The organism is Cerasicoccus frondis, assembly GCA_031296915.1.
Lineage (GTDB): Bacteria > Verrucomicrobiota > Verrucomicrobiia > Opitutales > Cerasicoccaceae > Cerasicoccus > Cerasicoccus frondis.
In genome coordinates this window covers 1-115,343 of record JAVDPC010000014.1, presented here as the reverse complement: position 1 = coordinate 115,343, position 115,343 = coordinate 1, and the positions used below count along the sequence as shown (strand labels likewise).

Here is a 115,343-nt window from a genome sequence, read left to right as displayed (position 1 = left end):
TCGGTCAGTTTTTCCTGGTCGAGCGCGAGCTGGGCCTGCGCCTGCTCCACGCGAGCTTGCGCCTCCTCGACCTGCGCTTCCATGGTCGACACCTGCGATTGCGCCAAGACGAGCTGGGCTTCGTATTCGCGCACGCGATCAGCCCAGTTTTCCGAATCCATTTTAAAGAGAGGGTCGCCCTTCTTCACGCGTTGGTTTGCCTGAACGTATACTTCGTCCACCATGCCGCCATACTCCGGCGCCATTTGCACCACATAAGCCTGCGTAAAAGCATATTTGCTGTAAGGCGTAAACTGGCCAAGCATCAGCACCTCGGTCAACGCCGCCGCGCAATAAAGCGCGCAAACGACAAATTTAAAAAACAGATTCCACGGCAGCAGCTTGTAATCAATAAAGATCAGTCGCACGAGGAAGTAATAGGCAATGGTCAGTAATAGCTCCATGTCGTAGCCTTATTTGCTCTCTTTCGGCGCTTTGGTGGATTCGACCTTGGCCTGATCCGCTTCCTTGTGGTGCTTCCGATGCTTTTCCAGAAACTCCGGCAAAGGCTTGGGCGGCTTTTCTTCCTTTACCGGCTCTTCGCGGTATATCTTGCCGATGACGGCATTGGAATAAGCCCACATCAGTGCAAACATCCAGAGCGGAAAGGCAATTAAGCCCAACAGCGAAGTCACCTCGATTGCCTTGGCCTGCGGGTGCCCACGCTCCTCCGCAACTTTACCTGGGTAACAGTGAATTTTGACGATCCCCAACACGATCACAATGACCGCAAAGAAGATCAACCCCAATGAAATGATATCGAGCTTGTCCATGAATAGTATACACAGTAATGCGAGCCCAGCAGCAGACGGGCCAACTAGAATGAGAACTGCCTACAGGGCAATTTAACCCTAGGCAATCTCTGATTCTGCAATCTGCCAATGCAACGACCAGCCAGCGTGATCAACATTCAAGCAGATGAAGTAGATGCCATCCTATCATATCGGAACGCACACACACTCCACAGACTTTTATCCTCCTCCGATTTCGGGAGCTGGTCAAAATAGCTTACTCATCTGGTCTCTGCTCCAATCGTCGCTTGAGCTGCGCCGCATGCAAATCAGCAGGCTGCAGTTGTTCTGGCGGGATCGCCTCCCACCAGACTCCATTTGGGTCGGTCGTCGAAGGATGATCCGTTTTCAGGCCGACAAACATCAGTGACTCTGGCCCGAAACCAGGCTTGGGAGGCTGAATATTTTGCTCCGACCTAAACCCCCAAAACACACCACGCGCAGCGCTGTGCTTGCCCAATGCCTCGCCGCCACCGCAGTGCCAGATATCCGTGCCCTTGCCAACATCCAGATTACAAAATAAATTCTGATAGGGCGCGCGGCGGTGGTGATCCAATCTCATATCCACGGCGCGACCATTCTTGACCACGTTCCGCGATGCATGATGGTCAACGGTGATGTCATGAATGAACTCAGTCTGGATATCGAAATTCTCCAACAAGCAATCATTCCCCATATCCAAGCCATGGTGGCCGGTCTTCCCACTTGCGTCCGGCTCACGATCAGACTCGATCACCACCCCATCGATCGTGCAATTGTAGCCCCTGACATAGATACCGCTGTCACAGTTGACAATGTGTACATTGCGCACCCAGCAATCAGCGGCGCGATTAATCGCGATGGCATTGTATCCCAATTCGGTAAAGTGCCCTTCGTAGGGAGTATTCGGAAACTCAAAACCCAAGTCTTCAACGCCTGACTCAAAAACAGTAAAGTCCGAACCACGCAGCAATGGATTCCACTCCGGCCGCAGATCAAAGCTCAAGGGGCGCTCAAGCTTCACGCGCTGATTGTCGATCTCCATTATACGGCTACGCATGTTGACGCTGACCTTATTGATGTTCTGCACATCCCCAGAATCACCGGAATAGAGATGCTCAAGCAGAGAGCCAGGCTCGTCCTCATTGACCGCCACCAATACAACATCCCCCACTGCAAGCCGATCCGCCGACTCTACGTCCACCCAATGATCACCACGTTCCGCAGTGCCAGAAATTTTCGTTAACCAAGGCCACTTGTAGCTGCCCTTGAGCCATACAATGCCCCCGCTCCAGGAATAGTTCGAAGTAGGTCGACCGGCTGTCGTGGCGCTCATGTTGGGCTTTATTTCCTCGAGGGGCTTGGGACAATACAGCACGCTTTGCTCCGGGCCCGCGCCGCGCAAAACTAAGTTGGGCTTTGTAATCCAAAGTATATCGGTGATGAGATAGCGACCGGCTGGCACAAAAATCGCGCCCGCATCGGTCTGGGCAATGGCGTCCTTGAAGGCCTGCGTGTCGTCGTGCACGCCATCTCCAACCGCTCCAAAATCCTTCACCGAGCAAACCACTTCATATTCGGGTAACGGATCTTCGCCAAAATGATAACCCGCAAACGAGAAGTCGGGCAAACGCCCCCCGGGCGCCCACTCCTCACCGTTCTGGCCCCAGAGTTCAGAGTACTGCTGAGCATGTGCGCTAGTCGCAAGCGCACCAGCAGCGATGATGAGGGAAGATTTCATGAACTGTCGGAGTAAAAATAAACGCGGAGAAATCACAGCCATATCTCACCAGAAATTGCGTTCCATTCAAGCCAGAACCACCCTCAAGGGCTGGGTCAGTAGCCGATCAAATTCTGCTTATGCAGCATTTGTTGTGGCCGCTCAGTCACGGATTCACCAGAACGCCGGGCGATTTCACTCTGAGTCGCCAAGCGGAGTTCCGCATCCGTTATCGCCCCCGCCCAGTTATTGGCGCAGGCGGCGTCATCCAAGCAAATGCTTTGGGCGAAACACGCCAACGCCCGGTCGAGTGAAGGTGAGTCTGCATATTGGTTTAGCCAATCCGCAACGACACCGGGCTGCTCCGTCGCCAGCCAATCCACCACTGCTGACATCGCGACGGACTTCGCGGCGGGCGATTCCAACTGTGCAATAAACTCATCCGCCCGCTCCAAATCTACCCGCGTCCAGTGTACCGCAGCTTCGGCAATTGAAACCGTTTCCGAAGCAGGGTCTGCGTGCTCAACCAACCATGCAGTCGCCGCTCTGGGATCGAGATTCAGCCAATGGCCCATTGCATGTCGAGCCGCAGTTCCCCGCAAACCGTCCGGCAGCGCATACACCCAGCTCATTGCCGCGCTGGGGTCGACCGCCGCGTATGCATAAGCCATATCATATACCAAATAATCTTTACCGTAGGCGTCCGGCAATGCGCCGACATAATTCACAGCCGAAGCCATATCCATTGACGCCCAACTACGCAAGGCAGCCACGCCAGCGTCCAGACGCACATCCCCTTCCAATGCCTGCATGGCGTAGTTCACTGCGCCGACGCCATCAAAGTAAGCCCAACGCTCCAGCAACAGTTCATAAAAAGCTTTGTATCGCAAAGCATCTGGCATCATCTGCTCTACCAGCGTCCGGACCTCATCGATGTTTCCTGCATTTAATTCATGCAGAGCCAACTCGAACGCTTCATATCGACTTTGAATATTTTCCTCCAACAACGCCAACTGCACACGTGACGCTAACGGCGCCATCGACACGTCCAGACTCGGCGCCCAAGCCTCCTGTGTTTTCATTATCTGCACCAACGCGTCATCTTTGTCCGCGAGGCCATAGTCGGAAGCCGATCGCTGTTGTTGATTAGCGCCCGGTCCAGAGCGCAGATAAAGCCAAGTCACGCCAAGCATTGCCAGCGCAAAACCGAACAAAATCAAATTTCGTTTCATCAATCTATAAAGCTGCGAAAGGAATTTGCCTTCCGCAGCTAGTTTAGAATATTCCGTCAATCAGAGCATCTAGGGATTCTCTACGAGTTGCCACATTTGTGATGTCCACAGCGGATCGAGCGTCTGCTGCACGATATTCACGTCGTCACCGACGCCTGCATTGTAGGGGCGTAGCACCTTGCCAGTGTATTTGTTTTCGATTTGATAGGCGCCGCTACCGGCATCGTGGAACTCCCACTTTTGCGAATCCCAGAAGGAGCTGTATGCATACTGGACCAGATTAACGTTGTCCCCGGTCCCAGCATCCAAGGGACGCAGGGATTTACCCGTATACTTGTTGATAATGCTGTAGTAGCCGCCACCCACATCACTGACATACCACTTCTGGCTGTTCCAAGCGGTATCCAATGTATGCTGGACGATTTGCACATTGTCACCCGTCCCCGCATCAAGTGGACGCAACGCCTTACCCGTGTAGACATTGATGATATTTTTTGTGCCTTCAATGTCGCCGCCACCGCTATCAGTTTTAGTTCCACTCCACACCCGGACGTAATCCACTTCCATGACTTGATTATTCACCTGCGTACCGGGATTGTTGCCTCCCCATCCGCCCAACTGAAGCGAGAGAATCAGGTAAGCAGGCACACTCAACACACGGGAATTGGTCCAACTCGCAGTGTTAACGCCATCCACATAGAATTCCAATCGGTTCGGCTCCCAATAAAGGCCGTAGGTATGGAAGCCATCGCCCGTTGCCGAGAACGTAATGTTCGGCCACTCCTGGCTTTGATGTGAGGAACCATAGCCATCCCAGTGAACAGCGTGCTGAATCTTTTCCGATCCCCAGATGCCCAGCGCTTCCATGATGTCCACTTCCATGCCGCCATAAAAGGTGTCCGCAGTATTTCCCCATGAATCCTTGACTTCGAGAGTCGTCGCACTGCCATAGTTCGTGCTCGCATAGCTTCCCCAACGCACCGTGGCGTCCTGCGACGCATAAAAAGTTTGTCCGTTGATCACGAGCTTCGGTCGATCCGCCTGCGTCGCGGCCTCACTGCTGTAAAACTGCAGAAGCTGATCGCGCATAAACGTGTCCGCCAGACAAAGGCTCACCACGTCATCGCCACTTGTTTCCTGGGAAACATAGTCGGTTAGATCCAGCGTCACCGTACTGCCCACCGTCACCGTAGTATTCCAGGCCTGCGCGAGCCAACACGGATTCGGCGTCGGCGCATTGTTCCAATTAATCGTCGACTCCGACCAGGAGCCATCAGCCACTGGAAGCACCAGCAAATTATTCGTTCCGTTCGTTTGCCCGCCAGCGATCGTCAACTGCAACTGTGCCGAGCTGACCGATCCGCTGAAGCCGCTGACGTCGAACTTTAAATACGTCCGTCGATAATTAGCCTGCGCCCCATATTCACCACGATCCGGCATTAGCCAGAAGGCCGGCCACAATCCGGTCACCGCAGGATACTTAACCCGGGCCTCAAAATAGCCGTTCTGCTGATTAAAATTGGCAAAGGTGCTGACCTCACCGCAGGAGTAGGAGTAACTCGTCCCGCTCATCACGGTGTCATCCGTCGAGGCCATGAGTTTCAACGTCCCGCTGGAAACAGTGATGTTGCTGGGATCATTTCCACCAGAGCCCGCAATTCCCTGATAATGCGTGCCGACGCGCCACTTGGCTCCGTCAAGCGTGGAACCGCTAAAGTTATCTTCAAAAGTCAGCGTCCAATCACCGTCAATGGGTGGAGCCTGTGCGAATAATCGCGGTGAGACCGCCATTAATAACAAAGCTGACCCGGCAAGACAGGCCAGCGAATTACACAAGTAGGGCATTCGCATATTTTCGTGGGGTTAGTTATTTTTGGGTACAGCGAACCGCCAAGACCACCGATAGGAGTTCAATATTCGAAGGGTGACTAGGCGCAAGAAAACCGGGGTGAAACAGTGCGCTTAGGTCAGCATTCGATAACAGCGATTCGTGAGATTAAAAGGGTGACTCAAGTCTAGCACACTTGTTGACAAATCGTTAGTGTGCATCTGATGCAATGCTTGTGCGTTTCCGACCGACTACGAAAATCGAATGACAGGAAACCCAAAGCCACAAACTAGCATATTAACACCGAATTAACTCATTATTATAACACATTGTATAAATTTGACGAATATTAGTGTTGGTTTTTTACTATATTTTTAGATATACCTTCACCATTACCGCAATTCATCGCTACTATTAGGCCTGGGGCCTAAATAAGCCATTCGTGTGGCTGAAGCACTTCTACATGCTTCAACGACACTTTTTTACCTACTGTCATTCTGGCCCGCCGTAAGCAGCATACTCCCTGGCAGCTCATCGGTCAGGGCATACATTTACGGCTGAACTCCTGTCAGCCGTAACCATCGCTATCAAGCTAATGGCTGTTCGTCATGTCCAAACTGCCTAGTTCTGACCTGTCGTCCTCTTACTCTCCCTGGATGCCAGTCATGCTCGTTATACTTTCTATGGCGGGAGGAGTCACTTCCTATTTCAACCGTCCCTACAGCGACACACGACCGTCCATCGACTCCAAAAACGACGAGTTCGTGATCGAAATGCAGGGCGAAAATGTCCCAGCGCGTTTGTGGCAAGACCCGCTCAAAGCGTTGGACGAACACCTGAAACAATTTCAAGATTCGGGACTCAGCCCCGACACGCATGTCCAACGCCTGGCCAACGTAAGAGAGCAACTGCAATTGGCCGATTCGACGGATCCCTTAACGATCGATCCTCCAAAACCACGGTCGATCTCTTTGCTGATTCTCCCAATACAGTGCTTCAACATCAATGTAGAAGCACTTATGCGCAATGCAGCAGATATGTGGAGATGCGCTTGGTCAGCGCACTATAACATTCCTAAAAACACGAACTCGGGGACAGCTGAAAATTCAAGAACCGACAAAGCGTCTCAGAAGAACTACGACTGGACGAAGCTTGAGGCGTTGATCAAAGAGCGGGACTTCTACATTGAGCATGATCGCAGCACAATTCTACATGAGTCCTACAACGCCCTTCTGGCCCGCATTCACGGTAGCAGGGCTCTCTGCGAACCAGCCAAACCGCTAACCCCCGCTCCTCGCAACACCACAGAATGGCAAGAGTTCCACAGCTTCTTCAGCATGTCGCCAGAAATGGTAGACAACCCACGTAGCCACAAAAAGCTAGTTCTGTTGGCGATGGTCAATTCGCGGAATTATCCCGAAGACACGGAGAAACGCATACGGATGCGGCATGCGATCATGGCTGGCCTAAGTAACGAAGGTTACTATCCCGAGGACGCGGACCACATTGGCGTATTCGAGCTTCGCAGCCCGAGCGAATCGAACATGACCAAGGCCCTGTTTGGTCAGTCATGCGCCAAAGGCAGCTTCGAGCAAAACCTGTCTCATGTCCCCTACGAATGGTTTGTTCGCGATAAGCTCAATCCGAAAAATCCGTTTGGCTATGAAGAAGTATTGGTTCTGTGGGTAAATGAGGACGCCCTCGATGATTCAATCTCCAAGCGCCTAATCTACCTACTGCACCACATCGGATTGGCGCACTTCCAAATGAAAGGACGATTTAACGAAGACCCCATCGTATTCTTCCAAAAGCCCAAACAAAAGAACATTGATTTAAAAATCATCGGGCCTTCAGGCACAAACACACTGGAGTTAATGCTCAAGGAATTGAAGGCCAACCTGATCAAGCGACAGGGCGCTGATCCAAGCCCGGCACTCATGCAGATTTCACCAAGCAATGCCTCAAAAGACCCGATCCCCATCTACTCACCCTACTCCACCGTCCCGTCAGAAATGCTATTGCGTATGGTCGAGATTGACGCCGCCAGCGAACAAGCCGATCAGGTCATCAGCTCCCTGTTCAAACAAGCTGGATTTTCATTCCGCAGAACACTGCTTACCGACGACGTTCTGGCCAAGGCAATGTTAGCCGAGCTAGCTCGTCGAAAAGTAAACTTCACCGAGGACATCGATGAAGAACGCCTCATTCTGTTTTCTGATCGAGATACCGCCTTTGGTCGCGCCCTGCCACGCGTCTTTATTAGTGAAATCAATGAGCAGCGAATCGCTGGCCACGGGAAAAATAACTGGAGCATCCCGCAGGATGTCATCTCCTATGGATATTTACGCGGACTCGATGGCCGACTCATCACGGGAGGCAGTAAATCAAACGCTAGCAATGCGCAAATTCCGAATAAGAATGACCCTGCGCTTTCACTAATGGAGCTCGCCAACGGGCCCTCTCAGCACGACTACTTTCGACGCATTGCCTTCGACACACTCAATCGAAATGAAATTGACGAGACAAGCGTCCGCGCCGTCGGTGTGCTCGGCAGCGACATACACGATAAAATATTAATTCTTCAGGCATTACGTCGGTCATTCTCCAACGCGATTTTCTTTACCACCGACCTGGATGCTCAACTCCTGCACCTGAACATCATCGACTCAACGCGCAATCTGCTCATTGCCTCATCCCATGGCCTCAAACTCGACGGAACTCTACAGGGCTCCACTGCTCCACTCAGGAACTCCTACCAAACATCTGCCTACCTGGCCACTCTCTGTGCATTGGGCAATAAGGATGCCGGGCAGGCTTTGGAAAAAAATAGCTTCCAACCGAAAATCTACGAAATTGGTTCCGATGGCTGGGCTTACGACCTGACGCCAACACGAGACACTGGCAACCGCAGCGCGCTGGGTGACTCCGTTTCTAAGTCTAATGGAAAATGGCCAGCGCTGGTCACCATTACATTTTTCTTTTTAGCATTCATGCTCGCCATGGTTTACTTCCGCTTCGATGTGCTGCACTCACACCTGAAGCGACTCTATGAGGCCTCCAATATACTAAACCCGAAAACGACCGAATCATGAGTGATGCGACCAACCACAAATCCTCGACCAAAGATTTCGGCTACCAACTGTTAAGCCGCCTGATCAACCTTTGGTTCGCCGTTTCCATTGTCATTGCTCTCGCCCTTGTCGTTAGCATTTATCGCTCCCATTACGATCCTACCGGCGAGCCGTGGTCGACCTCGGGAGGGGTGAGTATCTGGATGACAGAAATCATCCGACTTGTCGCCTGCATTGCCACCGGGTTCTTTATCCTTGAAGGCCTGGTCCGCTTCAATTTAGCCAAACTCCAGATATCACGCTATTTTAAACTACCAGCACCGACTTTGCGCTACACACATTTCGGGCACATCATTCGCTATCTCAAAACGAGCCCACAAGAAATCTGGATAAAACTGGGCATGTGGATTGCAAAATTCTTTCTAATTTTGCGGCGCCCTGAAAAGCTTTTTGAGTCAGACTCCGCAGCCAAAAGCGTACTAGAACCCGTCTCTGTAAAAGCAGTATGGAAACAATTCACGCACAGCACCAACACCCCAATGCTGCTGGCGTATTCCTTCTTACTCGCAATATTCCTCATGGGCTGTGCGATCCTCATCGTTAAAACATTTGGCTCACCCGTCGTCCCAGCTCGCGGAGATCTCGCATTCAACACCGATCAGTTCATGCTCCGCTTTTGCCTTTTCTGGCTATATTTCCTGCTCTCGATGATCATCCTCATCAACCATCGGACCTCCAGGCTCATCAAAGATCTTTCATTCCACTGGACTAAATGGCCGCGTGAAATTGTGAATCCGCGCAGCACAATCAACGCGAGCGCTACTGCCGATGAGGAAGATTTGTTCCCCAAACGTCTAGTTGAGGCAATTGCTGAGAATTCGACAAAGAAAGTATCGACCGAATCAACGAATCCCGAAATCAGCGAAAGTGAGAATCCGGACATCACTCACCACTATCTATTCGAATGGCTGAAAATTTCCTTAATCGCCAAGATAACAACGCCAGGAATGAATTTGATCGTCGGTCCCTTTTTCATCCTGTTTCTCATGCTGCTATCACGGTGGGATAAATTTGATCGCTGGACCTGGCCTCTGGGTCTGGTGCTAGTGATCTTAATATTTTTTGCAATCGTCCTCTTTAGTGCCATTCGCCTACGCACCGTTGCGGAATCTGCACGCAAACGCGCACTAGCGAGACTGGCCAGAGCCAAATTAGAGGTCATCGACTTTTCCTTGAGCCCAAACCCAAATTCAGAATTTGCAAATCACGAAAAACTCATCGACACCGCGATGGAACAAATTCGTGGATTGAAACGCGGCGCATTCGAGCCATTGTCCACCAATCCGATTCTTGTCGCCATTCTAGTGCCCTTCGGAGGCGCGGGTGGCATCGTCCTCTTGGAATATATTTTATCCAACTCCACGCTGTGACTCTGCCTTACTTTGCCAGCGAGAAGAACCGGCGGCAGTTACAAGCAGCGGCGATGCCGGTTCATGAGCATAAAAAACAATCCAGTAAAGCACCCCGCAAGTTACATGCCGCTGAACTTCGGTGCGCTTGAAGCATTCGATTTCTCTGTCTGCGCGATTCCTTCGAGGCGCTCGTAGAAGAACTGCACGTCGCGATTCAGGATTTCTGATTGGTAGTCATTCGTTGCTTGTTGGGCTGCGTGGGCCTGCAGTTGCGTTTTCAGGCGTTCGTGCACATCGTCGAGCGAAGGTTGTTTGGCAGGTTGATAAGCGTTGGCCTTGGCGAGGTAAACAGCGCGGTCGGTTTCGATCAGGATGATGTCAGCTAAGCTAGCGTTCCTCGCTTCATTAAAGAGAGCTTGAATGAGTTCCGGTGAATAGCCGCGCGTCGTCTCGCCTTCGGTGAAGTAACCGATATCGCCAGCGCGGTAGCGTGACGCTTGGTCAGCGGAATGCTGCTGGGCATACTTGGCGAACTGTCGGTCGCGATCGACGGCGGGGAGATCGCGTAATTGAGCAAGCAGGCTTAAAGCAAGCTGTTGGGCTTGGGGTTGATCCGTTCCGTGCTCAATCAAGATTACTTGGGCGCGTAGGCGCGTAGGCGCGCCATACTGATCCTGGCTCTGCTCAAACTTTGATTGTATGTCGGCTTCGCTGATGGTGTATTCCCGTGGATCGTCCGCTGGCGCATGACGCTGATCCCAGGTTGTCGCGAGCAACGCCTCAATCCGTTGTTGCACGAGCGGATCGTCCAGGTAACCTGCGGCAATCGCTCGCTGAGCTTTGGCTTTTTTGAGCGCTGCTTCCCGAAGGGCAAGGGTCAACCCTTCGCGCGTCTGCGACACGGGACGGGCGCCAGGGCGGCTCAAAAGATCTTCCAGATAAATAGATTTTTCCCCGACCGTCGCCAAGGCCTCCGGGTCAGTTTTTTTGGCGCAAGACGCTACGAGAAACATCAAAGCCGTGGCTGTCAAAATTGAGCAAATCAATTTCATTCTTCGGTGACTTTGAAGACGAAGAAAAATGCCTTGTCGCTACCGGAAAATGGTTTCGTCGCCGACAGCAGGTCATCACTGTCCTCGTCCATCGCGAGGCCATTTTCAGACCAGGTTTTCATGTCGCTGCTGTATTCGATGCTACGCAGGATTCCGTTGCGTCGAGGCGCGAACACGCCGGGCAGCGAAACCTGATAGGTCATGTTGCTGTTGGTGGCGGACAGCGAAATCATTGCCTGCTCAAGTAGTTGGCCGTCGTCGGCATTCGGGTCGCCTTCGAGGGCAAACTCGAGGCAATTCGCCAGCCCGTCGCCATCAGCGTCCGCATCGAACGCGGCGAGCGGATCGGCCAAGGAAAAACCATGCATCTGAATCCACTCGTTGTAGGTCAAACCGTAAGGGTCGTCGCCGTTCAGGTACTCTTCCAGGTTCGACTTTCCGTCGCCGTCCATGTCGCCATCGGCGTCATTGGAATTATTATTCAGCCCTAAATCATCATTTTCCACCCCGACCATTGCATCGGCAAAAAGTTCTTCATAAGCGTCCGGCAATCCATCCGCATCCCAATCGCTCACTTCGGGATCGAAGGATAAATCCACGCGCTCGATGAGGCCACGATTGTTGACGCCAAAGGTAAACGTGTCGGCAGTGCTGCCCGATTGGCCAACGATGTAAAGCGTCTGCCCATCGAGAGTCACGGTCGCGCGATTGACCGTCTGGTCAGCGTTGGTCGAGATGACTGCTTCGCCAGTTCCGTTGGCTTCGCCGTCAGGCAGTTTTTCGACGGGGATTTGAATGCTGTATTGGTAGACGGTTCCTTCGACCGGTTCGATGTCCGTGGCAACCTGAAAACTGCTGCCGACCGAGGGCTGGATCGTCCAGACCAGCGTGCCATCGTCAACATTTTCAGGGCTGGCGTTCACGGCTCCATCGGCGGGCGTGCCGGCCTTGAGAATGCGTCCGTAAAAGATGATATCCGGCTCTGATATCGTCGCCGCAGTTATGCTGCAGAAGCAGGTAATTGCACAGATTGAAAGTAAGGCTATTTTCATGAGTTAAATTGTTTAAAGGCCGGAATAGCTATAGGTTTCAAAGACAAGTTTGATGTCCGTCACACCCGTATCGTCTGAGTCGATGGGATCACCAAAAATGAATCGCGTGATGCCCTCGTCCGGATCAGCGAGCAAGCTGTCGCCAGTTATGATGAGCATCCACTCAGTGTTCCAAACCGACCGGCCAATCAACCGCGTATCGCTGGTCATTTCCGACTGGTCGAAGCCATCGTCGTGGTAGGCGCGGAAGCGGGTGTAGCGTCGCAACGTGTCCCAGCCTTCCGTCACGGTGTCGATGGACGGTATCCAGTCATCATCGGTATCATAATTACCGATACTCGTCTCGGGCGTGGGAATTGCCTGATCATAGACGATAAATTCGCGAGTCTCCTCACTCGAAGGCGCACGGATGATATCGATGCCCACCGGGAGCAGGTAAACCCGCGGAGTCAGCGTCAACTCGTTGCCATCATAGTTCTCGAACCAAACGCCCAGTGACGACACGCGCGTGGAGTAGCGAGAGGAATCAAAGTAACTGTCTCCACCTCCGAGCGGCCAGCCAAAGAAGTTTTTCCCGGAAGCAATCGCGGTGCTGAAGGTGATCACCAACGCTGGCAGCGGTCCACTGCTTTCGGAACGACTGGGGCTGCAGTAGCGTCGATACTCCGGCAGGTCCCAGACATTGGAAACATACGAGGCCATCAAGGTGTCACGCCAGGCATCATCGCTGTCGGCGGTGCTCTTGATGCGGAAGGCCTCCTTGCGCAGTGAGAAACGATTGGTTTCCACTTGCGGGTTGTTGATGCCGTAGCTCGTGCGCACATTGGAGAAGAGAATGTCCATGTCGGCGAGCGGCTCTGATAGCCCTTCGCTACCGGCGATTGGATCTCCGCTCTGGCTGAACTCCCCCAAGGTACGCTGGCGAATGATGTTGTCGTAGAACCTCCAACCCGCGTTGCTGTCGTCGGCCAACAGCGTGGTCTCGTAGTCAAACGCCCGGGCAGCCAGATACGTGTAACGAGCCGCCATATCGAAAGCGGCGCGATACTTCTGCAGGGCGTCGTTGCGGAAGATGCGGAAGGTCATGTCCTGGTAACGCGCTTCTTGAGTCGTGCCCGCTGCCTGACGACGAATGAGCGCACGCTCTTCGAGCAAGCGCTGCCCCTCCGCCAAAGTGGCTTCGAACTCAGCCAGTTTCGTGGTGACCGCCAAAACATTCTGATACACTTCGTAGCGCGCTGCTGTCTCATCACGCAACAACCCTTCAATCACCGCCAGCTGCTTCTGGATCTCGTATTTATATCCTACTTGATCGATATCATACTTCGTATTATAAGACAGGACGTTACGTTCATGTTCGGTTTGCCATGCAAGGTTTTCTTGAATTCCTGCACTGAAGTATAAGCCTGCTTCGGCAATGCCTGAGATAGCAGCCATGTACCCTCCCCTAAACGGAGCAAGGATATCCCCGCCATCAACATGAGCAGACGTTGGCACGAATTCCGCAGACACTTTCAATCCGCGATAGATGGCATCGCCAGACCGCGAGAGCATCGCGGCATTACTACGTTGATCGGCAAGCTTTTTTGATAGATCGGAGTACTCATCGCTAAATTCTTCATAGAGGGCAATCTGTTCTGCCCGCACATTGTACAGACTTTCCAGCACCTCGACCTGATCTTCTGCTTTCTGTATGATCGCCCAATGTTTGGCCTGTGCTTCCCTTACCAACGTCTGTAGGCGGAGCGCTTCAATCAAGATGAGCTGCAGCTCGCCAGGCGCACGCCGCGAGCCCCAAGACTCAGGTGCAATCGCAGAATAGTCTGCTGTCGCCACATAGGGATACTCTACATCAAACGTGGCGTCCTCTCCAACACCAATATAGCCTGTAGCAGTGCTGCTGTCTGCATCTGTTTCGAATAGAAAATTGTAGAGACGACTCCCATCGCTCGTCGCTTCATCTTTAAAGGCGTTAAATGTCGCCACAACAGTATCCATCTCGGACTCGGGCAAATCCGCTTCCGAGACGGAGTTCGCGTCAACATACATGAAGTGATACAAATCGGGTCCATTATAATTAAGCGGATAGGTTTTACCGATGCCAATATCCCCCGTGTATGGGTAACCAAAAACCTCGATCAGGCGACTGCGGTAATCCATTTCCTGTTGCTCGACCTGCAGGGCGAAATCAGCCGCATCAAGCGTCCCCTGACGAATGCGCTGAGTCTGCTCGTTGGCAAAATCGAAGACTTGCAGTGCATTCGCGGAAGCATCGAGTGCACGATCATAGATTTGCTCAAAATGGCTACGGGGATTTCCCGTATCATTAAAGAGCGCCGGATCGATATCGAAGGGCGTTGCCCGCGAATCAATACCCAACGGATTCAGACCGCGGTCATAACGGGCAATGGTTCTCTCCAACTCTGTTACCACACTCGATAGGGCATACAACTCGTCCACCGTGGTGCGGTCAACCTTGGCCAGCAAATCGGTATCTTCCGTGTCTTCCTCCGGTAGAATTGCATTACCCACCACCCAGTTAGCCAACGCTCCCTGAGCAGTGCGTCGCCCCCACTCGTCAACGCCCCAAGCGCGTTCCGTATCCGTGTCCTTATAGCCCTGCCACTGACCGCTCGGGTTACCGGTGTAACGGTCACGGTACTCAAGTTGCATCACCTCCAGTCCCGTCCGGGCGAGACCAAGGGCAGCAGCGGCAAATTTCTTCTCCGATAAATAATCCACCTCGACTGAGGTTCCTGCAATGGTCGTGCCCTCCGTGTGCGCCTGCCAGTCATACTCCGGATGACGCAAGAGGCCGTAGTATTCCTTGAGCGCCGTCAAGTAATGTCCCCAAGCATCTCCATGCCCCATAGGAAACATGACCTTCGCATCATATTCATTAATAAGCCCGTCCGGGTCAGCATCCGTGATCGCGTAAGCTGTGTTGTAGATGGCTTCACCGTCGGTGTTATAATTCCACGGTAAGCGGTTGTAGAGCGGGAAAGCCGGGAAACCACTTAGATCGCGACCACGCAATAGAATAAGCTCCTCCGCCAACAAATCGGGAACGGCAGCCAATCCCTCGAAGGCAAAGTAGGTCGGCGCCAAGTAGCCCGCGTCGGATGAAGTCGTATAACCAATGGTCGGGTCCTGAGCATCTGCGTAAGCTTCATTAGCCAACAGCATGTATAAGTCGGCTGTCCGAGTTGCAGCAAATAAGAGTTGGTCACGCACACCCGAAGTACTGAGCGCCGGGTTGGCTTCAAGACTCAGTTTGAGCGCACGATTGTGAACCGTGCGATAGAGTGCAATGAGTCCGATGCTGTTCAGGTAATCCACATCACTGCCATTGAGCGCGATGTCCCCTACGTAAGGCGACCCCGCCTGCTCAATCATGCTAACGTAAGTTTCCGTTTCGCTACTGTGGAAATCGCTGAAGCGTTGCTCGAATGGGTTAATGTTTTCCAGCACACGCTTTACCCAGCCTTTCAGAAAATGCGGGTAAGGGTCACTCGTCGTTCCTTGGGCGTCTCCGGCATAGCCAAACCAATCATCAACTGAAATGGCATCCGTCTCCAGGCCATTGTAACGCACCAGCAGCCAGCCGTCACTGAGCACTTCAGTGCCGCTTTCGATCGCCAATCGGTTGAGCCCATAGCCTTCGGCGATTTTCAGCCAAGTACCACCAGGGCCAGCATCATCGCCTACCACTATGGCGGGATGGCTTTTGCCTGCGGCATTATTTTCGGAAGCGTATTCCTGCCACCACCATTCAAAATAAAGCTCATCAGCGCGCCCACCGAAATCACTACGGTGGCGCACGTAGCAACTTTCCGCCAACAGGTTTTCATTTTCGAAATTCACTAACTGCCCCACGACACCGGAATCCACAACTTTGATCAGGTGCACGTTGACAGGATCCGTCAGCGACTCGTCATTATTTTCAGCGATGGCAATGTAACCCTCACCCGATGAGAAGGCGGTCGTCAGTCCCCCACCACCGATGCTCGCAATGTGCTGGTAACCGACTTCATCGGGATCATCACTTTCGGTCAGGCCAATAAGAATGTCGCTCGAAACGACGCCGTAGCCGTATTCAGTTTCGCCAGTAAATGCGTTAGCCGAACTGTTAATCTCACGGACTTGCTGCGGATTCCGAGTCAGCAGGTAGAGATTCTCAATGATCAGATCCCAATCGGTGGATTCCGCGCTTTCGACTCCGTCCGCATCGTCAAGCAACTTGATTTCGGCGGCCTCGGCGGCCGTCATCACGTTCGGCAACATGACGGGATCGCCACTGGCGGAATTGTCTGGCGCCAGCCCCTTGAAGACGAAATCGTCCTCGGTCGGGTCGTAGTAAAATCGAGAAACGAGATCGGGAGAAAGATCCTCAAACTCATAGAGGTTGTCCGTGGTTAGGATCGCCTCCAACTCGATGACCAAAGCATCATCAGCATCCAGCAGTTGCAGAGACGTGCCCAGACCAAAGCCATGCAAATCAGGGGCCATATACCGACGCGGGCTCACCATATCATAGATGCGGGCTGACGGCAGCGTGGCCTTGGTTGTAGTCGCGCTGCTCGACTGGTTGTCTCCGTTGGAGTCGACGTCCCGGCTGTCGTAAATAATTTCCGCCGAAAGCATATTGTAAATTCCTGGGAGGCCTCCGGCTCGTTCATAGGCGACCGTATCGCCAACATTCATGGTCGCAATATCTCCCGGCCATTCGATGTTGTAGTAGATGCTGATCGGGGTCGTGGAGCTATACCCGCCGGTGAGCCAGGGGACGTCCGTGTCGCTGTCCTGCACGCCATCTCCATCAGCGTCATACCAGAACCCATCATAGAGCTTGTAATAATACTGCGCGGTCATGGCGCCTGCGCTCACTGCCCACACCTGCCCGGTCCGGTCCAACCAATACGGATCGCCGTAACCAATCGTCTGCGTCGAGTAAAATGCGCTGCGCAAGAGCGGAAAGGGCGCGTAAACCGCGCTGCCCGCCGTACCGTCGGAAACGTCAAAGGACGGGTAGTTACTGTCAGTTTGCAGCACCTCATAGATGCGGTAGTCCCAAAGCTGCTCGGTTTCGTCGAAGAAGCGCACGAGCACAAACGTATCGGAGGTCGTTGTGCCACTGGGTTTGTTGTTCAGATCGTTGCGTAGCGCATAGGCTGTCGTCGCTCCCGTCCGCTGCCCAGGGAGAAGGACTGCATGCTCCTCGTTGGGGTTATATCCCATGAGCTTCTTATCCGGCTGGCTGTAAATGCTGATGCTAGTCTCGTTTTCCGTGAAGGACTCTTGGTAAACGCCAGCGGCGTCCATACCCTCTGAGCCTTCTTCGCTCGCGATGACAATTCGACCGTAGTCACTGGGCCAAGAGACTGTGTAATGAATGACTTCATAGGGCCACAGAATCGTGCCCGTGCTGTCCGCATGTTGCGTAAACCAGGCGACCTCGAGATCATCTTCCTCTTTCTCAATGAGCTCGTTTTGGACAGTCGTATCTACAACAAACTCTTCTAAATTCACTGGGATGATTTGGCCTAGATACGCATCGCGGTCGTAAACATTCGAATTCGCATCCACCCGCGCCAGCTCCCGCATGACGTAACCAGTGCGGGGATCTCCATCCACAGTTTCCTGTACCGCTTCAGCGGGGATGGGAATTGTTTCTCCAATCAATGCGGCATCCGTCGTCACATGGTCTTCCCAATTGACCGCGCGTATAACCACAAAGTCAGGGATGACAGAGGTAACGTCGGCGCCATCGTCCAGAAACAACAGGGTGCTGTAGCCAGCTTCGGTGGTAATCAACGAATAGTCTTCATTGATCGTATTGCTTTCAGTGTACTGAAGTTTTTGGAAGACCTTATCGCTGTCGCCCCGATTCAGAACAACATTTGGAATTAAATCTCCATAAAGATATTCGATGAGTCCCTCCTCCACGGTAGGCCAGCGGATCGCGATGGCATAACCCTGCTTGTAGAGAGAGATCGACGAATCCGAAGTCGGTTCAGCACACAACATGCGCACCCGGATTTCCCCCGCCGCGTAGGCGTTGAAAGTCGTTGGATCCGTGTAAACCGGAAGGTTACTGCCGTAATCACTCAAGTCGGGGTAATACGTGGCAGTGGACGAAGAGCTAATGATCGCGCCGCTCACCGGTTCGAGCTCATCGCCGACCACATACTCGCGCCAATCGAGGAACTCTGTCTGGCCTTCACCCGTATCCGCCTTGATCGCGAAGGTGACCACGCCCGCCTGATCCACTGCATCCTGAAGCAATGAAAGCCCACGGCTAGTCAAAGGGAAATCTTTGGCGTTAATGACCGTCAAATCCGGCTCGTAGGGGTAGAGATATTTGGCGCCGACCGTCTCGTAGGAAGGTGAACCGCCCGACCGCTCCCACCACAAATCTGGCGTCGTATACTGATTCAGTTCGTCGTAGGGATGATACTCGACCGTAATGGGATACGCCACCCCTTCAGTGAGGGAACGCAGCGCGATGCTGCTACTGCCATCATCATCATATTTGAAGAAAGTCTTGTTGTTGATGGTGACCTTCACGTATCTGCCATAAGGCATCCTGACGGTGTATGTGCCAGAATTGGGCGCCACGATCCAACCAGTCCAAACTACGCTGTAACCGACGTCACGTGAGACAGGTGAGTTGTCCACCCAATCGAAATCGATTGGGCCGTCGATACGCTCCATCTCGATCGTCCCGGTAAAGGGCGTATTGTAAAGCGGCCACTCCGGCAGGGTGAAATTAAACTGCTTGCTCGTATGGTTATCTGTGCCGCTGGTATAGCGATCATTATTAAAATCGTAGACCACTCCATTGATGCGGGCCTGAAAATTATCCGCATACCAACTCGCACGCGCCAAAGAAATAAACTTAATCGGCTGAGCTTGCCCGGCATGAAAAGCTTTCGTGTAACTTACCTGCGGGTTCTGGTTATAAAATTGCATTTTGACGGTCGATCCGTCCGCCACTACCCCGCTATCAACGGGGATTGCGGTCCAACCCACGGTCATATCGCCCGATTGTATTCTGTATAATTTTGAATTTTTATCGGTTACAGTGGGCACTTCTCCCAGCTCAAAGGCGCCTTGTCCCGACCAGATCGACGCGCAGTAAATGCTGGGTTCTTTCCAGTTATTGCCGTAATCAAAGCCATACGCATAATGAATGGCCATGCTGAATCCCTCCAAGTCAATAAAGCCAGGTTCCGCCCAGCCATGGCCGTGAACATGGGTGCTCTCGCTGGTCTCAAACCCGTAGATTCCCTGGTGAATATCATCGTGAGAACCATAGGGATACTCGTAGGCAGTGCCATACACACCAATAGCGCCCTTGATCTCGCCCTTCACTTCGAAGGAGGTAATCTCTTCGTAGCCCGAAAGTTCATTGAGGTAATAGGTTCCTTTGAGGCCAGCGCCGCCAGTATCCAGATTCAGCACCGTTCCGTTAGCGACGCTCCAGTAAGCTGACTGCAAACGGTTGAGAGAGAGCATCGCGGAATAGACTTCACTTCCCCCGGAACTACGAGTGTCCTCCACCCAGTTACAGGTGCTGCCGGTGGTCGAAATGTCGAAGCTGGCCAGGTAAGCCGCCTGCACCGTGGGGGCAGACTGGTCTCCCTTGAGGGCGATATTACTCGAACTCAGGGTAACATCGCCCGTATAACTGCCCGCGAGAAAGTAGTCCCCCTGGAAGCGTCGCACAAGGTGCGTGGCGGTATCCTCTCCAGTGCCCCCGGTTGCTTCCGCCCAGACGAACTTGCCATTGGGATTGAGCAGCGCCAGGAAGCCATTGGATGTAGCGGAGCTGGCGCTGACGCTGGTCGAAGTGAAGCTGGTATTGTAATTAAATTTCGCCGTCTCCCCGTCGTAGAGATTGCCCGCAATGACAACGCTGGTCCCGTCGTAGAGATCTGGCTCGATCGCCAGAGCATTGACTGTCGCATAGCCGGACACCGTCGCCACCCAGGAACTGGCGCCCGAGTTTTTCATCGCCATGACAAAGCCATCTTCCTCGGCCCCAGAATCAAAGGCGCTACCTGCAGTCAGGTCTCCTGACCAGTAACCGCAGACATAAACTTTATTGTCTCCCGGGTCCGGGCTCGTTTCGATCTGCGTGATGGTGGAAAACCCATCGGCATTACGAACCGTACTCACCGGCTTCAACCAGTCCCAAGACCACTCCGGGTTACCGGAAGCCGAGATGGTTGAATAAGTGGCTTTGATGACAAATGCCCATGTCCCGCTATTGTCAGTCTGGCTTGCGTCGGAATCAACCGAGCAAAGGAAGTAATCTTCGCTGCCGCCATCCAAGCCGAGATAGTAGTCCCACTCCCCCGAACTAGGCACGGCGCCAGCAAGGTCTGAAGTGTCGACTTCTCCCTTGATATAAACCGTGATGCCGCCTGAATCGTTCAGGGTCTGAGCCACACTGGCCAGACTATCGCCAACTGTGTTACCTTCGCGCAAACCGCCGCCCATACGCCCTGTAGTGATGCGGATACCGGACAACGTCTTTCCGCTAACCGCAGAACCATTGGACTCCACCGTGGCGCTCAGTGGTATCGGATTGACCTCACCCCAGTTGCCACTGGAGTCGATGGTGGCCAAGAAAATGTTGCGCGCATCGGAACCAAGGCCACTCGAATTGTCATTGGCCTTGATCGTCTCACCGCCAAAGATGGCGTCGCCTTCTATGTATCCAGAAACATACACGTTTCCGCTCGTATCCACCACAATGCCCGTCGCGGCATCCTGTCCGGGTCCACCAGCAGTTGCGGTCCAAACCACCTGCCCCTCATAGTCATACTTGATGACAAAGATATCCGTCTCGCCGTAAGCCGAAGTCGAAACGATGTTTTCCGCCACCTGCTCAACAGGCGTTGTGATCGCGCTAGCCCCAGCGGCGACATCGCTGCTTTGGTAGAGCGTGGACTTCAAGTCCGGCGATGTCGTCGCACCGGCAACATACAAGTTGCCCTCTTCATCAGATGTCGTGGCGAGGATAAACTCAGAGGCAGACCCATCGAGTTTGAATGACATTGCGGTGTCCAACAACTCTGCGCGCAGGCACACCTGAGTAGCTAGGAACAGCAAAATCGTCAGCAAGGAACGGTTTTGGCACATGGTATTTACAGCAAGTTCAAATAGTTACAGGCAACGTCCTATTGGACGAGTTCCAGTCCGGAGATGTGTTCCAGTCTGAAGGAACCAGAGATGCTAACGGGATCCTTATAGGCTCCAGTCATGACTTCGGTGTAGGTTCCGGAAAGAACGCCCAAACCTTCATCCGGGGAGGGCGCAACGCTATCGGCAAAAACAAAGGTAAACGCACGCTCAATGTCCCAGACCTCCAGTTTGTATTCGGGATAGTTCGCGTTATCGGTCAGCGCTACGCCATCGCTGTCGAGGTTATCATGCTTGGGGTGGTGCTGATGATAGAATGGATGTGTTCGCTGCGTCTTATCGATCGTCAGCGAACCGTTGAGTGTCGTCTCCAAAGAGCCAGTCAGCATCAACGCATCCTCATCGAAGCCATAGGTCATCGCGCTGAAGCGCGCCCCATACGAACTGCCGTCGCGATACCACAGTCCATCATAATCCGCGAGCAATTCGTCATTGGCGACAAGCACTGGCTGCACGTCGCTATTATCATTGGTTTCACCCACCAGGTACGCCTCTTTGAGTAGACGGACCGCACCATCAGCTGAAACATGCAAGATAACGTTGAACGTAAACTCACTTTCCGTGGCGATAGGAACCGCAGTAGGGGCAACATCATTCACATAGCTGACGGCGTCGAGAATCACCGAGCCATACCACAGACCGGTATCAGTCAGGGCATCATCCGTACTCACGCGGACATGCACGCGCATGCCTCCGCCTGAAATGGTTAGTATGTCCTCACTCCCAGCTTCGCCAGCCGAACGCACAATGCCGAGAATGATCGTTTGCTGCTCGTCGACGCCAATGTCTTCAGTATAACCCGCAACATCCTCCCACACGGAATCAGCAGTCGCGGCATTCAACCCCACATAGTAGGTCAGCGGCATATCTGCTCCCATGGACAAAGTTAAGTCTGTGAGATCGTATCGGGAATTATTCATGACACTCAGCGAGGAAGTCCCCGAAGAAGCGCCAAAATCAATGCCATCAAGCCCCAGTGAATACAAAGTCCAGGGCCCCGTGTCGTAAATCGTTCCATCATTATAAACCCAGTAAGCGACGCCGCTCTGCACGAGTTCGTTCTGCGGCGCTGCAACCAGATTCCAGTCGCCGTCGGCATCCATTTGATACACCAACAAATCGGCAGCCGCGTCGGCATCCAAGTTGAGGAAATCCTGAAAAGTTATGGCCGTAGCAGGATCGACATGGAAGCCCGTGAGCTTATAGGTCTGGCTCTCCCAAGGCGTCCGGCGATAGATCGGCTCGCCACTGATTGAAATCGTGGTGTCAACCGTTGCCTTGATTAAATAGCACCGACCGCCATAGATGCTGCTCAAGGTGCTCAGCGCGGTAGTGTCCGGATCAGCGAGGTAAAAATACCAGCCATCCGAACTGAAGGATGCTTCATTAGGGCTCGAAATAAATTCTGCATCCGTCGAACTGGATTTCCCGAACCACACGGCTTCGATGTCCGCATTGGCGAACACTTCAGCAGGCGCCGCGCCTTCAGGATCAACCTCTAAGTAAACGGCGTTCCACCCTGCATTGAGTGCGATCTCCTGGGTGACCTCCGTACCAGTTACGGAGTAAATGGAGTCAGCCGTAAGAGAAGAAATCGCAAGCAGACAACTCGCAATTATAGCCAAATTGCGCGCCGAATGAAGTAAGCCAGACACATGAAGTTTCATGTGCGATATGATACACTAGGAACATGAACGGCCTCTTAAAGAAGCACTTCATCCGTGTTACGTTTTCTGAAAATCAACCAGTCTTTTCGTAACAATAGACCTACGGTGTGAGCTACGGTAGAACGACGCCCAAGATACAATCGCGAGAAATGGCGGACATTCAGCTTTCAGTCAACTTTGCCCCAACGGGGCTGCGCATCAATAGCCCAGGGTTGGCGTGAGGCCGCAAAGCGGCTGAATGCCTACCCTGGGATGACGCATTGGTTTTATTGCCTATCCCAACGGGATTGCGCAAAACGACATCTTGCGTAGTCCCGTTGGCGCAAGGAGTAAAATGCGCTGCCGCTTGGCCGATGTTCAACATCCGCTTAGCGAGCTATCAACCTACTCAGCCAGTGATACAATCAGGCGGTAGTTCTCACTATTCTTGTCACGACCTTCGAGGGAGATGAAGACGCTCTGCGTTTCACCGTTGCCAACAACCGGGGAGCCAAGGTCTTCCCATACCACTAGATCATCCGAGTACTGAACCTGATAGAGGTAACCTACTTCGGTTGAAAAACGGTATTCCACCGCGGCCAGGATTTCCTGTTCGATCGGCAAGCTCTCGGGGTCCGTCGGGTCCGAGCCAAAGTCAACTTCGTCTTTGTCAGTGAAGAGGTCACCATCGGTGTCTTGCGCCGTAGGGCTGGCGCTCGTGGCCTGCTCGTCAGACTCGATTAGCCCATCCTCGTCAAAGTCGCCACCAGGCGTCACGTCAGCATACGTCACATAGGCGTCGGTGTCGCTGTAGTTAATGACTTGGTTTTCGAATTCATCGGTTAAGCCGTCGCCATCACTGTCCTTGGTCAGCTCGCCTTCGTATTTGCTGGGGGGCGGAGCCAAGCCGAGGAAAATCAGAATGCCATCTCCGCCAGGATTGTTCGTCACGTCGTTCAGGAACGGCGGCTTCCAGTTGTTAAACGTCCACAAGTTGCCCGCCCGGTCGATCTGCACACTGGTCGAACGCATCTGCGGCTTAAAGCTGTCTTCATCGCCATTCGGGAAGAGTGGCGTGTCGTCCGGCAGCGTAACCGGCTCGCCCGCCGACTCCACGCGGAAACCTGCATTCGGGCTCATCGCGTCGCCCATCTCCAGACCGGGGGGGCGGGTGTCCGGGTTGGCGCCCGCAAGCTGGGTCAGACGTCCCGTAAACCTGCCCGGGAAGAGCGCGCCGAAGTTGCCGATCCAGATATTGTCATCGCCATCGACGCACAAGCCCCACGGCCCGTCGAGCCCGCCAATGCCCGTGTAGGCGCCAATCGGCTCACGATGGGTCTCCGTATCCGGGTCGAAAACATAGACCGTGCTGTTGCCCTGCGAGGCGACCCAGCCGTTGCCATACGAGTCTGACGCCACCACCTTCAGCGTGTTGCCGATTTTCTTCAAAAAGACCTGCTCGGGATCGCCGTCATCATCGAGCGTAAACTTCGCCACGCTGCCATCATACTTGCCTGCAATGCCGCCGGAATTCGTCATCCACACATCGCCATCTGGCATGACGCCAATGCCAAAGGGGCCCGCGTTGGTATACTGATAAATCGCCTTCGAGCGGTAGGGATCGCCATTGGGGAAAAAGAACAAACTGTCATTGCCCAGGCTCGCGATCCAGATGTTGTCATCCGCATCCGGCTCGATCGCCTGAACGCGCAGTGGACCTTGGAAAAAAGCGTCTTCCGGCGAAAGGAATTCCCCGGTGGCCGTCAGCGTCACCACGCTGCCATTGCCTTCACGCGCCTGCGTCGGATAGTTGGTGTCAATGCTGGTGTCGCCCCAACCAAAGTTGCCGTACCACACCTGGTCCTTGCTGTCGACCGACACGCCCCAACCCACGCCGCGAATGCCGTTGCCGGAGATCGGCGACGACGGGCGATCATTGGAGCCGTCCGAGGGCATGCCATTGGGCTTGAGCACCATGACCGTATCCGTCGAATTGCCCGTGCCCTGCACGACGTTATTCGCGATCCAGGCGTAACCCTTGGAATCGAAGCCAACGTTCGCCGGCCCGCCGAAAAAGTATTGGGGATCATCACTGCCCGTCCGATTCACCTTAACGGCGATCACCCAGGACTCGAACGTTCCATTCAGCACCGGCTGAAACGCGGAGCCCAGCAGGGACAGCGCATAGATCTCAGCCACGTTGGTCGCAGGGCGTTGCGCCAAGAGCATCAATGCTTCGGCCGTGTCCGAGGGGGCGTCAAACCCTTCCGGCGTCGCCAATTGAAGAAACTCCTGGGCAACGGACGGATCGTCATAACAAGCCTCGATCACATTGGCCAACGAGTGGAGCGTGCGCTTGGAATTCGTCTGGTCCGCATTGGGCCCCGCCAACATGACAGCCGACGTATCGCCCAGCAAGGTGTCCACCAAGTTGTCGCTCATCCCTGCGGCAATGCTCAGCCAAAGCGCCGCGCCGGTCACCTTGCCATCCTCGGAGAGCTGCGCCGTCGCATAAGCGCCGGCCACAGTGGTGAGCTCGTTGATCGTGGCGCTGCCCGGCAACTCTGGCCCCAGCATCGTCATGAACTTCACACGCGGCGCGACACTGGCCGTCAGGTAAAAAGAGCCATTGGTCTGCTCGATGGGCGAATCGATCGAAAAGCCGCCGCTGGCGTCCGTCACGTCGGAGCCGCGAAAGACGGGCGCCGCGCTCGTCGCCTCCCACAGCGTAACGGTGGCGCCGCCAATCGGCGTGTTATCAGTCGACGGCCCGGACTGAACCGTGCCGTTGATGCTGGCCGCCTGGGCAACCGTTCCGGCCAGCAACATAGCCAGCCCCGCCAATTGCGAAGACATGCGAAGGAGGAAATACATGAGAAAAGCCTGTGTGGGTTTTACGAGCAGTTAGGACCAATAAGCCAAAAGGATTATCCGCATTAGGACAAGAGCGTTCGATATGAACTTTATTCCCGGTTTTCTGAGAGAACCTCATGCTCTGGGCTGCGCTTGCCACGTTTTAACCAACGCAGAAAACTACGCACATTGGGACAACCCTGTGACGCCGCGACATGGCCCCATACATCGAGCATCGGAACGGCCCATCAATGTAAAAACTCCTTCAATTGAGGCGCCAGGCGGATGCATTAAGCATCCTTTCATACTATAAATGTAAGATGCCGTGATGTTTCAGCTATTGAACGGCATTTCCCGACAATCCCAATTGCCCTTAATTGGCTTTACGCTTGTGAGCGCTTCGCTTTCGCTCAGCGGAGCCACCGTATACTGGACTGATGGTTCCGGCAACGGCAATTGGTCATCAGGCACTAATTGGAGCTCAAGTTCGATTCCCACGGTGGAGGACGATGTCTATTTCAACGTTGTCCCCACACAGACCGTTGGCATCAGCTACGGCTATGCCGCTTACGCGAAGAATTTTTACTTCGGCGGCAGTAACGGGATCTACTCTCTGGCGCTGGACAAATTTTCTTCCAATGCCTACTTTCGCACGGTCAACGTTGCCCAAATTGGCTACGCAAAAAGCGCAGACGCCACCATCACGGTGCAAAATGATAGCTCCTGGGACGCGGCTCACATCGTGATTGGGCTTGACTCAGCAGAGGGCCAGTTGGACATCACGGGCGGCGGCGTATACACCTCGGAATACATCACGCTGGGGTCAGACGCCGAGTCGTCGGGCATAGTCACGGTTACAACCAGCGAAGCCGAACTCGAAGTCGGAACGAACCTGAGTGTCGGCCTTCGCGGGTACGGGGAGTTGACGGTGAGCGACGAAGCCAACGTCGACGTAGACGAATACTTGCGCTTGGGCTACTATAGCACCGCAGATGGCTATGTAACCGTGGACGGCGGATATATGTATGCTGGAACCTCGGGCTGGAATACTATTGTGGGTCTGTCGGGCTATGGTGAATTGACCGTTGAGAATGGAGGTTACTTCAGCGCGACGAACACCTTGATCGTCGGGCGCAACAGTGGCTCTACCGGCCTGGTTATAGTGCGCAACGGTGACGCATTATTGGAGGCGGACAACCTGACCCTGGGAGGCAACACTTCGGCAGCAGGAGGCACGGGGGTATTACAAGTTTACAGTGATAGCTCAGTTGAGATCGCCAACGACATCCTGGTGTGGCCAAGTGGGACGCTGATGCCGCAGGGTGGAACCATTGAAGCAACGGACATCTACACCCTTGCCACCGGCGGCGGCTCCATACAGGGCTATGGCACGGTTAGGGTCAACGGCAGTTGGGACATCGAAAATGTCACTGATTGGACAATTGATTCCAAGACCAGCAGCGGAGCGTTGGCCATATCCTACTCTGGCGCTTCCATTGCCCACACAGCCTACGACTTAACCCTGGGCGATGCATACGGCGGCGCGCTCTACCTGAATGACGGCACGGTCTTCACTACCGAAAGGGTTTATATGGGCGCAGAAGGCGGCTCGGGTGAGATCGGGCTCTACGGCGACCTCACGGCGAATACGCTCGTGATCGATTCGCTCAATGTGGGCGATGACGCCAACGGCGGAGGCTCAGGCAAGATCGACTTACACAATGGCCAGCACTTTGCGACAGTTGGCGATATGGCGGCAAGCCGCACCGCGAGCAGCAGCAACACGCTGTATGTGATCAGCTCGGATGAGTCGACTGCGATCAATGTCGAGGCAAGCGCCAGTTTCAGCGTAAATGGCGGACTGAACATCGGCGGCGTCTCCGGCTTGTATGGCCGGGTTGCGCTGGGCAATAACGCCTCGCTGACAATGCTCGATACGAATGACGACCTGACCATCGGCGCAAACGGCGGCACGGGCTTGCTCGATCAATCTGACACCAGCACCGTGACTGCGGGGATGGTCTTGCTGGGCGCAGGCTCCGGGGGTGATGGCTCGTGGGAGGCCGCTAACGGCTCGATTCTGGGCGTCAGGATTGGCGACGACGCAAGCGGCTACCTGGCCATGGAGCCCGAGCAGTCGTTGACGCTAACCAACGGCTTTTCTGTAGGCCTGGATGGCGGCTATGGCGAAATGTATCTGGAAGATGCGACATTCGCGGCGGGCGGCGACTCCTACCTGGGCGACTCCGGACGCGCCAATGGCGACATCACCGTTGTCCGAAGCGACCTCTCGACCACGAGCGATTTCTACGCCAACGCCAATGGCTCATCCACCATCCTGATTCAGGATGCAAGCTCACTCAGCGTGGGAGGCCGCATGGAGCTCAGTAATGTAACCGACGCCGGCACGTCGCTCTTTATTCGCAGCGGCAGTGGCGGCGGCAGCTTGGCCACGATCACGGAGGCGCTCTACCTCGGCGCCAACAGTTGGCTCGACCTTGATGGCGAGAGCCGTGTGATCGTGGGAGACGATGCGGACTACACCACCTTACCGGAGAGCTACATGCTCATCTCCGCAGAGACGGATTCCCATGGCGAAGTGGATATCGAAGACGCTCTGGTGATCCTCGATGCCGAGCTCTATGTGGGCCATTCAGATGGCAACATCGGCAACCTGGCGCTCACCGGCGAAGACGCCGAGCTCTATACTTTTAACGACGTCCACATCGGTGAGGATGGCAATGCGCAAGTAAACATTGAGAATAGCGCAATCTGGCATGCCGATGGCGACAACTTTGAGGTCGGCCTGACCGATGGCGTCGCCAAGCTCAACTTACTCACTGGGGGAGCCCTGAACATTGCCGGTGATTTCTATGTCGGTAATGGCCATGGTGATGTCGAGTTCGACATGCAGTCCGGCAGCACTCTCTATGTAGAGGGCGCTTCCTATCTCGGAGAGAACGGCGCCGAGGTCACTTTTACCGTGGATGCGTCGACACTCACGTTGTTGGACGACTGCTTCTTGGGAACCGGCGCCGAAGGCTATATGTATTTCACCAATGGTTCCGTCATCGACGCCTCATCCAATATCACCATTGGTCGGGAAGAGGACAGTCTCGGCTTGATCTCGTTTGACAACACCACCGATTTGGACGGGCTGCCGGGCTTTTGGCTCGCCTCGGATCATGAGAAAGCCGATGGCACACTTTACGTAAAAGGTGGTTCAGACATCACGGTGCGACAGTTGGCCATTGGCGAGCACGGGGAGGGCTATGCTTCGGTGTCTGGCGCCGGCAGTGTGTTGACCATTGAGAATTCCGGAAGCTCACTGCTGAGGGTAGGCTTGGAAACCGACTCCACTGGATACCTGGAAGTTTACGATGGCGGAACGTTGAGCTATTTAGACACGACAAACGGAGTGGCGAAAATTGGTCTCGATGGCTACGCCGAGTTCAACCTCTACGGCAGCGGCTCGAACGCCACATTTGCCAGCAGCCTGCTGATCGGGACAAACGCCGACTCGGCAGGATCTCTGCTCCAACTTTCCTTGGGCGCTTCTTTAACGGGGACCTCGCTCGAGATCCGCAATAACGCCAGCGCGACCGTCACCGGTAGCGGCAGCGAGCTGAAGCTCACAGGGTCGCTCGCCCTCGATGGCGCGGGCGTAAATACGTTTACCCTCGCAAACTCCGCTACGGCCTCCATCAGCGACGTGATCTATGTCGGCAATGATGATGTCTTTGAAATGAAAAATGGAACCACGCTCTTGGCGGGTGGATTCGATGGCGATTTGAGCAACGTGTCGGGAACATTCAGCCCCGGCGTGCCGGTTGCCGATGTGACCGTGACTGGTGACTACACGCAGAACTACAATGGCAAACTGATCTTGGAAATTGGCGGCGAAACTGCAGGCAGCGAATACGACATATTGCGGATCAACGGCGCCGCGACGCTTGATGGCGATATCGAAATTCAATTCATAAACGACTACAAGCCCAGCGGGGGCGAAACTTTTCGCGTGCTCTACTACGACTCGTTGATCGATAACACCTACACGCTAACGTTGCCCAGCCTCGATCCAGGCCTGGAGTGGTCAGTCGATGTTCAAGACGACCGGCTCTTGCTACAAGTGGCGCTTACGGAGGACCTTGCGGGCTTCCGCCAGGAATACGGTCTCGCTGCCGACGGCTCCGACGATTACGCCGACTGGTCCAACAACGGCATTGAGAATTTCCTCTACTTCGCCTTCGGCCTCGGTGACCCGAGCAACGCCGTCGTCGACGCCGCCGACCTCCCCACCTTCGAGATGGATAGCTCTGGCGACATCACCTACCGCTATGTGCGCCTGATCGACATCACGGAAATCGCCTACACGTTGCGGGGCAGCTTCGACCTGATGACGTGGCAAGACATCGGCGCCGTCGGTTCTACCCTCGTCCCCACGACTGACACCGTCGAAACAATTGATGAACTCTACGAATCCCGCACCCTCACCTTCGACGTATCCGAGGACACGGTCTTCCTGGAACTCGAAGTGAATGAGATTACGCCCGAATAAGCGCTATCAACTGCTTTTATTTGAAAAGCCTCCCTAGCCCACTACGCTCTGCATCAGAAAGTAACTTTGCACCACAAAGCGCCGTCCACCAGGACGGCGCTTTTCTTTTATTTCCACAGAAAACAACACACCATCGCCGCCGCCAGTAGCATAGGCGTCCCGCCTGTGCGTTTCAGTGAGTTGGAAATCGGCACACAGGCGAGACGCCCGTGCTACTTCAAACGCCCCCACCAATCCCACCCATGTCGCGCCTTTACGCCGCGGCAGAATCCAACCTAAACCTCCCTCAACCGGCGATTCACTCGCCGCCCCACAGCGCCTCCGCCATCCCGGCGTGGGCGCTTTTTTATGCCGTTCCAAGCCCAGAGGCCCATCATCCCGCCTCGCCTCCAAATCCCCCCCAGCCCCCAAAAACCACTACTGCAAGCCGCCGCCGTACAGCAGTGCGCCGTGCCCCATTGCTATGCTGTATCCTGGCGCCCCGGAGTGCTGCGCCACCTCCGCCTGGCGTCATGCATAATGTCATATACACTATCAACTGCCTCCAACTTATCTGCGTGAAGACCACTCGAGTGCATTGATTTCGTTCTCTAGGTAGAAGCAATGAGATCGCTAAGTCACGATTGAAATGATAAGTGCATTACTAAGATCAATCACGATCGTAATCTTCAAATGCCTTGCACCAAGCGTAGTAACCGCTACCCTTAAAGTCATTCATCCCTAGCTCGTCATTGGGCTCTGGGAATGAGCGATTGAATTCCATCACGAAATAGAAATTCAGCAGATCGCGCAGTGCCTGAAAAATCTTTTCCGTTATCGGCGGGAAGCCCTTCGTCATAGGTTTCTCAAGATTCCGACAGTAGCCCAATAGGGACGCAATCAATTCAAGTTGATAACGATCGCCGCTATCTAGATTACGGCTAGCTCGAAGAAACCGGGCGATGTCAGATTGATAAGTCGCTGCATGGCGAAATGGGTGCTCATTGCCAAGCGGAGGATAGTGAATCCAATTTGCGCCAATCTGACTTCCATATTTGAAAAGCTCACTGTAGGCGTAGACAAACTTATCATGAACATAGCCAATCTCGTGCTGATGATGCACAATGCTTCGTAGCAGGTTATCCAACATCCAATTTAGTTGCTCGTTTCCGTGTTGAGTCAACAGGTTCGTGCCTCCGAAGAACGCTTGCATCACCCAGAAGTAAACCCTCGCCTCTCGCCCCTCTACTTTGTCAAAAAGTCGATGAATGAGCGCTGCCGGCTTTTCACATGTATCAAACAAGAGATCCATCTCTCTGGGCTCCTCATACGCCACCAGCTTGGGGATATCAATGACGCCCACCCAACCATGACCGATCTTTCGACGCACTTTCCAGGCATCACCATCGGTGAAGACAGCAAACTCTGCCTTAATCGTCTGCGCGTCCGCATAACTGATGGCCTGCTCCAAGCTCTTTCGCTTTCCTGATTTGCCAACGCCCTTACCCTTCAAATTACGACGTTTGCACTCAACCACAATGAACGGCACTTCATCACGTGTGATGAGAATATCAATGCGCTTGGTGACCGAACCAACTTTCACCGGATGCTCAAACGTCATCATGTTGACGCGATAACCGTAAACGCGCATCAGCTCATGCGCCGCCCACTGGCGGACTTCCTCCTCGGGCGGAAAGGAGCCATCCTCACGCGGCTTGAGGAATAAATAAGCCTCGGAGGGTATTTCGTAAAATGGCTTGTCGGGCATACAACCTGGATGTGTTAAAAAGCATGGATAGCCAACCCGATAATCACCTAATTCATGATAGTCATCTCAACCGATCAACCCGTAGCTTCTGACAATATTTCATTCAACCGCGCCTGCCACTCGTCTTGATCCACTACTTCAAAACGAATCACCTTGGACTTCATCGCTGGGACCAGTGAATTCCAATCTGCCTTGGTTGCATGCTTATTACAGAGGGAAAAGACATCGCGCTTGTATTCAGTGTCCGCGTTTCGTTTGAGATGCAATCCCTTGGTTTCGACTACAAAAACGCGGTTAAACGGATCATCCTTGGGCGGATTTTCCGGTGACGCGGTCATGATAAAGTCTGAGAAAATCCTGCTACGCTTCCAACCTTGAACATAGTAATTCTGGCGCGCTACATTGCGGAACCAGAAGAATAGCATCTCCTGCGTGTCCAAATAGGTCGCCACGGAATTTTCTAGCGAGTTGAGCCCATCTTCCGGCACATGTTCAAAGAGGCTCATTTGGAATGGGCGACCGTCTTCCCGCGTGGCCCGCTTCTCCTTCTTTGGATACTCAATCTTCTTGGGCAATCGATTAAAGTGTAAATCGTCCGCTACCACCATGAACCGCATCGTGCCCTTGGCAAGAAGCCCCTCAAAGACTTGGCGCGCCAAGCGATCCCGCTCCACTTCGAGTTGCTTGCGAAGTTCCTCCAAAATGAAGACCAGATTCCCAAACACGACCTTGTCGCTGTACTGCTGACGGAAATGGTCAAAGGCCCGCATGACATACTCCGAGCCGCGCCATGGGTTGGGCACGACATCCAGCAAATGGCTTGCGGCAAAAGCAAGGTCGAGGTGACGTTCGCTCTGATACTCCAACTCGCGCCCCGTGAACTCCGGGCTTTCGTCAAAGATACGCTCTTCAAGGTTCGTGCGAATCTCGACGCCTGCGTCTTTAACCTCCGTTAGCTTCAGTTCCAATACCGGCGAAATATCCAAAGTTCCCCAAGGGATGCGCGACAGGATATCGGCTTCGTACTGAACCAGCCGCCACTCCTTACCGTCCTTGATCATGAAGGCTGGCATCACGAGATTTTTAGCGGCGTGCCTGAATTGACTGCGTGGCTCATCGGTGACGATCACATCACTGCTTCCCTGCACATCGTCGCCAGTGATGACGCGGCCCTGCAGATCGCCCAAGCCTTCGGCGCCAAAACCCTTACGAATTTCGTTGAGCACATCGCGGCCTTTCCGCTGAAAGCAGAACACATAGCTCTCGTCCAGCCAGTGATTACCAGTCTTGCGGGCCTGCGGCTGACGCAACACGCGGCCAACCAATTGAGTCAGCGCGGTTTTGGAGCTTGGATTAGTGAGCACCGTCAGCACATAAGCAAAGGAACAGTCCCAGCCTTCCTGCAAGGCCTGCTTGGTAATGATGTAGCGGATCGGACAATCGGGTGACATCAGCCCGCCGACCTCGTCGACCTCCTTCAGTTCATCCTTCTGGCTGCTCTTGATCGCAATTTGTTCGGCGGTAATGCCCGGATAGGTCAACAGGTAGTCACGCACATCATCGGCGTGGACTAAGCCCGGCTTTCGCTGGTCTTTGCCGGTGCGCTCAACCTGAATCAGGCAAATCGGGCGGATGTAATTTCCGCTCTGGGCCTCGTAAGCGCGCGCCTGCTCTTCCAGCTTTTCGCGGTGCTCGATGGAGGCCAGCAGACAGTCGTTCCACTTGGTGCTGGAGCCGCTGTAAACATGGAGGTCCAGCTTGATCATCTCCTCGTCGTTCAGCTCCTTGCCCAAAATGTCGACAAGCACATTCGCGTCTTTCGGCGGCGTAGCGGACAACTCGACAATGATCGATGGGTTAAAGCCCTCCAGCGTCGCCTTGGCGTTTTGGCTGTAGGCCTTGTGCCCTTCGTCGAGGATGATCACCGGGCTGAGCAACCGCAGCGTGTTGCCCAGCGATGTCTTGACCTGTCCACCGCCGAGGGCGAACTCGCCATCAAAGCGGTCGAGGTTCGGGATGCGCGCAATCAGCTTTTGGTGTCCCGCTGAGTCACTGTCGTCTGGGAAAAAGCGATCAAAGCCCCCACTGTCGCGGAACATGCGCAGTTGGTCCTTGGTCTGCCGATTGGCCGATGGCAACATCAGCATCAGCACGCACAGGTTTTCCGCAACATACGCCGGCGAGAAGCCACTGGTCTTTTCCAGAATCAACGTGTGTCCGCCGGAGGCCATATCAAGCGCACGGCGGTAAGGGTGGTCGCGGTCTTTGAGCGCGGCGAAAGTCTGCTGGTAAATCTGGGTGCTGGGCACCACCCACAACACAAACCCCGTCTGGCGCTGGCGGTAGTGCTGATTGATCAGGTCGATGGTCTTGACGGCGAGGTAGGTCTTCCCGCCGCCGGTGGGCACCTTGAGGCAGAAGGTCGGCAGCGGATCGCCCATGCCGTTCTTTCGCGGTAGGTATTGGCGGCCCGGCGCCGTTTTCTCCCATGTCTTCTGCACAAAGTTAAAGCCAAGGTCCGGGTCGATCTCCCGCGCCTTCTCCGCCTTGGCGCGCATCGCGGCCAGCTCCTCCAGAAAATCCCGGACGGTGAGCAGTGTGCGCCGTTGATACTCCTTGGGCTTCATTTGGAGACCTTTTGGTAGATTTGATACGGGAGTTGCTGGAAGGTGATCTTAAACCGGTCCAGGAACCAGTCGTCCAGATACTTCGTCGGCGCAAACACGAGCTTCCGTTTCCCGCTGATGCTCGGGAGTTTTTCAGCGGAAGCCATGTCGAGCGCGAGGTCCTTTAGCTTCTCGCCGTCGTCCGTGTAGAGCAGGAACACGTCATACAGACGGCTCTCGCCGATGAACCACGTTTTGCGGTCAATAGCGCTCGGGTCAAACTCCTCGCCCGTGGCGGTGAAGTAGATGTAGCCGGCCAGCGTCTTGTAGTCCGGCAGTGTCGCGCCGCCGAGCAGGGAATCCAGCTCCAACGCCTTGCCGAGTTTGAAGTAGCTGAAGGTCCCGCCGAGCCCCGCCTTCAGAGCGTCGTCCTTGGCGTTGGGCACGCCCTTAATGACGCGGCGCACGCGCTCGGCGGTGGTGGTGTCCACGTAGTCCTCGCACTCCACGAGCACAAAGCGCCGGTTGCCGCCGTCTTCCTGATTCATCGCGAGGACTGCGTGGGCAGTCGTGCCGCTGCCCGCAAAGCTGTCCAAGATGATCGAGTCTTTGTCAGTTGCGATTTGGAGAATGCGTTTGATTAAGCGAGTAGGTTTCGGGGTCCCAAATGAATCCTCTTGATCGTGAAAAACTTGATTAACTTCCTTTCTAGCTTCGTCGTTATGACCGACTTCATCGAATTTCCATAGCGTCGTTGCTGGGACACCCTGACTGACTTCTGACAGAAAGCGTTTTAAGCGGGGCACATTATCTCCGTTCTCTCCGAACCAAATGCGATTTTCTCTCCGCAATTCATTGAATTTATCTTCTGTGAATCTCCAGCTAGTTCCTCTCGGTGGTCGATGTACCTTCCCGCTTGGACCCACTATGTCGTATATTGCGTAATCTCTAATTTCATTTCGTAGCAGGTCACCAGAAGTCCATGGTCCTCTTGGGTCGTTATCTGGGTTCTTATATCGTGCGTTCTGCTCGTCACTTCGCGGCAGTCGACGAAGAGTGAAATTATTTAAATTATGCGCGTAACAAATGATATGGTCATGAGATTCAGAGAGATACTTCGAATCGCTCTTAGCACCATATTTCTTTTGCCAAATTACATTAGCCACAAAATTCTCCGCCCCGAACACTTCATCCATGAGGCAGCGAAGGTGATGGACTTCGTTGTCATCGATGGAAATGAAAATGGCGCCGTCGTCGGTGAGGAGCTCGCGCAGGAGCTTGAGGCGGGGCATCATCATGCAGCACCACTTGTCGTGGCGGGTTAGGTCTTCGCGATCGACTTCCTTGCCCAACCATTCGCGCATCATGGGCGAATTGACATTGTCATTGTAGGCCCAGCCTTCGTTACCCGTGTTGTAGGGCGGGTCGATGTAGATACACTTCACCTTGCCGTGGTAGGTGGGCAGCAGCGCCTTGAGGGCTTGGAGGTTGTCCCCCTCAACAATCAGGTTGTCGTGCAGGCTGGCTTTCTGGCTGAGGCCCTTGGACTTGACGGGGATCAGCTCATGGTAAGGCACGGCCAGATGGTGGTTCTGGACGAAGGATTTGCCTTTGAAATGGAGATTGGGCATGGCTTTAGCGAAGCGGTGTAGTGTGCGGGCTGAAGGTTGATTTGTGAATGCTGTCTTATTCTTTCTTGCTCACGGCTTTTCCCCGACTCTTCACAGACTTATTCACACGGAAAGCCTTGGAGGGTTCGGCCACCAGTTGGCCCGCCAGTTGCAGGATTTCGGGGTCCGCGCAGTGTTCTTGGAGCTCTGCCGCCAGCCGCAAGGCTTGAAAGTGTTTGGGATCTTGCTCGAAATAGACAGCCAAGCGATCCGCCTGAACTTCCGTAGGCAAGCGATGTCCGCGCTCGATGTGCCCCAGGAGGGACTGGTCCATCTCCGCCGCCGCCGCAACGACACGGAGCGGTACGCCGGCCTCCTCACGCAGGCCACGCAACCATGAGCCAAAGGTGGACATAAGGTTTCCTGAACTATACTGACCTGACATATACATTCTGGACAGCTTTTGTCCTAATCATAGAATTTGGCAAGGTTTAATCCAATCGTGATTGCGAATCACTCAGCAGAAATGAATCGTCTTCCAGTTGCCAGGACTGACTTTCTCAAGCCTTAGCCGAGGCCGAAGCGTTTGCGGAGTTCGTTCGCGGAAAGCTCGATAATCGTTGGGCGGCCGCGGGGGCAGCTGAGTGGCTGCTGGCATTCGAGTAGCTGCTCGGCTAGCTTTTCGACAGCGGCGTCGGGGAGCTGGTCGTCGTAGCGGACGGCGCGGGTAGCCGCCATTTTCGCCAAGGCTTCGTGCGCGAGTTGCGCGCGCTTGGGGTCGATCTCGCCATCGCGCAGGCGGTCCACGATGTCGCGCAGGAAGGTCTCGGCTTGCGCTTCGGGGAGCCAGTCCGGGTGCGCTTCCAGGCGATAAAAGTTGCGGCCAAATTCTTCCAGCGTGAAGCCGTGGGCGTCGATCCACTCCAGGCTTTCATTGATCACCGCAGAGGCGCGCGGCTCGAACTCCAAGGGGATCGGAAACAGCAGCTGCTGGCGCGCCGGACTTTGCTTTGCAAAGTATCCGACGATGCGCTCGAACCAAATGCGCTCGTGTGCGGCGCGCAGGCGAATGAGGGTCAGCGCGGTCTCGGTTTCGAACAGCGCAAAGTCGACTTTGAAGCGGCCCAGGTAACGCCAGTTGAACCGGCGCGGAGCGGGCGCGAGGTGTGACTCCTCCATCGGCTCAAGCATGTCCGGGTGCGCTTGCTTTTCAACAGGCGCGGGCTTCTCGGCGGGACGCGTCTTGGCCTCGGGCGCAGGCTTAACCGACTTCGCAGCGGATGCCGCTGGAGCAGGCTTCGCCTCGGCAAGATACTTCGCGCGAAATTCATCCGAAGCCGGCTTGGGATTCGTGCGCGGGTAGTTGGCCGATTCACTGGACGGCTTGGGGGTCACTGCCGGTGATGGCGTGATCGCGGGCTTCGGCGTAACGGCTGGCGCGGGAGTCTTCGGCGCAGCGCGTTTTTCCAGCTGTGCTTCGGCAACACGGGCCGCCTCGTCGGGCAGTTCCTCGGGTGCGGCTTTCTTTTTTAGATCGAAGGTCGCCAGCTCGCGCAGTCGCTCCTGCACACTGGTCAGCACGAAGCGGCGCACGGCGCCCTCGTCACGAAAACGCACCTCGCGCTTGGCGGGGTGGATGTTTACGTCGATCGCGGCGGGGTCGATTTGCAGGAAGAGAAACGCGAGCGGGAAGCGCCCCTTGGGAATGAACGTGTGGTAGCCCTCGATGAGCGCGTAGTTGATCGTGCGGCTATCGACGGCGCGCCCGTTGACGAGCGCGATCATTTCCTTGCGCGTGGTGCGGCCGACACCCGGCATGCCGATCAGCCCCTTGAGACGGAGACCGCTGTTGCCCTTGGACTCGGGCAGCTCGATCAGCTGGTTCGCGACTTGCCGCCCCCAGATCTCCGCCACGCGGTCCTTCATCGTCGGGCACTCGGGCGATTGAAACACCGTGCGCCCGTCTTCGATCAGCGTGAACGCCGTCTCCGGTCGCGCGACCGCCAGCAGACGCACGAGGTGGACAATGTGCGCGGCCTCGGTGTTGTCCGTCTTGAGAAACTTCCGGCGCGCGGGCACGCTGTTGAACAAATGCGCCACCTCGATGCGGGTGCCCTGCGGCATACCACACTCCTTCTGGTGGATGAACTTGCCGCCGTTGACAAAGATTTCCGTGCCGTGCTCGCTGCCCGCCGAGCGCGTCTTCATCGTGAAGCGGCTCACGCTGGCGATCGACGGAATCGCCTCCCCGCGAAAGCCGAGGCTGGTAATTTTCAGCAGGTCGTCGGCCTCGCGCAGCTTGCTCGTGGCGTGGCGCTCCAGGGAGATCAGCGCCTCGTCGGGCGACATGCCGCTGCCGTTGTCTTCGATGCGAATGTAGCTCTTGCCGCCGTGGCGAAACTCCACCTCCACACGCGTCGCGCCGGCGTCGAGGGAGTTTTCCACGAGCTCCTTCACCACGGCTGCCGGGCGCTCAATGACCTCGCCCGCAGCGATCTGGTTGATCACGCGGTCGGGCAGCACGCGGATCCGCGGCGCAGGTGGACTGTCGATAGAGTCGGCCAAGCAATCCATCATGGGGATGCCCGCCCGCGCCTCAAGCCTCCGTTGCAAGTTTTCCCAGCGTCCCGTTTTGGGCTGAGCTTGCCGAAGCCTGGACCGATAGATTTGCACATTGCGCAAATGGCAACTCCGCCGAAGGTGTGTGTGAGGGATATCTCAATCACTCAGAGGTAGCGCCCGTTATCCCTAACGGGCAGTTCTATCCAGTTGGCCTCCTATCCATCTTATCGAGGTAGCGGCCTGCGTCCCCGCTGGCCATAAAATGCAACCCGATGCTGTGGTTGAGCGGGACGCGATCCCGCGGCGATATCGCATGGCGCGGACCGATTCCTTCTATTTGTTCCACGCTTGGCCAGCGGGGACGCTGGCCGCTACCTTTGCCACTCAGTTGAAACTGCCCGTTAAGGATAACGGGCGCTACCTATTTACTCATTAGACGCCCCACGGCCGCGTTTTCAATCCCCACAATCGCCCCACGCGCCCTTAACTTTACGCTGGTCTCCGCGCGCTCACCGCCCAAGCTAACCGTCGATGAGTAAGAGAGTCTGTCGAGAATGCGAAAACCCTTTGCCCAAAGACGCCGACTATTGCGGACGGTGCGGGGAAGGCGTGCGCCAAATCCCGATCGGGTGCGCCGTGATCGGGCTCCTCGCAGCGGCGGGGGCCGTCGTCGGCTTCCTGCTTTATTTAAAATCCGCTCTGTAATTTTTATGCCGAATCGCCTAGCCGAATCCCCGAGTCTTTACTTGCGCCAGCACGCGGACAACCCCGTCGACTGGCATCCATGGGGCGAAGAAGCCTTTGCCGAAGCCAAACGCCTCGGCAAGCCCGTGCTCGTTTCCGTGGGCTACAGCGCCTGCCACTGGTGCCACGTGATGGCGCACGAGAGCTTCGAAAACCCCACCATCGCACGCCTGATGAACCAGCACTTCGTGTGCATCAAGGTCGACCGCGAGGAGCACCCCGACGTGGATCAGATCTACATGGAGGCCGTGCAGATGATAACCCAGCGCGGCGGCTGGCCGCTCAACGCCTTTTGCCTGCCGGACGGTCGCCCATTCTTTGGCGGCACCTACTTCCCGCCCGAAGACCGCGGCCAGGGCATCGTCCCGTGGCCCCAGCTGATCATGCGCATCTCCGACTACTACCAGAAGAATCGCGACGAGCTGGAGGAGAATGCGGACAACATTTTGAAGAACATGACCGAGGGCAACAAGCCCATCGGCGCCACCGGCGAAGACCTCGGAGGCCAGCACCTGATCACCGCTGCCGAGGGCATCTGCACCCAGCACGACGACGAGTGGGGCGGCTTTGGCGAGGCCCCGAAATTCCCGCCCTCGATGACGCTCGACTTCCTGCTCGCCGTGCGCGGATCGGCCGCCTGCGAGGCGAAGCCCGAGCTCGCCCAGCGCATCGACAAAGTGGCGCGCATGACGCTCAAGGGCATGGCCCACGGCGGCTTGTTCGACCAAGTCGGCGGCGGCTTCTCCCGCTACAGCGTGGACAAGCTCTGGCTGATCCCGCACTTCGAAAAAATGCTCTACGACAACGGCCTGCTGCTCGACGTTTACGCCAAGGGCTGGCAGCGCTACGGCGACCCGATGTTTCGCGCCGTTGCCGAAGAAACCTATGCCTGGCTGGAGCGCGAAATGCGCGCACCCGAAGGCGCCTGGCGCGCCGCACTCGACGCCGACAGCGAAGGCGAAGAAGGCAAATACTACGTGTGGAAGCCCGAGGAGATTAAAGCCATCCTCGGCGAGGAAGACGGCGCCACGTTCTGCGACGCCTACAACATCACCGAGAAGGGCAACTTCGAACACGGCACGACGAACCCCGCCTTCGTTTACGACAGCTTTGAGAAACGCCAGTCTCTGGAAGCTTTGCGATGCAAAGTATTGGCCGCGCGGCAGGAACGCATCGCGCCCGGACTCGACGAAAAGGTGCTCCTTTCGTGGAACAGCCTCGTCGTCCGCGGCCTGACCACCGCCGGCTTCACCTTTGGCGAGAAGACGTGGATCGAGCGTGCCCGCGAAGTCGCCGACTGGCTGTGGGAAACCTTCGCCAGCGAAGACGCCGACGGCTACACGCGCCTCAAGGCCGTTTACTACAGCGGCGAAGGCGCGCGCTACGATGGCCGCCTCGACGACTACGCGTGGTTCGCCGAAGCCTTGCTTACTTTGTGTGGCAAAGTTGACTGGATCGAGCCCGGCGCATCGCAGCTTTACCTCGACCGCGCCATCGCGCTCGTCAACACCATCCAGGAACGCTTTGCCGACCCGAACATGCCGGGCTGCTTCTTCACCGCCGACGACCAGACCGACCTCGTCACCCGCAAGAAAACGTGGTTCGACAACGCCACGCCCGCGGGCAACTCGGCCATGGTGCAGGTTTACGCGGCGCTCTACGCGCTGACCGGCGCGGGTGACTACGAGGCGCAGCTCCAGGCGCTCCGCCCGGCCTACACCGGCATTGCCCAGCGTGCGCCCAGCGCCGCCGCGCATGCGCTGTCCGGCTTTACGCACAGCGCGGTCGGCATCCCGGTGGTTAAGATCAAGGGCGCGCAAGACCTCGACGCCCTGCGCGCCGCGATCAGCGCCCGCCCGTGGCGCCCCGTCTTCCTACAAACCACCGACGATGCCGCGCAGCCCGACGGCTTCCAGCTCTGCGTGGGCACGCAATGCCTCGCGCCCACCACCGACGCCGCCACGCTGGCCGAAAACTTATGAGCCAGCATCGTTGTGAATGGTGCGGCGATGACCCGCTCTACGTCGACTACCACGACCGCGAGTGGGGCGTCCCTGTTCACGACGACCGCAAGCTCTTTGAGTTCATCATTCTCGAAGGCGCGCAGGCCGGCCTCAGCTGGATAACCGTGCTCCGCAAACGCGAGCACTACCGCGCAGCGCTGCACGATTTCGACTACGCGCGCATCGCGGAATTTGGGCCCAAGGATTTGGAAATGCTCCTCGCGAACGAGGGCATCATCCGCAACCGGCTCAAGGTGGAGTCGCTCGTGAAGAATGCCCGCGGCACACTGGCGATCATCGAGGAGTTCGGCAGCCTCAACAACTACCTGTGGCGCTTCGTCGATGGAGCACCGATCCAAAACACTTGGAGCTCGCTGTCCGAAGTCCCCGCGAAGACCGTGATCTCCGACGCCTTGAGCAAGGACTTAAAAAAGCGCGGCTTCAACTTCGTCGGCTCCACGATCTGCTACGCCTTCATGCAAGCCGTCGGCATGGTCAACGACCACACGACTGATTGCTTTCGGTATCGGGAGCTGAAGGGCTGAATCGACTAGATCTTGAATGTAGGGCTCGCGCAACATTAAGAACGCAGATTTGGAGATCATCAGCTAAGCGTTCGGCAAAATCGCCATCGATTACCACGACGATTAAATCAACGTCGTAGTCATCGCGCTAAATTCCCTTAGCAATAAATCCGCCGAGAATCACCACAATCAAATCCTCATTCTTTTAATGCAAGCGTTTAACAGATTCTATAGCTGCCCTGGCATGGAGCTCTTTCATTCGATATACTTATCTAACGTTTATGTAAGACGCGGCTTTAGCCATTACCGCCACTACCTTGTTGAGCTGACCTTTCCTGTTTGATAAATCCCATCCATTCCTCGATATTTTTGAACCCGGCAGGAATATGGACCCAACCTCGATCCTCATCCGATGGTTCAAAATCTTGGTAGTGCTCCGGTTCCACTGGTTGTGGCGTGACCTTACCTAAGTATGCTTTGAAGAGATGATTGATTTTACAACTATCGAGCCTTGATCGCAACTCACTCCACCGATCATCTTCTGAAAATCCTTCATCAATAAAGGATGTCATAATCCATCCATATATCTGCGCTTCAGCTTGATCTATCGATCCTCCAAAGTGTTCTTTGGTATAAAACTGTTGAGGGTCAATCTGAGGCCCTAGCTCTACATAACAATCATATACTATTTCGATTAGGCTTAAAAAGAAACTTCTTGATCTCGCTAGAACGTCGTCATCACCAAGTTCAACATCATTGTGATCGTAATCAAAAAAGTGAAATGTGTGAGTGCGCCCATGAGAACTTCCACCTCGGATAGGGTAGCCACCCCCATGAACATGTGAGTTACGTGTATTCAGGAAGAATTTCGCGGTTTGGTTCTTCTTTAGCTTCTCTTGGTGAGGCGCATACCATGCTTCAAAGCCATCAAGATCTTTGAACTGTTGTAGTGCTAATGTAACTGTTCTTGAAGCAGAAAGATAGGCGCTGAAATAAAATTGAAACTCCTCTAAATCGAAGCCGCAGCCAGCCATCTTCCTTAGGAAGAATTCTGCCTCAGCTACCTTCATGTCGACAGTATCAAATGTCTTTTCCATTTATTCTTCCGCCCAACTCAAAAGTGATACGCGAATACCATTCGCGGAGCGCTTTGGCTGTGCTGTATCGAATGCATTGTTAGCCTTCATCGCTTTATCATAAGGCTGGCTAGCTTTATGGCTGTCCAACTGATTCCCGAAGATCCCTCTAGGGCCACTTCCAAAACTTGGGTGACTGATAGGGAATCAGCAATTTCTCTGACTTTCAGGTGTTCTGAACGTGCATCGATCTTCAATTTTGAATCGGATGAGTCTAAAACAACCAACTCAACTTTTATTTCATCATTTGGGTTTAGGAGGTTAAACTCGAATGCGCATCCAGGTTCTCCCTCAAGCTTGGGGCAATGAATTCCTGGTTTCGCTTCAATTTTCGCAAAGAAAAATTTTCCCGGTGACGGCATAATGAACACTGGAACTTCTTTTAGGCATGCATTCCCGATGTTCTTAATTCTTACCTCGTGGGAATATACCTTTTCGACCTCCATACCTTTGTATTCGAGCTTAAGGTCGGGATCAGATTTTTCTACAAGGGTTCGTGTGTTAACCGTGTACCCGAGAATGCGACGCTCTCTTCTGAAGAACCGTATCGCTTGTTCGAGGAGGAAAACAACGATGCCGCCTCCTAGGAACGTAATAACATCTTTTATTTCGAAATTCATTTCAATTGGCTAACTAGTAATCAGTAGATTTTTAGATATTATTCAATGCCCATTCATAGCAAGGACAATCAGCAATTCTGGCGGGGCATTTCCGAATTAGACATCACGAATAAGTTAATGATGATTGGCTTTTTGATATCTCTCATTTCCACCAAATGAGCTGATAGCCCAATTCGTAAAGTCACTTCGAGCGAGAAGCTAGGCCCTCGCGTTCGCGCAGAATGCAGATGCCGACGAGGTGCTTCTTAAGCTTCCCTTCAGAATCGATTTTCCTAATTTCCAGAATATCATCTCGTCAGCAATGGATCGATGCGATGGGTTCCGACCAGTCCTTCCCTGATCCGTCCTGTTTCGCCAGCAGAACCAACGGGTTTTGCCGCGGATCGAGCAGGATTTTCGCTGGAACGTCTTGGTTTCGCTCGGGATCGACACGGTTTGGGCCAGGATCGACTCGGTTTGGCGCGGGATCGACTTGGTTTTCGGGAAAAACAGGTCGATCCGCTAGTAAACCGAGCCGATTCTCCGCGTATAATTTACTATTTTAATGAATTTAGTAAATTTTTGCTTTATTTTGGGCGCATTTTGTTCATTGTATTACGTGTGGAAGCGATTCCCATGGCGTCTGGCCACGAAGGTCGGGCGCGCCTAACCACCACCCACCACACCACGAATGAGCTACCAAAAATACCATGAACGCATGCGCGCCATCTTGAGCGCGTGGACCCAACTCGCGCCGGAGGAATCCTTTGGTGGCCTGACTTTGGCGGAATTCACCGCCAAGTTTCAGGCTATCGAGGACGCCAAGGCCCAAGTCGATCAACGCAAGCTCCAGCTAGCCAGCGATCGACAAGCCTACAGCCTCCTGTTGCGCGGCGAACGCGATTCGCTACGCCTAATCAGTAATAGTGTTTGCGGCAACCCCGCCTACGGCGATGACAGCCCCCTCTATCGGGCCATGGGCTACGTGCCGCGCTCGGAACGAGCCAGCGGCCTGACCCGTCGCACCAGCGTCGAGGCTGAAGCGACGACGGGCGATTCGCCGGAAGCCGAGGCCGCATAGGCGACCATCATTCCGCAGGCAATTCAACGCCATCTCAAGCCGCCGCGCCCTGCCCTGGGGCGCGGCGCTTTTCTTTGAAAACGTGGAGCCTTCTCGAGGATGCGGAATGTAGGGCTCGTGGACATTCAACCTTCAGTCAATTTTGCCCCAACAGGGCTACGCATCAATAGCCCAGGGTTGGCTTGAGGCCGCAAAGCGGCTGAAAACCCACCCTGGGATTTACGCATTGGTTTTATTGCCTATCCCAACGGGATTGCGCAACACGACATCTTGCGTAGCCCCGTTGGGGCAAGGGCAAAGATCGCATCCGGCAACCCAGGGTAGCGCACCCCGCTAAGCGGGTTTGCTTTAACCCTGGGCTAGTGATGCGTAGCCCCGTTGGGGCAATCGTGATGCATAATGAGTGTCCGTTGGCCTTTGGATGAGCCCGCGCCTTTGGCGCTCGAATGAAGGTCTGCTGACTCTAGGATGCTGGATGTAGGGCTCGCGCTTGCCTCTCCGCCAGCAGGATGCGGCATCGCGCAAGCGCGAGCCCTACAGTCGTGACGCAGATTTGGAGATCAACCCGCCTCTTCTGCGCGCAGGACTGCGAGTGGTGGGCTTATTGAAAATGCGGCGGCGGTTGACCAAGCCGGTGAAGAGCGGCAGCGCGGTCGTTACGGCGATTTAGAACTACCGCCCTCTAATAGTGGTCCCAAGTCGACTCCATGCTTATCCGCCAATTGGCGGAGGTAGCTGATGGCAGAGTCATCTAACTCAACGCCAAGTTCGTCAGACTCTGCGAGGTTTCGCCAGCGTTGCTCACCCGGATAAAGAATCTCAGTATAGCCTTCGGCCGTTCGTCCTTCCTTGAGGTAAGTCATGAGCAGCTCCATGCGATCATAGAAAGCATCACGGGAACCAAAACGCTCGATGGACATGGCGAGAAAGAAGTGTCCGGTGTTCGAATAACCGCTGAAGTCTTTGATCGACTTGAGGTCAGGAGAAAGCGCCGCTCCGGTCAACACAGCGCTGAGGACCTCCACCACGAAAGCCAAGGCAGAACCTTTCGCTCCGCCAAAGGGGAGCATTCGAGCGCGTCTGGCTTCATCGGCATTTTGCAGAGATTGTCCATTTTCATTCAGCAAAACACCCGGCGGAATATTGCCCGCTTGCTCCATCTCATTCGCCAATTTCGAGCCACTGCTCATCCCAGCGGAGAGATCGACGAGCAGCGAACGCCCGTTGCGACGCGGAGCTCCAAAGGCAATCGGGTTGGTGCCAAACAGGCGATCAATGCCACCATGGGGCACAACTCTCGTCACGCAATTAGTCGTGGCGACGCCAATGCAGTTCGCCTCGGCCGCCATCTGGACATAGTAGGCTTCAGTCCCATTGTGATTACTGGCGTTTACCCCTACCGCGCCCAGCCCATGTTGAGTCGCCATCTCAACTGCCCGCGCCATGCCAAAATGACTCAAATAGTGCCCACTGCCATTACCGCCATGAAGGATGGCCGTGCAGGCGCTCGTTTGTTCGTACTGAAAATTCGCGGGTGAAACAATCAGCCCATGACGGATACGATCAATGTACTCTCGCAGCCTTTTGACGCCTTGTGAGGAACGACCTATCCGGTCATTCCAAACAATTACATGGGCAGTCACGCCCGATTCATCTGGAGCAAATCCTTCACACACAAGCAAGTGACTAAGGATTTTCTCCAATATTATGTGGTTGACGCGCATCTTGCAGGTATTTGTTTTAAATATCAGTCGATGAGAAATTGAGTCTCATTGTCCGCTACACTTTTCAACCATTCTTTCAGGATTAATAGATGCCTGATTTAGAGAAAGCTACATTCGAGGCTGAAAAACCGCCTTCCATTCGGCTCTATTCCGGGCCAGGCAATCGCATTCGTCGGAACATACAACGTCCACCCGAGTCCGATTACCTCCAGCTGTTACAATTCGATCCGACAACAGTCAGCGATATCATGAATCGCATTTACAGCGTTGGACCCGGGTTTCAATGCCAAACACCAAATCGCTGTAGCATTCTAGGACCAGCCTGCACCATCAACTGCTTTCCCGGTGATAACCTCATGGTGCAAAAGTCGCTGGATATCGCCCGCCCAGGAGACATCCTGGTCATCAACGCCAAAGGCCTCCTACATAATGCGATGGTCGGCGACATGATCACCACCAAGGCTCAACAGCGCGGCATTCGAGGAATTATTGTCGACGGCGCCATTCGCGACCAAGAGGGAATCGCCAAACTCGGGCTGCCAGTCTTTGCCCGTGGCAGAACCACCGCCGGGCCATTACATCGGGGCCCGGGCGAGATCAATTTCCCGATTGCTCTCGGCGGCGTTGTCGTGAATCCCGGCGACATTGTTTATGGCAATGCGTCAGGCCTCGTAGTCATTCCTCAGGACGATCTGCATGCGGTGCTTAAGCAGCTGTTGCTCAGCCAAATCGAGGTGAAAGCCTACGAGGAAAAAGTCCGCAAGGGCGCCTTCAAAAGCGAATGGGTTGATCGAGTCCTGGAAGACAATGGCTGTGCATTCGAGTGAATCCGACACTCTGATTCGGAATTGTGACCAAACGAACGTCGTCGAAATTTTTCACCAGATAGTCGCCAGCTATCCGGAAACTCCCGCCATTGCTATTGGCGACTGGCGGCTAACCTACGGTGAACTCGATCAACGGTCCAACTTGATCACATCGGCAATCCTCGCCCATCGCGATAAACTGCCCGTAGAGCCGATGGTCTACATCCAGGCATCGAAGCTTGAACACCAGTTAATCGCCATGGTGGGCGCCCTCAAGGCAGGCGCCGGCGTTTCCTTTGCTGGCGTCAACGCTCCGGCTGACTCCGTGTGTGAACTCTGCGAAAATGCGAAGCTGGATATCCTCGCTGTCGATCATAACCGAGCCAACCAGTTCGAACAAATGGAGTCTCGCTCGATGCTGCTGCTCAACATCGAGGAAGCCTTGGAGCAGGCAGCCTATTTCAGCGAACCGCTTCCGCAGCTAAGCCCTGAACACATTTGCCGGATCGTCTTCACATCTGGATCAACCGGCTCTCCCAAAGGCGTAGAGCACAGCCATAAAAGTGTTCTCCACACGGTTCAAAGGGCTCAGAACTGCCTTCATTTTCGACCCGGCGAGCGTCAATTACTGCTCTCTCCGCTGGAGCACATGACCGGCTCCTCAATCGTCTTTACCAGCATCTTGAGCGGCACGACACTCTGCCCCTATCCCATCCACGAACACGGCGTCGATCGTTTGGCGAGTTGGCTGGGCGAAAATAAAATCCATCACGTCAGGATGAGCGTCACCGTGTTCAGATCACTGGTCGCCAGCTCAACTCATGGATCATCTTTTGAAAGCGTTAAAACTCTCTGGCTGGGCGGAGAAAAAACTTTGTTGGTCGACGCGGAAAATTTTCAAACCAAGTTTCCCCATGGCAGTCGCTTGGTGATCAACTTCGGCTCGTCCGAATGCTCATGCATTTCACAGTGTGTGATCGATCAGCAAACAGATCTTCAAGCGATCCCCACGCTCAGCGGCTATCCTGCTGAAGGCAAAGAGATCAAGATCGTTGGGCGCGATGGCCAAATCGCGCCTAGTGGAGAAGTCGGAGAGATCCAGGTAACGAGCCAGTTCCTCGCGCGCGGCTATCGCAACCGTCCTGACCTCACTGAGGAGCGTTTCATTTTTTCAGATAAGATGCCTGCTCTGATAACCGTCATGACGGGTGATTTTGGCCGATGGCTAGAAGATGGCCGCCTGGAATGCGTGGGCCGACGGGACAACATGGTCAAAATCAATGGACATCGCGTAGAATGTAATGACGTCGAGTCAGCATTACTCGCCCATCCCGATGTCGATCTGGCCGCCGTTCAAGCAGTTGAAACCAGGCCTGGCAACCACCGCCTAATCGCTCACATCGCGCCAGTTGCAGGTTGGAAAGACGCTGACTTCCATTTACTCGAAGACAATCTGCGCCAACAGCTTGCGAACCGCGTGCCGGCTTATTGCATTCCAGCGGCATTCAAGTTCAGCAAATCGTTTCCAATGACGACATCGGGCAAGCTGGACCGCCAAAAGATTTTTCAACTGGCGGAAAACAAGTCCACTGAGCAACACCGGCCACTCGATGAGGATGAGGAAATCATCGCTGATATCTGGAAAGGCATCCTTAAAACACAAACAATTTCTCCAAGTGATAATTTCTTTATCCTCGGCGGGGATTCTCTGAATGCAGCAAACCTGGTTCTCCAAATCGCGCGCACCACTCAAGTTTCACTTGAAATCGGAGATGTCTTCCGCTTCCCGGAGTTACCACGTCTGGCCGAGCGGTTCCGCCAAGCCAAAACTCGCGCCGACGAAGCAGTCCTCGATACCCCCGACGCCTTGGATTCGCTCACGCAACAACAGTCCTATTTTTATTTTCTGGATCAATCCTTACCCAATCCAGAAATCCTGAATTGCAGCCTGAGCCTCAAACTGGCCGGAGAACTAAACCCGGAGCGATTGCGGGAAGCGCTCAAACGACTGGTTCAGCGTCATGAAATCTATCGGACAACTTACTCTCGCAGCGGCGAGTCCGTTCGCCCGGTTGTCGTATCAGACGCCGCATTCAATTTTGAATTCGTTTCCGCCGACGGCGCACTCGATGAGCAGGACGCTGAAAGGCGGATCAACCAATTCACCGCAGCGCCTTTCGATCTGAAGCACGGCCCAGTCGGACGCGCACTCCTCTTGCGCCTGAGTCCGCATGACTGGCGACTCACGCTCTGCATTCATCACATTGCCACCGATGCGGGGAACTGGTCATTGCTGTGGAATGAACTCCGCGCCCTCTATTTTGATGTCGGCAATGAAGCGACACCGGCTGGTTCAGGAATCGATAACGCTTATCAAGAGCTAAGAATTCGCCAGGCACGCAATCGAAGCCAACGCCTTCACCGCGCACAACAATTTTGGCGGCAACAACTCGCTGACTTACCGCAGCCACTCGATACTTCGTTGCTTTGCCCCGACGGTAGGCCGACGACCCAAACCGACGAACCGGGCTATCGTTTTGAGCTTTCAGAGGCATGGACGAATCAAATCGAGCAACTCGCGCGCACGCAGGCGAGCACGGTCTACTCTGTCCTGCTCGCCATCGTCTTTGGCTTTCTTCGCAAATGCTTTCAGCAAGATGATTTGATCATCGGCGTGCCGACCAACGAGCGGCTCCACCCGCTGAACAGCAAAACCCAGGGCTGCCTCGTCAAGATGCTGCCTATGCGCATAGCGCCCCAGTCAGACCAGCCAATCGGCGCGCTCATTCAAAGCGTCGGCGCTCATCTGCTCGCGGCGCTTGAGCACGATTGCCTATCGCCCCTTGAGATGCTTGAAGCCACTGGCGAGCATCGGAAGAATGGCCTCTACGAAGTGATCTTTCGCATGCGCGAAACGAAGCAGACGTTTCCGCCACTCGCCAGCACGCAATCGGTGCAACGTCTCGATTTGCACCAGGAAGCTTCGCAAACGCCGTTGATGTTCGAGCATATTCAATCGGCTGATCGCAGCCACATCGCGCTGAGCTTCGATCATGCAAAAATCCTCCCCGCTGACGCGCAGCGACTGCTTGGCTATTTTAAAAACTACCTACACACGTTTTTATCATCCACTCCATCCACTCCGCTATCAGCGGTTGGGATTACCTCGACTGATGAGTTGCTTCAAATCAGCACACATGGACAAGGTCCCGCCAACGAGTATCCACGAGACACCGACATAGCTCAGCTCTTTGACAAAGTAGCGGAAGCTCATCCAGATGAAATCGCCATCCAATGCGGTGATGCTCAACTCAGCTATTCCGAAGCGAAAACCGCCAGCCAAAAACTGGCCGCCGGCCTCATTGCCCTAGGAGTTAAAGCCGGAGATCGCATCGGCATTTACTTTAGTCGAAGCCCAGACTTCATCATCGCAACTCTCGGCATTCTGCGCGTGGGCGCCGCCTACGTCCCGCTTGATGTCACTTACCCGCTGGAACGTGTGCGCACGATCCACACCGACGCCCAAGTCCAAGGCGTACTGACCGACCACGCAGGCTACGCCAAGCTCAAGGGCAACGGCATCGATAGCTGGTCCATGCCCGCGCTAATGGAGTTCCCGCCATTACAAGATGCGGGGCCGATCAAGGCCGACGCGCCAGCTTACCTCATGTATACCTCTGGCACAACCGGCCAGCCAAAGGGTTCACTGATTCCGCATCGCGGCATTGTGCGTCTCGTCAGGAATACAAACTACGTCAGCCTCGGCGCCAATGATCGCATCCTTCATCATTCCTCGCCATCCTTCGATGCGGCGACGTTGGAAATATGGGGCCCGCTGCTCAACGGCGGCACACTCGTCATCATGCCAGACGAAGCGCCCGACATTGCCGATTACGCCAAGGTTATCGCGCAGGAAAACATAACCGTCCTCTGGCTTACTGCGGGTTTATTCCATGTCATCATGGATGAAGACCCGACGATCTTTTCCAATCTGAAGACTCTGATGTCGGGGGGCGATGTAGTCTCGCCCAAACATGTAAGTCGACTTTATGCAACTTGCCCACATGTGAATTTCATCAACGGTTATGGGCCAACTGAAAACACCACGTTTAGCTGCACCTGGCCAGCGCCAGTCGACTTTAATGAAGCTCAAGCGCTCCCCATTGGCCAGCCAATCGCCAATTCTGAAGCCTTCATCATTGATCAGGATGGCGCCCTGCTGCCACCCGGCATGATCGGCGAACTCTGCGTTGGCGGCGATGGCTTATCACTGGGATACTGGAACCGGCCGGAGCTCAACGCACGGTCCTTTATTGCACATCCATTATTCGGCGCGGAGAAGCAAGTCTATCGAACCGGTGATCGGGCGGCGCTCGATGAGACTGGCGCCTTTACCTTTTACGGGCGGATCGATAACCAGATAAAAATCCGCGGTTACCGCATCGAGTTAGACGAGGTTGAAAAGCAAATCCTGTCCCTTCCCGAAGTGCGTCAGGCAAGCGTCGTGGTCGTGACTCTCGGCTTAAAAAAGCAGCTCTGCGCAGCAGTGGTGATCGAGAAAGAAACCGCCGAATCAATCGCGCTTTTAAAGCGCACCCTCCATGGCCGCTTGCCGACCTATATGCAGCCCTCTCGTTGGCTAGCGCTAAAGGAAACGCCATTGACCACAAATGGCAAAGTCGACCGCCGAGCGCTGGAATCAATTTTTCAACACAGTCAAGCTGATGCCGCAGAGCCGTTCCGCAATGAATGGGAGCAGTCATTGGCGGAGATCTGGATGCGCATCCTGAAAATTGATTCAGTTTGCCGCGATGACGATTTCTACAATGTCGGCGGAGATTCTCTGGCTTCGATGCAGTTAATCTTCCAGATCGAAAAAGAATGGGGCATTGAATTTTCCGTCAAGGATCTCTTTGACCGTCCCACCCTCCATCAGATGGCGGAATTGCTCGCACAGCGGCAAAATGGCGTCACGCAAAACAGCAGCGTAGACACCATCATTACACTTAAAGCATCTGGCTCACTAAAGCCTTTATTCATGATCCATGGTTGGGGCGGCGAATTGTTTCGCCTCACCAACCTCGCAAGGAGCCTTCAAGCTGATATGCCTGTGTATGGCATCCAATCGATAGAAAAAGCCGGTATTTCAGAGCAGTCGCTGCCGTCCATCGAGGCGCTGGGAGAGCGCTACGCTCAAGACATACTGAAGCACCAAAAAGATGGTCCATATTACCTGTGCGGTTTTTCAATGGGCGGGCTCATTGCCTATGAAACAGCGCGGCAGTTGAAACTACGCGGCGCTGAAGTAGCCTGCCTGACGCTCATCGACACCAGCACCCGCAACTTACCGAAAGCCGTCTACCTGTATGCGATGTCCGGCTATTTCCTATCACGGATAAGAGCTTACCTATCTCGCGTGACGAAGGGTGAGGCAAGGCGTGGCGTCTTCACAAAATTAAAACGCTTACCGACCAGTTTGGGCTTTTACGTCAGGAATGAACAACCACCGCAAGTTCCTGAAAAATCCCCAACGGGAACCAACGCTCCCAATCTGGTTGATCACTACTACTCGCTGTATCTGTCATACCGACCGCAACGGACTGAAATTCCAACCGTCATTTTTCGCTCTTCAGCCAATCGCATGAATCTCACGCGTATTTGGTCTTACTTAACCTATGGATCGGCGACAGCCATAACTGTCGATGTGACGCATCATAAGATGCTGGAGGATTTTGATTTAGCTACCCAAATGGCGCACATCCTCGCCGAGCATCAAGCCAAGCAAAAGCTGTAATTGGGGGAAGAGGCAATCTACAAGATTTAGCCCGCCTCCTCCGAACGCAGCACCGCAAGTGGCGGGCTGTTGGAAATGCCACGACTATTGGCCAAGCCGGTTATAAGCGTCAGCGCAGTCGTGACGACAATCGTGACGAACGTCGCGACAATCGGCACGGACGGGGCGGCCTCAAAGACCCAGATCGCCAGACTTGCCGCAGCCGCCCAGGCCAACAGCGCGCCGACCAATCCGGCCAGTAGCCCAACCGCGAAGTATTCGACGGCCATGATCGCGCGGATCTGTTTGGCGCTGGCGCCAATCGTTCGCAAGAGCACGCTTTCGCGGAAGCGTTGATAGCGGCTGGTGATAACAGCCGAGGCTAAAACGACTACCCCCGTCAAGAGCGTGAACGACGCCATGAAGCGCAGCGCAAACGCCACCCGCCCGAGGATGTCGCGCAGGCCATCCAGTACGATGCTCAAATCCACTGCTGTGATGTTCGGGTAGGCCTGCACAACTTTGCGTTGCAAAGTAGCGAGCGAATCCTTGTCCGGCGCGCGCACGAATGCGATGTGCCAAGTGGGCGCACCCTCGAGCACACCGTCCGGGAAGACCGCAAAAAAATTCGGACGCATACGCTTCCAATCGACTTCACGCAACGAGGATACTTTGCATTGCAAAGTTAGGCCTTGAATATTGAACGTGAGCGTATCGCCGACTCCGATATTTAGATCTTCGGCCATGCCGTCTTCGAGGGAAATCGGCACCGGCTCTTCAAAGCCATTCCACTGCCCCACAAACTCACCCGCCACCACGGTTTCCGTGACCGAGGGCTGCCCCCGCCACGTGGAGCGCCATTCGCGGTTGATGATCCAGTTGTCAATATCGCTGGTCGGATCGGCCTTGATCTGCGCCACCGTGCGGCCATTCACTTTTTCCAAACGCATGGCGACGATTGGGGCGCCGTCAGCGATGGTCATGCCCTCGCCTTTGACGATATCTTCGAAGCCTGCGAGCTGGTCTGTTTGAATGTCGAAGAACATCGTGTTCGGCTCATCGGCGTCGTCGACCAACTGCGTGTCGCTCAAAAGCACGCCTTCGATCAGGAACAAGGTCTGTATTAAAAACGCGCCCATGCCAAGCGTCACCACGAGGAAGAGCGTGCGGTTGTTGGGCCGGTGCAGATTCGCCAAGCCCTGCCGACACACATAGCTCTTCACGCGACCAGCAAGTAGCGACAATACTTTGCGCAACAAAGCTGCCGCCGCAGTGAAGACTAACAGCGCCACAAACAACCCGACCGCGAACGCCGCGCCATGCCACCAGGTTTCGGTTTGCGAGGAGCAGTAGCCGACCAAGAGCACGACGATAACGCCCCAGAGCAATGCCACCAGTGGGTCAAACTGACGGCGCGGCTGATAGCTGGCCCGCAACGCGCGCAGCGGGCTCACCTTGCGCAGCGGCAAGAGTGGCAGCAGGGAAAACAGCGCCGCGATCAGCCAGCCAAAAAGCATTCCCTCCAACACACGCGGCCAGCTAATAAAGCTTTCGAGCTCAAACGGGAGCAAGGGCCCGATCACCGCCGGGAGCCACACTTGCGCCAACACACCGAGTGATGCGCCAATTATTGCCCCAACAAACGTCACCCCGAGCACCTGCCACAGAAACACGCGACACGCCGCGCCGACCGTGCACCCCAGGAAGCGCAAGACCGCAACCGACTCCAGCTTCGCGCGCAGATACGCCTGCACCGCGCCCGCCACCCCCACGCCGCCAAGCAACAGGGCAATCATGCCTACGAGGTTGAAGAAGCGGTAAAGGTTTTCCAGCGACTGACCAAGATCTTCCTTACGCTTGGCAATCGTCGTGAGGCGCACGCGTTCATCGCCGAGGTCGCGCTTCGCACGCTCTGCCACGGCGTCAGCATCGACGCCATTGGGCAGCTTGATGTCGTAGCCATGGAAGGCAATCGTGCCGAACCCGATCAAATCAGTAGACTCTAAATACCGAGCCGCAATGTAAACGCGTGGCGCAAAGAGCCCCGCAAAAGCCGACTCGCCCGGCACATCAACGATTTCGGCGGAGATCGTAAAAGTTTGCTGCCCAAGCTTAATCGGGTCGCCGACCTTGAGGTTGAAGAGCGCGAGGAGCACGGGGTCGACGACCGCAATCGCTTCGCTGCTATCGCCCACACGCACACCGGCGGGCAAGGTCTCAAATTCGCCATAGTAGGGGAAGTTTCCCTCGACCGCACGCACCTGCACGAGGCGCGTGTCTTCGGTGCTCGGGAAATACGCCATCGAGCTAAAACGTGTCTCGCGCGACTGATCGCCGCCGAGATTTTCGATGTAGGCCTTGGCCGCCTCACTGTAGGGCGTGCGCGAGGAAATACGCAGATCTGAACCGAGCAGCGTTTGCGCCTCCTCGTCCATCGTGGCCCTCAGATTGTCGCCAAAGGAATTGATCGCCACCAGCGCCGCGACCCCGAATACAATCGAAATCGCGCACAGGAGCAGTCGCTTCTTTTGGGTGCGCGCATCGCGCCAGGCGGTGAGGAGCGTGAAGGACATCAGGAAGCGGCGGTGATTTCGATGCGGTGCCCATCCGGGTCGTCGATGACCATGCGACGCCCCCATTCCGATTTTTTGGGCGGCGAAACAATTTTCCCGCCACTGGCTTCAACGACCGAGAAGACTTGGTCGACATCCGCCACAGCGAGCCCGAAGCGCAGGCATGCAGTCGCGTCATTCTCATCGCGCTGCGGGTAGATTTCAAAGACAACCTTCCCCAACTGAGTTCCAAAATGCTCCGGCCCCTTCCCGTGGCGGTGCTTTGGCAGCGGACGGTCCAAAAGCGTCTCGTAAAACTTGGCTAACTTCTCCGGGTCTGGTGATCGCAATACGATTAGATTCAACTCCATGGCGCTTCTTTACAGTTGAACGATTTGCCCATCGCGGACGCGGAGGCTGCGTTGACAGCGATTTGCGAGGTCGAGGTCGTGGGTGACGAGGACCAGCGTTGCGCCATGGTCGCGGTTGAGGTCGAAAAGGAGGTGCTCGATGCGCTCGCCGGTCTCGGGGTCGAGGTTGCCCGTGGGCTCGTCAGCAAAGAGAATTTTCGGGTCGTTAATGAACGCGCGGGCCAGCGCCACGCGCTGTTGCTCGCCGCCGGAGAGTTGGATCGGGTAATGGTCCTCGCGGTCGACGAGGCCGACTTTGTCCAGCCACTCAAGCGCTTTCTTTTCCACGCCGCGTTCGCCACGCAGCTCGAGCGGGGCCAGCACGTTTTCCCGCGCGGTAAGGGTCGGGATCAACTGAAAGTTTTGAAATACGAAGCCCACGTGCTCGTTGCGGAGCTTGGCGCGACCGTCCTCCGTGAGGCTTTCCCAGGCGACGCCCTCCAACTTGATCGAACCTGAGGTCGGGTTATCGAGTCCGGCACAAAGCCCCAAAAGCGTTGTCTTACCACAGCCGGACGGGCCAACAATGGCCAGCGTCTCGCCAGCGCCGATGGTGAAGTTGACGCCCTTCAGGATCTCCAGCGTTCCGTGGGCAGCCTGGTAGCTCTTGCGCACGTCGATGGCTTCCAGCACGGGCGCGCTGGCGGGTGTTGGTTGGTTATCCGGCATTGCTAATTTAGGAACACGCTTCAGACTCTTTTGCAAACGATGATGTTAAACAACACGCAGGGCGCCAACTGGTTCCATCGCTTTTTTGCCTCGCTTCTCCTCTTAGCAGCGCCGCTCGGGGCCCTCGCCAAGCCTGCAGCCGTGGTCTTTTACGGCGATAGCCTGACTGCAGCCTACGGGCTCGATCCCGATCAGGGCTACCCGGCGCTGCTCCAACAAAAAGTCGAGGCTGACGGCTTGCAGTCGGACTACGAGGTAGTCGCGTCCGCCGTGAGTGGTGAAACCTCGGCCGGCGGCCTAGCTCGCCTCAACTGGGCCCTGGCAGGACTGACTCGCAAGAAGCAGAACATCGATGTGTTCGTGCTCGCGCTGGGGTCCAACGACGGGCTCCGCGGACTGCCCGTCGCCAACATGCAGGAGAATTTGCAAGCGATCCTGGATACACTCAAAGCGCGCTACCCGGATGTGCAGCTCGTCGTCGCAAGGATGTTCATGCCGCCGAACATGGGCGAGGCTTACCGCGAGGAATTCGCCAATGCCTATGTCGCGCTGGCTGAGGCAAACGACGCCGTGCTGATCCCGTTTTTGCTCGATGGCGTGGCGGGCGACCCGGAGCTTAACCTGGCCGACGGCATGCACCCGAACGCCAAGGGACAGCAAATCATCGCCGACAACCTTTGGCCCATCATTCAACCACTGCTCACAACCGACTCACCACAACTATGAAGTTTGCCCTCGCCTTAATCGCCGCTGCGCTGCTCACCGCCTGCGCCACAACAGAACCCACCGCCGAACAAAAGGCGCAGGAAGCCAAGGCGCGCAAAGCCATGAGTGCAGGTGCGGGGCAGTTGGAAAAATCGGGCGCAGTACAAAACGGAAGCGTCCTAAATCCACCGAAATCGGATTATACAATCGATCTGTAGGCCAAGTTAGATGAAAAGCGCTTTAGCCTCGGGCAACCCGTTTCACATCGCTATCGCCTTCGGAGTGAGCGCTTTTGCTTTTGTGGTTGCGAAAAATGCGCTGCTGTTCGGCAATATTGTTACTCAAGAACTCCTCCACCGACATGCCATGCAGTCGCGCCCAACGCTCTAATTCAAAGCGCTGCTTCGGCGACAACTCATCAGGTGAGTTCGACTGAGCATCATTAGACATAGAATCTTGATTCGATAGGAACATGGAAAAGTTGTGACTGGTGACTCCTATCGGCAAAGAGCAAAGGGTATTTAGCCCCGAGTCTCACAAATGAGCCAAAAACTCTAGAAAAAGATCCAGTCCCGGCCCCTGAAGCTAGGGCTGAGGGCTCATGAATACCCGACTCTTTTTTGGCTTTCCATGAGGCCCGGCATTCCCCATCGTGCTTGGCTTCATGTCGCTTTTTCTAGCAACCCTTTTGACCGGCCTTGTGCTGATCGCGTGGGGCCTACCTTTTTTTAAAGGCGGGCCAGCGGTGCAAAAGCGCGCATTCACCCTACTGCGCTCGAAGCCTGCGGCCATTGTGCTATTTGGCGGGGCCGCCCTCTGGTTCCTCTGGCACGTAAGCCAGTTGGGCAAAGCCGATTTTGGCGACTACAAAGTGATCATGCTCGCAATCTTTGGGGCCGCCGCTTTGGGAGCCTTTGTCTACACTCCAGATTTTCTGGCGGTGCGAGGACTGGCCGGACTGATTCTGCTGAGCGCAAGCCCACTGCTTGGGGCTGCTTACATGCAATATGAAGTGCCCCAGCGACTGCTCCTGGTCTCGCTGGTCTATCTCCTGATCATTGCCGCAATGTTCATTGGAACAATGCCCTATCTCATGCGTGATCTGTTTGAGTGGCTATGGGCTCAACCCAAACGCCCCAAGCTTTTTGGGGGCGCATTCATGGCTTACGGCGTGTTGCTCGTGGTCACGTCGTTCACCTACTAAGCAGGCAACAGCCCGTTGCTTCCAAGGATTTGCACCGTGTGCAAATGCCAGTTGAGTGGAACTGGGGAATGAGATGCCCCTCAGCGAGCCAAGCAGGGAGCACCACCAAATCTAAGGGGGAGATTCTTTTTTGCAGTTCCCTTTTTCCTTTAAACTTTACCCTCTCCCCCTCATTTTCCGGACATGGAACCCCAAGCTTCATCCGGACTCATGCTCGTCGTATCTGGTCCTGCGGGCAGCGGTAAAACCACCGTCTGCGACCGCATGCTGAAGAACTACGACACGATTGGCCGCGTCATCACCTCCACCAGTCGCGACCCCCGGCCCGGTGAAAGGGATGGCGTCGACTACTATTTCTTCCCGCCGGAACAGTTCCAGCAAATGATCGACAACGGGGAATTCTACGAGCACGCGCAAGTGCATGGCCGCTACTACGGCTCCCTCAAGCGCGAGATCGACGCCAAGCTTCGCGCCGGAGTCGACCTGCTGCTGAATGTCGACGTCCAGGGCGCTGCGACCTACCGTAAGGCGTCTCAAGACAACGAGGCTCTGCGTGGCCGCGTAGTCACAGTCTTCATCCAGATCACCCCCGAGCAAGTTCGTGAACGCCTGGAACACCGACAAAGTGACGACGACGCCGAGATTCAGCGCCGCATTAAAACCGCCATTAATGAGCTCGAAGAGGCCGTCCACTACGACCACGTGATCATCAGTGGCGCCAAGGATGAAGACTTCGCCCGACTCGCCGCCATCTACGAGGCCGAGCGTAGCGCACGTGCATAGTTTTTAAGCCAACTAACCACAAAACGTGCTTGGTAATTCGCACGCAAACGCCAGAATTATCTCCATGGCTGAAGTGTATTTCATTCTGGGCGCAGAGGGCGCCGGGCGCCGGGAAGTGGTGCGCGATTTGATTGAAGGGGGATTTGATGACGATGAAGTGGTCGCCGTCGCCCAGTCTTTAAGCGAACCGGCTTCACCTGCTGATGAGCAACTAGAAGCGCGTGGGACCAATCGCTTAATCACTTACGATGATCTGCGCCAGATACAGACGCCTGAGGAAGCCGTCGCACTCTTTATCATCGCCTCCGGTCGCAGTAATCCTCTCGACGCCGTCGAGGCATTCAGCGAGTGGCTCCAAATCAGCAAACAGCCACTCGCCCGCATCATCACAGTGCTGCACTGCCAACTGCTTCACCAGGAGCCCAAGCTCGAGCTCTGGCATCGCGCGTGTATTCACTTTTCGGACGTGGTCTTGCTCAACCGCCGCGAGGATGTGCCCAACAAATGGTTTAGCGAGTTCCGCAAACCCTTTGAAAGTGAACACTTCCCATGCCTCTTTGAGATCGTGAAAAAAGGCCGTGTGAAGAATCCCGCACTCGTGCTGGAACCCCAGCCTCGTCGGCTATCCCTAGCCTTCGACGACGACCTCGACGCCATTGACCTGCTTGAGATCGATGAAGACGACTTACCCGAGGAAACCATCGACCTCACCCGGCCAACGGACCCCTGGCTGGTCAGGCTAGCCAGCGGGCATTGGGAAAAACACCTGCCGGATATCGCGACATTCCTCGACAAAGAACAATCATAGCGCTGCATCCAACCTCTACCCCACCTGACTCGGCCAATCTAGATGAAAATTGCTCTAATCTGGCGCGCGCAAAAAGCCCCGGACATGCGAAGATCCGGGGCTTGGCATAATACTAAATCAACGGACTTTTACTCGTCGCCGATTTCGACGGAAAGCACTGGCCGATATTCAACCGTAGCGTGGTTGGAGGTTGCGACATTCCAGTAGCGATAGGGTGCGTGATCCGTCTCGCTGGAGTTCACACGCAGGAAGACATAATCGCCGCCGACAGCACCGTTGTCATATTGGGCGTTGAGGTAGTCGGTCAGGTTCCAGTCGCCACTGGAGTCGGTTGAGATCGCGCCCACGGGTTCGGTGTTCGACATGATGCCCTGCTGAAGTTCAGTGGCGCCGGTATCGCCGCCGTAAGTTCCGTTGTAGAAATCACTCGCCAGCACTGAGCTGCTGCTGCGGTATCCAATGCCGTAAAGGTCGGCCTCACCTGCAAAAGTTCCGTTGGCAATGCTCAGCAGCGTGAAGTCCAGGTTCGCGTCGAGGATCGTTTCACCAGCGCCAAGCGTCGGCAGTTGATAAACGAAGATCATCACGCCCTCCGTCACACTAGTCGAGCCACCCACGCGAGCCGACTGATTTCCACCCCAGGACGCGACGCCGTCATCATTCAGTTGCGTGTCCGACCACTCCCCATCGATATTAATAGCAGGTGCATATTCATAAGCACCTGCGTCGTAGGCGGCCCCTTGCGGACGCGGATCGCCAGCAATGTCTTCGGATGGAGCGTTGCTTGATGTGCCCGCATCTATCGCCGGGCTGCCGCTGATCAGGCGCACATCGTAGTTTGCTGAATCCATGAAGTATAATGCGTAATCCGTAGGGTCGACGGACAGGTTGTGACTGCTCGTCGATCCAACCAAGCTGATGCTGCGGGCAATGTTGTTCACCACCAAATTTCCACTGCTCAGCGATCCATCCTTATGGTTACCGATTTGGATCCAAGGCCGCTGAGAGCGAAGCTCCTGATCAACAACCGTATTGTTGGCGATCACACAGTTGGTCGCGCCGAGCAATGTAATGCCATGCCATTGGTCAACCATAACCACGTTGTTTTCGATGACCCAATCTTCAAACATGCCATCAAAGCAGCCAATCCCTTGCAATGGTCCATTCAATGCGCGAGTGGGATCATCGGTTTCAATGAAGACATTCCCGCGAAGCTCAATGCCATAGACCACTCCCGAGCCAGAGCCGCTACCTGCATCTGACCAGGATTGAAAACCGTCATCGTGATTGCCATCCACATCGAAGCAATTCATCACGAGGTTGTATTGGAAGACTCCGTAATCTCCGAGACCACGCATGCCGTCGCCAGAGAAATTGATGATCTCATTGTACTCAACGAGCGCATTGTCGCCACCCACTGAAATGCCAAAGTCGATATTTCGAATTAGGTTGCCGCGCGCGATCATGTCGTCGCCATACAGCTTTACGCCGCTGGCGGCAGTGCTTGTCCAGTCCGTCGCCGTCCAGCTACTGGTGTCGGCGGCGGTGTAGACCTCGCAATCTTCGATGATGCATTCGCTAGCTGGCCCATGCCAACCGTGCCCCTCAAAGCTGACTAACTGCCCTGTGCTTGGTGTTCCGTATGGTTCCGCGCTGATGGATAATCCGCGCAATGTCCAGTTTTTGCCCCCTTTGAGTTCCCACTTCCGCAAGACTGGAATTTCACCAGGCGCCGCTTCAATGGTTATTTCGCCAGCATTATACCAGCCGTAGAGTGAAATCTCACCATGGTCACCCGACAAAAGCTGGATCGTGTCGCCTGCAGTGACAGCGGCGCCTGAGTTGTGTGCGGTTAAGGAGCCGCTGTAGGGGTATGATGCGGGTTTCTGCGATTCAACATGGGTATTGATGACGTCCTGCAAGTCAGCCCAGGGGCTGCCCGCACTGCCATCGCCAGCGGCGCTGCCGTTGACTGGATCAACGTAAAACGTCGCCGCGTTAAGACTGGTAGACAAATACAGCGCAAACACACTGAAGCCGCCCAAATTCAGGGGGTGTATTCTCATAGGGGGTAACTTTTGTTGGAGTTGTTGGATTCCGGGTATGCCAAGGCCAAAGGAGCCTTAACGAGAGATAGACATTAAAGGAAGCGCCTAACGCATTAGGCTAAAATAAAACCTCAGACGTTTGCACGTGTCAATACACCACAAGTAGCATCGGGTGAAAAATATAAACCGTTAGGCTAAATAGCCCAACATGGTTATCCCCCACCCTCGCAAGCGCATTTATCTCTAGAGCAATTAAAACTGCCATTGCTCTTGAGATAAAAAGGGCCGCAGCTTTCGCTGCGACCCAGGGACGTTATATGGGGGGAACTAACGCTAGAAACTCCAGACGACGTCGACCGTCACACGGTTTTGCATCAGGTTGTGGCTAGTCTGCGTCACCGGCACTTCAAATGCCGCGCCGATGTCAACCGAGTCGATAGGACGAACGCGGAAACCGACTGCCGCCGTCACGATACTGCTGTAAACATCAGAGTTCGAAGCTCCGAAGTTAACCAAGTCGCCACCTTCAAAGTTCACGATGGACGGCACGGCCCCGCCCGCTTGTGCGCCAAAGCGAGGATTACCATTTCCGGGGCTGATGACCTGAAAGTAGTTCAGTTCCACCAGCGGGAAGAACATATCCCAAAAGCCATAGCTCGCGTGCCAACTAGAGAAGAACTCATCGCTGCCATTGTCATTGAGCGACACAACGAAACCGGTCTCACTGCTGAGCTGAAAGTCGCCCCACATTTTCAGGAAACCGACCGAAGGCGTAATCGCGTAGTATTTGCCGCCCTGCCAGACGTCAGTGTTGCCGGTTGGCAGCTCAATGATGGTCTTGAGGCTGATCGCGAGATTGTCTTCCGGATCGTAGATGAACGCCCATTTGACACCAGCCGCCAGGTTTGCCCAACCTTCCGCATCGACCAGCGTGTTGTCCGGATTGAAAACGATGTAGCCGTCCTTCGCCGCAACGATGGAAAAGCGCTCGTTCAGGGCAACTTCCGCCTGCATCGCATACAGTTGGAGATCGCCGCCCAACGCCACATCACCCGCTTGGGTACTGATCGAGCTGGGCATGCTTTGGTAAAGGAAGATGGGACGAATGATCGTGCTCGGCAAAGCCGAGTCAAAATTGACAGGGTTCGTAACGGGGTGGATGGATTTGGCGAATCCTGAGTTTGCGCCGACCGACTCATCGGCATTGGCCAGAGGCGCCAGGCATCCAGTTAATACAGCTAGACAGAGAGGTGTGATTTTTGTCATTGGTTTTGTTAGTTTTGGGTTGGAGTGAGATTTGCTAACAGAACGAACAACAGAGAGAGGCGTTGGGAAGGGTCGCAGGCAGTGGCCCGGCAAAGATTACCCTTGCCACTGGAGCCCACTGGAAGCATGGACTGACTGTAGTTAAGGCGCTATCCGTCGATAGCGTCGTTTAGGTTCTCATGGAATTTCTCGATGGAGAATCGCAATCGCGCCAATGCGGTCTTTTGTCGATTGCCAACCGTGAGGAGCGTCACCTTCGGCTTGGAGCTGGAGATCACGACATGCTCGGCGAATGACGTCGCAATGTCACTGACAGGATCAGCGTTCTCATTGGCAATGAACTTCTTCATGTATTTGCCAACATCGCCTTCCGTATCATGGTAATCGATCTTGCGCGTCCCGTTTACCGTGAGCATCACGTTGTAATTCGGGATGTAAGCGTAGATGCGATCCACGGACAAAGAGGTAGCTCCTTCCAACAGAAGCGCCTCGACTTTCTCTTTGAGCTCTCCTTCCAGAGCAGGTTTCTTAGGCTCAACACGTGGTTGCTTCAGAAACGCCCTGAGGATTTTTGCACCAGTAATATTCATGTGTATGCTTTGTTCGACCGCCGCTTCCGGATGTGGCATCATGCCAAAAACATTTTCATCTACATTCCGAATGCCGGCAATGTCGGCAACAGATCCGTTGGGATTGTTTTCGTAGCGAAAGATAATTTGCTGCTTATCTTTCAGTGAGTTGAGGCCGTGGTTATCGATCCAATACCTGCCATAACGGTGACCGATCGGTAAACTAACATCTTCGCCCAAGCGACGCTTATTAAAATTCTGAGTGGAGTCGTCGACCAACAGCGATTGCGCGCCACAGCGATACTCACCTGAATTGTTTTCCATCAATGCGCCAGGCAATAGCCCTGCTTCGCACAGCACCTGGAAACCGTTGCCAATCCCCAGCACCGGCCCGCCTCCAGCCGCAAATTCTTTAACGGCCTGCACGGCGGGAGTCAGCTTTGCCAAGGCGCCTGCGCGCAAATGATCGCCAAAGGAAGCGCCTCCGGGAATGATCAGGGCGTCCGCCCCGGAGAAACTTTTGGTCCAGCGATTAAAAAGCCTGGCTCGCACATGTAGCTCGCCCACCAAGGCATAGTACAAATCCCGATCACCGGTCGTTCCCGGCAACTGCAAAACTGCTACTTTCATCCCATCCTATTGTTGAGTTTTAGATCATGCAGCAAGTCGTGTAGAGCCTATTCATCAAAATCCGTAATAACAGTCTCGGTAATTTTTTCCAATCGATTCAGGATCAGACCAAGATTCGTATTTTTGGGAAATACCGCGATCACTGACAGGGTGCTGGTCAGATACCGCGATATGTAATAAGCGTCGCCCCATGTCAAAATCATGCTGCTGATGTCGCCATCCTGAGCATTTTCTTCTGGAATACGGAGCACCAACTTCTTGAAATTCTTGAGGAAACGCGAAAAGCCGCGATGATCTTGCTTGTAGGGCAGCATCAGCAACGCAGAGGTATCTTTACGGTAGACCACAAAGTGCCGGCACTCAGTGAGCACCATAAACTCGTCGTAAACTTCTTTGTTTTCCATAAAAAAAGGCACACCCTGTCCCTAGGGCAAGGTGTGCGTTGTTGTTAAGGAATTAGAGCTGGATGCCCTTTTCGAAATTCGTCAGACCGATGCGGGCCATCGCAAGGTTTGCCTGGGCGCGGCTCAGAGCCAGGTAAAGGAACATAGCCTCATTGGAAGAAAGCGGACGCAACAAGTGGTACTGAGTGCCCAGCGTGATCAGAATGTCTTCGATCTTGTCGTTCAGGCCCAGCGACTTCATCGTGGCGCGTTTTGCTTTAACAACCTCGGTATTACCAGCAGCAGCGGCCTCAAGATTCAAGGCGCCCCCTCCAGTCATTCCAAGGACCATTCCGCTGTCAGAATCGACGAGGCATGCGCCTACAAATCCATTAATTTCAGTCAGTGCAGACAGGTCTACTTCTTTCATGGTGTCGTTTTTTAGGTACTGTTTTGTATTTATTGGGACAGGTATCCCGTGGTGGTTTGGACAGCATTTAGACCCATAGAAATGTAAGTTACAGAACCCACACAACATGCGGTCAAATGCCTAGTAAGCTAATCGAATTTTGTTAGCCAAGCTTAAGCCAATATTATCAATTTTTTATGAATGTGAACAACTAAAGGACTAAAGATATCGCATCTAACGCCCCTATGGCACATCATACGTATGGCCATGTAGCCCTACCAGTAAAGCATTATACAGCCTCTTCGCGATAGATTTTAAATACTCCCACCCCGAGTAGGCCATATGCCCCACAAAATACATCTACCAAATGTATCTCATGAGATCCTGCAGATAGAAAAAGAATAAAATTCCCTCAAGGCACTGATTTACAGATACTTACACAAAGCCGGCATCACGCATCAGTGAAATGCTTAGCATTTACCGATTGTCAGAGACCGCCTTACCTCCAATGCGCCAGCATCACTGACGAAAACTAAAGAATGCAACATAGATTCTTTAAGCGAAATTGATCTTATCAAAAAATTCAAAACATACCTCGAAAATTAGGGCAAAAGACCCATTCGCCATAGAATCTTTCCAATGATTCCATAACCATCAAAGGATTGCGGCGGACGCCTTATCCTTACCGACTCCGTTTTATTGGAGGCCGGGTGACTGGACGCTGATGAGGACTCGGTCGGCTCCGGCGAGGGCTATCCAGCAACACCGCAAAATTAGTGCTGATTCGCGGCACCACAGGTATATCTTGCAACCAGACATTATCCCCAGCCGAAATGAGCAACTGAACATTCGCCAGGCTTTCAATCAATGCGTGGTAGGCATCTGTGCTCATCGATTCACGCTCGTCTGCCAACAGATTGAAACGACCGGCAGTGATGGTAAATTGTATACCTGACCGGCCAACTCTACGCAGCACAAGACTCTGGAGAGGTGATTTCCGGTCGCTGTAATAATGCGCGACAGGGGAAACCGGGTGTATTTCATAGCGGGAGTATAGCACGCTAAGCATTAATGAAAACTTAACAGCCAGAGCAATGCATCTACGCACGCGTTTTACCTACTTAGAATCCAATTATGTACAGCAGCGCCATCAACTGTAAACTTTCCCCAAGAGCGAGAAAATGACAGCCGACAAAACGATCACCTACTTCCTCGCCTGAAGTAAAACCGGCAATATCTTTGCCGCCGCACGCATCCCCATCAGCTCATAACCTTCGCCATTGGGGTGCAAATTATCCGGCAGGAGGTGTGCATCGTCTTCGCCAAACAATTCACCTCCCTCAAACATAAATAACTTTGCATCGCAAAGTGATTTCAACGCCTCATATGCGGCGCGTAATTCTTCACGATAGTTTTCCAACGTCATCCCCACCCCATTGGGGTTCACTTCACGATCACAACTATAGATTGGAGTGATCAGGCCAATCGGCGTGTCGGGGTGTTTCTCACGAATAAGCTTCACGAGCCCGATTGTATTTTGACGGAAGCTGCGCAGGTTCAACGAACCACTGCCATAAACATTGATGCCCAGCTTAAGCGTAATAATGTCCGCTCCGCGATCACGGATCATGCGCCCAATCATCGGCTCCAGGTGACAGTTTCCGCCATAGCCCAGGCAAGTCAGATTCAGATCCAACGCACGAGCAGCGGCTGCAGGCCAAGCCCGCGCGGGCGTATAGCATGTCCGACATTGCGAAATTGAGCTACCGTAGGTCAACCAACGCACACGCTCATCCACCATTGGTTGCAAAGTCGCGTCAGCATCAACACGAAGCTGTTTGATGTAGCTGTAGGCAAAGACCGGAAGCCAAAGCTCATAGGTGCGCAACTCGCCGCTCAAGCCGCTGAAACGATATGTTTCACTGTTTCCCGCTGCGCCATGCGACGCCAAGATTTCATTCTCACATACGAGATCAACTAGCGCAAAATTATCTACTTCAAAGCGCGCTTGCAGTTCAATCGTCTTACTGTTCGTACTAAAGCGCAACCGAACGCCTGCACTGCGGCCTGCCTTGTCCGGCACTTGATCGAAGGGTTCATACAAAGCCAATTCATCATATGGAATGCGCCAGGGCCGGATGTAATCCGCGCCCAGTTCAAAACTAATTGCCCCCTGAAAATAGGATTCGTTAGGTGTAATGCTTTTCATAAGATATCATCCGCAGTATGTTTCATCCAACTCGACCTCAATGCCCGCTGGCGCCGAGACTTCAATCAACATTTTACTATCCTGACGCTGCCCGCTGACAACAACCAAGCCCTGCGGGTGTACCACTTCGGCTTTAAAATGCTTCAACGGACCGGGCATTGGCTGCACCTTAATCTTGGCGAAGCCAGGTGCAGCGGGACGAACTCCGGCCACAGTCGCATAGCTGTGAAACATTGGGTGCGCACCCCAGCCATGGCAATCACTCCGCGATGGCTCCGGCGCTTCCGGCAGTGAGACGAAGCCTTGCCCCAACAAAGCTCGCCAGAATGCTAGCTTTTCAAAATAGACCTCGTGCAGCCCGTAACGCCCCAATACTTCCAGCAAATAGTGTGAAAAGTAGATTGTGCAGCGGGCATCCAAGTCCGCATTCAGCAATGCATCCAGACAGGCCGCTTCGTGCTCCTCACTCAGCCAACCAGTGAGCAAAGCCAGAATCTGCGCATGCTCGCTTGTCTTCGCCGAAAGACGTGAGTCGAGAAGCAAGTTCCGCTTACTATCCCAGTATACACGCACAATACCGTCCATCAGCTCTTCTGCTTTTTGCAGATAGCGCTGCTGCATCAGCGGGTCACCCACCGCAGCTTCAATTTGCGCCGCCGCCTGCAGCGTTAGCACCAGATGTAAACTTAGGATTGATGAATCACCCTCGCGCACACCTGGACCGCAACCGGCATTCCAGCCGGGGTCCCAATCGATAAACGGCCATCCGGGAACTGCCCCAAGCACACCCTCATTAGTCAGGAGCTGGAACATAGTCTCCAGAAAACTCCGCATGCCAACCAAGCGTTCGCGCACGAAGTCAAAATCATCCCGCCACATCAGAAAATCATGCACCATCCACACCCAAATCATCGCGTAGGTCGAACTCTCCTGACGCAAATGACAAGGGTAGCGCTCCGAGATCAATTGCCCCGCCGAACCAATCCTCGACATGTCAAACAGCTCAATGGCGCGCCGGGTTAAGCGATCATCGCGATAGCTGGTAAAGTTCGACAGGCCATGCAAACGAGTGTCGCCAACATACATCATCTGTTCGTAATAAGGGCAGTCTGTCCAAGTCTCGTGCCCGGCAACTTCTAACCCTTTTGTCATCAACGTCATTACAGCGTCCCACTCAATGTCGCTGGATTCCCATTGCGAGCTTAGTTCAAAAGGATAGCCTGTACTTACGACTTGTAAGCGCTTCAGCGCAACGGACTGTGATCCAGTCTTCATCCTAATGCGCAGATAGCGCCCAGAGCGCCACCAGATCAGCGGGCTGATCACTCCAGTAGTAGCTTTGGGTAACTGATAAACATCGCCAAACCCAAGCCAGCACTTGCCGCTGACTTCACTGCGATTGCCCTTGCCGCAGTTGGCGTTGAGCTCCTGCCCACCTTCACAGTGGTAAAGCGACTCCGCCCATTCAATACTGATCGTAGCATCGCCGCCTTCTGCTTCGAAGTACGGATAGCCGCACAAGTATTCCTCAAAATCCCAAAGAACTTCGATGCTGCTTTCCGCTGGAATCACAAGCGACTTTGCATCGCAAAGCAAAGCCTGCCAGCCTGCCCTTTCAACTCCCCCTGCATCCTGCCATGCCTCAGAAGACGGCGCGCGGGTTGCACGGATTTTTCCGCAGGCGACATGTATCCGTTTTTGCTCAGGCAGGTATGCGCCATCCAACGCCCAGCCTTGGCGCACAACACCAGTAACCTGATTTTCCATTGGACCTCGGATGACCGCCGCAGGCACGAGTTCCGACTGCAGAAACCACTTGTCCAAATCGATAGTAAAAGACGGCCCAATATCATGGTAGCTCAAGTTACTCACTCGCCTTAAACTAACCGCATCCGAAATATCGCGACACTTCCAAGGCGCCTTCCCCGTGTTGATCAGCTCAGCGTCAACCAACTCTGCAGCGCAAAGTAAAAAGCCGCCACGATAAGACATTTGCGCCATCGGCGCAATGACGGCAAACTCCCCCAATGGCTTCAATTCATCAGGACTAGGCGTAGGATCTTCCGCCAAAGGCAATACCCAAACCAAGGCCTTGAGTGTATGTCGACCGGACGAAACCGGTATACTCAGTGTCGAGACCGACCAGTGAAGCACGTCGCTTCGGTCCGGCCCAAACGCCACATCCCGCCCATCTAAATAGAGTTGGTAACGCTGATCAGCAGTCACATGAATAGTCAAAGGACGGTCATCATCGGCCCAATCAAACTCGAGTGTGAATTCAACAAAGGCCACTTCCGCATCAATTTTCTGCGGCGACCAAACCCAGGATGCACATTCGGCGGGGTGACCAATCTGCAACTTAGCGTCACCAGCAAGGCGTTCAATCGTAGGTGGAGCAATGCGAAAGTCGGGGTAGCTCATGCGTTAAAATGCTTTTCCATTTGCGGTTGATTGCCAGCGAAAACACTAGGTAGTGTTTTCAAATTAAAACTGTTGATGGAACGAGTAAAAATGAATGCAGCGCAAGGCGGCTTGAACGAAGCGCACTGCAAGTGCGTGAGTGAAAAGCTAACGCTGCGACCTTTCATTTTGACCGTTCAGGCCCCGGATGGCTTTTTCCCATCAGCTTCGTGATCTTTCGGTCGAAAGGCTTCCAGCCTATTCAACCTCAGATGCCTCGCTGATTGGAAAAAATCCATGCCGCCATCAAAAGCTTTAATTTGAAATCACTACCTAGCGAATATGTCTAGATCATAGGCTTTTAAGTGAAGTCCAGCATTGACTCAACCTCAATTATCACTTGTGTGATTGGCTTTCCTGAAACCCAAATTCGCAACCCCAGACGCATTTACCCCCCATGAAAATCCTGCATAGCTTCATTGCCGCCACGATCATGGCAAGCGGTCTCATTGCCGCCCAAGCCGACGAGCCCTACATTGCGCCTTACTACAACGACCGTCAGGCAGCCTTCAGCTTTACCTTCGACGACGGCTTCCAAGGTAATGTCGACAACACCCTCGAAATCATCGATCCGCTAGGCATTAAAGGCACCTTCTTTGTCATCCCCAATCGTGTTGGCCAGAACCCAGTTTCCATCAACTGGAAACAAGTGAAACAGATTCAAGCTACTGGTCACGAGATCGGCACACATGACGCCATCAAGCCACGACTGCACGAAATCCCAATTGAGCAGGTGAGGGAAAAAGTCAGTGGCGGCTCAGAGTTGATCGAAATGAATACCGCCGTTCGTTCTGTATCTTTCGCGATGCCCGGCGGCTCGAAGAAGACTCCGGAAATCCTGGAAGTGATCAAAGAGAAGCACTACTTTTATCGCAACCGTGAAGACCTGCCCAATGTCGTCATCGCTGGCTACGGAAGTGCGGGTAAACGAATCTGGGAAGATGACAAGGCGCGCAAACAAATCGAGCAAACCATAGACAATGGCGGCTGGTATATCCCCGTTGTCCACGCGATCGTGAAGGGTTACTCTCCCTTCAACAGTAAAGAAGAATTCAAGACCCACTGCGAATGGCTGCTAAGCAAAGAAGACGTCCTATGGATTGCTCCCATGGGCGTTGTCGGTCGCTACGTTTTCGAGCGAGACGCCGCCAAGCTCACGGTTACTCAACAATCCGCGAACGCCATAACATTCACCCTGACGCATTCGCTGGGCGATAAGGAAATTTTCAATCATCCGCTGACTGTGGTCATACCGGGTACGAGCGCAACTTCTGCCAAAGCGGCCGATGCTTCAGGCAACACACTGGATGCATCCGTCAGCAATGAAAAAATCCTGGTTAATGCAATGCCGGACGGTCAACCCATCACCGTCACTTGGTAATGCAAAGTGACTTTGCATCGCAAAGCTATTAGATATTTTCAGAGGCTTTTATTTTACCAATCAATCACTCCCGGCGCATAACCATCGGGTAAGGCCACCTGATGCTGTGGAGGGTCTTGATAAAAGAGCATCGCATCGGGATTAGCAGGAATCACCTTGGCAAGCATACGAATAAACTCATCGTTGGCGTCGAGAATTTCGCTTGCATGACTGCCACTACGCACGTGCTGAATAAGACGCTGCCTCATCTCGGCATGAGCCGCAGCGTGGCCCACAACGCCAACTAAATCCTGAGTCTCCGGACTGTCACTACGCAGAAATAAATACTCCCGCTGGTCAGGCGCGCTCCAGGTATATTTGTAGCCCTCTCCTACGGCGCTGATTAAAGAATCAGGCCCACGCTGATACTGCATAAACACCGTATCACGGGCACATGCACCGTTGGCTAAATCCGCCAAGTCAACACCATCGAACTGATCAATACGGTCAACGTCCGCTGCGGCGCAAATGGTCGTCGCGATATCGATTAGACTCGCGGGCTTATTGCATTGATCACCGGCCTTAAAGCGCTCCGGCAGTCGTAATATCAGCGGCACTTTGGCGGCGGCATCATGGAAACTGCGTTTGCCAAAGCAGCCAAAGTCGCCCAACAGCTCGCCGTGATCGGACGAGTAAATGATGAGCGTGTTGTCGAGCTCACCAGTAGCTTCAAGCGACGCCAGAATACGCCCGACTTGGTAATCGATAAAGCTCACGCAGGCATTGTAGTAAGCGCGCATGCAACGCAGCAAATTTAAGTCGTAACCACGGTCCCGATACTTGTAGCGATTTTGATAGCGGTTGATGAAGCACTGAAGCGATTCGAAGCCAATCGGCATATGCGGCATCGGCATGTCCGGCGCGCGGTAAAGCTTGTGCCACGGATTGGGTGGATTAAATGGCGGATGCGGGTGAATGAAACCCGCGTAGCACAGCCAAGGTTGATCTTCGCCCGCTTGCTCTTCGATAAAATTGATCGTGCGGTCCGCCACCCAATGCGAATGGCACAGCTCGGCGGGTTGCTGCGCAGGCTGCGGCACATAGTACATTTCGCCGCGAACGCCGAGCGGCTCCATTACATGCCCATACCCTTGCTCCGCAACGTAATCAAAGTAATCACTCTGCCCATCGGCGGGAATGATCTCTTCCGATGTTTCCCGTGTCTGAAAACCTCGCATCGCAGTACTGTCCGGCGTGAAGTGGCATTTGCCAATGCCATGCGTGCGGTATCCTGCGCCAGTCAGTAGCGACATGAATGTTGGCGTGACCTGCTCGGGTGGCATCGCCTGCGCATTGGAGGCGCAGCCGGTTTGGTTCACGTAAGCGCCCGTGATTAGACTGCAACGAGCGGGCACGCACTCAGGCGATGGACTGAAGGCCGAAGTGAACGCGGTTCCCTCGCGACAAAGGCGATCCAAGTGCGGCGTTTGCATCACCGCATTTCCTAGTTCGCGAATCGAGTCAGCGCGCTGCTGATCAGTAAACAGGAAGAGAACATTGGGGCGCTTCGACGAGGTCATCTGATTGATTAAAAGCATAACGAAGCCCGGCATCGATAAAAAAAATCAATGCCGGGCCACTGAATCGAAATACCTGACAAATCGTTTAGTGACCTACATCCGCCACTTCGACGTGCTTCCAGAAGATACAATTGCTGGTATCATCAATCGTGAAGGGGAAACCAGATTTGTCGCCGGACTTACGTTCAACAGTCAGGGTCGAAGCGGTTTCGTTGTTCTTCGCCGCACTCCAAGACCAGACATCCTTGAAGCCCTTGCCAGTCACGGTGACCGTGGCTTGGTCTGGTCCATTCGCTTTAAAGTCGACCGCCACGCCCTTATCCCATGCATCGTAGACACTAGCGTAGCGCGTCTTGTCAGCGCTGGTTGTTGCGACCAACTGACGGTAGCCCAGCGACTTGCCACGATTATCAGCCGGAGACTCGCGGACTATCCCCGTTAACTTTGTATCGCAAAGTATCTGCATGCCGAGTGTTTCGCCGTCCGTATCGAATTGGTACTGCCCCTTCTCTGCGTCGATCACATTGATCTTATCGCCTTGGATGAGCCAATCGACCTGGACGGATTCCGGGGCGCGGATATCGTCGAGGATCAAGATATAATCACCCTTCACCCAGAGCATGCTGCGACGGAAACGTTCGAGGTCTGGACGTGATGCGCCTCCTTTGTTGTAGGCTAGATATGAGCCGGACGATTCTCCCTCAATGGCGGCAATCTTATCCGATACCTTCCACGATGTGACATAAGCCATTTTTTCCATCGTGCCCGAGGTAGCCGGCTGCGACCAAACACCGCCTTCGGGGCGACCCTTGGACATCTGGCCGAGGCCATTGATTAGTATCGTGTTGTGGTTCTTGGAGGCCTTGTGCTTGGAGTAGCCATCTGTTTTCACGAGCACTGTGCCGCCCTTGGCAATCTGGAACTCGCCTGCATCGGGGTCGTCGTGCGCTACGTTCACGTAGCCTCCTTCAGCGAACCTCAGCAAGTCGTAGCCGCCAAACGGGCCGCATATAAACGAGGCCGCCACAGCGTCCTTATCCCAGCTCTCGCGCACGGAAGCAAAGCCGACGTCTTCAAAAAGCGAAGCGGTTGGCAACTTATAATAATCACCCGGCACAAGATCGGGGTCTTGCCAAAGCAGGGAGAACCAGCCGTAAGCAAAGGCGTCCGGCTTAACTTCCTGAAACGCCAACAGCCCGGCCAATATGTCGGACTGTTTGTTGTGCGAAGCCGCGGCAAACAGAAAATTATTGTAGTTGCCCGTTGAGCCAAGCCCACCATCGCCAAAGGAAAATACGCCTGCTAAATCTGGCAGCAAGGTGCCCATCCGAAAGTCGCCTGCTTGTTTGAAGTAGTCGGCGCCCATGAGGTCAGAGCCCATTGCGATGTCCATGCCGTCGAAGGCCACGGTCAGGTGATTGCCGCCAAACGTGAAGTAGTTTGGCCCCTCATGGCAGGAGCCGTCAAAGGGGAGCCACTTCTTGATAAACTCCAGTTCCTCGACTGTCTTTTGTAGGATCCACTGTTGGTCTTCACGTCCTTCGTAAACGGCTAGAATGCACATGGTCATGCCTGCATTACGATGCCAACGGTGGTTGTTCGCCGGATCATTCTGCCAATAGTGCGGCCCTGGATTACCCTTCAGGTGACCACCATAATACATCGCGCGGGCATGCCAAAGGAGCTTTTCGCCAAACGCTTTGCGGAACTCCGGGTCGAGGTCATTGTAGACCCAGTCGTAGGCCAAAGCGGCGCCAATCATGATGTTGGCGGCAGACATGCCACTATCCCGCTCTTTGCCAACTTCCCAACTGGGCTGGGCATTAAAGGCTTCCAGGTAATGCTTCGTCGCCTTGAGAGATGCAGGATCGCCTGTCATCAGGTAATGCAGGGCAACGGTCGGTAAACGCCAGAACCCCTGGCGCTGGCCATCCGTCGCATCTTTAAGCCACTTCGTGCCGGGGTCGGTTCGAGATGCGGCCAGGTAGCCTTCAATTTTTTCACGGTAAACTTTGCCTGCCTCGCTGTTGTAAAATGCGCGTAGCTTAGGCAACTCAGCCTCGGTTAAGAGCAAGCGAGGATGCTTGCCTTGCAGCTCTGGCTTGAGCGAGTAAACATGCGTTGCCTTCGGATCGCGATCCGGCACGACGGGCGGGGGAGGGGGTGGAGGCGTGGGGCTCACTCTCATTGGCGGCCCAACTTCGTAAGAAATGTCACCTACGTAGAGCGTTTGCGCATTGGGCTGCTTTGTATCATCGCCATAGAGGACGATGCCGTTCATACCGCCGATCTTGCTCTCATTCCAATCAAAGCGCTTTTTTTCAACAGCCTTGCCATCGACGTAAATTTGCAAGCCGGCATCCGGGTCAAAGTCGAACTTCCAGGTCTGCCATTGTGGCGTCTTGGTGCGCCCGCTTAGGTATTTTAAAGAAAACCAACTGCCGGGGTCCTTCGGGTCCGCATCAATGATGCACAACGAACCACCCGGCGACAAGTAACGCGCATACATCACACCGCCAACGATCACACGGCCATTGTCACTGCTGGCGCCCCAGCGCGGTCCCATTGCGCTCTTGCTCTTGTCGGCAATCACCTTCGTGCCGTCATCCCAAACGGACATGGTGACCGTGCCCGATGTTGCTTGGTCATAAAGCTTCAAAACGGCTTTACCGCCGGGCTCAATTTTTAGCGATGGCTTGCCATCCGGGCCAAGCTTGGCGGCGTCAAAGCTAGAACTAGTCAGTTGCCATTGAGGGTCGGCCTGCAGGGCGGCCCCCAAGAAAAGACTCGCGCCAATCAGGCATGCCGTGGTCAGGAGTCGGGAGGATCGGTGTCTCATAATACGGGGGGATGGGTGCTTAACAGTTTTCAGCAAATGCGAAAAGCGAACAGATCAATCGTTAATCATTCGCGTTATATGACAAGAATAAAATATACATTCTGACAGGCTTAGGACCTGTGCTTGACAGAAGCAGCATTTAGCGAGCTACTTAGGCAATGTCTATATCAAAGCATAGATTAACCCTTTATCGCCAATCTTAGCCACTCAGCGATCCCATATCTTTGAGCCTAATGACATAGCCTGAGTGACGGATTTCGCTGACGACGGCGCCTGTAAGACCCCCCAACCGCAATTTGCTAGCTTATCCATAAATCCGCTGAATGCCCGACATGAAAGACGCCCGCCCCAACATTCTACTTTTACTCACCGATCAACAGCGCGTGGACACCATCTCCGCCCTCGGCAGCCAGTTTGGGGTGGAGACGCCCAACATCGACGCGCTCGTGCGCGAAGGCGTGACGTTTATGGACTGCCATTGCACGGCGCCGATTTGCTCGCCATCGCGGTCCACATTGATGACGGGCCGCTACCCGACCGAAGCCGGCATGCCGGGCAATCTATACTCCCCCGCCCCGCCGCTCGACCCGTCCAACGTCGGCATCGGCAAGCTGATGCGCGCGGCCGGTTACGAGACCGCCTACCACGGCAAGTGGCACCTCGGCGGAAGCATCCAAGCGCACGGCTTCGACACCGCCGAAGAGTGCTCGCATGACGCCACCACGCGCGAGCTGGCCGCCCGGTTTTGGCGCGACCGTGATTGGATCGAGCACGAGCGGCCGTTCTTCCACGTAGTGTCGTTCCTCGATCCGCACGACCTGTATTTCTACGACCCCGCCGAACGCGTGGAGGGCTTCCAACGCCCATGGAAAAACCTCGAGCGCCCCGCCGACAGCTACCCCGCCATCCCCGCCAGCAAACGCGTTGACTGGCCCGAGGAACGATGGGGCGCCTACCACCGGTTTTACGCCGAGCGCGTGGCCAAGGTCGACCGCGATATCGGCATACTGCTCGACGAGCTGCGCTGCAGCGGCTTTTTCAGCAACACGTGGATTATCTTTGCGGCTGACCACGGCGACATGGCGGGCGAGCAGAACATCCCGTTCAAGGGCTCGTTCATGTATGACGGCGTGACCCGCGTGCCGCTGGTCGTCGTGCCGCCGCGCACGCGCTTCCTGGGCGACGTCACGCGAAAGCTGCAAGAAGCCGGGCAACGCGGCATCCAGCTCAACGGCCAATGCAGCCTGATCGACATTGTCCCAACCATCCTCGACCTGGCCGGCCAACCAACCGAGCCCGAGATGTCAGGCGCGAGCCTGCTCCCCTGGCTCATGGGCGAACGCAGCGACAGCACACACGAAATTGCCTTCGCCGAATGGCACGGCCCCCGCGTGTTCATGGCCCGCCGTCAGGACTGGAAATACGTCCGCTACGCCGACGGCGGTGAAGAGCTGTTCTGCCTCCAAGAAGACCCTCACGAAAGCGTCAACCGCGCGGATGATCCGGCGGCCGCGGCCGTCAAAGCCGAGCTCAGCGCGGCGCTCGATGGCCACATTGCTCAACTGGAGCGCAACGCGGTGCAGCTGTTTTAACGTCCTACGGAAAAGACCAGGGCACGTTGAATGTTTCGAACATCTGTTTAAGTTGAGGCTCACTTCAACCGAAAGCACAGATGAAACGACGTATCCTGATCCCCACCATCAGCCTCTTTGCGGTGCTTGGCTCCGCCTACGCCCAGATGCCGATAGACAAGCACAGCCACGCGCACGACCACGCCCCCATGCCCAAGCACATGAAGGCGACAATGGTCGCCAAGGCCATCGCTGTGATCACCCCCACCAAGGGCAACACCGCCCACGGCGTAGTCACCTTTGAAAAGGTTGAGGACGGCGTGAAAGTTTCCGGCAAAATCGAAGGACTCACCCCCGGCAAGCACGGCTTCCACGTGCACCAATACGGTGACCTCGATTCCGACGACGGTACCGCCACCGGCGGCCACTTCAACCCGATGCAGACCGAGCATGGCGGCCCCGAGATGCCCATGTATCACGCAGGCGACATGGGCAACGTCATGGCCAACGAGGACGGCGTGGCGGAGTTCAGCTTCGTGATGCCGCACATGATGCTCAATGGCCCGGCGTCGATCGTTGGTCGCGGCTTGATTGTCCACGGCGGCGAAGACGACCTCGTATCCCAGCCCTCCGGCGCCGCAGGCCCCCGCGTCGGCCAAGCCGTCATTGGTGTCGCCAAGGATTAAGCGGATCGCGAACCGATTTCTGCAAACTGCGGCCGGGCATACGCTCGCCGCAGTTTTTTGTTGGCAGGCTTTAAGACAGCTTCGACGAGCCATCCCGGGCTAAGCGCCTCGAAGCCTCCATCCAGCATTTACGGATCGTGCAAACGGCCAACTATGGATTGGGCAATTGTGCTTCGAAGTCTCTGAGCTTTTGGAGCAAGGGAGCCTCTTGCATTTCGGTATTCTCTGCTAGCTGCACCAAGTCTTCACCTAGCTCTACAATCCCCAGACGAAGGCCTCCGTCCGGACTCCAGGTTTTTCCATAAATAAAGCCCATCGCCCAAACCCACACCGAGAATTCATAATTACTACCATCGCTCCCGACAAGAACTTGGCTCGGATACCGCGTCAGTTGGATCATCCGCCCCCAAGAACGTTGAATCGCAACTGCGAGCTCGAAGCTGATCGAGCGATCCACCCGAATAACTTCCAGTGATTCAAGCTCCCCCGGCTCGTCATCACGAGGCATCGCACCCCAAATACTTTTGTTCGCTCTCGTCAGCGTTAAGACATACAGGCGGTCCTCATCCTTAATAGACCGATAATCCTTTCCGACGTCAGCAGGGGCAACCTCTGCATCCACCGAGACGCTATACTCAGCCCGAAAGGACGGCTTCACTAGAAATCGTCCGTATTGCCCCTCCGTGACAACGAGCATCTCTCGAACCAGTTGGTCATACTGGGAGGCCGGATACCTCAACGGCGACAGGTGGTCCGGAAATTCGCCCATCTTGCACCGGTAAAACTCCTGCGCCTTGGCATTCAGGGACAGCATCACCACAAGAAATAAAACATATTTCATGATTAATATTCACATCCGACATCTTCAGTTTCAACAATATTTAGGTAAATCCCACTCCACTTCAGCGGCTCGCTTAAAAGCATCGCCCTACCTTTGGACAGTTGGAATAGCCGCCTGCCCCGCCGTCATTTGCCCAATGGGCAAATCTACCGGTCCAGCGGAACGCTGGTTTGGGAGTTGACCTAGCGCGTGTGGGTTTCTTAGCTGGCGGGCTTAAATAAAATACCATTCTTACGACTACCATGTCCGCACCCACGATTATCTACACGAAGACCGATGAGGCGCCCGCGCTGGCGACTTACTCGTTCCTGCCTATTATCGAAGCCTATGCGAAGCCCGCTGGCGTCAATTTTGAGACGCGCGACATTTCGCTGGCTGGCCGCGTTTTGGCTGTCTTCCCCGAGTTCCTGACCGAAGAACAACGCATCGGCGACCACCTCGCCGAATTGGGCGCGATGACCCTCACCCCCGAGGCCAACATCATCAAGCTGCCGAATATTTCCGCTTCCGTACCGCAGCTCAACGCGGTGATCAAGGAGCTCCAGGAAAAGGGCTACAAGCTGCCCGACTACCCGGCAACCGCCTCCACCGACGAGGAGAAGGACATCAAGGCCCGCTACGACAAGGTAAAGGGCTCCGCCGTGAACCCCGTCCTGCGCGAAGGTAATTCCGACCGCCGCGCGCCCAAGGCCGTGAAGGACTACGCCAAGAAGCACCCGCACTCCATGGGCGAGTGGACCAGCGCGTCCAAGACCCGCGTCGCCACCATGGGCCAGAACGACTTTTTCTCCAACGAGAAGTCCGTCACCGTGCCCGCGGCGACCACCGTGGACATCGTTTTCGAAGGCGCCGACGGCTCCAAGGAAGTCCTCAAGGGCGGCCTCAAGCTCAAGGCAGGCGAAATGCTCGACGCCACCAAGATGAGCGTTGCCGCGCTGGAAACCTTCCTTGCGGAGCAAGTTGCTGCGGCCAAGGCCGAGGGCGTGCTCTTCTCCCTGCACATGAAGGCCACCATGATGAAGGTCTCCGACCCAATCATCTTCGGCCACTGTGTAAAGGTCTTCTTCAAGGACCTCCTCGCCAAGCATGCAGACACTTTTGCCGAGCTCGGCGTGAACCTGAACAACGGTTTCGGCGACCTCGTAGCCAAGATCGCCACCCTGCCCGCTGACAAGAAGGCAGAGATCGAAGCCGACATCGAGGCAGCCTACGCTGCGGGCCCCGAGCTGGCCATGGTCAACTCTGACAAGGGCATCACCGGCCTCCACGTCCCCAGCGATGTGATCATCGACGCCTCCATGCCCGCCATGATCCGTATCGGCGGCAAGATGTGGGACACCAAGGGCGGCACCCAGGACACCCTGGCCGTGATTCCCGACAGCTCCTACGCCGGCGTCTACCAGGCCACGATCGACTTCTGCAAGCAGAACGGCGCACTCGACCCGGCCACCATGGGCTCGGTCCCGAACGTGGGCCTCATGGCGCAAAAGGCCGAGGAATACGGCTCGCACGACAAGACTTTTGAAATCCCCGCTGCCGGTAAGGTAAAGGTCGTCGACGCCGACGGCACGGTCCTCATTGAGCACGACGTGGAGACCAACGACATCTGGCGCGCCTGCCAGACCAAGGACGACCCGATCCGCGACTGGGTGAAGCTGGCCGTGAACCGCGCCCGCGCCACTGGCGACCCCGCCGTCTTCTGGCTCGACGAAGCCCGCGCCCACGACGCCGGCCTCATCGCCAAGGTCACTGAATACCTGAAGGACCACGACACCAGCGGCCTCGAAATCCTGATCAAGAAGCCGGCCGACGCCTGCCAATACAGCCTTGAGCGCATCGTAAAGGGCCAGGACACAATCTCCGTCACCGGTAACGTGCTCCGCGACTACCTGACCGACCTCTTCCCGATCCTCGAAGTCGGCACCTCGGCGAAGATGCTCTCCATCGTTCCTCTGATGAACGGCGGCGGCCTCTTCGAAACCGGCGCCGGCGGCTCGGCCCCGAAGCACGTTCAGCAGTTTGTCGCTGAGAACTACCTGCGCTGGGACTCCCTGGGCGAATTCCTCGCACTGGCCGTTTCCCTCGAGCACCTCGGTGAGACCTTCAACAACGCCGAAGCCAAGGTGCTCGGCAAGGCCCTCGACGCCGCGACTGGCACCTTCCTCGAGAACGACAAGTCCCCGACGCGTCGCGTAGGCGGCATCGACAACCGCGGCTCGCACTTCTACCTCGCGCTTTACTGGGCGCAGGAGCTCGCCGCGCAAAACGACAACGCCGACATCAAGGCCGTCTTCACGCCCATCGCTGCCGAGCTCGCCGCGAACGAAAAGGTCATCGTCGAAGAGTTGATCGCCGTGCAGGGCAAGCCCGTGGAAATCGGCGGCTACTTCCAGCCGAATGACGCCCTGGCCTCCGCCGCCATGCGCCCGAGCGCCACGCTCAACGCCATCCTCGGCAAGATCTAAGCAAGCCCAGGAAAGTTCTTTAAAACAAAAGGCCGTCCCATTGCGGGGCGGCCTTTTTGGTGGGTTGAATGCTGAAAAGTATTCTAGTTACCGAACACGCCCATGCTGATGTCGCCCTGAGCCTGACTCAGGGTAACATTTCCATTAAATTCCGCAGAGCCATCCTTGTAGATGGTCATCGCATTTTTGGGCTCTTCACTCGTTCCAACGCCAACTTCGAACACCGGATCTTTCGTAACCCACACAGTGGGATTTGTCGAACCACCAGTCGAGTCTTTGCCCACATTGTAACGACCGATTGCTACTGAGGCATAGGATTCAGCCGTGGTGTTTGATCCCATCGCAGTCGATACGTCCCCGTTAGCATATGTATTTTTATTAACTGCCATTGAATAATCTCCAAGCGCATGAACGCTCTCCCCAAAAGCTACTGATGAAACACCAGACGCCTCATTGTCGTGCCCAGCAACAAAAGCGCGCGCACCAACCGTAGTATTCCCATCTCCAAATGTTGCCGAGCTATTACCAGTGACATTGTGGTCACGACCAGCGGCAAATGCATTATCGCCAGTATTAACAGTTCCATATCCCAAAACAGCAGACCATTCTCCTGAAGTCTGCACCCCATTACCGAATGCAAACGAACTACCGCCGGACGCGATTACACGCGTATCAGTGTTATCAATACGACGCCCAAACGCAAACGAATAATTTCCAGTAGCTTCTGCATAATATCCATGAGCCATAGAATAGTCTCCCGATGCTGTAGCATGAGCACCATGCGCGCTGGAAGATTCACCCGAGGCAGTTGAATAAGAACCATGAACCAATGACCGTGAGCCACTCGCATCGTTGTTCTGCCCAAAAGTCACAGAGAATGCACCAATTCCCGAGCTCCCCCATACATCGGTCGAATTTCTGCCAGCATAAAAGGCTCCCTTGGGTGCATACCAGAGTAGCTGAGTACTGAAAGACGAATTTGCAGCAGGAAAGCCAGTTCCGTCATCATCAAGGTCAATTGGCTTGGAAAGATAAAATCCAGTGTCATTGCTATTCACAACTGCCAAAGGCTTCCCATCTACCAAAATCTCCGGCACGGTTGGATCCAAAAGGATCTTAACGTTTCCACTGGAGTCGTAGAGTTCGAGCGTATTCGTGTCATCCAGGGTCATCTGGGTAATATCCGATCCATCCGTATTCATGGTCCACAACCATTCCGCGAGGGCTTGGTTCACGCTAAAATAGACTTGCGCTGGTTGGTCAGGATTTGGAGCGGCATCGTATTCGACATATGAAATGGAAACACCGTCAGCACCTGTCCCCGTAGGATCTTCGATACGAAGCACTCCTTCGACATGAGCATCGGGGGACCCAAGCAGTGCACTCGTAGCATTAAGGGATAGAGGACTCAAAGCAGTGGCAACACAAGATAGAGACCACACTGTAGAAGAAATATTTAGCTTACTAACCATTCTCCAATGAAACATTTACCACGATAAGAATTCAAGAATAGAATATTTCTTTTTGTCTTATTTTATACTTACAAAAGGTCGAATACACAACGTAGTTAGTTTTAAACTAAGGCCACCTCATTGCGGGGCGGCCTTTTCAAAATGTAATATGGGTCCGGTTAGCGGCGACGCATGAGCAGCAATCCCAACGAGGCCAAGCCCAGCATCAGGGCGTAGGTCTCCGGCTCAGGAACGGCAGCGAGAACTTCGACTGAGAGCATCGCGCTGCGGCCGGAAGATTCCGAGGAGGAAAATGTTGCGCCCATGGTTTCAGTGGATTCGTCCACATTGGTCAGGGCGAAAAGCGAGGTCAGCGAACCATCCGACAAGGCGCCCGCCAGATTCGAATCCAGATTCACGTCGCTGCCGAAAGTACCGTCTGGCGTTGCGGAAAACGATGACAGGACCACGCTATTCGGTTCGAGTGAGGAAAGCTCCACCGAAAGCGCTGTGTTGTTGGTGGTGGTCGTCGAGTAGTCCGACTGGCCAATGGGCGCGCTTTGGTCGACGCCGGACAGCAACATAATGCTGTAATGAGCGCCATCATCACCCGGATTGGAGCCGGAACTGCGACTAAAGACCAAGTCCGATCCACTAACGCTCGCGAAGTCATCTTCCGTTAAATAAAAGATGCCCGTGACGTTGTAACCGGCGCCAGGCTGTTCCAAGGCGACCTGTCGCGCCTGAGTCAGAGTGACGCCGCCAAAGGTGACGCTGGACGCTGCAGGGTCCGCAGAGGTGCTGTCGGTGTAAGCGCTGTAAAAGACGACCAGCAGATTATCGTTGCCCGTCTCAGAAATCGAGTAACCGGTGGCGAAAGTCGCAGTCTCCCCCGTGTTCACTCCATAGCCCGATGTAATCGGCAAGCTATCGACCACGCCTATGTATGCCTGCGCCGATGCAGCGAGCATTGTCGTGGCGAACACAGCAATCGAATTAGATGGAGACATAGCGCCATGTTATCCAGCACCTGGAATTCGCCAAGGTCAAAAACTCAAGTGACAAATATTTAAGAATAGCGACTGCCCACAGTCTACGCCAATTCAAGAGCTTCTATTATTGACTGAGACTCAGCCCTGCGCAAAACTTCGCCAGCACCACAACATATTTTTCAGTATCATGACTTACAGCTTCCGCTCATCCTTCCTTTTCGCGCTCATTGCCTTCATGAGCGCCCTAACGCTGCAAGCAGAAATCGAACGCGGCTACACGCGCGAGCAAGTCGTCCAGCAGCTCGGTGAGCCCACCGGCTCGACCAAGCTAGGCAACAAGGAAATCATGACCTACAACGGCGCCAACATCAAGCTGCGCAACGGGGTCGTCTACTCCATCGACAAAGACTTCGAAGAAAAACAGGCCACGGGCAAGGGGAACCTCGAGTTCATCAAACAGCAGGAGGCCAAGGGCCTGCAGCACTACGATGGCGAGTGGCGCTCCAAGGACGAAATCGAAGCCATTGTTGCACAGAAAAACAAGGAGAAGGCCAAGGATGACAAAGGAGACTACAAAGATATTCGCGGCAAAGGCCAGCGAGTGGAACTCAATACCGTGCTTGCCAGCGGCAAAGTAACCATCGTCGACTTTTACGCAGACTGGTGCGGCCCCTGCCGGAAGATCAGTCCTCATTTGATGAACATCGTCAAAAACGATCCTAGCGTTGCTCTGCGCAAGATCGACATCGTCAACTGGGGCACGCCCATTACGAAGCAATTCAGCATCCGCTCAGTCCCCAATGTTCGCGTTTACGACAGGAACGGGCGCCCAGTCGGCAGCCCCACCAGCGATATTAATGCGATCAAAAGCAATATCGAGCGCGCCAAGAAGAGTTAATCATTGATCACTGAAATGCGGTGAAAGTGACGAGCCTTTATCGCCAAAAAAAAGCGCCCCGTAAAAAGGGCGCTTTTTGCTGAAATAAATGTTGGAGGCTTACATTGCCGCTGCTTCGGCTTGCTGAGCCTGGGTTTCGGCGACCACGGTGGCGTGAGCGATGTCACGCAGGGACGCAGCCTGCGCATCCGTCAGGGAATCCGGCTTGTAAGGAACCGTGCGGGCGTCAACCCCGGAGAAGAATTCAAACCAGACCAACGCGCCGAGGTATTCGCCAGCGGTGTTGGCGTGGAAACCATCGTTGACCACGAACCAGTTTCCGTCTTTGCCCTTCTTCCAGTAGTAGTCATTGTTGAGAGACTTGGAGGTATCCGGCAGGCTGTTCTTGTCTTCCGGATAGGTCAGGTCATGGTTCTTCGAGTCAAAATCATCGACCTGGTAATCCCACATTTCGGTCGCGCGGGCGTTCTGAAAGGCGGTTCCCACTGGAATCACGCGCAAGCCATGCTCGTTGGCGATTTTGGCGTAGTTGGCGTGCAGCTTTTCATACATCTTGTCCGGATCGAGCTTCCAGTCCTTGGCGCGGTAGCTATTGACACTGTGCGACCAGGTTTCGTGGACCACGATTTCTGCGTCCGGGCGGTATTGGCGAATGTAGTCGATGAGCTCTTCCGTGTAAGGATAGAAAGATTCCTCCTTGTAGCTCTTGGTGCTGACCTGCTGGATGGTGATGTAATCCCAATCTTCAGCAAGGAGCATTTCCTTGAGTGAAAGATTCTCACCCTGCATTTCCCAATCCAAGCGGTACTCGTATTCGTTGCCGGTATTGGGGTCAGCTTCGTGCTCCTTGGCATGCTTTACATGGCGATCCAGGGAGCAGCCGCCGATGAAGGCCGTGCCAATGTCGGCATCTGCTGAATCGACGGAGTCATAGATCTTCGCCAGGTATTTGTTCGCGTTATTGGTAAAGCTATTGCCCACGCCGAGGATTTTGACTTTTTCGACTTCGGCGTTCAGGCTGGCGACAGCCAGCAACATCAAGGCAAGGGCGGTAATGCGGGGAATAAGTTTCATGAAGCGCCCAGTGTTGCATTGATTCGCTCCTCAACGCAAGTTTCTGCTTAGATATCCCGTAAACTTAAAAACCAGTCTTGCGCGCACGATAAGCTTCAGCGTTGCTAAATGCGCTTTATGCCAAGCTACGCCGAAACCCAGGATTACCTTTATTCGCTGCGCAACCGCGGGGCGAAACTGGGCGTGGAGCGCATGCAGGCCTTTAACCACGCACTGGGCCGACCTGACCAACATTTTCCCATCATTCACGTGGCTGGCACCAACGGCAAAGGCTCCACCTGCGCCATGCTCGAAGCCATGTATCGTGCGGCGGGCTATAAAACCGGGCTCTTCACCTCCCCCCACCTGATCCGTCTCGGCGAACGCGTCCAAGTCAACCGGCAGCCGCTAACCAACGACCAAATCATCGTCTACACCGAGCGCCTGCGCCAAACTGCGGAAAGCCTGGCGGTGTATGACCCCGAGGCCCATCCGACGTTTTTTGAGTTCATGACAGCCATGGCGTTCCTGCACTTTGCCGAGGAGCAGGTTGGCGTGGCCATCATCGAAACCGGCCTTGGCGGGCGGCTGGACTCCACCAATATCATCGTCCCACGCGTGAGCGTGATCACCTCCGTCAGCCTCGACCACCAAGAGCAACTGGGCGACACGCTGGCCAAGATCGCCACTGAAAAAGCGGGCATCCTGAAACCCGGCGTCAATGTCGTCCTCGGCCAAATGCCGGAAGAAGCGGAAAAGGCGATCCAGGCCACCGCCGCCAAGCGCCGCTGCTGCATCACCAAGGTCACGGACGTATTCGAGGAGGACATCGACAACTACCCCCAAACGAACCTCACTGGCGACCACCAACGCGTCAACGCCGGCATCGCCATGCTCGCCATGTGCCATGCCGGAGCCGATCTCGCGGTCCCCGAAAAGGTCGCCTTCGAAGCCCTGCAGCAAGTCGACTGGGCCGGACGCTGGCAGAAAATTTCGCTCCACGACGGCCGAACGCTCATCCTCGACGCCACGCACAATCCTGAAGGCTGCACCGCCTTGGAAAAGAATTTGGACCGCCTCATTGCCGAAACAGGCCGCAAGCCAGTCATCCTCTGCGGCACACTGGGCGAAACCCGCGCCCGGGCGCTGATGGATGTCGTCACCGAGCGCGCACAGGACATTTGGCTGCTCGTTCCCAATCAACCGCGCGCTTGCAGCCATGGTCAGCTACGCGCCTTCACGGTGGGGAAATTCACCGGCGGCCTGCACGACGCGAGCGTCGAAGCACTGTTCCCCGAACCGGGAACCTGCCACGCAGGCGGCGAAGGCGACGTCATCGTCGTCACCGGCTCCATCTACCTGTTGGGCGAAGTTTTGACCCGCCTGGAGGAACAATCCAGCGAGGCTGAGTTACAGGATAAGCTCTAACTCCTGTCAGATCATGCAGGAGCAGAAGCTAGAGCAGGCCCTAGAGCTGATACAAATCGAGCGGTATGACTATGCCATTGAATTGATTTCCAATGTTCTGAGCCAAGAGCCGAATAACCCAAGAGCCCTCACCCTGATGGGCTTAGCCCATTTCTATAAAAAAGATTTCATCACTGCGAAAAATCACTATGAAAGCGCCTTAACGCTTCGGCCTAACGATGATGACATCCTCGCCCTACTCGTCCAAACGCTTCTGGCGCTGAAGCAATACGCTACAGCAATCGAAACTGCGCATAAAGCGATAGCCATTAATCCCAAAAATCTAAATGCATGGCTCGGCCTCGGGTGGGCCAAGTTATACTGTGGTCAAACGCGAGAAGCCCGACACGCCGTAACACAGGCAAAGACGCTGGAACCAGATAGCGCCAAGGTAAACTTACTGGAGTCCTCCATAATCGCCAGTATGTCGGCCGAAACCCCCTTGCCATCGGAGCTAAAAGCCATAAAGGAAGGTCTGAGCAAAGAACCGAACAGTTGGCTGTTTCACTACAAGCTGGGCATCTACTATCTACGTAAATCGCCAGACTCCTCCAAAGGCGTAAATACCTTAAAAGAAGCACTCAGACTGGCGCCAAGTGAAGCCCGAATCATCAGGATTATCCGCTTGGGCTTTCTCGTGCGCAAGCGCTGGCTCCTCAACTTTCACATGCCGGGGTTGATCGCAATCAGCATATTTCGCAAGCGATTCCAGCCCAAATCCATGATCTTCCTGGGCGCCATCCTCGCTATCACAGCTTATCGGAATGAGAAGCTGGCAACGTTCATTGGCCTGCTCTCGCTCATTATGCTGCCCACTTACTATGTGTCCGAATCGCTTGCCCTGCTCGCAGCAGAGAAAAAGAACCAGATTGCCTTGGGACTGGCAACCTGGCTCAAACCATTTCGAGTGCTACCCAACCCAATACTCTACCTAACCATACCCTTTCTTTCACTGGTTAGCGTCATCTTGACCGCAATTGCCTTCAACCAGCTCCCTTTCACGGTCACAGCTCCCATTGCAGGTGCCTATGCGGTCATACTAATAGGCTACTACGCTGCATCAGCCCTACAACGCACACACACCAATCACGACCTATAAGCCCCATCCTAAAGAAATGAACAATTAGCGCGGGTTGATTTCTCACTCGACCCAGGGGCGCGTTCGTCACTTTAATCAATCCGTGAAGCATTCTTGGCTCATCTTGCTTTTGCTGCCCCTCGCACTGGGGGGCCAGGCCGCGCGCACCCAGATCGGAGCGCCGATTGAGAATTTTCGCCTGCCCATCTTCGGTGAAGACGGCAACCGCATCTGGGACTTGCGCGGCGATAAAGGCATTTATAATGAGAGCGGCGAAATCGACGTGGAGCGCATGATCCTCCGCACCTTCCCCCCCGGTGAGCCCACCAAGCCCGACTTAACCATCGAAAGCCCCAAGGCGCGCATTTATCCCGAGGAAAATCGCGCCGCCGGCCCTGGCTACCTCTTCCTCGAAGCCAGTGATGAGAGCTTCGCCATCGTCGGCCGCGACTGGCAGTGGCTTAACGACAAGCGCACCATCCTCATCGGCGAAGAAGCCCGCGTCACGTTCAAGCAAGCCATCGGAAGTATTTTAGAATGAACATTTTGACCCGAATCCTCATCTTGGTCGCGCTTCTGGCCGCCAGCGCTCATGCGCAGCAGCCCACCGCCGAAATCATCGAGCAAAACACCGTCATCACCAGCGACAACCTGGAGTTGGTCGGCGGGGACAGCGAAAACCGCTTTTTCTTCACCGGAAACGTCAAGATCACCGGCACCAACCTGCTGGCCACCTGCGACGAAATGGAAGTCGTCGCCGCGCGCTCGGGCTCACCGGAAAAGACCGTGGGTGAAATGGGCGCCATCCAGTCGATCATCATGATAGGCAACGTCATCATTGAGCAATCCGGACGAAAAGCCACCGGAGGCCGGGCTGAAATCCGGCCCAACGAAGACAAAGTGATCCTTTCCGAAGGCCCACGCGTGGAAGACAGCCGCGGCGTCGTGACCGGTTGGAAAATGGTTCTCCATAAAGGCGAACGCAAAGTCGAGGTCCTCAGCGACCCCAACGCCACGGGCGACAGTGGCCGCACCCGCGTGCAATTACCCGGCTTCAAGGACCTCGGCTACGAAGACCCCGAATCCAAGTTCGGCACAGACGACAAGGAAGGCCAGTAATGGAGGAAGCAGAACCAACGACCACCGTCGCCGCAACCGAGGAACGGACGACCATCCACACCAAGGGCCTGGTCAAGGTTTACGGGAAGCGCGAAGTCGTGTGCGGCGTCGACTTAAACGTCAACTCAGGCGAAGTCGTCGGCCTGCTCGGCCCCAACGGCGCTGGCAAAACCACAACTTTCTACATGATCGTAGGTCTCGTGCCGGCCACACGAGGCCAGGTGTTTCTCAACGATCAGGACATCACCAAACTGCCCATGTACCGCCGCGCCCGCCTGGGCCTCGGTTACTTGCCGCAAGAGGCGAGCGTGTTCCGCAAGCTGACCGTCTATGACAACATCATGGCGATCGTGCAGACACTGGACGTCCCCCGCAAGGAACGGCATGATTTCGTCATGATGCACCTGGAGGAGCTCGGTCTCGATCACCTGATCAAGCAGAAGGCCTACACCCTCAGTGGGGGGGAGCGTCGACGCCTGGAAATCACCCGCGCCATGGTCGCGCGCCCTCGCTTCATGCTGCTGGATGAGCCGTTCAGCGGCGTTGACCCGAAGAGCGTCGATGAAGTGCAGGACATCATTCTCGGCCTGAGAAGTAAAAACATCGGCATCCTCATCACAGACCACAACGTCCGAGAAACGCTGAAGATAGTCGACCGCGCGTATTTGATCCACCAAGGCAAAGTCCTCTCCGAAGGCACGAGCGAATTCCTCGTCAACGACGAGAAAAGCCGCGAATACTACCTGGGCCGCGGATTTACGCTGTAGCCCCGGTCATCACTGCCAACTTGCCCCGCCAAATGACATTTGCCGGGAGCAAAAAAGTTTGAGGATAAAACTCAGTATCCATGGGCCTTCGCGGGCGCTCAAAAAGTTTTCACAAAGCCGGGTATTGCCAGCAGGGTAACAACGCATCTATTCTTGTCTAAACCTGCCCGGGAAAGGCGGGCTTTTTAATCCACTCACGCCGTATGCCCCGCATTGACTCAAAAGCCATGGACACCATCTCGGTCAAAGATTTTTACGAGTCTTACCGGGATGAGCTGGGCCTGGAGCTGGTCGCGGGGGAAAAGGGCGTGTCAAAAGTCATTCGTGACACCAGCATCAACCGCCCGGCGCTGGCGCTCGTTGGCTACTTCCGCTACTTCGCCAACAAGCGGATTCAGCTTTTCGGCGCGGGGGAAATGGCCTTTTTGCGCGATATGCCAGCGGACAAGCAAGTGTCCGTCATGAAGGATATCTTCGCCAAGCATGTGCCCTGCGTGATCATCAGCCGCAACCTCGCCCCCACCAAGCCACTGCGCGACGAGGCCGAGGAGCATGCCGTGCCGCTTCTGCGCACCCGCCTTTCGACCAAAGAATTCCTGACTCAGGCCACCTTACTGCTGGAGTCGCGCTTTGCGCCATCGACTACCTGCCACGGCACCTTGCTCGACGTGAAAGGGATCGGGGTCATCCTGCGCGGACGCAGCGGCGTCGGCAAAAGCGAGTGCGCACTCGCGCTGATCGAGCGCGGACACAGCCTCGTGGCGGACGACCTCGTCTACTGCCGCCTCGAATCGGAAAACGAGGTCATCGGCTCTGCCGCTGAGCTTGGACGCGGCTACATGGAATGTCGCGGCCTGGGCATCATCAACGTCGCCGACATGTTTGGCATCCGCTCGGTGCGGCTGGATAAAAGAGTCGACCTGGTGATCACTTTTGAAGAATGGCGCCCAGGCATGCCCGAGGAACGCACCGGCTTGGAGCGCAATTACTACGAGATTCTCGGCGCGCAAATCCCGCACATTGAAATCCCCGTTAAGCCAGGCCGAGATATGGCGCGCCTCACCGAAGCCGCCGCCATGGTGCAAGCCCTGCGCAACATGGGCCACGACTCTGCGCAAGAGTTTAATGATCAACTCATTGCGCACATGGAAAAAATGGGCGCAACCGCCCCTGCTCCTCAACGCTAGGCCCACCATGCGCGTAACTCATGGAAATTCCCATCGCCCTGTGCCACAATTAACGACAATTAATGTGTTACATTATTGTCGCTATTCCGCACTCTAATAAGATTTTGAATTAACCCGGTATAAATGCTGCTACTGAAACACATCTGTAACCTGTTCATTTCTCGTCAGTTCGAACGCCCCGAACCAAGGACGCGTTTGCAACTATCGAGTGACAAACTATACACTTTCCCGCTGTGGATAAGATGCGAACAACTTCAACTCGACAATTCACAGCCTGCCAAATTTACTAGCTACCTTTGACTTTCTCAAGTTGCGGCAAACCCACTCAACCTATCGTTGCACGGCATTGCTTACCCTCATTGCATTCAACCACCAATTTCATAAAACAATGACAATCAACATTTTAGAACCCGAACACACCTAATCGCCACTCTCTGGCGGACTGATTGCCATTCCAGCGAGTCTACCGCTCGCGCCACGCACTGCGTTAAAAGTAGTGGTCCGCCTTGCCTAATTGTGTAAAACTGTGAATAAACCTGCGAACTTTTGTGACAGGAATGCTTAACGAAACTGTAAATTTCCAACTCTGGGACACCGTAAAGAACGACTTTTCCGGCCTCTTCCCCAACGACGTGTTTCGAACTTGGTTCGAGCCACTGCGTTGCATTGAGGAAACTGACGATTGCGTGACTTTGGGCGCACCCAACGACTTTGCCGTAATCTGGATTCAGGACAACTATCAAGACCTGATCACCCGCCGCCTCCAGGAGGCAGCCGGGCGCAGTATTCGGCTCAATGTAGTCGTCGATGACGAAGCCGCCGCCAGAGCCGAAAGCCTGGAGCGCGCCAAGCCCGAGGCAAACGCCGCCCCCCCCCGCACCGCTGCCAGCGACAGCAGCGCGTCGGTTAGTCGCACCATTTCCGAGGCCAACCGCCCGTCCCTCATCCTCAACCCGAAGAACAACTTCGAGAACTTCGTGATTGGGCCCGGCAACCAGATGGCTCAGGCCGCGAGCTTCGCGGTGGCCACCACCCCAGGCAAGGCCTACAACCCGCTGTTTCTTTTTGGCGACACCGGCCTCGGCAAGACGCACTTGATGCACTCCATTGCGCACCATATTTTGACCACGCGCCCGGACACCCGCATCGCCTACGTCTCGACCGAGAAGTTCACCAACGAATACATCGAGGCCATCCAGCACAACAACGTCACCCGGTTCCGCCAGCGTTACCGCCAAGTCGACGTGCTGCTGATCGACGACATCCACTTCCTCTCCGGCAAGGAGCGCATCCAGGAAGAGTTCTTCCACACCTTCAACGAGCTCTTCGAGCGTCAGAAGCAGATCGTGCTCTCCAGTGACCGGCCAGCCGGTGAAATTGCCCGCCTTGAGGCGCGCCTCGTGTCCCGCTTCCAGTGGGGCTTCATGGCCGACATCCAGCCGCCGGACTACGAAACGCGCATGGCGATCATCCGCAAGAAGGCCCACAACATGGACCTCGACTTGCCGGACAACATCCTCGATTTCCTCGCCGAACGCGTCTCGCGCAATGTTCGCCGCATGGAAGGCGCCCTCACCCGTGTAGCCGGCTACGCCGCGCTCATGAAGGGCGCGCTCGATGTCGACACCGTCGAAACGCTCCTCAAGGACATCCTCCACGAAGAAGCGCAGACCCAAGTCACCATTGAGAAGATTCAGCAAAAGGTGGCCGACTACCACAAGCTCCGCCTCGGAGACATGGTCAGCAAGCGCCGCCCGGCCAACATCGCCTTCCCGCGCCAGATCGCCATGTATCTCTCCCGCGTGTTGACGAGCCATTCGCTCCAGGAAATCGGCGACGCCTTTGGCGGCCGCGACCATGGCACCGTGATCCACGCCTGCAAAACCGTGGAAAACATCATGGACCAGGACGAATCCGTCACCCGCACCGTCGACTACCTGAAAAAGCAACTCACCTCCGGCCGCTCCTAGGCAGCGTGCCGCTGCACCCAGAGATTTGCGCAGGGCGCAAATGCGGTGGGGCAACGAGTTAACGGGAAATATTTCAGCCCGACTGCCAATCACGGCGGTCGGGCTTTCCATTTCCAGAGCACTTTTCATCTAGATTGGCCGATCAGGCCGCAGTGATTTTTCGTGTCCAGCAAGGCGGCTTAAGCGTCGCAGGCTGGAAGCCTGTGAGCGAAAAGCCAACAATGCTGGCGCGGAAAAGCACTCGGTTTAGGGCTTGGGGCCAGATTGGAAGTTCGCGGCGTTGGCATTTCAATCACGGGCTTCCAGCCCGCTCAATCAAAGCCGCCTTGCGCTGCATCCAATCTCTACCCCACCTGAATCGGCCAATCTAGATGAAAAGTGCTCTAGTAAGCGCCAAAGGCCTGGCGCACATCAAAACGACAAGGAGCCGGATTGGATGGAAAAACGATTGAAAATGGATAGGGCACAGTTAACGTGATCGCGTGTCTTGACCCGATACCATACCACCATGCCCAGTCCCACCATGCCTGATACCATTTACCGCGAAGAGGTTCACTTCACCGGCCGCGTGCAAGGCGTTGGCTTTCGCTACGCGACGTTACAAGTCGCCAAAGAGTTTGAGGTGACCGGCGAAGTTAAAAATTTGACCGACGGCCGCGTCTACTTATGCGCCGAAGGCAAGGAAGCCGAAGTCACCGCATTCCGCGAGGAACTCATCGACCGCATGAAACCCTTTATCCGCGAGACGGAAATTAAATCCGCCACCTGCCCTGCTTCCTACAAAAGCTTCGAAATCACCCGTTAAGGAGCAAACCCCACCTACATGAGCGAACCCGCCATCCGCATAAAAGACCTGACCAAGGATTTCCGCATCGGCGTCCGCGGCGTCAAACTCCGCGCTGTCGACAACGTGTCCCTGGATATTTACGACAACCAGATATTCGGCCTGCTCGGACCCAATGGCTGCGGCAAAAGCACCACGATGAAAATCGTGCTCGGGCTGCTGCAACCCACCCGGGGCGAATGCTCGATCTACGGCGTGGACAGCCATGCGGTCAAGTCGCGCAACAATGTAGGCTTCCTCCCCGAAGCGCCGTATTTCTACAAATTCCTCTCTGGCCGCGAGCTCGTCCGCTACTACGCGCGCATCTGCGGCGTGGCCAAGGACGAGATCGGCGACCGCACCGAAGAAGTGCTCAAGCTGGTCTCGATGGAAAACGCCGCGCACCGCCGCGTGGGCACATACTCCAAGGGCATGCTCCAACGTATCGGCATTGCACAGGCGCTCGTGCATGATCCCAAACTGGTCGTGCTCGACGAGCCAACCGCTGGCGTTGACCCGATTGGCTCGCACGCCATTGCGGAATTAATCGTCGCCCTCAAGGAACGCGGCAAAACCGTCATGCTTTGCTCACACCTGCTCGCACAAGTCGAGGGCGTTTGCGACCGCGTGGCGATCATGAGCCGCGGCAAGCTGGTGCTCGAAGGCGGCGTGGATGAGCTTCTGGAAAAAGAAGACGAACGCAGCCTGATTGTCGGTGACTTCAAGCCTGAAGCGCAAAAAGAAATCGAAGCCGTGCTGGCCAAATACGGCTCGCAACTGCGCAAGGTGGAAGCGCCCCGCATCAGCCTGGACCGCCTCTTCCTGCAACACACGGACAGCGCCGCCATCGGCTCCGGTCAGGACGTCAGCGACAAGGAGGGCAAACAATGAACGCAACCGGCCGCATTGGGCTAATCGCCCGCAACACCTTCCTCGAAGCCGTTCGGCAAAAGTTCTTCAACGTGCTCGTTGTGCTGTCCATCGCGATGATTGCGAGCGCGAACTTCTTCCGCCAGTTCGACTTCGGGAGCTCCGAGCTCAAGTTCATTGCCGACTTCGGCATGGGCGCCATTTTGCTCTTTGGCTCCATCCTGTCGGTCGTGGTGACCGCGCAGCTCTTTTTCAGCGAAATCGAAAACCGCACCGCGCTGACGATGCTCGCCAAGCCAGTCCACCGGTGGGAGTTCATCGTGGGCAAATTCGCAGGGGTCTTCTTCGTGTTGTTCGCCTTCGTTTCGCTGATGCTCGTTCTGCTGGCGGCAGTGCTCTACTGGCGCGAGTCCGGGCTCATGCAAAAGCTACCCGACGACTTTGAGCAGGGGCGACTGGTGAACTACCTGGGGATGCTGCAACTGGCGTTCAGCGAGTTGCTCAAGTTTGGCATGTTGGCCGCCATCACGCTGCTCATCGCGAGCTTCTCTAACACCAACCTCTACACGGTCATCCTCTCGTTTTTCGTGATGATCATTTGCCAGCTGCAATACATTGCGCGGGACAATTGGAGCGACCTCGACAATCCCATCCTCCGCGGCTTGGTCTGGTTCCTCTCGATGCTCTTTCCGAACTTCCAAATGTTCAACGTCGGCGAGCAACTCATCTTCCCCTCGGACGCAGCAACGCTATCAGCAGGCGGCTATTTCAGCATCCTTGGCTACGGCGCCATTTACATCTGCATGCTCCTCGGGCTATCCGCCTACTCGTTCCGCAACCGCGAAATCTAAATCATGCCCCTGGATCGCGAAAGTTGGTTTTACCGCACCGGACGCCGCGCACTGATCACCTTCACGGCGCTGTTTCTGGTGGGCCTGGTCTGCACCCCCCTGCAAAAACGCGCATGGGGCGAAGTGAAGACTTTTCAGCCCGAACTGAACCTGAAAGACGTCGAGTCCGCACTCGGGCAAGGCATGGTCATCGGTCTGCTCGGCGGTTTTCGCACCCTGCTGGCAGACTTCGTTTACCTGCGCGCCAATTACTACTGGGAAAAATACGACCGCCCCAACACCGAAGCGCTGCTGGCGCTGACGACTTCCATCGACCCCCGGCCAATGTACTTCTGGCTCAATGGCGCGCGCATTATCTCCTACGACATCCCCGTCTGGCGCATTCGTGAAAAGGGAGCGTGGGAGGACGTCCCGGAATTCTATCGCAACGAAATTTACCGCGAACAAGTCGAGCGCGCCATGGACATGCTGGATCGCGCGGAGAAATTTCACCCGGACGACATGCGCGTGCCCCTGGAAAAAGCCCGGATCTACTATGATAAAATCCAGGACTACGATAAGGCCGCCGAAAACTACAAGCGCGCCATCGAAATGCCCGACGCGCCCTACTACGCCCACCGCATTTACGCCAATGCGCTGGATAAAGCAGGACGACCGCGCGAGGCCTATAATTTCTTAAAAAAGCGCTACCTCACGATGGACCGCACTCACTACTCCGCCATGCCAGCCGTTGTGTTGGAGCGTATCCGGGAACTTGAGGAGCGGCTGGACATCCCGATGTTTGAGCGACTGCCAACCCAGCCCGAAGAAGAAACAGAGCAATTTAACCTGACGCCTTTCGGCCAACCATCCAGCGAACCAGAATCAGAGGAGACATCATTCAACATGATGCCCCCCGCCCCAACACCGGAGCATGATCATGACCACGAGCACGATCATGCTCACGAACATTAGGGAGTGTTCGCCAGCATTCTGGGCAATGGTCGCACGTCTCTTCAGCCGGAGGCAGACGCCTCTAAAATTGCCGAGTCAAGACCCGGTTTTCACATTGCATTACGCAATAACATTCCCAATATAACGACGTATGCCATCCATGCAGCAACTGGCGAATGTACAGGGAGTCATCTTTGACATGGATGGGCTGTTGCTGGACACCGAACGCCTGTTCAAAAAAGCCTATCAGCGATCTGCCTCTCAGCACGGCATTGTGCTCGAAGATTCCGTCTATGACATGATGATTGGCCTGCGCTCCGACGCCAGCCAACGCGTGCTCCGCGAGCAGCTCGGGCCCAATGCGCCCAGCGCGGCGATCATCGAAGGCGCCCGCCACTACTACTACATGCAGATCGAGGAGGAGGGCATCCCCCTGCGGCCCGGCGTGCTGGAAATGTTTGATTACGTGGAAAGCCTGGGCTTCCCCATGGCCGTGGCCACTTCGACCCATCACGAACTGGCCATGATCAAGTTACGCGTTGTCGGCCTACTTGAGCGTGTCGTCGGCATCGTCAGCGGAGATCAGGTCGCCAAAGGCAAGCCCGAGCCGGATATCTTTTTAGCCGCCGCCAAGCTGATCGGCGTGCCGCCGGAAAACTGCCTCGCACTGGAAGACTCCCCCCCTGGAGTCATCGCTGCGCGTAAAGCTGAGTGCGTGACGATCATGGTGCCCGACCTCCAGGCGCCCAATGCCGTGACCCGCTCCATGGCCAACTTTATCCATGCGTCGCTGCACGAAGTCGTGGAAGCGCTCAAAGAAGCGCGCGCCGCTGAAGCCGCCACCTAAACAATGATCCGCCAAGGCCTCAACTGGGCCATCGTGCTGTGGCTCCTGACCCTGAGCGCACACGCGGTTGACTGGCGTATTGGCGACGAAATTTACCGCAACGTTAAGGTTCGGGAAGTCACGCCCCGCGCGGTCATCATCCAACACAGCAAAGGCATCAGCCAAGTATTGCTCGCCGACCTCCCCCCCGAAGCCCAGAAGCACTTTGGCTATGACCCAGCCGAAGCCGAAGCTGACGAGCAGCGCGCTGACCGCGAACACGCCGCCGCGTTGCAACGCACAGCAAATCAGTCGCAAGCGGCCCAGACTGAAGCCCGCCAGAAGAAGCGCAACTTGATGGCGCAGCTAACGCAGGCCTTTGGTCAGCCAGCCCAGATCCAGCCCGAGGTCGACCTCCGCCCCCAACTTCGCGAGCTGGGGCTCTTCTCTAAAAGCCAGGGGCGGCGCCCGAGCTGCTCGGTTTTCGCCATTGTTGGCGCATTGGAATTTCAGGCCTCGCAAGAAGGCCAGCCCGTGCAATTTTCGGAAGATTACGCCATCTGGGCCACCCGCCAATACCTGGCCGACACCCCCAAGCGCCGCGCCGAAAGCTATGGCGACAACGATGCTGGCTTTGCACTCATCGATGTAATCAACGCCCTGGCGAAATACGGCTTGGTCCACCGAGAGGACATGCCCAACACGTTCGGCTCAGGCATGGAGCGCATCGAGCCGCCCGAGCCTGAACTGCTGGAGCAGGCGCGCGAGCAAGTCAAACTCACTGCCCTGCGCATCGACTCGAACAACGGCGCCTCCTCCGTCAACCGAATCACTCACGCGCTCAATGCGGGGCTGCCCGTGGTCATTGGCGTAGCCTGGCCCCACGAAAACACGCTTCGCTCGGCGCCGATGATCTCCGGCCAGAACCCCGTCAGCATGCACGCGGTGACGCTGGTTGGCTACCGCTCGGATGACGATGGGCAAAATCTGCGCTTTGTCTTCAAGAACTCCTGGGGGCCACTCTGGGGCAGTGGCGGCTATGGCTGGATCACCGCAGATTACTTGGCGGAACACCTGTCCACCGCCTACATCATGGACCCAGTGTTTGACTAAAGCGCTTTTCATCTAACTTGGCCGATCAGGCGGCAACGAGCGCGAGTGGATAGCCTTTTGCACAGCCTGTGCGATTCCTTAACACCGACCGTGTCATTACTTAGCATCGCGCTTACGCACTTCCAAGCAACTTGGATTTGTTGCGCCACCATCGTAGTTCCTGGGGATTTGATAAGATTCCAGAAGTGACCGCACGGACGACGGATTAATTGCGCCAAACAAGGCATGTTATCTTTAGTCCAAGCCAAACGTTAGCTTCCATTTGGCTTCCAGAACACCGGCGGCAATGTCCTGATGCGCCAGCGGGTAATCACCCACAAAGCTAAAATCATCGCGTTGGGTGCCGCGCAGGCCAAAGCAACCCGTGTGCGCCATTTGTCGGATAATTTCCCACGGCGCATCGAGCGAAAAAATGGTTTCCAACGACACCTGCGGCTCCAACTCAGCCCCGGGCTTCAGGAGCGACGTTTGCACGCGTTCGCTGCCCATCGAGTGTAGCGTCAGCGCGTAAAGCGCCAGTTGGATGCCCGTTCCTTTCTCCAGGTTGCGCGCCTTCAGCTCGTCATCCCCCCCCGTCTTGAAATCGACGACCCACGCGGCGGCGCGAGTGGGCCAGGCGTCCTGCGGAAATTCATTCAGCTTCTCAGGCGCCTCATCGCTCAACAGCGCATCGATGCGACCGGTTAGGACCAGTCCATCCAATGGATGCCCGGGGAGTCGCAACGCGGTTCCCGGCAGCTCGCATTCGGTGCGAATCGACCGCCATTCGACCCCTTGCAAGGCCCGCGCAAACAAGTGCGCCTTACTGCGCGCAATGGTCCAATCGATCCGCCACCAGTCAGGCAACGTACGGCCCGCTTGTTTAAAGGCTGCGGCCAAACTACGTCTCAACGCCATCGCCTGGCGGTCAATGTCGAGGCTCCAGTCCTCGGCCTCTGGACGCGGCAGGTAGTCCAAATCAGCAGCGGTCGGCTGCGCCCATTGGTGCGCCCACACCCCGGTCGTCATCGCGCGCGGATCTTCTTCCTGCAGCGTTTTAATCGGCCTGACGCGGAGCACGTGCTGAAACCAGGCATTGGCTGGCCGACTCAGCGCCAATTCCCAGCCACGGCTTGGGAACGCAATGGGCGACTCCGGCGGCGCGGCCAGCGAAAAGGAAAATTCGTCAAATGGCGTCAGGGGATCTCGCCGCCGCCGCCAAATATCCGTAATCGCCGAAAAAGTGTCGGGCGCAGATGGAGGGGGCGCAAACTGAGCCACCAAGTCCTGGCTGGCGGCGCGTAGCTCATCCTCACCCGGCAATTCACCAAACTGCGCGTGAAACAGGCAGTTCAGCCAATCCGCCAGATCCTGCTCGCGGCCAGGGTCAGCGGGATTTTCCCGATGCGCAGTGAACAAGGCGTCCTTCTGGACATGACGCAGCAGCGCCGTGCAGGCGTCTCCAAATCGGCGGCGGTCATCCAGGCTGTTCGGCAGCCAGCTTTTGCCCGGGCGTAGGCATTGCTGGCCAAGCCCCACCGGGCTGTCCATACACGCGCGGAAGTTCAGCCGCGCACTGAGTTGCGCGTCGAGCAGCAGGCTGTCGGATTGCTCAGCGGGCCAGTCTCCGCGATTCAGTCCCGCAAAAACCAGATAGGTCCACGATTGCGCAACTGCCCGCTCAACCGTGGTCAACACAATCGGCGCAAAAGCCTCCCGACCGAGCGCAGGCCGCGTGCGCCCGGGTATGCGAATCACCTCGGCCAACCAACGCAAATACTGCGTGCGACGCAGTGGGCGCTTCAGGTTTTCCACCAGAGTATCCGCTCGCTGCTCCCAAGCATCGAGACGCTCGGGCCAACGCAGTTTTTTCAACACTGGCAGGCAGAGCTGGGTGTATTCGGCAAAGGTCGCCTCGGCTGGTAAAAGCGGCCATGCGTCCAGGGCGCTCAAAGCGACATCGCCGTATCGCTGGCGGCTCAACAAAGGGCGCAACACGGCGATGTCCGTCGTCATTGCCTCGTTAAACGCGTACTCCAGCGCCTGCCAAACCGCGCGCTCACTGCGTTCGGATAAATGCCCAGCGCGACAGAGTTCACGGACAAATACCCGGGCGCTGTCGGCGTCGGCCTCATCCTGGTAAATGCGCCAAGCCTCGACCAATTGTTGGGCCATGCGGCGCCCCGGCAAATGGCCAATCTCATCCTGATGCGCCAAACCAGCATCGGTCAACCGACGCGCCACCTCGCGCGCCAGCGGCAATCCATCCCGGGCAAAGACCACGCCAATGCGTTGCCCCGGCTCCAGCCCTGCGCGCCAACGATGGATTTCGTTTTCAATCGCGCTGGCTTCCACGGATATTTCCGGCGCGATCATCGCTTTGAGCAAGGGTGCGCCTCCCGAAAGGCGTTGCTGAAACTCAGCCGCATTCGCCAATTCCGCCAAAGGCCGCATCTGCGATTCGGGAATTTCGTCGGCTTCACCCAACTGCTCCATGGTCGAGCGCCACACAAGCTCATCAGGCCGGTCGCCATTCACGCGCAGGCAATAAGCCGCAGACTCAGCCAACTCCGGCAAGGCGCGTAGCAGAGTAAGGCTCCCCCCTTCGCCCGCGCCGAAGCCATAGGCCATCACCTGCGCAATGCAAGGCTCGCGCCCTCCGGCTACCAAAGCCCGGTCAGCAGAAGCCGATGTTTGCAGGCCGGACTCGGCCAACAGTTCGTAAAAGCGCTGCGCCAGCTCACGCGCTTCCGGCAGGTTAAAAGCGTCGGGCGCCCAACCCGCAGACTCCAACCGGTCGCAGTGGCGCAAGAAATCGCTGGGATCCTGAGCGGTTGCCTGCGCAACGGGATTGTCCGGTAAATCGCCAGCAGCGAGCTCCATCAGCAGGCGAAGGTCTTCGCGCAAGGCAAGCGGCTTAGTTTCCAGTTGCCCTCGCAATAGCGCGCGGAGCCCGCCTGGCGTCAGAAATTGAAGCCCCAGCGCGGGAACGCCTGCATGCACCAACCGATGCTTCACCCAAGCGATGGTGGAGCTGTCCGGCGCAAGGAAAACAACCGGTCGCTCCTGCTTCCACGCCTCCCGTGGCCAGAATTTAAACCACGGCAGCAGCACCTGCCGCCAGGCAGAGTCAGGGTCGCGGTAGAAGAGCAGGCGTGGCATGGGAATACGTTTTTAGTTAGCCACGAAGGACACAAAGAGCACGAAGCTAATAAATATCTTTTGAACAGAAGTTAACGAAGAAAACCAAGTTCATATCTGGATATACTTCGTTCTCTTTGTTGCCTTCTGTTCAAATTTCACAGCTCCACGCTTCGTGCGCTTCGTGTCCTTCGTGGTTGAAAAATTGAGGAGTGGGAATGCTTACGCGTCCCAGTGGAAGCGGATGGTCTTGTCGATCGCTGGGTGCAGGCTTTGGAAAACCGGACAGGCGCGGCAACAATGCTCCAGCGAGGCGCGCTTGTCGACGGGCACGCTGGCCGGTGCGTGAATTTCTACCGGCAGGGCGACAATGCGGCGGGGCGGGTCCTTGGACATGTGTTTCTCCACCCGCAAGGTCATGCCCGTCAGGTCGATGCCGAGCTTGTCCGCCTTGATGCCCATGATGGTCGCCATGCAGTTGATGAGCGCCGTCGCGCAGAGGTCGGTCGGGGAGAAGGACTCGCCCTTGCCGTGATTGTCGACGGGCGCATCGGTGATGAGCTGGACGCCAGATTCAGTGTGCGTCGCCACGGTGCGTAGTTGGCCCTTGTAAGTCGCGGTGATCTCTACCATGCGGCGATCTTGAGCTGGGAAAACCGGGCATGCAAATCGAAAGCAGAAGTTTGCATTCTCCTATTGCCGAGAGACCGATATTTTCTAATGTTGCGGCAATATGCGCCTACTTAGATACATTGCCCTGCTGGGTTTAACCGTTTTCCTACAACTCGGCCAAGCTTTTGCCCAAGCCGAAAAACCAGTGGCCCCGAGCCCGTTTAAGGTCGAACCTCTCAAAGTGGGCGTCACCGCCGACAGCCCGCCGCTGGTCTTTAAATCCGGAGGCCAATACCAGGGCGTAGAAATCGAGCTCGCCCAGTTATTGGGCAAGGAGCTTGGTCGCCCAGTTGTCTTTGTGGAAGTGCCCTGGACTGACCAGATCAAGAGCCTCGACGAAGGCAAGACCGACATTGTCATGAGTGGCATGACGGTGACCCGCGAGCGCGAAGCCGAAGTCGCCTTCTCCCCCCCCTACCTGAACTTTGGCCAAATGTCGCTCGTGCGCAAAAATGAACGCGCGCGCTACACCTCCGTCCGCAGCCTGCTGGACACCACGGGCAAGGTCGGCATCGTCCCGGAAACCACCGGCGCCGCCTTCGTTAAAGAGAACTTTAAGAACGCCGAACTCGTCGAATACAAAACGCCGGAAGCTGCCGTGAACGCCGTAGTCACCGGTAAAGCCGACGTATTTGTCTACGACTCGCCTGTCATTCTCTGGCTCGCCAGCAAGCGCGAGATGGAGGACGTTGTCCCGGTCAACATCAACCTGACCATCGAATACCTGGCCTGGGCCATGCGTATGGACGACATAAAGCTCCAGAACCAGGTCGCCAAGGCGCTATTCCAGTTTGAAAATGACGGCCGCCTGCAAACGGTGCTGAACCGCTGGCTGCCGCGTTAACCAACCATCAACGAAAGCCTCGCCGTGGAAACTGATAAAGACGCCCGCACCTGGAATATGCTCTGCCATCTGTCCGCCTTGGCCGGACTGACCAGTATCCCTGTCGCCAACATCCTCGGACCACTGATTGTCTGGATGATCAAAAAGAACGAAATCCCCTCGGTCGACCAGCACGGTAAGGATTCGCTGAATTTCCAAATCACGATGACCATCCTCATCGCGATCAGCTTCGCTCTGTGCTTCGTCTTCATTGGTTTCATTCTCTTGCCCATCGTCGCGATCATGGACCTCGTCTGCGTGATCATTGCCTCGATCAAGGCCAACAACGGCGAACCCTATAAATACCCGATTAGCTTCGAATTCATCAAATGAGTCGCGAACTGGAAGAAGGAACCGAGCTGAAGCTCGACTTTACGAAACTCAAGAAGGTCGCCAATTGTGGCGCCGATGTGCTGCCCGCCGTGGCGCAAGACGCGCATACGGGCGAGCTGCTCATCGTCGGCTATGCGAACCAATTGGCGCTCGACACCGCCCTTGCAGAGGGCTTGGCCACGTTCTGGTCCACCTCCCGCAACGAACTGTGGATCAAGGGCAAGACGTCTGGCGACACCTTAAAGCTCGTTGAAGTGCGCGTAAACTGCGAGCAGAACAGCGTGCTCTACCTCGTCGAGCCACAAGGCGCCGGTTCCTGCCACACCAAAGGCGGCGACGGCAAAGCGCGCAGCGGTTGCTACTACCGGAAGATCGAGTCCGACGGCTCGCTGAGCTTCGTTCCCGGCAAGAGCTAAACTTAAACCAGACATCCAAGCATGAGCACTCCCAAGAAAAGTAACCCTATCGCCGGAGTGATCTTTCTCGCGCTATTCGGCGGTTTTTTCGCCTTCATGGGCATCATGGCGATCGTCATGACCGCCAAAGGCGAAGGCGATCAGAACCAGTCGCCAATGGTCGGCTACATCGTGGGGGGCGTCTTTGCGCTCGTTGGTTTTGGCATCATCTCCGCCGGCATTTGGAGCCTAAAGAAAGGTAAAGAAGAGTCGGCCATCGCGGATCAACATCCGAACGCTCCCTGGCTACTCAAAAAGGACTGGGCCGAAGGCCGCATTGTCGACAGCAACAAGGGCGCATTTTTCTTTCTCCTGGCGATCGCCATTTTCTGGAATGCGATTTCGTGGACCGCGACCATCGGCGTTTTCAGCGAAGGATCGGACGCCGAACCCGCCGCCAAGTGGGTCGCGCCGCTCTTTCCTCTGGTCGGCTTCGGCCTGGCCGCAGCAGCGGTTTACCAGTTCATGCGCTGGCGCAAGTTTGGCTCATCCACTTTTGAGATGGCGGAAGTGCCCGGCGTCATCGGCGGCAGCTTGGGCGGCGTTATCCTGACGAAAGTCAATGTCTCACCGGAAAAAGGCTTCCTGCTCCAATTGCGAAATGAAAAGGTCGTAACTACTGGCAGCGGAAAAAACCGCTCTACGCACACGACTATTGTTTGGGAAAGCGAGCAGTGGGTAAAAGAAGACGCCTTGGCTGACGACCCAACGCAGAGCGCGATTCCCGTCTTTTTCAGCATCCCCTACAACACGCATCCGCCCGAGCAGGTCGACAACCGCACGGAATACTGCTGGGAACTCAAGGTAAAGGCCGAGATGCCTGGCGTGGACTACGAGTCATCCTTTCGCGTGCCCGTTTTCAAAACCCAGGACAGCGATCCCAACTTCGACGCCAAAGCCGCACGCTCGGCTGAGCCTCCCGCCCCGGCGCCAGTGGTTGATTGGCGCAAATGCGGCATCATCGTCCGCGATGACATTTCCGGCGCCACGGTGGTGGAAACCCGCATGGGAAGAAACTTCCTGTTCCTGTTCGTGCCGCTGCTAATCGGCATCGGCATGCTTGTCGGCTCTTACTACGCCTGGAACAGCAACATGCCCAAGATTTTCCCCGTATTCCTCGTCCTGGCTGGCGTCCTATGCACGCTTGCCTGTGGCGGCTCGCTGCTGACCTCATTAAAGCTGAAAATTTTCCCGGATCGGCTGGAGTCTGAGCGTCGGTTTTTCGGCGTCGCCAATTACACGAGCGTACAGGTTTCGGAGATCGACCAACTGGACACCAAATCCAACATGAGCTCAGGCGACGTGCATTTTTACGACATCCTCGTGCTGAAGCACAGCGGCCAAAAGGTCCGCTTGCCATTGAGCATTAAGGGCAAATCCCGCGCCGAAGCGATGCTTAAGCTGATCGAGGAAAAACTGGAGCAGCGTTAAAAGTATTTGGTCAACTGCGCCTCAGGAATGACGCCCATTTCACGCGCCACCAGTTTGCCGTTCTTAAAGATCAAGAAAGTCGGAATACCGCGAACATTGTATTTCTGGGCCAAGCCGGGTTGATCGTCCACATTGACCTTAAACACCGAAACCTTGCCTTGATAATTGTCCGCCACGCTATTCACGACCGGGGTCATTTCACGGCAAGGGCCACACCAAGGCGCCCAGAAATCGACCAGCACGACTTCGTTGTTTTGGACCGCAGCCTCAAAGCTGCCAGTGGCGACATGCTTGCTCTCGCTAGCAGAAGACGCCTCTCCGCCGCCCTTGGGCTTGGTTACCATGTACAAGACTCCGAGGATCGCGCAAAAAATAAGGATAGCCTGCTTCATCACAAACTATCCCATCAAGAATTGAGCCAGATGACAATCGATAAGTGCTCTAGGCAGACCCCATGCGGAAGCGCTGCTTTTCCAGCTCATCACGCAGTTGCTCGATTTCAATGCGCTCGTTTTCCAGTGCATTGGCCTTGTCTGCGACCATCTCTTCAGCCTCACGCAAATAACGCTCACGCTGTTCCAGTTGGGGGATGATCTCGTTGGCCGTCAAAATATGGTCCACCTTCTCTTCCAGACGCAAAACCATCTCGGTCAACTCATCCAGGCGATCAGAGATGCTCTTCTGCGGTTCCCGGCCAGCCGTGGAGGTAGGAAAAGGGGTTGGCGAAGCCGGTTTCGCCTCCTCTTTGCTAAATGCGATTGCTGGCTTCTTGGGGCCAGGCGCAGCGGCACGAAAGATCGTGGTGTTGCCGCGGCTTTCCACTTTACGCGTTGGCGCAGTAGATTGGCCAAGCTCACACCAGCTGTCCTCATCTTCGCCGTCATCACGGACATGACACACTTGGTATTCGCCCTGCGGGTTTTTTTTCATGGTTAGCTCGATAGCCTGCAGGCTCATCGGGCTACGGTAAGTCACGCCATTCCGGGCCAACCACCACATGTCTTTTAATGAATGCTCCACCAAGCGTTGGCGCAGCTCACTTAATGAGGTTTTGTCGCTCACGATTATTGAAGTTTAAAGTGAAAAAACAGGTTAGCAGAATGCGAAAAGCGCAATGGAAGCATTTGGCTGAGAGATGTCAAGGCCAAAGGGCCCTGCGGCCCATACTAACAATTAATTAGTAAATTTTTTACGGTATTGTATTTTAGACCGGTTCACACCCTATCTGTTCCTTATGACAACGGCAGTTCCCTTTGGAGATTAAGCAATTCCCTCCCTTCAGATGACTTGGTCCCCGTTATGCAAGGACTCCAAAAGACCGCACAAAAAAATCAGTACTACCCAATTCAAGGCAATCGGCCCATCAACAATACTGAAAGTTGATGGTACTCCCGCCGGGAGTCGAACCCAGATCGACGGTACCGGAAACCGTTGTTCTATCCATTGAACTACAGGAGCATTTAAAAGGGTAGATATGCGCTCACAATTCTGGCTCTGCAAGTTAATTCCATCGCTAGAAGCGAGGGGCACGGAGTCACCAATGCAAATGTGCTTTACGCCGGAACCAGGCTATCCTAACTCTAACCTGCCCTCCTACTAACCGTTTCCTGCTAAAATGGATAGTTCAACTTGTACGAATGCTTCTGCTAAGACCCCTGATCACTATGCACAATGGGGAGAAGACCGACTGATCTGGCAGTTTTTTCAACAGAAAGCCGAGGGAGTGTTCCTCGAAGTGGGCGCCAATCACCCCATTCGCCTCAGCCAGACTTACCTGCTCGAGCAGAAAGGCTGGCGCGGCGTGCTGATCGAACCGCAAAAGCATTGCTACGATCTGCTCGTCGAAAAGCGCCCTGCCAGCCAGGCGTTTTGCTGTGGCGCTGTTGGCCCCGATCAAGTCGGCGAAGCCTACGTCAAGATACCTCCCGCCGAGATGGGAGGTGATGTCATGAGCGAAGTCGTCACCGAAAGACACGAGGACGACGGTTGTCGCTATGAGCAAATTTCCCTCCGCACGATCAACGATGTGCTGGCTGAAGCTGGCATAGGAGAAATTGACTTTGTCTCCATCGACATTGAGGGCATGGAAATACCAGCCCTTGAAGGCTTCGACTTGGAGAAGCATCGCCCCAAATTGTTACTCATCGAGGACCACCTGGAGACGCTGGCCAAGCATCGCTACCTGCAAGGCCGCGGCTATCGCTTCATCCACCGCCTGGGCTCGAATAACTGGTATGCGCCGGTCGGCTTCAGCGACTATGTGCTGGCGGACCCCATTTCGCGCACCGAGTATATACGCAAGTTTTACCTGAGCATGCCCTTCCGCAAGCTGCGTCACACGCTCAAACGGCTACGAGGTAAGGCGTGATTCCGTCCTAAGCCAAGGTCGTCCAAGGACAGTCATTTGCTCGGAAAATTTGCCAAAATGCGATTTGCGATTTCAAAATTCCATTGCCTCGAATTGGGGAAATGTCAGATTAAATGAACAAGGCTGTCCGAGCGCAGTCTTAGCTAGAGCAATGCTGTATGACCGACCATACATGCGCAATCGCGCGCCAGTACGACATGTGGACTACTTCTGGTGGTCCTTTTGGATATTCGTCGGCGCATTTATCGTGCAGAACATCCTTGGCGTCTGGTTTCGGGCTGGCCCCTTCCTGTTTGATTGGGTCGCGCTGTCTGTAAACAACATTCTGGGTGGCAAAGTCTGGACTGTTTTCACCTACAGCCTCATGCACGGTGGGCTACAGCATTTTTTATTCAACGGCATCGCTTTCTTTTTCGTGGGTCGCTGGATATCCCGGGAGATCGAGCCCAAACGCTACCTCCACCTACTGCTGGGCTCCATCTTCATGGGTGGCCTGGTCTGGCTCACCGTCCATGCATTGATTGGCCCTGAGCAACTTTACGCCCAGCCAGTCATTGGCTTTTCCGCCGCAGTAGCCGGGCTGCTGGTTGCAACCTGCCTGATGTGGCCACATGGCCAAATCACCTTACTCCTGTTTTTTGTCTTACCAGTTTCCTTCAAACCCAGAACGCTGCTTTGGATACTGGTCGGCATCGACGCAGCCGGTTTCGTCTTTGTTGAGTTGGCAAGCTTGCTTGGGTTTCAGCCCATCATGCGCGATGGCGGCGTTGCTTTTTCAGCGCACCTTGGCGGCGCTTTAGCCGGATTTTTATTCTACCGAATGCTCCAGCGCCCCACCCCGCTCTTTGAGACCGTGGCGAAGAAAGTCTCAGTCGAGCCACCCAAGTGGACCAAAAAGCGCACACCGGCGTCCACCGGAAAGTTTAAGGTTAACCTCACGAACCACAAAGACTTACGTCGCGAACTTGACCGAATTCTCGACAAAATCAGCCGTGATGGCTTCGAGTCGCTTAGCGAGGAAGAGAAAAAGGTGCTCAATGATGCTGGTGATTTATTGAAAAAATAGCATTTTTGCGCTATTTAATTAACTTCACCTGCAACTCATTCCCAAATTCTTGGTTACCTTTTATCTTATGAATTCAAAGTGGACAATTTTCGCAGCGCTTTGGATAACCAGTCTTGCTGCTGCTTATTTCATCGGTCACTCGACCTCCGAGGATGCGGCAAACACCGCTGCCGACTCGACCTCCTCCCCCTCCATCGCCCAAAAAGTTTCCGTTTCCAAAGATGGCTCAGTCGTCACCGTCGACGCAGATTCAGCCGCCGCCCTCATTGCAGAACTTGAGGAAGAAGCCCAGACCAAGAGCCGTTCAGGTTTTGACGCCTTGCGCCAAGGCGACTTTAGCCGCGCCGCCTGGATGCAGGCTACCGTTGACGCCATGAGCCTCAGTGGCAGCGAACTGCAGGATGCGCTGAACGAAGTCCTCGCCATGCCAGCTGGTCGTGAACGCAATGCCCTCGTCTACCAAATGCTTGAGCGCTGGGGCGCACTAGACCCCACCAATGCGCTCGCCTACGCCAACAGCATGACCTCCATGGAGATGCGCAGCCGTGGCGTGGGCCAAGTACTCGAAGGCTGGGCGACCAAAGATCCCGTTTCCGCCATCAATTGGCTCAACACCAATGGCGCCGAATTCTCTGCCCGCATGTATGGCGACTATCTGGAAGACATCGTAACCGGCTACGCCCAGAACAATGCCCAGTCAGCCTTTCAATACGTACAAGGCATGCCAGAGGAAACCGTTGCTGATCGCCGCATCAAACGTGACGCGCTGGACGAAGTGATCGAAGTCATGGTCGAGCAAGGACAGCTCGATCAGGCGCTCGACATGACCCTCGCCATGACCGAAGGCGCCAACCGCAACCAAGCCCTCGAAGACCTCGTCAACGAATGGGGCAATGTCGACCCCGACGCCGCCCGCGCATTCGTCGACAGCATGTCCGAGGATCCTGCTTACGCGGATATGCAGCGCTCACTGCTCCGCTCGTGGGCCGATGACGACCCTGCCGCCGCAGCAGAGTGGCTCAGCAGCCTCGACCCGGAAACTACCGACCAAGCTCGCCTTGCCACTTCTCTCGTCGCCAACTGGACCCGCTACGACATGGAAGCCGCCGCCAACTGGCTCAATTCGCTCCCGCAAACCCCGGACCTGGACCGCGCTGTGGGCATGTTCTCCATGCAAGCCGCTCAGGATGATCCCGCCGCCGCGCTCACATGGGCAAACTCCGTCAGCAACGACGAATCTCGCCAACGCCTGGAAAGCATGATTCTGCCCATGCTGCGCGAGCAGGATACTGAAGCTTTTGAAGCCTACCTGGCGGACTCGGAGTACTCCGACGACAAAAAACAGCAATTCCGCGAAATGCCCATCCGCGAAGGACGCGGACCCTGGCGGGGCGGTTGGGGCCGCTAAGAACTGTCGCGCAACGCCCATTCCTTTCGCTTGACTACGCGGGCAGGTAATTACAACCTGCCCGTTTTTCCGTTCCATGAATCGCCCGCCCAAGAAAAACAAGCAGCGCCAGGATGGCCTCGTCGAAGACCCACGGTTTTCCCGCGAGGAGCTTGAGCGCGCCGCCCCGCAAGACCACGCCAATGCCAAAGGAGACGATCGCAACATCGTTGAGATCGACGACGCCTTTGCCGAGGCCGACCTCGAGGACCGCGCGTGGCTCTATTGGCAAAACAACAAGGGCACAATCATTGCCGCCATTGTCATCGCCATCCTGGGCGTCGTCGGCGTGAACACCTGGAAGATGATGCAGGCGAATCAGGTTACGTCCCTGCAGGAAGAATACAGCCAGGCAGTCGGCGATGCGGAAAAACTCCAAGCTTTCGGCGCCGCCAACGGCGAAGCCAAGCTCGGCGGCATCGCCCTGCTCAAAGCAGCGGACGACAAGTATGCTGCGGGCGACTACGACAGCGCCATTGGTCTTTACCAGCAGTCTCTCACTCCATTGAAGGAGACGATTATCGTAGGCCGCGCACGCCTCGGCGTGGGCATGTCCCAAATCAAGGCTGGCCAAGCCGATGCGGGCAAAAACACCCTGAGCGCAATCATCGAATCTTCTAACATCCTCGCCGCTATCCGCGCCGAAGCCGCCTTGGAAGTTGCTCAGTTGGAATTGGCCGCCGGTAACCGTGACGCCGCCCAAAAGCTGCTGCAAAAGGTCAGCGACATGGAAAACGTCACCTACTGGAAGTCCATGGCCCAGAGCCTGATGCGCTCGGAGAAACTTGACGCCAAGGCAGACAGCTAGAGCACTTTTCATCTAGATTGGCCGAGTCAGGTGGGGTAGAGATTGGATGCAGCGCAAGGCGGCTTTGATTGAGCGGGCTGGAAGCCCGTGATTGAAATGCCAACGCCGCGAACTTCCAATCTGGCCCCAAGCCCAAAACCGAGTGCTTTTCCGCGCCAGCGTTGTTGGCTTTTCGCTCACAGGCTTCCAGCCTGCGACGCTCAAGCCGCCTTACTGAACACGAAAAATCACTGCGGCCTGATCGGCCAATCTAGATGAAAAGTGCTCTAAGCTTTAGCTGACGTTCGCCAACTGCGTAAACGTCCGCCAAGGCAGAATCGCACAACGCACGCGCGCCGGGAATTGTCGGATGCCGCGCAAGGCAACGGCGTCACCAAGGCCCTCCCAGTCATCAGCTTCGTCCTCCTGCCTCAGCAGCGCCATGAAGCGCCCGCAGAGCGCAGCGGCCTCAGGCAAGGACTTCCCCGTCAGGGCCTCGACCATCAGCGAGCAAGACGCGCACAGCACGGTGCTTCCTTGCGCGGTGAAGCCAATGGCGGCAATCGCATCCCCATCCAAGCGCACGCACAGCTGCACGACGTCGCCCGTATCGGCGTTGCCACCTTCCGTGGTAAGATCGCAGGGCTCCAGCAAGCCCTCACCACGCGGATGGTGGCCGTGGTCAAGCAGGATTTCGCGGTAAAGCTCGGGATCGTCGTGCATGATCTTCAATCAGTCGCTTAACGACGCATGATTCAAACCTTGAATGCCTACTGCTTGAAACGAGCGAGGATTTGATCGATGAATTTCACTTTCTCCGTCTCACTGCGAAGCTCGATGTGCGGCGTTGAGACACCATCGCTGCCGCAACCGACCAGATAATCATATTCCAGGTCTTTCAGCAGTTGGAGACTTGCTTCGATCTTGCGGCGTGTCTTGGCGCCGGGGACCCAAGTATGGCCATCGAAGTATAAGAAATCACCGGTAAAAAGATATTTCGCGGCGGTATCGGTCCACAGCAAACAAAAGCCACCTGAGGTATGGCCTGGGACCGGAATGCATTCCAAGTCGTCCGCAAGAAACTGCCGTTCGTAGGCGAGCGCCTCCACTTGATGTAAACCTCTCTTTTTCAACTTGGGCTTTTCAATTGAGCTGCAAATCGACCGAGCGTCAAAATGCTGGGCAATCTGCTCGGTGCTCCCGCCCCCAAAGTGGTAGTCAGTCACGAAAATGATTTCGAGCCCGCCCAGTGCTTTGATCGCATCATACTCGGCCTCAATCGTCGTTTCCGGGCCCATCCTGGGCAGCAGCACATTGCCAGCAGCTCGCTTCAGCAGATACGAATGCCCAAAGCCCTTACAGCCTTGGTCGCGGTAGACATTGTGAATGTTGTCGAAGAGACACTCCATCGCCCTACCCCAACATCATCTGGGCCTTCTGGATGCTCTTCACGAGCACGTCGACTTCGGCCAGCGTGTTGTAGAAAGCGAAGGAGGCGCGGGCGGAGCCTTCCAGGCCGAAGCGGGCCCAGAGCGGCATCGTGCAGTGGTGACCAGTGCGGATCGCGATGCCGTCCATATCGAGCATCGTGCCCAGATCGGTCGGGTGGACGCCGTCGATGGTAAACGAAATCACGCTGACCTTGCGCGCCGACTCTCCGTAAATTTTGAGCCCCTTGATCGTCTTGAGCTGTTCCGTGGCGTAGGTGAGGAGCTCGTGCTCATAGGCTGCCAGCGCTGCCTGATCGCGCGCCATCAGGTAGTCCACCGCCGCGCCGAGGCCGATGGCGCCCGCAATGTGCGGCGTGCCCGCCTCGAAGCGTTCCGGAATTTGACGGTAGGTCGTGCCCGCAAAACTCACGCGGTCGATCATGTCGCCGCCACCCTGGTAGGGGGGCATCGCGTTGAGCAGCTCGGGCTTGCCCCAGAGGACGCCGATGCCGGTCGGGCCGCAAACCTTGTGCCCCGAGAAAACAAAGAAATCGCAACCCAACTCGGCCACGTTGACCGGGAAGTGAGCCGTCGATTGCGCGCCGTCAAGCAGCACCGTGATCCCCTTTTCTTTGGCCAGTGGGACGATCGTTTCGACGGGATTGATCGTGCCCAGCGAATTCGACACGTGGCACACGGAAAGCAGCTTCACGCGCTCAGTCAACAGGCCTGGCAAGGCGTCGAGATCCAGCTCGCCAAGGTCCGTCACGGGGATTACCTTGATCGTCGCGCCGACTCGCTCGGCGAGCAGTTGCCAGGGCACAATGTTCGCGTGGTGCTCCATGTGGGAAACAACGATTTCGTCGCCCGCGCCGATGTTGGCGCTGCCCCAAGTCGCGGCCACAAGGTTGATCGCCTCCGTCGCGTTGCGGGTAAAAATGCAGCTGCGGGATTCCGGCGCACCCAGGAATTTCGCCACAGACTCGCGGGCGGCCTCATAGGCGCCGGTCGCCTCCTGGCTCAGCGCATGCACGCCACGATGGATATTAGCGTTTTCAGTGCGGTAATAGGCATCGAGCCGCTCAATGACCGCCAGCGGCTTTTGCGAAGTCGCGGCGTTATCCAAGTAAACCAGCGGCCGCGCATTGACCGTCTGCCCCAAAATGGGAAAGTCATTCCGCACCGCTGCGACGTCCCACGACGACGCTGAACTGGCCTTATCTAGAATCATTCTAAATTGAGACTCTAGCTCAACAACCGCCTAATGCAATGCCGAAAGCGAGGATTCTGCGGAAATAATCGAACCTTCCCCGCCAGCTCCAGTCAGTAGCAAAAGAACTTCAATTTGCATCTTCGGAACTGAAGTTATATCACAATATTATGAAGGATTACCTCGCGATTGCCCTCCTGATGCTCTCCGGCGCCGTCTACGCCGAGCCAGACACTGAAGAAACCAGCCACAACTGCGATTTCGATGTGCAAAAGGCCGAGCAGATGATCATCAAGAAACAGGCGGACACTGCGATGGTAGAAATCCTCGCGCCAGCCATTGCCCAACTGGACGCTCTGGAAAAGGAGGACGGTCGCCAGTTCTACTGCTCCCGCAGTGGCGCGGAAACGCTACTTTACCTCATGACCGCCGTAACTGAGGGCAAGGACGCTGTGGTAGTGGACCAGCAATTTGCTATGGCCCTATATTTCGCGGCGTATGTGGACATCGAGGATCGCGATCTGACCGCCGCCCAGCAAAAGCTCGAGCGAGCCCTGGAACTATCACCCCAAAACTCAAATTTTCTGAGCGAGCTCGGCTATGTGTTACAAGTCCAGCAAAAGTGGCCAGAGGCGTTCAACTACTACGAACGCGCGATCGAAGCCGCAGGCATCAGTCCGGAATCTTCACGTACCAACGAACTCGGTCGAGCCATGCGTGGCAAAGGCTACACGCTCATCGAAACAGGCAAGCTAGATGAAGCCGTCGCAATCTACGAGGATTGCTTGGAACTGAACCCGAACGACCAAAACGCCAAGCGTGAGCTGAAGTATATCCAGCATCTGCGCGCAAAAGAGAGCAACTAGAGCACTTTTCATCTAGATTGGCCGAGTCAGGTGGGGTAGAGATTGGATGCAGCGCAAGGCGGCTTTGATTGA

The 115,343-nt window shown here is 55.3% G+C and carries 84 protein-coding genes and 1 tRNA gene (1 of these 85 running past the window's edge); 42 read left to right on the top strand and 43 right to left on the bottom strand.

Features of this window, described 5'->3' with window-relative positions; translation table 11 throughout:
* The 5 genes from RBB63_RS12465 to RBB63_RS12445 all read right to left on the bottom strand — a co-directional run.
* On the bottom strand, positions 1 to 443 hold the beginning of the coding sequence (locus tag RBB63_RS12465) for an HlyD family secretion protein (RefSeq protein WP_309384690.1). The gene continues 685 nt to the left of window position 1, outside the view; only the first 443 of its 1,128 coding nucleotides appear in the window; the start codon lies at positions 441 to 443; its stop codon lies off the left edge, out of view.
* Positions 444 to 452: 9 nt separating this feature from the next.
* Positions 453 to 812 carry a DUF3302 domain-containing protein gene (locus RBB63_RS12460; protein WP_309384688.1) on the bottom strand — a complete coding sequence of 120 codons (360 nt, stop codon included), beginning with the start codon at positions 810 to 812 and terminating at the stop codon, positions 453 to 455.
* A 235-nt stretch (positions 813 to 1,047) separates the two neighbouring features.
* Complete coding sequence (locus tag RBB63_RS12455; RefSeq protein ID WP_309384686.1) at positions 1,048 to 2,550, bottom strand: glycosyl hydrolase family 28-related protein; 1,503 nt, start codon at positions 2,548 to 2,550, stop codon at positions 1,048 to 1,050.
* Between the two features lie 95 nt (positions 2,551 to 2,645).
* Entirely contained in the window at positions 2,646 to 3,761 is a 1,116-nt protein-coding gene (locus tag RBB63_RS12450; protein ID WP_309384684.1) for a hypothetical protein, read from the bottom strand.
* A 69-nt stretch (positions 3,762 to 3,830) separates the two neighbouring features.
* Complete coding sequence (locus RBB63_RS12445) at positions 3,831 to 5,552, bottom strand: CBM96 family carbohydrate-binding protein (protein WP_309384683.1); 1,722 nt, start codon at positions 5,550 to 5,552, stop codon at positions 3,831 to 3,833.
* Between the two features lie 645 nt (positions 5,553 to 6,197).
* Between RBB63_RS12445 and RBB63_RS12440 the strand changes: the two genes are divergently transcribed.
* Together RBB63_RS12440 and RBB63_RS12435 are read left to right on the top strand one after the other, a co-directional pair.
* Positions 6,198 to 8,681: a hypothetical protein gene (locus RBB63_RS12440; protein ID WP_309384681.1), complete on the top strand. Its 2,484-nt coding sequence runs from the start codon at positions 6,198 to 6,200 to the stop codon at positions 8,679 to 8,681.
* Entirely contained in the window at positions 8,678 to 10,090 is a 1,413-nt protein-coding gene (locus RBB63_RS12435; protein ID WP_309384679.1) for a hypothetical protein, read from the top strand. Before RBB63_RS12440 ends, RBB63_RS12435 begins: the two co-directional genes overlap by 4 nt.
* Positions 10,091 to 10,191: 101 nt before the next feature.
* Here the strand turns inward: RBB63_RS12435 and RBB63_RS12430 are convergent, their stop codons facing one another.
* The 5 genes from RBB63_RS12430 to RBB63_RS12410 form a co-directional block, all read right to left on the bottom strand.
* Positions 10,192 to 11,124 carry a peptidylprolyl isomerase gene (locus tag RBB63_RS12430; RefSeq protein WP_309384677.1) on the bottom strand — a complete coding sequence of 311 codons (933 nt, stop codon included), beginning with the start codon at positions 11,122 to 11,124 and terminating at the stop codon, positions 10,192 to 10,194.
* Entirely contained in the window at positions 11,121 to 12,176 is a 1,056-nt protein-coding gene (locus RBB63_RS12425) for a hypothetical protein (RefSeq protein WP_309384675.1), read from the bottom strand. The genes RBB63_RS12430 and RBB63_RS12425 overlap by 4 nt, the downstream gene beginning before the upstream one ends.
* 12 nt (positions 12,177 to 12,188) lie before the next feature.
* Entirely contained in the window at positions 12,189 to 21,326 is a 9,138-nt protein-coding gene (locus RBB63_RS12420; RefSeq protein ID WP_309384673.1) for a hypothetical protein, read from the bottom strand.
* A gap of 38 nt (positions 21,327 to 21,364) precedes the next feature.
* Complete coding sequence (locus RBB63_RS12415) at positions 21,365 to 23,053, bottom strand: hypothetical protein (RefSeq protein WP_309384671.1); 1,689 nt, start codon at positions 23,051 to 23,053, stop codon at positions 21,365 to 21,367.
* Positions 23,054 to 23,437: 384 nt separating this feature from the next.
* Positions 23,438 to 25,906, bottom strand: a complete 2,469-nt coding sequence (locus RBB63_RS12410) for a hypothetical protein (protein ID WP_309384669.1) — start codon at positions 25,904 to 25,906, stop codon at positions 23,438 to 23,440.
* A 307-nt stretch (positions 25,907 to 26,213) separates the two neighbouring features.
* Between RBB63_RS12410 and RBB63_RS12405 the strand changes: the two genes are divergently transcribed.
* Positions 26,214 to 30,443, top strand: coding sequence for a beta strand repeat-containing protein (locus RBB63_RS12405; protein WP_309384667.1), 4,230 nt, complete (start codon positions 26,214 to 26,216; stop codon positions 30,441 to 30,443).
* 649 nt (positions 30,444 to 31,092) lie between these two features.
* On the opposite strand, the gene RBB63_RS12400 is transcribed toward RBB63_RS12405, so the two are convergent.
* From RBB63_RS12400 to mutL, 5 genes are all read right to left on the bottom strand, one after another.
* Positions 31,093 to 32,190: a type I restriction enzyme HsdR N-terminal domain-containing protein gene (locus RBB63_RS12400; protein WP_309384665.1), complete on the bottom strand. Its 1,098-nt coding sequence runs from the start codon at positions 32,188 to 32,190 to the stop codon at positions 31,093 to 31,095.
* A gap of 74 nt (positions 32,191 to 32,264) precedes the next feature.
* On the bottom strand, positions 32,265 to 34,817 hold the full coding sequence (locus RBB63_RS12395; RefSeq protein ID WP_309384663.1) for a DEAD/DEAH box helicase: 2,553 nt from the start codon (positions 34,815 to 34,817) through the stop codon (positions 32,265 to 32,267).
* The gene (locus RBB63_RS12390) at positions 34,814 to 36,427 is read right to left on the bottom strand and encodes a site-specific DNA-methyltransferase (protein ID WP_309384661.1); all 1,614 of its coding nucleotides are present in this window, start codon (positions 36,425 to 36,427) and stop codon (positions 34,814 to 34,816) included. Before RBB63_RS12390 ends, RBB63_RS12395 begins: the two co-directional genes overlap by 4 nt.
* A 55-nt stretch (positions 36,428 to 36,482) precedes the next feature.
* Positions 36,483 to 36,821, bottom strand: coding sequence for a helix-turn-helix domain-containing protein (locus RBB63_RS12385; protein ID WP_309384659.1), 339 nt, complete (start codon positions 36,819 to 36,821; stop codon positions 36,483 to 36,485).
* A 152-nt stretch (positions 36,822 to 36,973) separates the two neighbouring features.
* Positions 36,974 to 38,971 (bottom strand): DNA mismatch repair endonuclease MutL, encoded by a 1,998-nt coding sequence (gene mutL / locus RBB63_RS12380; RefSeq protein ID WP_309384657.1) that lies wholly within the window; start codon positions 38,969 to 38,971, stop codon positions 36,974 to 36,976.
* 528 nt (positions 38,972 to 39,499) lie between these two features.
* Between mutL and RBB63_RS12375 the strand changes: the two genes are divergently transcribed.
* Genes RBB63_RS12375 through RBB63_RS12365 form a run of 3 tightly spaced genes read left to right on the top strand, consistent with a single transcriptional unit; the run spans position 39,500 to position 42,260 of the window.
* Entirely contained in the window at positions 39,500 to 39,673 is a 174-nt protein-coding gene (locus RBB63_RS12375) for a hypothetical protein (RefSeq protein WP_309384655.1), read from the top strand.
* Between the two features lie 5 nt (positions 39,674 to 39,678).
* Complete coding sequence (locus tag RBB63_RS12370) at positions 39,679 to 41,694, top strand: thioredoxin domain-containing protein (RefSeq protein ID WP_309384653.1); 2,016 nt, start codon at positions 39,679 to 39,681, stop codon at positions 41,692 to 41,694.
* Entirely contained in the window at positions 41,691 to 42,260 is a 570-nt protein-coding gene (locus RBB63_RS12365; RefSeq protein WP_309384651.1) for a DNA-3-methyladenine glycosylase I, read from the top strand. Before RBB63_RS12370 ends, RBB63_RS12365 begins: the two co-directional genes overlap by 4 nt.
* 275 nt (positions 42,261 to 42,535) lie before the next feature.
* On the opposite strand, the gene RBB63_RS12360 is transcribed toward RBB63_RS12365, so the two are convergent.
* Positions 42,536 to 43,336: a hypothetical protein gene (locus RBB63_RS12360; protein WP_309384648.1), complete on the bottom strand. Its 801-nt coding sequence runs from the start codon at positions 43,334 to 43,336 to the stop codon at positions 42,536 to 42,538.
* Between the two features lie 86 nt (positions 43,337 to 43,422).
* Positions 43,423 to 43,995, bottom strand: coding sequence for a hypothetical protein (locus RBB63_RS12355; protein ID WP_309384646.1), 573 nt, complete (start codon positions 43,993 to 43,995; stop codon positions 43,423 to 43,425).
* A gap of 670 nt (positions 43,996 to 44,665) precedes the next feature.
* On the opposite strand from RBB63_RS12355, the gene RBB63_RS12350 reads away from it, so the two are divergent.
* Both RBB63_RS12350 and RBB63_RS12345 read left to right on the top strand, forming a co-directional pair.
* Entirely contained in the window at positions 44,666 to 45,055 is a 390-nt protein-coding gene (locus RBB63_RS12350) for a hypothetical protein (RefSeq protein WP_309384644.1), read from the top strand.
* A 490-nt stretch (positions 45,056 to 45,545) separates the two neighbouring features.
* Positions 45,546 to 45,725 carry a hypothetical protein gene (locus tag RBB63_RS12345; protein ID WP_309384642.1) on the top strand — a complete coding sequence of 60 codons (180 nt, stop codon included), beginning with the start codon at positions 45,546 to 45,548 and terminating at the stop codon, positions 45,723 to 45,725.
* Here RBB63_RS12345 and RBB63_RS12340 read toward each other — a convergent pair.
* A complete protein-coding gene (locus RBB63_RS12340; protein ID WP_309384640.1) occupies positions 45,712 to 46,779 on the bottom strand; it encodes an Ldh family oxidoreductase in 1,068 nt (355 codons plus the stop codon). The genes RBB63_RS12345 and RBB63_RS12340 overlap by 14 nt on opposite strands.
* Positions 46,780 to 46,868: 89 nt before the next feature.
* Here RBB63_RS12340 and RBB63_RS12335 point away from each other — a divergent pair, with 89 nt between their 5' ends.
* On the top strand, positions 46,869 to 47,606 hold the full coding sequence (locus tag RBB63_RS12335; protein ID WP_309384638.1) for an RraA family protein: 738 nt from the start codon (positions 46,869 to 46,871) through the stop codon (positions 47,604 to 47,606).
* Positions 47,587 to 53,379 (top strand): non-ribosomal peptide synthetase, encoded by a 5,793-nt coding sequence (locus RBB63_RS12330; protein WP_309384636.1) that lies wholly within the window; start codon positions 47,587 to 47,589, stop codon positions 53,377 to 53,379. Before RBB63_RS12335 ends, RBB63_RS12330 begins: the two co-directional genes overlap by 20 nt.
* A gap of 26 nt (positions 53,380 to 53,405) precedes the next feature.
* Here the strand turns inward: RBB63_RS12330 and RBB63_RS12325 are convergent, their stop codons facing one another.
* Genes RBB63_RS12325 through RBB63_RS12315 form a run of 3 tightly spaced genes read right to left on the bottom strand, consistent with a single transcriptional unit; the run spans position 53,406 to position 56,989 of the window.
* Complete coding sequence (locus RBB63_RS12325) at positions 53,406 to 55,931, bottom strand: ABC transporter permease (protein ID WP_309384634.1); 2,526 nt, start codon at positions 55,929 to 55,931, stop codon at positions 53,406 to 53,408.
* Positions 55,931 to 56,281: a VOC family protein gene (locus tag RBB63_RS12320; RefSeq protein WP_309384632.1), complete on the bottom strand. Its 351-nt coding sequence runs from the start codon at positions 56,279 to 56,281 to the stop codon at positions 55,931 to 55,933. The genes RBB63_RS12325 and RBB63_RS12320 overlap by 1 nt, the downstream gene beginning before the upstream one ends.
* 9 nt (positions 56,282 to 56,290) lie before the next feature.
* Positions 56,291 to 56,989: an ABC transporter ATP-binding protein gene (locus RBB63_RS12315; RefSeq protein WP_309384629.1), complete on the bottom strand. Its 699-nt coding sequence runs from the start codon at positions 56,987 to 56,989 to the stop codon at positions 56,291 to 56,293.
* A gap of 42 nt (positions 56,990 to 57,031) precedes the next feature.
* Here RBB63_RS12315 and RBB63_RS12310 point away from each other — a divergent pair, with 42 nt between their 5' ends.
* Both RBB63_RS12310 and RBB63_RS12305 read left to right on the top strand, forming a co-directional pair.
* Entirely contained in the window at positions 57,032 to 57,715 is a 684-nt protein-coding gene (locus tag RBB63_RS12310; protein WP_309384627.1) for an arylesterase, read from the top strand.
* A complete protein-coding gene (locus RBB63_RS12305) occupies positions 57,712 to 57,912 on the top strand; it encodes a hypothetical protein (RefSeq protein WP_309384625.1) in 201 nt (66 codons plus the stop codon). Before RBB63_RS12310 ends, RBB63_RS12305 begins: the two co-directional genes overlap by 4 nt.
* A gap of 22 nt (positions 57,913 to 57,934) precedes the next feature.
* Here the strand turns inward: RBB63_RS12305 and RBB63_RS12300 are convergent, their stop codons facing one another.
* A complete protein-coding gene (locus RBB63_RS12300) occupies positions 57,935 to 58,144 on the bottom strand; it encodes a hypothetical protein (protein ID WP_309384624.1) in 210 nt (69 codons plus the stop codon).
* A gap of 214 nt (positions 58,145 to 58,358) precedes the next feature.
* On the opposite strand from RBB63_RS12300, the gene RBB63_RS12295 reads away from it, so the two are divergent.
* The 3 genes from RBB63_RS12295 (at position 58,359) to RBB63_RS12285 (ending at position 60,489) form a co-directional block, all read left to right on the top strand.
* Positions 58,359 to 58,898 carry a hypothetical protein gene (locus tag RBB63_RS12295; RefSeq protein WP_309384622.1) on the top strand — a complete coding sequence of 180 codons (540 nt, stop codon included), beginning with the start codon at positions 58,359 to 58,361 and terminating at the stop codon, positions 58,896 to 58,898.
* A gap of 183 nt (positions 58,899 to 59,081) precedes the next feature.
* Positions 59,082 to 59,681 carry a guanylate kinase gene (gene gmk, locus RBB63_RS12290; protein ID WP_309384620.1) on the top strand — a complete coding sequence of 200 codons (600 nt, stop codon included), beginning with the start codon at positions 59,082 to 59,084 and terminating at the stop codon, positions 59,679 to 59,681.
* 64 nt (positions 59,682 to 59,745) lie between these two features.
* The gene (locus tag RBB63_RS12285; RefSeq protein ID WP_309384618.1) at positions 59,746 to 60,489 is read left to right on the top strand and encodes a hypothetical protein; all 744 of its coding nucleotides are present in this window, start codon (positions 59,746 to 59,748) and stop codon (positions 60,487 to 60,489) included.
* A gap of 128 nt (positions 60,490 to 60,617) precedes the next feature.
* On the opposite strand, the gene RBB63_RS12280 is transcribed toward RBB63_RS12285, so the two are convergent.
* The 7 genes from RBB63_RS12280 to RBB63_RS12250 form a co-directional block, all read right to left on the bottom strand.
* Complete coding sequence (locus RBB63_RS12280; protein WP_309384617.1) at positions 60,618 to 62,555, bottom strand: choice-of-anchor Q domain-containing protein; 1,938 nt, start codon at positions 62,553 to 62,555, stop codon at positions 60,618 to 60,620.
* A 315-nt stretch (positions 62,556 to 62,870) separates the two neighbouring features.
* Positions 62,871 to 63,803 carry a transporter gene (locus RBB63_RS12275; RefSeq protein ID WP_309384615.1) on the bottom strand — a complete coding sequence of 311 codons (933 nt, stop codon included), beginning with the start codon at positions 63,801 to 63,803 and terminating at the stop codon, positions 62,871 to 62,873.
* 149 nt (positions 63,804 to 63,952) lie between these two features.
* Complete coding sequence (purQ, locus tag RBB63_RS12270) at positions 63,953 to 65,002, bottom strand: phosphoribosylformylglycinamidine synthase subunit PurQ (protein ID WP_309384613.1); 1,050 nt, start codon at positions 65,000 to 65,002, stop codon at positions 63,953 to 63,955.
* Positions 65,003 to 65,049: 47 nt separating this feature from the next.
* Entirely contained in the window at positions 65,050 to 65,406 is a 357-nt protein-coding gene (locus RBB63_RS12265) for a hypothetical protein (RefSeq protein ID WP_309384611.1), read from the bottom strand.
* Positions 65,407 to 65,458: 52 nt separating this feature from the next.
* A complete protein-coding gene (locus RBB63_RS12260; protein ID WP_309384609.1) occupies positions 65,459 to 65,815 on the bottom strand; it encodes a hypothetical protein in 357 nt (118 codons plus the stop codon).
* A 1,183-nt stretch (positions 65,816 to 66,998) separates the two neighbouring features.
* Positions 66,999 to 68,003 (bottom strand): SGNH/GDSL hydrolase family protein, encoded by a 1,005-nt coding sequence (locus RBB63_RS12255; protein ID WP_309384607.1) that lies wholly within the window; start codon positions 68,001 to 68,003, stop codon positions 66,999 to 67,001.
* 6 nt (positions 68,004 to 68,009) lie between these two features.
* Complete coding sequence (locus tag RBB63_RS12250; RefSeq protein ID WP_309384605.1) at positions 68,010 to 70,424, bottom strand: alpha-L-rhamnosidase-related protein; 2,415 nt, start codon at positions 70,422 to 70,424, stop codon at positions 68,010 to 68,012.
* 436 nt (positions 70,425 to 70,860) lie between these two features.
* Between RBB63_RS12250 and RBB63_RS12245 the strand changes: the two genes are divergently transcribed.
* Positions 70,861 to 71,844, top strand: a complete 984-nt coding sequence (locus RBB63_RS12245; RefSeq protein ID WP_309384603.1) for a polysaccharide deacetylase family protein — start codon at positions 70,861 to 70,863, stop codon at positions 71,842 to 71,844.
* Between the two features lie 53 nt (positions 71,845 to 71,897).
* Here RBB63_RS12245 and RBB63_RS12240 read toward each other — a convergent pair whose 3' ends face one another.
* A complete protein-coding gene (locus RBB63_RS12240; protein WP_309384600.1) occupies positions 71,898 to 73,421 on the bottom strand; it encodes a sulfatase family protein in 1,524 nt (507 codons plus the stop codon).
* Positions 73,422 to 73,488: 67 nt separating this feature from the next.
* On the bottom strand, positions 73,489 to 76,242 hold the full coding sequence (locus RBB63_RS12235; RefSeq protein WP_309384598.1) for a hypothetical protein: 2,754 nt from the start codon (positions 76,240 to 76,242) through the stop codon (positions 73,489 to 73,491).
* Between the two features lie 323 nt (positions 76,243 to 76,565).
* Here RBB63_RS12235 and RBB63_RS12230 point away from each other — a divergent pair, with 323 nt between their 5' ends.
* Positions 76,566 to 77,834, top strand: a complete 1,269-nt coding sequence (locus tag RBB63_RS12230; protein WP_309384596.1) for a sulfatase family protein — start codon at positions 76,566 to 76,568, stop codon at positions 77,832 to 77,834.
* 80 nt (positions 77,835 to 77,914) lie between these two features.
* Complete coding sequence (locus RBB63_RS12225; protein ID WP_309384594.1) at positions 77,915 to 78,499, top strand: superoxide dismutase family protein; 585 nt, start codon at positions 77,915 to 77,917, stop codon at positions 78,497 to 78,499.
* 151 nt (positions 78,500 to 78,650) lie between these two features.
* On the opposite strand, the gene RBB63_RS12220 is transcribed toward RBB63_RS12225, so the two are convergent.
* Positions 78,651 to 79,340 (bottom strand): hypothetical protein, encoded by a 690-nt coding sequence (locus RBB63_RS12220; RefSeq protein ID WP_309384592.1) that lies wholly within the window; start codon positions 79,338 to 79,340, stop codon positions 78,651 to 78,653.
* 242 nt (positions 79,341 to 79,582) lie between these two features.
* Here RBB63_RS12220 and RBB63_RS12215 point away from each other — a divergent pair, with 242 nt between their 5' ends.
* Complete coding sequence (locus RBB63_RS12215; RefSeq protein ID WP_309384588.1) at positions 79,583 to 81,805, top strand: NADP-dependent isocitrate dehydrogenase; 2,223 nt, start codon at positions 79,583 to 79,585, stop codon at positions 81,803 to 81,805.
* Between the two features lie 83 nt (positions 81,806 to 81,888).
* Here the strand turns inward: RBB63_RS12215 and RBB63_RS12210 are convergent, their stop codons facing one another.
* Together RBB63_RS12210 and RBB63_RS12205 are read right to left on the bottom strand one after the other, a co-directional pair.
* Complete coding sequence (locus tag RBB63_RS12210; RefSeq protein ID WP_309384582.1) at positions 81,889 to 83,151, bottom strand: hypothetical protein; 1,263 nt, start codon at positions 83,149 to 83,151, stop codon at positions 81,889 to 81,891.
* A gap of 284 nt (positions 83,152 to 83,435) precedes the next feature.
* Positions 83,436 to 84,266, bottom strand: coding sequence for a PEP-CTERM sorting domain-containing protein (locus RBB63_RS12205; RefSeq protein WP_309384580.1), 831 nt, complete (start codon positions 84,264 to 84,266; stop codon positions 83,436 to 83,438).
* Between the two features lie 169 nt (positions 84,267 to 84,435).
* Between RBB63_RS12205 and RBB63_RS12200 the strand changes: the two genes are divergently transcribed.
* Complete coding sequence (locus RBB63_RS12200; protein WP_309384578.1) at positions 84,436 to 85,146, top strand: thioredoxin family protein; 711 nt, start codon at positions 84,436 to 84,438, stop codon at positions 85,144 to 85,146.
* A gap of 99 nt (positions 85,147 to 85,245) precedes the next feature.
* On the opposite strand, the gene RBB63_RS12195 is transcribed toward RBB63_RS12200, so the two are convergent.
* Positions 85,246 to 86,220, bottom strand: a complete 975-nt coding sequence (locus RBB63_RS12195; protein ID WP_309384576.1) for a DUF4886 domain-containing protein — start codon at positions 86,218 to 86,220, stop codon at positions 85,246 to 85,248.
* Positions 86,221 to 86,328: 108 nt separating this feature from the next.
* Between RBB63_RS12195 and RBB63_RS12190 the strand changes: the two genes are divergently transcribed.
* From RBB63_RS12190 to RBB63_RS12130, 13 genes are all read left to right on the top strand, one after another.
* Positions 86,329 to 87,627: a bifunctional folylpolyglutamate synthase/dihydrofolate synthase gene (locus RBB63_RS12190; RefSeq protein WP_309384574.1), complete on the top strand. Its 1,299-nt coding sequence runs from the start codon at positions 86,329 to 86,331 to the stop codon at positions 87,625 to 87,627.
* A gap of 13 nt (positions 87,628 to 87,640) precedes the next feature.
* The gene (locus RBB63_RS12185) at positions 87,641 to 88,765 is read left to right on the top strand and encodes a tetratricopeptide repeat protein (protein ID WP_309384572.1); all 1,125 of its coding nucleotides are present in this window, start codon (positions 87,641 to 87,643) and stop codon (positions 88,763 to 88,765) included.
* Positions 88,766 to 88,847: 82 nt separating this feature from the next.
* A complete protein-coding gene (locus RBB63_RS12180) occupies positions 88,848 to 89,285 on the top strand; it encodes an LptA/OstA family protein (protein WP_309384570.1) in 438 nt (145 codons plus the stop codon).
* The gene (locus RBB63_RS12175; RefSeq protein WP_309384568.1) at positions 89,282 to 89,863 is read left to right on the top strand and encodes an LptA/OstA family protein; all 582 of its coding nucleotides are present in this window, start codon (positions 89,282 to 89,284) and stop codon (positions 89,861 to 89,863) included. Before RBB63_RS12180 ends, RBB63_RS12175 begins: the two co-directional genes overlap by 4 nt.
* A complete protein-coding gene (lptB, locus tag RBB63_RS12170) occupies positions 89,863 to 90,630 on the top strand; it encodes an LPS export ABC transporter ATP-binding protein (RefSeq protein ID WP_309384566.1) in 768 nt (255 codons plus the stop codon). Before RBB63_RS12175 ends, lptB begins: the two co-directional genes overlap by 1 nt.
* A 203-nt stretch (positions 90,631 to 90,833) precedes the next feature.
* Positions 90,834 to 91,817: an HPr(Ser) kinase/phosphatase gene (gene hprK, locus RBB63_RS12165; protein WP_309384564.1), complete on the top strand. Its 984-nt coding sequence runs from the start codon at positions 90,834 to 90,836 to the stop codon at positions 91,815 to 91,817.
* Positions 91,818 to 92,374: 557 nt separating this feature from the next.
* Entirely contained in the window at positions 92,375 to 93,787 is a 1,413-nt protein-coding gene (gene dnaA, locus RBB63_RS12160; RefSeq protein ID WP_309384562.1) for a chromosomal replication initiator protein DnaA, read from the top strand.
* Positions 93,788 to 94,295: 508 nt separating this feature from the next.
* Positions 94,296 to 94,592, top strand: a complete 297-nt coding sequence (locus RBB63_RS12155; RefSeq protein WP_309384560.1) for an acylphosphatase — start codon at positions 94,296 to 94,298, stop codon at positions 94,590 to 94,592.
* Between the two features lie 18 nt (positions 94,593 to 94,610).
* The gene (locus RBB63_RS12150) at positions 94,611 to 95,501 is read left to right on the top strand and encodes an ABC transporter ATP-binding protein (RefSeq protein WP_309384558.1); all 891 of its coding nucleotides are present in this window, start codon (positions 94,611 to 94,613) and stop codon (positions 95,499 to 95,501) included.
* Positions 95,498 to 96,331 carry an ABC transporter permease gene (locus RBB63_RS12145; protein WP_309384556.1) on the top strand — a complete coding sequence of 278 codons (834 nt, stop codon included), beginning with the start codon at positions 95,498 to 95,500 and terminating at the stop codon, positions 96,329 to 96,331. The genes RBB63_RS12150 and RBB63_RS12145 overlap by 4 nt, the downstream gene beginning before the upstream one ends.
* Positions 96,332 to 96,334: 3 nt before the next feature.
* Positions 96,335 to 97,285: a tetratricopeptide repeat protein gene (locus RBB63_RS12140; RefSeq protein ID WP_309384554.1), complete on the top strand. Its 951-nt coding sequence runs from the start codon at positions 96,335 to 96,337 to the stop codon at positions 97,283 to 97,285.
* A 130-nt stretch (positions 97,286 to 97,415) separates the two neighbouring features.
* The gene (locus tag RBB63_RS12135; RefSeq protein ID WP_309384552.1) at positions 97,416 to 98,111 is read left to right on the top strand and encodes an HAD family hydrolase; all 696 of its coding nucleotides are present in this window, start codon (positions 97,416 to 97,418) and stop codon (positions 98,109 to 98,111) included.
* Between the two features lie 3 nt (positions 98,112 to 98,114).
* Positions 98,115 to 99,203 (top strand): C1 family peptidase, encoded by a 1,089-nt coding sequence (locus RBB63_RS12130; RefSeq protein WP_309384550.1) that lies wholly within the window; start codon positions 98,115 to 98,117, stop codon positions 99,201 to 99,203.
* Between the two features lie 234 nt (positions 99,204 to 99,437).
* Here RBB63_RS12130 and RBB63_RS12125 read toward each other — a convergent pair whose 3' ends face one another.
* On the bottom strand, positions 99,438 to 102,344 hold the full coding sequence (locus RBB63_RS12125) for a PD-(D/E)XK nuclease family protein (RefSeq protein WP_309384549.1): 2,907 nt from the start codon (positions 102,342 to 102,344) through the stop codon (positions 99,438 to 99,440).
* 201 nt (positions 102,345 to 102,545) lie between these two features.
* Positions 102,546 to 102,956: an OsmC family protein gene (locus tag RBB63_RS12120; RefSeq protein WP_309384547.1), complete on the bottom strand. Its 411-nt coding sequence runs from the start codon at positions 102,954 to 102,956 to the stop codon at positions 102,546 to 102,548.
* 100 nt (positions 102,957 to 103,056) lie between these two features.
* On the opposite strand from RBB63_RS12120, the gene RBB63_RS12115 reads away from it, so the two are divergent.
* Genes RBB63_RS12115 through RBB63_RS12100 form a run of 4 tightly spaced genes read left to right on the top strand, consistent with a single transcriptional unit; the run spans position 103,057 to position 106,097 of the window.
* Positions 103,057 to 103,839 (top strand): substrate-binding periplasmic protein, encoded by a 783-nt coding sequence (locus RBB63_RS12115; RefSeq protein WP_309384545.1) that lies wholly within the window; start codon positions 103,057 to 103,059, stop codon positions 103,837 to 103,839.
* A gap of 6 nt (positions 103,840 to 103,845) precedes the next feature.
* A complete protein-coding gene (locus tag RBB63_RS12110) occupies positions 103,846 to 104,211 on the top strand; it encodes a DUF4870 domain-containing protein (RefSeq protein ID WP_343219130.1) in 366 nt (121 codons plus the stop codon).
* Positions 104,208 to 104,627, top strand: a complete 420-nt coding sequence (locus tag RBB63_RS12105; RefSeq protein ID WP_309384542.1) for a phosphoribosyl-AMP cyclohydrolase — start codon at positions 104,208 to 104,210, stop codon at positions 104,625 to 104,627. The genes RBB63_RS12110 and RBB63_RS12105 overlap by 4 nt, the downstream gene beginning before the upstream one ends.
* 21 nt (positions 104,628 to 104,648) lie before the next feature.
* The gene (locus RBB63_RS12100; RefSeq protein ID WP_309384541.1) at positions 104,649 to 106,097 is read left to right on the top strand and encodes a hypothetical protein; all 1,449 of its coding nucleotides are present in this window, start codon (positions 104,649 to 104,651) and stop codon (positions 106,095 to 106,097) included.
* On the opposite strand, the gene trxA is transcribed toward RBB63_RS12100, so the two are convergent.
* From trxA to RBB63_RS12085, 3 genes are all read right to left on the bottom strand, one after another.
* Complete coding sequence (gene trxA, locus RBB63_RS12095; protein ID WP_309384539.1) at positions 106,094 to 106,489, bottom strand: thioredoxin; 396 nt, start codon at positions 106,487 to 106,489, stop codon at positions 106,094 to 106,096. The genes RBB63_RS12100 and trxA overlap by 4 nt on opposite strands.
* Positions 106,490 to 106,538: 49 nt before the next feature.
* Positions 106,539 to 107,159: a hypothetical protein gene (locus tag RBB63_RS12090; protein ID WP_309384537.1), complete on the bottom strand. Its 621-nt coding sequence runs from the start codon at positions 107,157 to 107,159 to the stop codon at positions 106,539 to 106,541.
* Between the two features lie 321 nt (positions 107,160 to 107,480).
* Positions 107,481 to 107,555, bottom strand: a tRNA-Arg gene (locus tag RBB63_RS12085).
* 157 nt (positions 107,556 to 107,712) lie between these two features.
* Here RBB63_RS12085 and RBB63_RS12080 point away from each other — a divergent pair.
* The 4 genes from RBB63_RS12080 to RBB63_RS12065 all read left to right on the top strand — a co-directional run bounded on the left by RBB63_RS12080 (position 107,713) and on the right by RBB63_RS12065 (position 111,786).
* Positions 107,713 to 108,465, top strand: coding sequence for an FkbM family methyltransferase (locus RBB63_RS12080; RefSeq protein WP_309384535.1), 753 nt, complete (start codon positions 107,713 to 107,715; stop codon positions 108,463 to 108,465).
* A gap of 151 nt (positions 108,466 to 108,616) precedes the next feature.
* Positions 108,617 to 109,531, top strand: coding sequence for a rhomboid family intramembrane serine protease (locus RBB63_RS12075; RefSeq protein WP_309384533.1), 915 nt, complete (start codon positions 108,617 to 108,619; stop codon positions 109,529 to 109,531).
* A gap of 67 nt (positions 109,532 to 109,598) precedes the next feature.
* On the top strand, positions 109,599 to 110,939 hold the full coding sequence (locus RBB63_RS12070) for a hypothetical protein (protein WP_309384531.1): 1,341 nt from the start codon (positions 109,599 to 109,601) through the stop codon (positions 110,937 to 110,939).
* Positions 110,940 to 111,015: 76 nt separating this feature from the next.
* Positions 111,016 to 111,786: a tetratricopeptide repeat protein gene (locus RBB63_RS12065; RefSeq protein ID WP_309384529.1), complete on the top strand. Its 771-nt coding sequence runs from the start codon at positions 111,016 to 111,018 to the stop codon at positions 111,784 to 111,786.
* 273 nt (positions 111,787 to 112,059) lie between these two features.
* Here the strand turns inward: RBB63_RS12065 and sufU are convergent, their stop codons facing one another.
* The 3 genes from sufU to RBB63_RS12050 are packed head-to-tail and all read right to left on the bottom strand — an operon-like array spanning position 112,060 to position 114,426.
* Entirely contained in the window at positions 112,060 to 112,488 is a 429-nt protein-coding gene (sufU, locus tag RBB63_RS12060) for a Fe-S cluster assembly sulfur transfer protein SufU (protein ID WP_309384527.1), read from the bottom strand.
* Positions 112,489 to 112,535: 47 nt separating this feature from the next.
* Complete coding sequence (locus RBB63_RS12055) at positions 112,536 to 113,174, bottom strand: MBL fold metallo-hydrolase (protein WP_309384525.1); 639 nt, start codon at positions 113,172 to 113,174, stop codon at positions 112,536 to 112,538.
* A gap of 4 nt (positions 113,175 to 113,178) precedes the next feature.
* Positions 113,179 to 114,426, bottom strand: a complete 1,248-nt coding sequence (locus RBB63_RS12050) for a SufS family cysteine desulfurase (RefSeq protein WP_309384523.1) — start codon at positions 114,424 to 114,426, stop codon at positions 113,179 to 113,181.
* A gap of 149 nt (positions 114,427 to 114,575) precedes the next feature.
* Between RBB63_RS12050 and RBB63_RS12045 the strand changes: the two genes are divergently transcribed.
* Positions 114,576 to 115,271, top strand: a complete 696-nt coding sequence (locus tag RBB63_RS12045; protein WP_309384521.1) for a tetratricopeptide repeat protein — start codon at positions 114,576 to 114,578, stop codon at positions 115,269 to 115,271.
* Positions 115,272 to 115,343 lie beyond the last annotated feature (72 nt).

What these genes read in the sequence shown, in the direction of transcription:
- RBB63_RS12420 (WP_309384673.1), bottom strand. Translation starts at nt 21,326, where the DNA reads ATGTGCCAAAACCGTTCCTTGCTGACGATTTTGCTGTTCCTAGCTACT.
- RBB63_RS12295 (WP_309384622.1), top strand. Translation starts at nt 58,359, where the DNA reads ATGTCGCTTTTTCTAGCAACCCTTTTGACCGGCCTTGTGCTGATCGCG.
- RBB63_RS12240 (WP_309384600.1), bottom strand. Translation starts at nt 73,421, where the DNA reads ATGCTTTTAATCAATCAGATGACCTCGTCGAAGCGCCCCAATGTTCTC.
- RBB63_RS12285 (WP_309384618.1), top strand. Translation starts at nt 59,746, where the DNA reads ATGGCTGAAGTGTATTTCATTCTGGGCGCAGAGGGCGCCGGGCGCCGG.
- RBB63_RS12255 (WP_309384607.1), bottom strand. Translation starts at nt 68,003, where the DNA reads ATGAAAAGCATTACACCTAACGAATCCTATTTTCAGGGGGCAATTAGT.
- RBB63_RS12205 (WP_309384580.1), bottom strand. Translation starts at nt 84,266, where the DNA reads ATGTCTCCATCTAATTCGATTGCTGTGTTCGCCACGACAATGCTCGCT.
- RBB63_RS12415 (WP_309384671.1), bottom strand. Translation starts at nt 23,053, where the DNA reads ATGAAACTTCATGTGTCTGGCTTACTTCATTCGGCGCGCAATTTGGCT.
- RBB63_RS12065 (WP_309384529.1), top strand. Translation starts at nt 111,016, where the DNA reads ATGAATCGCCCGCCCAAGAAAAACAAGCAGCGCCAGGATGGCCTCGTC.
- RBB63_RS12300 (WP_309384624.1), bottom strand. Translation starts at nt 58,144, where the DNA reads ATGTCTAATGATGCTCAGTCGAACTCACCTGATGAGTTGTCGCCGAAG.
- RBB63_RS12185 (WP_309384572.1), top strand. Translation starts at nt 87,641, where the DNA reads ATGCAGGAGCAGAAGCTAGAGCAGGCCCTAGAGCTGATACAAATCGAG.
- RBB63_RS12150 (WP_309384558.1), top strand. Translation starts at nt 94,611, where the DNA reads ATGAGCGAACCCGCCATCCGCATAAAAGACCTGACCAAGGATTTCCGC.
- RBB63_RS12355 (WP_309384646.1), bottom strand. Translation starts at nt 43,995, where the DNA reads ATGAATTTCGAAATAAAAGATGTTATTACGTTCCTAGGAGGCGGCATC.
- lptB (WP_309384566.1), top strand. Translation starts at nt 89,863, where the DNA reads ATGGAGGAAGCAGAACCAACGACCACCGTCGCCGCAACCGAGGAACGG.
- RBB63_RS12310 (WP_309384627.1), top strand. Translation starts at nt 57,032, where the DNA reads ATGTTAAACAACACGCAGGGCGCCAACTGGTTCCATCGCTTTTTTGCC.
- RBB63_RS12230 (WP_309384596.1), top strand. Translation starts at nt 76,566, where the DNA reads ATGCCCGACATGAAAGACGCCCGCCCCAACATTCTACTTTTACTCACC.
- RBB63_RS12350 (WP_309384644.1), top strand. Translation starts at nt 44,666, where the DNA reads ATGAGCTACCAAAAATACCATGAACGCATGCGCGCCATCTTGAGCGCG.
- RBB63_RS12400 (WP_309384665.1), bottom strand. Translation starts at nt 32,190, where the DNA reads ATGCCCGACAAGCCATTTTACGAAATACCCTCCGAGGCTTATTTATTC.
- RBB63_RS12440 (WP_309384681.1), top strand. Translation starts at nt 6,198, where the DNA reads ATGTCCAAACTGCCTAGTTCTGACCTGTCGTCCTCTTACTCTCCCTGG.
- RBB63_RS12155 (WP_309384560.1), top strand. Translation starts at nt 94,296, where the DNA reads ATGCCCAGTCCCACCATGCCTGATACCATTTACCGCGAAGAGGTTCAC.
- hprK (WP_309384564.1), top strand. Translation starts at nt 90,834, where the DNA reads ATGCCCCGCATTGACTCAAAAGCCATGGACACCATCTCGGTCAAAGAT.
- RBB63_RS12115 (WP_309384545.1), top strand. Translation starts at nt 103,057, where the DNA reads ATGCGCCTACTTAGATACATTGCCCTGCTGGGTTTAACCGTTTTCCTA.
- RBB63_RS12330 (WP_309384636.1), top strand. Translation starts at nt 47,587, where the DNA reads ATGGCTGTGCATTCGAGTGAATCCGACACTCTGATTCGGAATTGTGAC.
- RBB63_RS12280 (WP_309384617.1), bottom strand. Translation starts at nt 62,555, where the DNA reads ATGAGAATACACCCCCTGAATTTGGGCGGCTTCAGTGTGTTTGCGCTG.
- RBB63_RS12435 (WP_309384679.1), top strand. Translation starts at nt 8,678, where the DNA reads ATGAGTGATGCGACCAACCACAAATCCTCGACCAAAGATTTCGGCTAC.
- RBB63_RS12125 (WP_309384549.1), bottom strand. Translation starts at nt 102,344, where the DNA reads ATGCCACGCCTGCTCTTCTACCGCGACCCTGACTCTGCCTGGCGGCAG.
- RBB63_RS12305 (WP_309384625.1), top strand. Translation starts at nt 57,712, where the DNA reads ATGAAGTTTGCCCTCGCCTTAATCGCCGCTGCGCTGCTCACCGCCTGC.
- RBB63_RS12075 (WP_309384533.1), top strand. Translation starts at nt 108,617, where the DNA reads ATGCTGTATGACCGACCATACATGCGCAATCGCGCGCCAGTACGACAT.
- RBB63_RS12080 (WP_309384535.1), top strand. Translation starts at nt 107,713, where the DNA reads ATGGATAGTTCAACTTGTACGAATGCTTCTGCTAAGACCCCTGATCAC.
- RBB63_RS12405 (WP_309384667.1), top strand. Translation starts at nt 26,214, where the DNA reads ATGTTTCAGCTATTGAACGGCATTTCCCGACAATCCCAATTGCCCTTA.
- RBB63_RS12200 (WP_309384578.1), top strand. Translation starts at nt 84,436, where the DNA reads ATGACTTACAGCTTCCGCTCATCCTTCCTTTTCGCGCTCATTGCCTTC.
- RBB63_RS12265 (WP_309384611.1), bottom strand. Translation starts at nt 65,406, where the DNA reads ATGGAAAACAAAGAAGTTTACGACGAGTTTATGGTGCTCACTGAGTGC.
- RBB63_RS12055 (WP_309384525.1), bottom strand. Translation starts at nt 113,174, where the DNA reads ATGGAGTGTCTCTTCGACAACATTCACAATGTCTACCGCGACCAAGGC.
- RBB63_RS12245 (WP_309384603.1), top strand. Translation starts at nt 70,861, where the DNA reads ATGAAAATCCTGCATAGCTTCATTGCCGCCACGATCATGGCAAGCGGT.
- RBB63_RS12100 (WP_309384541.1), top strand. Translation starts at nt 104,649, where the DNA reads ATGAGCACTCCCAAGAAAAGTAACCCTATCGCCGGAGTGATCTTTCTC.
- RBB63_RS12385 (WP_309384659.1), bottom strand. Translation starts at nt 36,821, where the DNA reads ATGTCCACCTTTGGCTCATGGTTGCGTGGCCTGCGTGAGGAGGCCGGC.
- RBB63_RS12135 (WP_309384552.1), top strand. Translation starts at nt 97,416, where the DNA reads ATGCCATCCATGCAGCAACTGGCGAATGTACAGGGAGTCATCTTTGAC.
- RBB63_RS12275 (WP_309384615.1), bottom strand. Translation starts at nt 63,803, where the DNA reads ATGACAAAAATCACACCTCTCTGTCTAGCTGTATTAACTGGATGCCTG.
- RBB63_RS12050 (WP_309384523.1), bottom strand. Translation starts at nt 114,426, where the DNA reads ATGATTCTAGATAAGGCCAGTTCAGCGTCGTCGTGGGACGTCGCAGCG.
- RBB63_RS12120 (WP_309384547.1), bottom strand. Translation starts at nt 102,956, where the DNA reads ATGGTAGAGATCACCGCGACTTACAAGGGCCAACTACGCACCGTGGCG.
- RBB63_RS12445 (WP_309384683.1), bottom strand. Translation starts at nt 5,552, where the DNA reads ATGGCGGTCTCACCGCGATTATTCGCACAGGCTCCACCCATTGACGGT.
- RBB63_RS12220 (WP_309384592.1), bottom strand. Translation starts at nt 79,340, where the DNA reads ATGAAATATGTTTTATTTCTTGTGGTGATGCTGTCCCTGAATGCCAAG.
- RBB63_RS12430 (WP_309384677.1), bottom strand. Translation starts at nt 11,124, where the DNA reads ATGAAATTGATTTGCTCAATTTTGACAGCCACGGCTTTGATGTTTCTC.
- RBB63_RS12335 (WP_309384638.1), top strand. Translation starts at nt 46,869, where the DNA reads ATGCCTGATTTAGAGAAAGCTACATTCGAGGCTGAAAAACCGCCTTCC.
- RBB63_RS12130 (WP_309384550.1), top strand. Translation starts at nt 98,115, where the DNA reads ATGATCCGCCAAGGCCTCAACTGGGCCATCGTGCTGTGGCTCCTGACC.
- RBB63_RS12410 (WP_309384669.1), bottom strand. Translation starts at nt 25,906, where the DNA reads ATGTATTTCCTCCTTCGCATGTCTTCGCAATTGGCGGGGCTGGCTATG.
- RBB63_RS12175 (WP_309384568.1), top strand. Translation starts at nt 89,282, where the DNA reads ATGAACATTTTGACCCGAATCCTCATCTTGGTCGCGCTTCTGGCCGCC.
- RBB63_RS12195 (WP_309384576.1), bottom strand. Translation starts at nt 86,220, where the DNA reads ATGAAACTTATTCCCCGCATTACCGCCCTTGCCTTGATGTTGCTGGCT.
- RBB63_RS12140 (WP_309384554.1), top strand. Translation starts at nt 96,335, where the DNA reads ATGCCCCTGGATCGCGAAAGTTGGTTTTACCGCACCGGACGCCGCGCA.
- RBB63_RS12045 (WP_309384521.1), top strand. Translation starts at nt 114,576, where the DNA reads ATGAAGGATTACCTCGCGATTGCCCTCCTGATGCTCTCCGGCGCCGTC.
- RBB63_RS12395 (WP_309384663.1), bottom strand. Translation starts at nt 34,817, where the DNA reads ATGAAGCCCAAGGAGTATCAACGGCGCACACTGCTCACCGTCCGGGAT.
- RBB63_RS12190 (WP_309384574.1), top strand. Translation starts at nt 86,329, where the DNA reads ATGCGCTTTATGCCAAGCTACGCCGAAACCCAGGATTACCTTTATTCG.
- RBB63_RS12365 (WP_309384651.1), top strand. Translation starts at nt 41,691, where the DNA reads ATGAGCCAGCATCGTTGTGAATGGTGCGGCGATGACCCGCTCTACGTC.
- RBB63_RS12250 (WP_309384605.1), bottom strand. Translation starts at nt 70,424, where the DNA reads ATGAGCTACCCCGACTTTCGCATTGCTCCACCTACGATTGAACGCCTT.
- RBB63_RS12215 (WP_309384588.1), top strand. Translation starts at nt 79,583, where the DNA reads ATGTCCGCACCCACGATTATCTACACGAAGACCGATGAGGCGCCCGCG.
- dnaA (WP_309384562.1), top strand. Translation starts at nt 92,375, where the DNA reads ATGCTTAACGAAACTGTAAATTTCCAACTCTGGGACACCGTAAAGAAC.
- RBB63_RS12370 (WP_309384653.1), top strand. Translation starts at nt 39,679, where the DNA reads ATGCCGAATCGCCTAGCCGAATCCCCGAGTCTTTACTTGCGCCAGCAC.
- RBB63_RS12105 (WP_309384542.1), top strand. Translation starts at nt 104,208, where the DNA reads ATGAGTCGCGAACTGGAAGAAGGAACCGAGCTGAAGCTCGACTTTACG.
- RBB63_RS12325 (WP_309384634.1), bottom strand. Translation starts at nt 55,931, where the DNA reads ATGTCCTTCACGCTCCTCACCGCCTGGCGCGATGCGCGCACCCAAAAG.
- RBB63_RS12450 (WP_309384684.1), bottom strand. Translation starts at nt 3,761, where the DNA reads ATGAAACGAAATTTGATTTTGTTCGGTTTTGCGCTGGCAATGCTTGGC.
- trxA (WP_309384539.1), bottom strand. Translation starts at nt 106,489, where the DNA reads ATGAAGCAGGCTATCCTTATTTTTTGCGCGATCCTCGGAGTCTTGTAC.
- RBB63_RS12375 (WP_309384655.1), top strand. Translation starts at nt 39,500, where the DNA reads ATGAGTAAGAGAGTCTGTCGAGAATGCGAAAACCCTTTGCCCAAAGAC.
- RBB63_RS12235 (WP_309384598.1), bottom strand. Translation starts at nt 76,242, where the DNA reads ATGAGACACCGATCCTCCCGACTCCTGACCACGGCATGCCTGATTGGC.
- RBB63_RS12340 (WP_309384640.1), bottom strand. Translation starts at nt 46,779, where the DNA reads ATGCGCGTCAACCACATAATATTGGAGAAAATCCTTAGTCACTTGCTT.
- gmk (WP_309384620.1), top strand. Translation starts at nt 59,082, where the DNA reads ATGGAACCCCAAGCTTCATCCGGACTCATGCTCGTCGTATCTGGTCCT.
- RBB63_RS12315 (WP_309384629.1), bottom strand. Translation starts at nt 56,989, where the DNA reads ATGCCGGATAACCAACCAACACCCGCCAGCGCGCCCGTGCTGGAAGCC.
- RBB63_RS12225 (WP_309384594.1), top strand. Translation starts at nt 77,915, where the DNA reads ATGAAACGACGTATCCTGATCCCCACCATCAGCCTCTTTGCGGTGCTT.
- RBB63_RS12425 (WP_309384675.1), bottom strand. Translation starts at nt 12,176, where the DNA reads ATGAAAATAGCCTTACTTTCAATCTGTGCAATTACCTGCTTCTGCAGC.
- sufU (WP_309384527.1), bottom strand. Translation starts at nt 112,488, where the DNA reads ATGCACGACGATCCCGAGCTTTACCGCGAAATCCTGCTTGACCACGGC.
- RBB63_RS12070 (WP_309384531.1), top strand. Translation starts at nt 109,599, where the DNA reads ATGAATTCAAAGTGGACAATTTTCGCAGCGCTTTGGATAACCAGTCTT.
- RBB63_RS12260 (WP_309384609.1), bottom strand. Translation starts at nt 65,815, where the DNA reads ATGAAAGAAGTAGACCTGTCTGCACTGACTGAAATTAATGGATTTGTA.
- purQ (WP_309384613.1), bottom strand. Translation starts at nt 65,002, where the DNA reads ATGAAAGTAGCAGTTTTGCAGTTGCCGGGAACGACCGGTGATCGGGAT.
- RBB63_RS12390 (WP_309384661.1), bottom strand. Translation starts at nt 36,427, where the DNA reads ATGCCCAATCTCCATTTCAAAGGCAAATCCTTCGTCCAGAACCACCAT.
- RBB63_RS12360 (WP_309384648.1), bottom strand. Translation starts at nt 43,336, where the DNA reads ATGGAAAAGACATTTGATACTGTCGACATGAAGGTAGCTGAGGCAGAA.
- RBB63_RS12320 (WP_309384632.1), bottom strand. Translation starts at nt 56,281, where the DNA reads ATGGAGTTGAATCTAATCGTATTGCGATCACCAGACCCGGAGAAGTTA.
- RBB63_RS12145 (WP_309384556.1), top strand. Translation starts at nt 95,498, where the DNA reads ATGAACGCAACCGGCCGCATTGGGCTAATCGCCCGCAACACCTTCCTC.
- RBB63_RS12460 (WP_309384688.1), bottom strand. Translation starts at nt 812, where the DNA reads ATGGACAAGCTCGATATCATTTCATTGGGGTTGATCTTCTTTGCGGTC.
- RBB63_RS12455 (WP_309384686.1), bottom strand. Translation starts at nt 2,550, where the DNA reads ATGAAATCTTCCCTCATCATCGCTGCTGGTGCGCTTGCGACTAGCGCA.